General features: G+C 62.2%; 100 protein-coding genes, 3 tRNA genes and 1 pseudogene (2 of these 104 cut by a window edge). 65 read left to right on the top strand and 39 right to left on the bottom strand.

Annotated features, from left to right (window positions below; genetic code table 11):
* On the bottom strand, positions 1-369 hold the 5' portion of the coding sequence (locus tag BWP39_RS04365) for a hypothetical protein (RefSeq protein WP_096717198.1). It extends 15 nt beyond the left edge of the window; 369 of the gene's 384 nt are visible here — the first part of the coding sequence; its start codon is at positions 367-369; its stop codon lies beyond the left edge, outside the window.
* Positions 370-572: 203 nt separating this feature from the next.
* Between BWP39_RS04365 and BWP39_RS04360 the strand changes: the two genes are divergently transcribed.
* Positions 573-1,082: a GNAT family N-acetyltransferase gene (locus BWP39_RS04360; protein ID WP_096717196.1), complete on the top strand. Its 510-nt coding sequence runs from the start codon at positions 573-575 to the stop codon at positions 1,080-1,082.
* Positions 1,083-1,113: 31 nt separating this feature from the next.
* Here BWP39_RS04360 and BWP39_RS04355 read toward each other — a convergent pair whose 3' ends face one another.
* Genes BWP39_RS04355 through BWP39_RS04345 form a run of 3 tightly spaced genes read right to left on the bottom strand, consistent with a single transcriptional unit; the run spans position 1,114 to position 3,166 of the window.
* Entirely contained in the window at positions 1,114-2,004 is an 891-nt protein-coding gene (locus BWP39_RS04355) for a cytochrome c oxidase assembly protein (RefSeq protein ID WP_096717194.1), read from the bottom strand.
* Between the two features lie 9 nt (positions 2,005-2,013).
* The gene (locus BWP39_RS04350; protein ID WP_096717192.1) at positions 2,014-2,493 is read right to left on the bottom strand and encodes a copper chaperone PCu(A)C; all 480 of its coding nucleotides are present in this window, start codon (positions 2,491-2,493) and stop codon (positions 2,014-2,016) included.
* 19 nt (positions 2,494-2,512) lie between these two features.
* Positions 2,513-3,166, bottom strand: coding sequence for an SCO family protein (locus BWP39_RS04345; RefSeq protein ID WP_096717190.1), 654 nt, complete (start codon positions 3,164-3,166; stop codon positions 2,513-2,515).
* A gap of 341 nt (positions 3,167-3,507) precedes the next feature.
* Between BWP39_RS04345 and otsB the strand changes: the two genes are divergently transcribed.
* The gene (gene otsB / locus BWP39_RS04340; protein WP_096717188.1) at positions 3,508-4,257 is read left to right on the top strand and encodes a trehalose-phosphatase; all 750 of its coding nucleotides are present in this window, start codon (positions 3,508-3,510) and stop codon (positions 4,255-4,257) included.
* Positions 4,258-4,312: 55 nt separating this feature from the next.
* Positions 4,313-5,722 (top strand): alpha,alpha-trehalose-phosphate synthase (UDP-forming), encoded by a 1,410-nt coding sequence (gene otsA, locus BWP39_RS04335; protein ID WP_096717186.1) that lies wholly within the window; start codon positions 4,313-4,315, stop codon positions 5,720-5,722.
* A gap of 90 nt (positions 5,723-5,812) precedes the next feature.
* Here otsA and BWP39_RS04330 read toward each other — a convergent pair whose 3' ends face one another.
* Positions 5,813-7,648, bottom strand: coding sequence for an ABC transporter ATP-binding protein (locus BWP39_RS04330; RefSeq protein ID WP_096717184.1), 1,836 nt, complete (start codon positions 7,646-7,648; stop codon positions 5,813-5,815).
* A gap of 743 nt (positions 7,649-8,391) precedes the next feature.
* Here BWP39_RS04330 and BWP39_RS04325 point away from each other — a divergent pair.
* The 3 genes from BWP39_RS04325 to BWP39_RS04315 all read left to right on the top strand — a co-directional run bounded on the left by BWP39_RS04325 (position 8,392) and on the right by BWP39_RS04315 (position 11,100).
* The gene (locus tag BWP39_RS04325) at positions 8,392-9,456 is read left to right on the top strand and encodes a glycosyltransferase family 4 protein (RefSeq protein ID WP_091019968.1); all 1,065 of its coding nucleotides are present in this window, start codon (positions 8,392-8,394) and stop codon (positions 9,454-9,456) included.
* Positions 9,457-9,710: 254 nt separating this feature from the next.
* Complete coding sequence (locus BWP39_RS04320) at positions 9,711-10,613, top strand: hypothetical protein (RefSeq protein WP_096718545.1); 903 nt, start codon at positions 9,711-9,713, stop codon at positions 10,611-10,613.
* Positions 10,614-10,635: 22 nt separating this feature from the next.
* Positions 10,636-11,100, top strand: a complete 465-nt coding sequence (locus tag BWP39_RS04315) for a DUF2214 family protein (RefSeq protein ID WP_096717182.1) — start codon at positions 10,636-10,638, stop codon at positions 11,098-11,100.
* Positions 11,101-11,254: 154 nt separating this feature from the next.
* Here the strand turns inward: BWP39_RS04315 and gudD are convergent, their stop codons facing one another.
* Positions 11,255-12,604 carry a glucarate dehydratase gene (gene gudD / locus BWP39_RS04310; RefSeq protein WP_096717180.1) on the bottom strand — a complete coding sequence of 450 codons (1,350 nt, stop codon included), beginning with the start codon at positions 12,602-12,604 and terminating at the stop codon, positions 11,255-11,257.
* A gap of 44 nt (positions 12,605-12,648) precedes the next feature.
* Positions 12,649-13,953, bottom strand: coding sequence for an MFS transporter (locus BWP39_RS04305; protein WP_407944776.1), 1,305 nt, complete (start codon positions 13,951-13,953; stop codon positions 12,649-12,651).
* 402 nt (positions 13,954-14,355) lie between these two features.
* On the opposite strand from BWP39_RS04305, the gene BWP39_RS04300 reads away from it, so the two are divergent.
* A complete protein-coding gene (locus tag BWP39_RS04300) occupies positions 14,356-15,108 on the top strand; it encodes a FadR/GntR family transcriptional regulator (RefSeq protein ID WP_096717176.1) in 753 nt (250 codons plus the stop codon).
* 147 nt (positions 15,109-15,255) lie between these two features.
* Here the strand turns inward: BWP39_RS04300 and BWP39_RS04295 are convergent, their stop codons facing one another.
* The 5 genes from BWP39_RS04295 to BWP39_RS04275 form a co-directional block, all read right to left on the bottom strand.
* On the bottom strand, positions 15,256-16,866 hold the full coding sequence (locus BWP39_RS04295; RefSeq protein WP_096717174.1) for an aldehyde dehydrogenase (NADP(+)): 1,611 nt from the start codon (positions 16,864-16,866) through the stop codon (positions 15,256-15,258).
* Between the two features lie 80 nt (positions 16,867-16,946).
* Positions 16,947-17,858, bottom strand: a complete 912-nt coding sequence (gene kdgD / locus BWP39_RS04290; RefSeq protein WP_096717172.1) for a 5-dehydro-4-deoxyglucarate dehydratase — start codon at positions 17,856-17,858, stop codon at positions 16,947-16,949.
* Positions 17,859-18,089: 231 nt separating this feature from the next.
* Positions 18,090-18,974: a 2-hydroxy-3-oxopropionate reductase gene (locus tag BWP39_RS04285; protein ID WP_096717170.1), complete on the bottom strand. Its 885-nt coding sequence runs from the start codon at positions 18,972-18,974 to the stop codon at positions 18,090-18,092.
* Between the two features lie 48 nt (positions 18,975-19,022).
* The gene (locus BWP39_RS04280) at positions 19,023-20,285 is read right to left on the bottom strand and encodes a glucarate dehydratase family protein (RefSeq protein WP_096717168.1); all 1,263 of its coding nucleotides are present in this window, start codon (positions 20,283-20,285) and stop codon (positions 19,023-19,025) included.
* Positions 20,282-21,415 (bottom strand): LacI family DNA-binding transcriptional regulator, encoded by a 1,134-nt coding sequence (locus BWP39_RS04275; RefSeq protein ID WP_235851370.1) that lies wholly within the window; start codon positions 21,413-21,415, stop codon positions 20,282-20,284. Before BWP39_RS04275 ends, BWP39_RS04280 begins: the two co-directional genes overlap by 4 nt.
* A 16-nt stretch (positions 21,416-21,431) precedes the next feature.
* On the opposite strand from BWP39_RS04275, the gene BWP39_RS04270 reads away from it, so the two are divergent.
* From BWP39_RS04270 to BWP39_RS04250, 5 genes are all read left to right on the top strand, one after another.
* Positions 21,432-22,235, top strand: coding sequence for an HpcH/HpaI aldolase family protein (locus tag BWP39_RS04270; protein WP_096717164.1), 804 nt, complete (start codon positions 21,432-21,434; stop codon positions 22,233-22,235).
* On the top strand, positions 22,232-23,083 hold the full coding sequence (locus BWP39_RS04265) for an NAD-dependent epimerase/dehydratase family protein (protein WP_096717162.1): 852 nt from the start codon (positions 22,232-22,234) through the stop codon (positions 23,081-23,083). The genes BWP39_RS04270 and BWP39_RS04265 overlap by 4 nt, the downstream gene beginning before the upstream one ends.
* A gap of 14 nt (positions 23,084-23,097) precedes the next feature.
* Positions 23,098-24,042, top strand: coding sequence for an SMP-30/gluconolactonase/LRE family protein (locus BWP39_RS04260; RefSeq protein WP_096717160.1), 945 nt, complete (start codon positions 23,098-23,100; stop codon positions 24,040-24,042).
* Positions 24,043-24,180: 138 nt separating this feature from the next.
* Positions 24,181-24,456 (top strand): hypothetical protein, encoded by a 276-nt coding sequence (locus BWP39_RS04255; protein WP_096717158.1) that lies wholly within the window; start codon positions 24,181-24,183, stop codon positions 24,454-24,456.
* Positions 24,457-24,964: 508 nt separating this feature from the next.
* Positions 24,965-25,744, top strand: coding sequence for a hypothetical protein (locus BWP39_RS04250; protein WP_096717156.1), 780 nt, complete (start codon positions 24,965-24,967; stop codon positions 25,742-25,744).
* 1,509 nt (positions 25,745-27,253) lie between these two features.
* On the opposite strand, the gene BWP39_RS04245 is transcribed toward BWP39_RS04250, so the two are convergent.
* The 4 genes from BWP39_RS04245 to BWP39_RS04230 form a co-directional block, all read right to left on the bottom strand.
* Positions 27,254-27,328, bottom strand: a tRNA-Val gene (locus tag BWP39_RS04245).
* A 47-nt stretch (positions 27,329-27,375) separates the two neighbouring features.
* Positions 27,376-28,116, bottom strand: coding sequence for a DNA polymerase III subunit epsilon (gene dnaQ, locus BWP39_RS04240; protein WP_096717154.1), 741 nt, complete (start codon positions 28,114-28,116; stop codon positions 27,376-27,378).
* Positions 28,117-28,194: 78 nt separating this feature from the next.
* Positions 28,195-28,641 (bottom strand): ribonuclease HI, encoded by a 447-nt coding sequence (gene rnhA / locus BWP39_RS04235; protein ID WP_091020025.1) that lies wholly within the window; start codon positions 28,639-28,641, stop codon positions 28,195-28,197.
* On the bottom strand, positions 28,638-29,468 hold the full coding sequence (locus tag BWP39_RS04230) for a class I SAM-dependent methyltransferase (RefSeq protein ID WP_096718543.1): 831 nt from the start codon (positions 29,466-29,468) through the stop codon (positions 28,638-28,640). Before BWP39_RS04230 ends, rnhA begins: the two co-directional genes overlap by 4 nt.
* 19 nt (positions 29,469-29,487) lie before the next feature.
* On the opposite strand from BWP39_RS04230, the gene gloB reads away from it, so the two are divergent.
* From gloB to BWP39_RS04200, 6 genes are all read left to right on the top strand, one after another.
* Positions 29,488-30,291, top strand: a complete 804-nt coding sequence (gene gloB, locus BWP39_RS04225; RefSeq protein ID WP_096717152.1) for a hydroxyacylglutathione hydrolase — start codon at positions 29,488-29,490, stop codon at positions 30,289-30,291.
* A gap of 155 nt (positions 30,292-30,446) precedes the next feature.
* Entirely contained in the window at positions 30,447-32,141 is a 1,695-nt protein-coding gene (locus BWP39_RS04220; protein ID WP_096718541.1) for a transglycosylase SLT domain-containing protein, read from the top strand.
* Positions 32,142-32,661: 520 nt separating this feature from the next.
* A complete protein-coding gene (gene carA / locus BWP39_RS04215; protein ID WP_096717150.1) occupies positions 32,662-33,825 on the top strand; it encodes a glutamine-hydrolyzing carbamoyl-phosphate synthase small subunit in 1,164 nt (387 codons plus the stop codon).
* Between the two features lie 102 nt (positions 33,826-33,927).
* Positions 33,928-37,182: a carbamoyl-phosphate synthase large subunit gene (carB, locus tag BWP39_RS04210; RefSeq protein ID WP_096717148.1), complete on the top strand. Its 3,255-nt coding sequence runs from the start codon at positions 33,928-33,930 to the stop codon at positions 37,180-37,182.
* 152 nt (positions 37,183-37,334) lie between these two features.
* Positions 37,335-37,811: a transcription elongation factor GreA gene (gene greA, locus BWP39_RS04205; protein ID WP_096717146.1), complete on the top strand. Its 477-nt coding sequence runs from the start codon at positions 37,335-37,337 to the stop codon at positions 37,809-37,811.
* A gap of 29 nt (positions 37,812-37,840) precedes the next feature.
* A complete protein-coding gene (locus BWP39_RS04200; protein ID WP_096718539.1) occupies positions 37,841-38,338 on the top strand; it encodes a DUF4149 domain-containing protein in 498 nt (165 codons plus the stop codon).
* A gap of 3 nt (positions 38,339-38,341) precedes the next feature.
* Here the strand turns inward: BWP39_RS04200 and BWP39_RS04195 are convergent, their stop codons facing one another.
* A complete protein-coding gene (locus BWP39_RS04195) occupies positions 38,342-38,878 on the bottom strand; it encodes a YhbY family RNA-binding protein (protein ID WP_096717144.1) in 537 nt (178 codons plus the stop codon).
* Between the two features lie 236 nt (positions 38,879-39,114).
* Here BWP39_RS04195 and BWP39_RS04190 point away from each other — a divergent pair, with 236 nt between their 5' ends.
* The 11 genes from BWP39_RS04190 to phoR all read left to right on the top strand — a co-directional run bounded on the left by BWP39_RS04190 (position 39,115) and on the right by phoR (position 51,447).
* Entirely contained in the window at positions 39,115-39,777 is a 663-nt protein-coding gene (locus BWP39_RS04190; RefSeq protein WP_096717142.1) for an RlmE family RNA methyltransferase, read from the top strand.
* Between the two features lie 179 nt (positions 39,778-39,956).
* Positions 39,957-41,852, top strand: coding sequence for an ATP-dependent zinc metalloprotease FtsH (ftsH, locus tag BWP39_RS04185; protein WP_096717140.1), 1,896 nt, complete (start codon positions 39,957-39,959; stop codon positions 41,850-41,852).
* Positions 41,853-41,975: 123 nt separating this feature from the next.
* Positions 41,976-42,848: a dihydropteroate synthase gene (gene folP / locus BWP39_RS04180; RefSeq protein WP_407944771.1), complete on the top strand. Its 873-nt coding sequence runs from the start codon at positions 41,976-41,978 to the stop codon at positions 42,846-42,848.
* Positions 42,849-42,891: 43 nt separating this feature from the next.
* Positions 42,892-44,250, top strand: coding sequence for a phosphoglucosamine mutase (glmM, locus tag BWP39_RS04175; protein ID WP_096717136.1), 1,359 nt, complete (start codon positions 42,892-42,894; stop codon positions 44,248-44,250).
* Between the two features lie 344 nt (positions 44,251-44,594).
* A complete protein-coding gene (gene pstS, locus BWP39_RS04170) occupies positions 44,595-45,626 on the top strand; it encodes a phosphate ABC transporter substrate-binding protein PstS (RefSeq protein WP_096717134.1) in 1,032 nt (343 codons plus the stop codon).
* 115 nt (positions 45,627-45,741) lie between these two features.
* Entirely contained in the window at positions 45,742-46,743 is a 1,002-nt protein-coding gene (gene pstC, locus BWP39_RS04165; protein WP_096717132.1) for a phosphate ABC transporter permease PstC, read from the top strand.
* Complete coding sequence (gene pstA, locus BWP39_RS04160; RefSeq protein WP_096717130.1) at positions 46,740-47,636, top strand: phosphate ABC transporter permease PstA; 897 nt, start codon at positions 46,740-46,742, stop codon at positions 47,634-47,636. Before pstC ends, pstA begins: the two co-directional genes overlap by 4 nt.
* A 15-nt stretch (positions 47,637-47,651) precedes the next feature.
* Positions 47,652-48,500, top strand: a complete 849-nt coding sequence (gene pstB / locus BWP39_RS04155) for a phosphate ABC transporter ATP-binding protein PstB (protein ID WP_096717128.1) — start codon at positions 47,652-47,654, stop codon at positions 48,498-48,500.
* A gap of 58 nt (positions 48,501-48,558) precedes the next feature.
* Complete coding sequence (gene phoU / locus BWP39_RS04150) at positions 48,559-49,263, top strand: phosphate signaling complex protein PhoU (RefSeq protein WP_096717126.1); 705 nt, start codon at positions 48,559-48,561, stop codon at positions 49,261-49,263.
* A gap of 32 nt (positions 49,264-49,295) precedes the next feature.
* The gene (gene phoB / locus BWP39_RS04145; RefSeq protein ID WP_091020058.1) at positions 49,296-49,997 is read left to right on the top strand and encodes a phosphate regulon transcriptional regulator PhoB; all 702 of its coding nucleotides are present in this window, start codon (positions 49,296-49,298) and stop codon (positions 49,995-49,997) included.
* 133 nt (positions 49,998-50,130) lie between these two features.
* Positions 50,131-51,447, top strand: coding sequence for a phosphate regulon sensor histidine kinase PhoR (gene phoR, locus BWP39_RS04140; protein WP_096717124.1), 1,317 nt, complete (start codon positions 50,131-50,133; stop codon positions 51,445-51,447).
* Positions 51,448-51,500: 53 nt separating this feature from the next.
* On the opposite strand, the gene BWP39_RS04135 is transcribed toward phoR, so the two are convergent.
* Positions 51,501-53,531, bottom strand: a complete 2,031-nt coding sequence (locus BWP39_RS04135; protein ID WP_096717122.1) for an NADPH-dependent 2,4-dienoyl-CoA reductase — start codon at positions 53,529-53,531, stop codon at positions 51,501-51,503.
* A gap of 343 nt (positions 53,532-53,874) precedes the next feature.
* Between BWP39_RS04135 and BWP39_RS04130 the strand changes: the two genes are divergently transcribed.
* Positions 53,875-54,666 (top strand): DUF4397 domain-containing protein, encoded by a 792-nt coding sequence (locus tag BWP39_RS04130; protein ID WP_096717120.1) that lies wholly within the window; start codon positions 53,875-53,877, stop codon positions 54,664-54,666.
* Positions 54,667-54,793: 127 nt separating this feature from the next.
* On the opposite strand, the gene BWP39_RS04125 is transcribed toward BWP39_RS04130, so the two are convergent.
* Entirely contained in the window at positions 54,794-54,931 is a 138-nt protein-coding gene (locus BWP39_RS04125) for an entericidin A/B family lipoprotein (RefSeq protein ID WP_096717118.1), read from the bottom strand.
* Positions 54,932-55,305: 374 nt separating this feature from the next.
* Here BWP39_RS04125 and BWP39_RS04120 point away from each other — a divergent pair, with 374 nt between their 5' ends.
* Together BWP39_RS04120 and BWP39_RS04115 are read left to right on the top strand one after the other, a co-directional pair.
* Positions 55,306-55,482, top strand: a complete 177-nt coding sequence (locus BWP39_RS04120) for a DUF1328 domain-containing protein (protein WP_096718537.1) — start codon at positions 55,306-55,308, stop codon at positions 55,480-55,482.
* Positions 55,483-55,663: 181 nt separating this feature from the next.
* Positions 55,664-56,224, top strand: coding sequence for a ferritin-like domain-containing protein (locus tag BWP39_RS04115; RefSeq protein WP_096717116.1), 561 nt, complete (start codon positions 55,664-55,666; stop codon positions 56,222-56,224).
* A 122-nt stretch (positions 56,225-56,346) separates the two neighbouring features.
* Here BWP39_RS04115 and galU read toward each other — a convergent pair whose 3' ends face one another.
* Positions 56,347-57,228, bottom strand: coding sequence for a UTP--glucose-1-phosphate uridylyltransferase GalU (galU, locus tag BWP39_RS04110; protein WP_091020070.1), 882 nt, complete (start codon positions 57,226-57,228; stop codon positions 56,347-56,349).
* 46 nt (positions 57,229-57,274) lie between these two features.
* Positions 57,275-60,142: a valine--tRNA ligase gene (locus tag BWP39_RS04105; RefSeq protein ID WP_096717114.1), complete on the bottom strand. Its 2,868-nt coding sequence runs from the start codon at positions 60,140-60,142 to the stop codon at positions 57,275-57,277.
* A 334-nt stretch (positions 60,143-60,476) separates the two neighbouring features.
* Between BWP39_RS04105 and BWP39_RS04100 the strand changes: the two genes are divergently transcribed.
* Both BWP39_RS04100 and BWP39_RS04095 read left to right on the top strand, forming a co-directional pair.
* Positions 60,477-62,828, top strand: coding sequence for a UvrD-helicase domain-containing protein (locus BWP39_RS04100; protein ID WP_096717112.1), 2,352 nt, complete (start codon positions 60,477-60,479; stop codon positions 62,826-62,828).
* On the top strand, positions 62,825-63,640 hold the full coding sequence (locus BWP39_RS04095) for a 5'-methylthioadenosine/adenosylhomocysteine nucleosidase (protein WP_207556584.1): 816 nt from the start codon (positions 62,825-62,827) through the stop codon (positions 63,638-63,640). The genes BWP39_RS04100 and BWP39_RS04095 overlap by 4 nt, the downstream gene beginning before the upstream one ends.
* A 7-nt stretch (positions 63,641-63,647) precedes the next feature.
* On the opposite strand, the gene BWP39_RS04090 is transcribed toward BWP39_RS04095, so the two are convergent.
* On the bottom strand, positions 63,648-65,549 hold the full coding sequence (locus tag BWP39_RS04090; RefSeq protein ID WP_096717108.1) for a propionate--CoA ligase: 1,902 nt from the start codon (positions 65,547-65,549) through the stop codon (positions 63,648-63,650).
* 226 nt (positions 65,550-65,775) lie between these two features.
* The gene (locus tag BWP39_RS04085; protein WP_096717106.1) at positions 65,776-67,029 is read right to left on the bottom strand and encodes an MFS transporter; all 1,254 of its coding nucleotides are present in this window, start codon (positions 67,027-67,029) and stop codon (positions 65,776-65,778) included.
* Between the two features lie 324 nt (positions 67,030-67,353).
* Between BWP39_RS04085 and BWP39_RS04080 the strand changes: the two genes are divergently transcribed.
* Entirely contained in the window at positions 67,354-69,033 is a 1,680-nt protein-coding gene (locus BWP39_RS04080; protein ID WP_096717104.1) for a methyl-accepting chemotaxis protein, read from the top strand.
* A 27-nt stretch (positions 69,034-69,060) separates the two neighbouring features.
* On the opposite strand, the gene BWP39_RS04075 is transcribed toward BWP39_RS04080, so the two are convergent.
* Genes BWP39_RS04075 through BWP39_RS04060 form a run of 4 tightly spaced genes read right to left on the bottom strand, consistent with a single transcriptional unit; the run spans position 69,061 to position 74,048 of the window.
* Positions 69,061-69,921 (bottom strand): efflux RND transporter periplasmic adaptor subunit, encoded by an 861-nt coding sequence (locus BWP39_RS04075; RefSeq protein WP_096717102.1) that lies wholly within the window; start codon positions 69,919-69,921, stop codon positions 69,061-69,063.
* Between the two features lie 13 nt (positions 69,922-69,934).
* Positions 69,935-70,135, bottom strand: a complete 201-nt coding sequence (locus BWP39_RS04070; RefSeq protein WP_091020089.1) for a DUF1656 domain-containing protein — start codon at positions 70,133-70,135, stop codon at positions 69,935-69,937.
* On the bottom strand, positions 70,125-72,329 hold the full coding sequence (locus BWP39_RS04065; protein ID WP_096717100.1) for an FUSC family protein: 2,205 nt from the start codon (positions 72,327-72,329) through the stop codon (positions 70,125-70,127). Before BWP39_RS04065 ends, BWP39_RS04070 begins: the two co-directional genes overlap by 11 nt.
* A 12-nt stretch (positions 72,330-72,341) precedes the next feature.
* Positions 72,342-74,048 (bottom strand): efflux transporter outer membrane subunit, encoded by a 1,707-nt coding sequence (locus BWP39_RS04060; protein ID WP_096717098.1) that lies wholly within the window; start codon positions 74,046-74,048, stop codon positions 72,342-72,344.
* A 155-nt stretch (positions 74,049-74,203) separates the two neighbouring features.
* Here BWP39_RS04060 and BWP39_RS04055 point away from each other — a divergent pair, with 155 nt between their 5' ends.
* Positions 74,204-75,142, top strand: a complete 939-nt coding sequence (locus BWP39_RS04055; protein WP_096717096.1) for a LysR family transcriptional regulator — start codon at positions 74,204-74,206, stop codon at positions 75,140-75,142.
* A gap of 140 nt (positions 75,143-75,282) precedes the next feature.
* Positions 75,283-75,438 carry a hypothetical protein gene (locus BWP39_RS31915; RefSeq protein ID WP_170043830.1) on the top strand — a complete coding sequence of 52 codons (156 nt, stop codon included), beginning with the start codon at positions 75,283-75,285 and terminating at the stop codon, positions 75,436-75,438.
* A 34-nt stretch (positions 75,439-75,472) separates the two neighbouring features.
* On the opposite strand, the gene BWP39_RS04050 is transcribed toward BWP39_RS31915, so the two are convergent.
* The 4 genes from BWP39_RS04050 to wrbA all read right to left on the bottom strand — a co-directional run bounded on the left by BWP39_RS04050 (position 75,473) and on the right by wrbA (position 78,905).
* Positions 75,473-76,315 carry a metallophosphoesterase gene (locus BWP39_RS04050; RefSeq protein WP_096717094.1) on the bottom strand — a complete coding sequence of 281 codons (843 nt, stop codon included), beginning with the start codon at positions 76,313-76,315 and terminating at the stop codon, positions 75,473-75,475.
* 37 nt (positions 76,316-76,352) lie between these two features.
* Positions 76,353-77,798 (bottom strand): FAD-binding oxidoreductase, encoded by a 1,446-nt coding sequence (locus tag BWP39_RS04045; RefSeq protein ID WP_096717092.1) that lies wholly within the window; start codon positions 77,796-77,798, stop codon positions 76,353-76,355.
* Between the two features lie 64 nt (positions 77,799-77,862).
* The gene (locus BWP39_RS04040; protein ID WP_096717090.1) at positions 77,863-78,306 is read right to left on the bottom strand and encodes a DUF2069 domain-containing protein; all 444 of its coding nucleotides are present in this window, start codon (positions 78,304-78,306) and stop codon (positions 77,863-77,865) included.
* Positions 78,303-78,905, bottom strand: coding sequence for an NAD(P)H:quinone oxidoreductase (gene wrbA / locus BWP39_RS04035; protein WP_096717088.1), 603 nt, complete (start codon positions 78,903-78,905; stop codon positions 78,303-78,305). The genes BWP39_RS04040 and wrbA overlap by 4 nt, the downstream gene beginning before the upstream one ends.
* Before the next feature lie 133 nt (positions 78,906-79,038).
* Between wrbA and BWP39_RS04030 the strand changes: the two genes are divergently transcribed.
* A complete protein-coding gene (locus BWP39_RS04030; RefSeq protein WP_096718535.1) occupies positions 79,039-80,352 on the top strand; it encodes a YihY family inner membrane protein in 1,314 nt (437 codons plus the stop codon).
* Between the two features lie 41 nt (positions 80,353-80,393).
* On the opposite strand, the gene BWP39_RS04025 is transcribed toward BWP39_RS04030, so the two are convergent.
* The 5 genes and pseudogenes from BWP39_RS04025 to BWP39_RS04005 form a co-directional block, all read right to left on the bottom strand.
* On the bottom strand, positions 80,394-80,678 hold the full coding sequence (locus BWP39_RS04025) for an addiction module antidote protein (RefSeq protein ID WP_096717086.1): 285 nt from the start codon (positions 80,676-80,678) through the stop codon (positions 80,394-80,396).
* A gap of 3 nt (positions 80,679-80,681) precedes the next feature.
* Positions 80,682-80,989: pseudogene (locus BWP39_RS04020) on the bottom strand (type II toxin-antitoxin system RelE/ParE family toxin).
* Between the two features lie 205 nt (positions 80,990-81,194).
* Positions 81,195-81,515: an Mpo1-like protein gene (locus BWP39_RS04015; protein WP_096718533.1), complete on the bottom strand. Its 321-nt coding sequence runs from the start codon at positions 81,513-81,515 to the stop codon at positions 81,195-81,197.
* 131 nt (positions 81,516-81,646) lie between these two features.
* On the bottom strand, positions 81,647-82,477 hold the full coding sequence (locus BWP39_RS04010; protein ID WP_096717084.1) for an alpha/beta fold hydrolase: 831 nt from the start codon (positions 82,475-82,477) through the stop codon (positions 81,647-81,649).
* Entirely contained in the window at positions 82,474-83,805 is a 1,332-nt protein-coding gene (locus BWP39_RS04005; RefSeq protein ID WP_096717082.1) for an O-acetylhomoserine aminocarboxypropyltransferase, read from the bottom strand. The genes BWP39_RS04010 and BWP39_RS04005 overlap by 4 nt, the downstream gene beginning before the upstream one ends.
* Positions 83,806-84,037: 232 nt before the next feature.
* Here BWP39_RS04005 and BWP39_RS04000 point away from each other — a divergent pair, with 232 nt between their 5' ends.
* From BWP39_RS04000 to aroC, 3 genes are all read left to right on the top strand, one after another.
* Positions 84,038-84,496 (top strand): CBS domain-containing protein, encoded by a 459-nt coding sequence (locus tag BWP39_RS04000; protein WP_096718531.1) that lies wholly within the window; start codon positions 84,038-84,040, stop codon positions 84,494-84,496.
* Between the two features lie 215 nt (positions 84,497-84,711).
* Positions 84,712-86,649, top strand: a complete 1,938-nt coding sequence (locus BWP39_RS03995; protein WP_096717080.1) for an MFS transporter — start codon at positions 84,712-84,714, stop codon at positions 86,647-86,649.
* Positions 86,650-86,765: 116 nt separating this feature from the next.
* Positions 86,766-87,866: a chorismate synthase gene (gene aroC / locus BWP39_RS03990; protein WP_096717078.1), complete on the top strand. Its 1,101-nt coding sequence runs from the start codon at positions 86,766-86,768 to the stop codon at positions 87,864-87,866.
* 78 nt (positions 87,867-87,944) lie between these two features.
* Here the strand turns inward: aroC and BWP39_RS03985 are convergent, their stop codons facing one another.
* The gene (locus BWP39_RS03985) at positions 87,945-89,618 is read right to left on the bottom strand and encodes an electron transfer flavoprotein-ubiquinone oxidoreductase (RefSeq protein WP_096717077.1); all 1,674 of its coding nucleotides are present in this window, start codon (positions 89,616-89,618) and stop codon (positions 87,945-87,947) included.
* A 188-nt stretch (positions 89,619-89,806) separates the two neighbouring features.
* Between BWP39_RS03985 and BWP39_RS03980 the strand changes: the two genes are divergently transcribed.
* Together BWP39_RS03980 and BWP39_RS03975 are read left to right on the top strand one after the other, a co-directional pair.
* Complete coding sequence (locus BWP39_RS03980) at positions 89,807-90,586, top strand: SDR family oxidoreductase (protein WP_096717075.1); 780 nt, start codon at positions 89,807-89,809, stop codon at positions 90,584-90,586.
* A gap of 63 nt (positions 90,587-90,649) precedes the next feature.
* Entirely contained in the window at positions 90,650-91,081 is a 432-nt protein-coding gene (locus BWP39_RS03975) for an acyl-CoA thioesterase (protein WP_096717073.1), read from the top strand.
* A 32-nt stretch (positions 91,082-91,113) separates the two neighbouring features.
* Here BWP39_RS03975 and BWP39_RS03970 read toward each other — a convergent pair whose 3' ends face one another.
* Positions 91,114-91,659, bottom strand: a complete 546-nt coding sequence (locus BWP39_RS03970) for a LuxR C-terminal-related transcriptional regulator (protein ID WP_096717071.1) — start codon at positions 91,657-91,659, stop codon at positions 91,114-91,116.
* Between the two features lie 234 nt (positions 91,660-91,893).
* On the opposite strand from BWP39_RS03970, the gene BWP39_RS03965 reads away from it, so the two are divergent.
* From BWP39_RS03965 to BWP39_RS03890, 15 genes are all read left to right on the top strand, one after another.
* On the top strand, positions 91,894-92,598 hold the full coding sequence (locus BWP39_RS03965) for a CoA transferase subunit A (protein ID WP_096717069.1): 705 nt from the start codon (positions 91,894-91,896) through the stop codon (positions 92,596-92,598).
* A 2-nt stretch (positions 92,599-92,600) separates the two neighbouring features.
* Positions 92,601-93,242: a CoA transferase subunit B gene (locus BWP39_RS03960; RefSeq protein WP_096717067.1), complete on the top strand. Its 642-nt coding sequence runs from the start codon at positions 92,601-92,603 to the stop codon at positions 93,240-93,242.
* A gap of 286 nt (positions 93,243-93,528) precedes the next feature.
* Positions 93,529-94,449, top strand: coding sequence for an alpha/beta fold hydrolase (locus BWP39_RS03955; RefSeq protein WP_096717065.1), 921 nt, complete (start codon positions 93,529-93,531; stop codon positions 94,447-94,449).
* A gap of 73 nt (positions 94,450-94,522) precedes the next feature.
* Positions 94,523-94,876, top strand: a complete 354-nt coding sequence (locus BWP39_RS03950; protein ID WP_096717064.1) for a RidA family protein — start codon at positions 94,523-94,525, stop codon at positions 94,874-94,876.
* A 53-nt stretch (positions 94,877-94,929) separates the two neighbouring features.
* Entirely contained in the window at positions 94,930-97,170 is a 2,241-nt protein-coding gene (locus tag BWP39_RS03945) for a RelA/SpoT family protein (protein WP_096717062.1), read from the top strand.
* Between the two features lie 109 nt (positions 97,171-97,279).
* Positions 97,280-97,356: transfer RNA gene (locus BWP39_RS03940), tRNA-Val, on the top strand.
* Positions 97,357-97,611: 255 nt separating this feature from the next.
* On the top strand, positions 97,612-99,519 hold the full coding sequence (gene thrS, locus BWP39_RS03930) for a threonine--tRNA ligase (protein WP_096717060.1): 1,908 nt from the start codon (positions 97,612-97,614) through the stop codon (positions 99,517-99,519).
* Between the two features lie 51 nt (positions 99,520-99,570).
* Positions 99,571-100,092: a translation initiation factor IF-3 gene (infC, locus tag BWP39_RS03925; protein WP_091020146.1), complete on the top strand. Its 522-nt coding sequence runs from the start codon at positions 99,571-99,573 to the stop codon at positions 100,090-100,092.
* 238 nt (positions 100,093-100,330) lie between these two features.
* On the top strand, positions 100,331-100,528 hold the full coding sequence (rpmI, locus tag BWP39_RS03920; protein WP_096718529.1) for a 50S ribosomal protein L35: 198 nt from the start codon (positions 100,331-100,333) through the stop codon (positions 100,526-100,528).
* A 29-nt stretch (positions 100,529-100,557) separates the two neighbouring features.
* Entirely contained in the window at positions 100,558-100,917 is a 360-nt protein-coding gene (gene rplT, locus BWP39_RS03915; RefSeq protein WP_006052502.1) for a 50S ribosomal protein L20, read from the top strand.
* 159 nt (positions 100,918-101,076) lie between these two features.
* The gene (gene pheS / locus BWP39_RS03910) at positions 101,077-102,090 is read left to right on the top strand and encodes a phenylalanine--tRNA ligase subunit alpha (protein ID WP_170043829.1); all 1,014 of its coding nucleotides are present in this window, start codon (positions 101,077-101,079) and stop codon (positions 102,088-102,090) included.
* Between the two features lie 76 nt (positions 102,091-102,166).
* Positions 102,167-104,599, top strand: a complete 2,433-nt coding sequence (gene pheT / locus BWP39_RS03905) for a phenylalanine--tRNA ligase subunit beta (RefSeq protein WP_096717056.1) — start codon at positions 102,167-102,169, stop codon at positions 104,597-104,599.
* Positions 104,600-104,668: 69 nt separating this feature from the next.
* A complete protein-coding gene (locus BWP39_RS03900) occupies positions 104,669-105,079 on the top strand; it encodes an integration host factor subunit alpha (RefSeq protein WP_091020155.1) in 411 nt (136 codons plus the stop codon).
* Positions 105,080-105,122: 43 nt separating this feature from the next.
* A complete protein-coding gene (locus BWP39_RS03895) occupies positions 105,123-105,524 on the top strand; it encodes a MerR family transcriptional regulator (RefSeq protein ID WP_096717054.1) in 402 nt (133 codons plus the stop codon).
* 84 nt (positions 105,525-105,608) lie between these two features.
* A tRNA-Pro gene (locus BWP39_RS03890) sits at positions 105,609-105,685 on the top strand.
* 557 nt (positions 105,686-106,242) lie between these two features.
* On the opposite strand, the gene BWP39_RS03885 is transcribed toward BWP39_RS03890, so the two are convergent.
* A complete protein-coding gene (locus tag BWP39_RS03885; RefSeq protein WP_096717052.1) occupies positions 106,243-107,328 on the bottom strand; it encodes a porin in 1,086 nt (361 codons plus the stop codon).
* Positions 107,329-108,425: 1,097 nt separating this feature from the next.
* On the opposite strand from BWP39_RS03885, the gene BWP39_RS03880 reads away from it, so the two are divergent.
* The 7 genes from BWP39_RS03880 to BWP39_RS03850 all read left to right on the top strand — a co-directional run.
* Complete coding sequence (locus BWP39_RS03880) at positions 108,426-109,121, top strand: energy transducer TonB (RefSeq protein ID WP_096717050.1); 696 nt, start codon at positions 108,426-108,428, stop codon at positions 109,119-109,121.
* A gap of 79 nt (positions 109,122-109,200) precedes the next feature.
* Positions 109,201-110,145, top strand: a complete 945-nt coding sequence (locus tag BWP39_RS03875; protein ID WP_091020192.1) for a MotA/TolQ/ExbB proton channel family protein — start codon at positions 109,201-109,203, stop codon at positions 110,143-110,145.
* 12 nt (positions 110,146-110,157) lie between these two features.
* Positions 110,158-110,583: an ExbD/TolR family protein gene (locus BWP39_RS03870; RefSeq protein ID WP_096717048.1), complete on the top strand. Its 426-nt coding sequence runs from the start codon at positions 110,158-110,160 to the stop codon at positions 110,581-110,583.
* Between the two features lie 61 nt (positions 110,584-110,644).
* Positions 110,645-111,076: an ExbD/TolR family protein gene (locus BWP39_RS03865; protein ID WP_096717046.1), complete on the top strand. Its 432-nt coding sequence runs from the start codon at positions 110,645-110,647 to the stop codon at positions 111,074-111,076.
* Between the two features lie 10 nt (positions 111,077-111,086).
* Positions 111,087-112,292, top strand: coding sequence for a tetratricopeptide repeat protein (locus BWP39_RS03860; protein ID WP_096717044.1), 1,206 nt, complete (start codon positions 111,087-111,089; stop codon positions 112,290-112,292).
* Positions 112,293-112,513: 221 nt separating this feature from the next.
* On the top strand, positions 112,514-113,089 hold the full coding sequence (locus tag BWP39_RS03855; RefSeq protein WP_096717042.1) for a helix-turn-helix domain-containing protein: 576 nt from the start codon (positions 112,514-112,516) through the stop codon (positions 113,087-113,089).
* Between the two features lie 357 nt (positions 113,090-113,446).
* Positions 113,447-115,343: the 5' portion of a TonB-dependent receptor gene (locus tag BWP39_RS03850; protein WP_096717040.1), read on the top strand. It continues 866 nt past the right edge of the window; only the first 1,897 of its 2,763 coding nucleotides appear in the window; it begins with the start codon at positions 113,447-113,449; its stop codon lies off the right edge, out of view.

The raw sequence follows: 115,343 nt of genomic DNA, 5'->3' as shown, positions 1-115,343 counted from the left end.
GGCGTGCTTGCGCCATGCAAGCGGTGCAACGGCGAGCACGAACACAAGGAACACGACCTGCGACAGATAGAACGGCGCAGTCCACAAGTCGGCCATCGCAACATAGTACGTGTTGTGTATGACGTCGCTGACGATGATCAGTACCGTCAGCACGATGCCTGCTCGTGGTCGCAGGAACAGCAGCACGATCGCGAGCGGGTCGAACAGCGTCAGTGCGCTCCAGTAGATGCGGCTCGCGAATGGTGCGCGCGAGCCGAAGCCATAGTCCCACAGCGGGCCATGCTGCACGACGGCGACAATGTGATTGACGCTCGCGGCGAGCAGACAGATTGCGAAAACCAGACGGATCACAAGGGAAGTACGCGTCATGGGAGCGAGGGCGGTGAATCACGAAGTGGTACGAGACGACGATGGTAGCCGATACGACGATGTGGCCAGCGCACTGCGTTAGCGGGTTGCTTGAAGACGCCACCGCGAGACAGCCTGCAACGCGTACAGTTGGCGATCATCGGCCGGTCCCGGCATAATCGAGCCATCCGCTCACGCCTCGCGCATTTTCCCGACCACACTCCATGACCGATCCCCAGCACGCCGACGCACAGGCGGCAACCTCCCGTTTCGAATGGCGCTGGAAAGCGTTCGACGATCTCGCTCCGGCCGAGGTCTACGACATCCTCGCGGCCCGCAGTGCCGTGTTCGTGGTCGAGCAGCACTGCGTCTATGGCGACGTCGACGGGCTCGATACGCAGGCGTGGCATCTGAGCGCGTACAGCACCTTCAGCCATACGCGGCCGACGCTCGCCGGCTATCTGCGCGTGTTGCTACCTGATGGCAACGGCGCCGACGACACCGATATCCGCATCGGCCGCGTACTGACGATGCCTGATTTTCGCGGCATGGGCATCGGTCGCGCGCTGCTCGAACGTGCATTGACTCATATCTACGCGCAGTGGCCTGGTGTGCCGATTCGTCTGCATGCGCAGGCGCATTTGCAGCCGTTCTACGCGGCGTTTGGTTTCGAGTCGATCTCCGATGTACACGACGAGGACGGCATTCTGCACGTCTGGATGCGTTCAACCTGAAACGATCGGACGGCGCCGTCGCATGCCGTAATCAGCTGCGCGCGGGTTGCGGGCTCGTTGTATCCACTGCGTTCGACGTGAGCGACGAAGCCCGCCCGATATGCCCGCTGCGCAGCCGTGCCCGTGCCGACAGTCGCATCCAATTGCGCAGCGCGAACACGGCGCCGATCACGCTCATCATCGAACCGGGAATCCACAGCAGAAGACCGCCGATCTGCTGATCGCGCATCGGGCTAAGCCACGTGAACGCGCGCCCGCAGATCGAATACACCGGGTACAGTTCGCGCGATGAAAAGAAGATGAACGCACCGAGCACGATCTGCGGCGGAATCGCCGCGATCACGACGAGCACCCGTCGTCCCGGCGAGAGCCGCGCGGGCGGAGCGGGCCGCGGATCGAGGACGAGCCACCAGAACATCAGGCCATCGATAGCCATGCTCCAGTTCATCACGCGATACAGCCGCCAGTCGAGCATCGCGACAAAGTGAATCGGCGACAGCAACCAGAAGTAGATCAACCCGACGAACAGCGCAACCGCGACGACCGGATGCATCAGCACGTCGAGAATCGCGCGCACCGGGCGCGTCGCGAGCGTAGGGCGCAGGAAGCGCTGGCGCCAGCGGAACGGGATCCCGGCGCGCAACGCTGCGCCGGGATAAGACAGCGCGATAAAGAACGGGCCGAGGTGATGCAGCACCAGATGCTGCGTGCGATGCATGAAGAACTCATGCTCGAAGAAGTAGTCGAGCCGTGTATGCAGCGCGACGTACAGCGCACCGAGTCCGAACCAGAACGAGATGCGCCGGCGCACCGACACCTTGGCCTTGTGCGCCCCACGCGCGAACAGGATCGCAGCGGTCAACATGACGATGACCACGGTCGGCGACGGTTCCCACGGGTCGAGCCAGTAGAGCAGGTTCATCGAGCGCGATCAGTTTTGCTGGGCAGGCGGTTTGACCGCAAACGGCGTGTCGAGCGTTTCGCCGTCGGAGAAGTGCAACTGCAGATGCACGGTGTTGCCGGGGGCGATCGCGTGCTTCGCGTCTTCGAGCATCAGGTGATAGCCGCCCGGTGCAATCGATACGCTACCGTGCGCGGGCACGGTCAGCTTGTCGACCATCACCATCTTCTGCGTCGAACCCGCCGACACCGTTTGATGCAGCATCGCGCTACCGTAGTCGTTGCTCGAGACGTCGACGAGATCGACCGGTTTGTTGCTGCTATTGGCGAGCGTTACATAGCCCGCAGCAGGTAGCGCGCCGGGCAGCCAGCGTACCCAGGCGTTCTGCGCGGTGATCGCCGGTGTAGCCGCCGTGGCGTGTGCCAGCGGTAGCGTGATGGTCGCAAAGGCAAGCGCACAAAGACCAGCAGCGGTGTGTGCAAATCGGTGTGAAGTGAGCGAAATCGTCATGGGGGCGAGCAAACAAAGATCAGGAGTGGGCGTCGATGATACGACGCACGTCGTGCGCGATGACGTCGGGCGAGTCTTGATCGGTGGCGAGCAGGCGTGCGTGGCCCTCGGCGTCGAAGACGTACACGGCCGAACTATGCGTCACTTCGTAGTCGCCGTTCGGATCGCGCTTTTCCATCTGATAGGCAACACGGTAGCGCTGCGCCATCGATTCGATCTGCCTGTCGCTGCCCGTCAGGCCGCGCGCATGTTGCGCATCGAATGCGCCGAGATAGTCGTGCAGCGCTTTAGGGGTATCGCGTGCCGGATCGACGGTCACGAACAGGATGCGCACCTGCTGCGCATCGGGACCGAGTTCGGTCAGCACCTGCATCAGCCGCGCCATCGTTTCGGGGCAGACATCGGGACAGTGCGTGTAGCCGAAATAGACCAGCGACGTGCGGCCTTTGAACGTATCGCCGGTAGCGGGCTTGCCGTCGTCGCCGGTGAGCGAGAACGAGAGATCCGGCAGATGGCCGGTCACATCGGTCAGTTTCCAGGGCGCGGCTTCGCGCGAGCAACCGGTGAGCGTGCCGGTCGCACCCAGTATGCCGAGCGCTGCGCACAGCGCGAGCATGCGCGGGAGTCGCGTGCGTATCAGGCTCGCGCGACGGCGAAGCGATTGCGTTTGCATGGTGTAGCGGAAGAATTCAGGGGAACAAAGACGGCGGTGGGCACTCGATTCAATACCTGACGCGAGCGGCACAGGCCATCGTGGCTGCGACTCTAGCGCAAATTGCCGGCTCTCGTTGCCGCCACGGGGCGAGCCCGCGCAGGACGAGGCAATATGCCGCAGAGCACTGAAAGCACATTGAAATCCGATCGTTCTGCTTTTGAACGCAGTAACCTGACCCGATCGGCCCGTCACGCCCACCAGCATTGCGCGCAGGCTTACTTTCTCGAAAAATGACCGGATGCGCGGTAAGATGCGCACACTTTTCCGGCTGCACCCAGCTGAGAGGCAAGATAAAACCGATGCAAGCACTTCCGGCTGTTCTGTCTCCCGCGGAGACCGCATTCTTCTTCGACTTCGACGGCACGCTCGTCGAACTGGCGCCGACACCCGACGGCGTACTCGTGCAGCCCGACACCCTCGCGCTACTGACCGAACTGCGACGCCTCACCCATGGCGCGGTGGCGATCGTGTCGGGACGCGGCATCGACAGCATCGATACGTTTCTCGGTATGCCCGATCTGCCGATCGCAGGTCTGCACGGCGCCGAGCGGCGCGATGCGAACGGCGATACCCAGCGCATCGGTTTTAACGACGAACGTCTGCTGCGCATGGAGCAGGTGCTGGCACAGGTTGTGAACCAGAACCCCGGCATGCTGCTGGAGATCAAGGGCGCTGCGATCGCGCTGCACTACCGCAACGCGCCCGATCGCGAGCCGCTTGCGCGTGAGGCCACCGGCCGTCTCGTTGCCGACTATCCGGAGACGTACGTGCTGCAACCCGGCAAGATGGTCTACGAGATCAAGCCGAAGGACGTCGACAAGGGCCGCGCGCTGCGTGCGTTTCTCGACGAGCCGCCGTTCGCGGGCCGTCGTCCGGTATTTGCCGGGGACGACCTGACCGACGAAAAAGGCTTCGCCGTCGTCAACGAATACGGCGGCCTGTCGATCAAGGTCGGAGCCGGCGAGACGATTGCACACAGTCGCGTCGACTCTGTGCGGGCGCTGCACGTGTGGCTGGCTGCGCTGGTCGCGGCGGCACGCGGTGCATGAATGAGCGTAGTCGAATGAACGTGATGGGACTGTTTTTGCACGGAGCGTGCAGGTCATGAGCCGACTGATCATCGTATCGAATCGCGTGGCGCCGATTTCGGAGGGCGGGCCCGCCGCCGGCGGTCTCGCGGTCGGCGTGTACGACGCGCTGAAGGAAACCGGCGGCATGTGGTTCGGATGGAGCGGCGATGTGCTGAGCTCCGGGCAGCCGCAGATCAAGGTCGAAGAACGCGGGCCCGTCACGTTCGCGACGATCGGCCTCGTGCGGCGCGACTACGATCAGTACTACCGCGGCTTTTCGAATGCGACGCTGTGGCCCGCCTTTCACTATCGTGCGGATCTGCTGCAGTACGACCGCCACGAGTTCGAAGGCTACTGCCGCGTGAACGCGTGGCTCGCGCAGCAACTGGTGCCGCTGCTGCGGCCCGACGATGTGATCTGGGTACACGACTACCATCTGATCCCATTCGCGCAGGCGCTGCGCTCAGCCGGTGTGAAGAATCGCATCGGCTTCTTCCTGCATATTCCGTTTCCCGCTTCGCAGGTGCTGCTCGCGGTGCCGCCGCATCGTGCGCTGGTCGAGGCGCTGTGTTCGTTCGATTTACTCGGCTTCCAGACCGCGCCGGATCTGCGTGCGTTCTGCGATTACGTCGTCAACGAAGCAGAGGGAACCGTCGAAGCAACGCATGGCCGGCCCACCATCGTGCGTGCGTTCGGCAGGACGCTGTACGCCGCCGATTATCCGATCGGCGTCTATCCCGACGAGATCGCGGAACTCGCGAAAGCCGGGGAGCGCGGCAAGCCCGTGCGCACGATGAAGGCGACGCTGCACGCGCGCAAGCTGATCATGAGCGTCGACCGGCTCGATTATTCGAAGGGACTGGTGGAGCGCTTCCGTGCGTTCGAGCGGCTGCTCGAACAGACGCCCGCGCAACGCAACAAGGTGTCGTTTCTGCAGATCGCACCGCCGACGCGCGCCGACCTGCACGCCTATCAGGACATCCGGTTGCAACTGGAGAGCGAGTCGGGCCGTATCAACGGGCGTTTTGCTGAACTGGACTGGACGCCGATTCTATATATCCATCGGCAGTACGAGCGCTCGGTGCTCGCGGCGTTGTTTCGCACCGCGCACGTCGGCTATGTCACGCCGCTGCGCGATGGCATGAACCTCGTGGCGAAGGAATATGTCTCGGCGCAGGACCCGGAAAACCCCGGCGTGCTGGTGCTGTCGCGTTTTGCCGGCGCGGCGCAGGAATTGCACGGCGCACTGATCGTTAATCCGGTGGATATCGACGGGATGGCGGACGCGCTGGCGGCTGCCTTGACGATGCCGCTCGAAGAGCGACAGGCGCGCCATCGGGACATGATCGTGCAACTGCGGGAGAACAACGTGTCGGTGTGGCGCGATAACTTCATGCGCGATCTGCAGCGCTCGGGCGATGCGCCTGCGGCGGTTGTCGGCTGACCGGCGCGGTACTGGTACTGCGCAGAAAGAAACCCGCTACGCCAGACCACGCGGTAGCCGGAACGCACCGGCTACCCCATCACACCTCCCTCAAGCAACGTGCTGTTCGTCGACCTTCTTGCCGCCGATGTGCAGCGTCGTGCTCTTGCCATATTGCTTCGCGAGCAGATCGCGATAGATCCCAGGGCGGTTGCGCAGTTCTTCGGGCGTGCCGTCGTCGATCACCTTGCCCGTGCTCATCACGATGATCCGGTCGAAGTTGTGCAGCGTAGACAGCCGGTGCGCGATGGCGATCACCGTACGGCCGACCATCAGGCGGTCGAGCGCTTTCTGGATCGCTTCTTCGGACGCGCTATCGAGCGCCGAGGTGGCCTCGTCGAGCAGCAGGATCGGCGCATTCTTCAGGATCGCGCGCGCGATCGCGATGCGCTGGCGTTGACCGCCCGACAGCTTCACGCCGCGGTCGCCGACGATCGTATCGAAGCCGTCCGGCATCGCCTCGATGAAATCCGTACAGCGCGCTTCGCGTGCGGCGGTGACAACTTCTTCGCGTGTAGCTTCAGGGCGACCGTACGCGATGTTCTCGAATACCGTGCGATGGAACAGCGAAATATCCTGCGGAACCAGCGCAATGGCGTGGCGCAGGCTCTCCTGCGTCACCCCGGCGATGTCCGTACCGTCGATCTTGATCTGCCCGCCCTGGGTTTCGTAGAAACGCTGCAGCAACGCAAGCACGGTCGATTTACCGGCCCCCGACTTGCCGATCAGCCCGACGCGCTGGCCAGGTTCGATATGCAGGTCGAAATGGTCGAGGATCGGCCGGCGGCGCGGATAGGCGAAGGTCACGCGTTCGAAGTCGACGCGGCCGCCTTGCGGCACGAGTTCGCCGGCGTCCGACCGGTCCGGCATGCCGTGCGGCTCGAGCAGCGTCTTCACGGCCTCGGCAAGCCGCGCGACGTGCTGCGTGACATCGACGAGCGCGACGGCGAGGTCGCGCGTGCCGTGCAGGATCGTGAAGCCAAGCGAGCTGACCAGCACGATATCGCCTGAGGTCGCCTTGCCCTGATCCCACAGCCACAGCGCCCAGCCCAACAGCCCCGCCGACAGCAGCGCCGTGATCACCGCGTGCAGCAGGCGCAGCTTTTCAAGGTACAGCAGGCTCTGCTGCCGCGCGTCCATTTCCGCCTTGACCGTCGCACCGAAGCGCTTCTGTTCGCGGAAGGTCATGCCGAACGCGCGCACGAGCCCCATGTTGCTGATGACATCGACGAGTTCGCCGTCGACCGACGCCGCTTTCGTCGCGAAGCGATGGTGACGCGCGGAACCGCGCCCGGCCAGCTTGTACAGCACCACCGACAGAATTGCCGAGCACAGCAGCAGACCGCCCGACATCAATGGATTGACGGCGGTGATCATGACGATCGCGCCGCAGACGGCGATGCACGGTGGCAGCACGTTCCAGGCGGTGGTGTTCTCAGCGGTGTAGACCGCGTTCGATGTTGCCGTGATGCGGCTGGCGAGCATGCCGGGTTGTTTTTCGGCGTAGTAGGTCGGCGAATGGCCGCTCAGATACTGGAACAGATCGCGCCGCAGATCGCCGGTTACTGCCACGAACGTATGCGCGGCAACCCAGCCGCCGACGCGCCACAGCATGTTGTCCGCGGCGATCAGGCCGACGAGGATCGCAAACGCGGTCCACAGCGGCCCCGGGTGATGCCGGCCGGTGCCGAGCACGTCGATCAGGTGCTTGATCGCGTATTGCGAAGCGAGCGCGCATCCGACTGCGGCAAACACGCTGCACAACACGACGGCGTGCGCGAGCGGATGACGGCGGATGAAGCGGAAGAGAAACGCAAGCGGCCGGTCCGCATAGCTCGCGAGCTTTGCGTTGTGGACGTTACGCTGTGCGGGAGTCAAATGTTCCAATTGTTCGTGTGGTTGGTGTGAGGCGGGTTAGCGATGCAACGGCCGCAATGCGTTCGCGACACAGATGAATGTTCCGGCATTGTAAATACGCAAAAGCTATTCCGCATGCGGAATGTGGCTGCAACTGCATCTCTATGCCAGAACGAGGGGGTGACGATGAGGTGGGTCTACGGTGTCCGAGTCACGGATCTCCCCATGGTTCACCGCCTCGGCTGCTATTTCGAGACGCAATCGCGATATAATTACAGATTGCATTCAGCGTACCCCTGTCCGTTGCCGCGTTGCGGCCCCTCGGACAGCCGTTCAGGCAGTTTAAAACGGCAGCGGGGTGACGCGGCAGCGCGGCGAAGAATCGGTTCCGCAGTGCAGCGAACCAGCCTTCAATGTAAAACTGTCTTGCAAAACAAGGGTTTGCAAAATGTTGCGCCTTTGTAACAACGTAAAGTTTTTGAAATGTTGTGCACCCCCACAGGGGCCGGACGCGGATAATGCGCCTTCGGTCAGTCCCTGGGATTTTCTGACGATCTGTCAACGAGCGGTCATTCGGTGCGTTTACCGCCGGATGGGCAACCTGGCAGCCGACGACCAGTGTGGGTGTCCTTGCAAGCGATCCGTCGCAGGATTTCTCGAAAAAAACAGGCCAGGCCGGTTTTCTTCGGCCGTACCGCCGTAGCGAGCAAACGAATCGCTTTAACCAACCGCAGTACTTTTTTGCCTGATTTTTTTACGAGGAGTTCTCCATTATGCGAATCGCTCAAATCGCTCCCTTGCACGAGGCAGTTCCGCCCAAGCTGTATGGCGGCACGGAACGGGTAGTGTCGTACCTGACCGAAGCGCTCGTCGAACAGGGACACGATGTGACGCTGTTTGCCAGCGGCGATTCGCAGACCTCGGCGAAACTCGAAGCATTCTGGCCGCAGGCCCTGCGCCTGGACCCGACCATCCGTGACACGATGGCGCCGCACATGTTGCTGCTCGAAGAAGTGCGCCGTCGCGCGGACGAATTCGACGTGCTGCATTTCCACATCGACTATTACCCGTTCTCGCTGTTCTCGCGCCAGCCGACGCCGCATCTGACGACGCTGCACGGCCGTCTCGACCTGCCGGAACTGCAACCGATCTTCAACACGTTCAACGACGTGCCGGTCGTATCGATTTCGGACAACCAGCGCTCGCCGCTGCAACAGGCGCACTGGCTGTCGACCGTGTATCACGGTCTGCCGGAAAACCTGCTCAAGCCGATTCCGGACGTCAAGCCCAGCTACCTCGCGTTCCTCGGCCGCATCTCGCCGGAAAAGCGCCTCGACACGGCCATCCGTATCGCCGAACAGGCCGGCATGCCGATCAAGGTTGCTGCGAAGCTCGACAAGGCCGATCGCGCCTACTACGAAGAAGTCATCAAGCCGCTGATGTCGCTGCCGCACGTCGAGTACATCGGCGAAATCAGCGAAGCGGAAAAGACCGAGTTCCTCGGTAATGCACACGCGCTGCTGTTCCCGATCGACTGGCCGGAGCCCTTCGGTCTGGTGATGATCGAAGCAATGGCGTGCGGTACGCCGGTCATCGCGTTCAAGCGCGGTTCGGTGCCGGAAGTGATCGAAAACGGCGTGTCGGGTTTTGTCGTCGAAGACGAAATCAGCGCGGTCGCTGCCGTCAAGCGCCTGCACACGCTGCCGCGCGAAACGGTTCGTAAGGCATTTGAAGCGCGTTTCTCGTCGAAGGTGATGGCGAAGAACTACGTCGCGGCCTACGAAGAACTGCTGCGCCGCAAGCGCCGTACGGTGCTGCGCGAAGTCAACGCCGGCTGAGGCCGACGCGCTTTCTCCGGCGCCCGTGTGGGTCGTCGGGAGAGCCTGCATCACTGAGATAGTCGTTCGCCACGCCCCGCATGCGTCAAGCATGCGGGGCGTTGTTGTATGCGCGCCGCGGATATCGCCGGGAAACCACACCGCGCCCCGCGAAAGTGCCGTTTCGCGCGCGCTAACCGTGAGCCTTCGGCACATAGTCCCTATAATGGCCGTGCCGCAAACCGGCGGTGCCGCCGACGATACAGGAGGATGCTTTGGCGAGAACGAAAGAGACGCGTGCGAACGCGGCGCCTGGCGCCGGTACGCTCTTCGCGCTACGCGCCATCGGTCTCGTGATTCTGGCTCGCTGGCTGTTCTCGATGGCACAGATGGACATCTTCGCCGCACTGTCGGGGATGGCGTCGTCGCCCTGGGCGTGCATCAATCTCGTGTTCCTGTTCCTGCTGATCTTTCTACCCGGCGCACGCGCGCAGGCTGAGCGGCCGTTTCATCCGTTGCCGCAGTGGCTGCGTCAGGCGCTGCGGTTCTTCGCGCTGCTCGGTTTCGTTTTTGCGCTCTGGTCGATCGGGGCTTTTGTGCTGGCCGCCGGTTGGCGGCGCACGCTCAATACCGTCGCCGCGACCAACGGCTGGCTCGTGGCCGCACCGGCGCTGTATGCCGCTGTGCTGTGGATTTGCCGGCCACGTCCGTTGTGGCGAACCAATATCGCGGCGCGGCGCTTCGCGATCGGCCGTTATGCGGTTGCGCTTGATGTCGTGACGCGTACGGTGATCGTCTGGGCTGAGAGCCGCAAGCTGGGGCAGTACGATGCACGTGAGTTGTCGGTGCGCTGGCTTGCAGGTGTTACGGGTGGCGTGTCGGCGGGTAGTGCCGCAGCTCCAGCCGATGCCGCCGTCTCCAGCGAGCCTTCTATATCGATCGAAGCGGACGGGGCCGTGCCGGCCGCGGCGCTGCGCCGTGAGTCAGTCGTGACACCCGCGACGCCCGCAAGATCAGGCACCGCCCGCTGGGGTCGCCGGCCGAAGATCGAACTGCTATGGAACTCGCCGGCTGCGGCGGGACATAATCGCCAGAGGGTGTTCCGCACGCCGCTTGCCACCGAGGGCGATCGTACCGCCGCGCGAGCGCTCGACACGACGTTGAGCCAGACCGTTTAGGCTGGCCTTCACAGGAGTCGCCATGCTGATTCGCTGGTTGCTTGCCGCAATTCATCTGCTGGCCTACGGTTTGGCGCTCGTGTCGATTCTCAGACGCAGCGTCGCGCTGCGGCACTGTTCGACATCGGCTGGGCTGCCGGCGGTTTTTCACGCCGATAACGGCTGGGGCGTCTCGGCGGTCGTGCTGATCGTGACCGGTGCGATGCGGGCGTTCGGTGGTTACGAAAAGGGCGCCGACTACTATCTGCACGAGCCGCTGTTTCATCTGAAGATGGGCGCGCTGGTTCTGATCCTGCTGCTCGAAATTGCGCCGATGATCGGTCTGATCCGCTGGCGTATCGCGCTGAAGAAGGGTGTGGAGCCCGATCTCGGGCGGGCCCGGCGCTACGCCGGTATCGGTGTGGTGCAGCTCGTGTTGCTGGTGCTGATGGTGTTCGCGGCAACGGGGATGGCGCGCGGAATCGGGCTGCCCGACAACGCTGTTTAATCTCATCGATCCCGTCGATCCCATCGATCTCGTCGACGCAGAAGAGCGACGCCCCACATCCGACGACCCCGCGGCGATCATGCATGTCCCGTCAAGCAAGTCGGTTTACCGCCTTGCCTGACGTACTGCGCTCAAGCCTCCGCTGCCGCCTCCCTCAACGCACGAGACAAGGCCGCTTGTTATCGAACGTCCAGTTCGGAATCAGATACTGCATCGCGACGCCGTCGTCGCGTGAACCGAGGCCGTGCTGCTTGTAAAGCTCATGCGCCTTTGCAACTTCATCCATGTCGAGTTCGACGCCAAGGCCGCCACGCGGCGGCACCGCAACCATCCCACCGACGATCTTCAACGGCTCGCGCGTAAGCCGCTGACCGTCCTGCCAGATCCAGTGCGTATCGATTGCGGTGATCTTGCCCGGCGCCGCCGCGGCGACGTGCGTGAACATCGCGAGCGACACGTCGAAGTGATTGTTCGAATGCGAGCCCCACGTGAGCCCCCATTCGTTGCACATCTGCGCGACGCGCACCGAGCCCTGCATGGTCCAGAAGTGCGGATCGGCGAGCGGAATGTCCACCGATTGCAACTGGATCGCGTGACCCATCTGGCGCCAGTCGGTGGCGATCATGTTGGTCGCCGTCCTCAGGCCGGTGGCGCGGCGGAATTCGGCCATGACTTCGCGCCCCGAGTAGCCGTTCTCCGCACCGCATGGGTCCTCCGCATAGGCCAGCACATCGTGCTGGTCGCGGCACAGGCGGATCGCCTCCGCGAGCGACCATGCACCGTTCGGATCGAGCGTGATGCGTGCCTCCGGGAAGCGTTCGGCGAGCGCGGTCACAGCTTCGATTTCCGCATCGCCCGCGAACACCCCGCCCTTTAGCTTGAAATCGTTGAAGCCGTAACGCGCATGCGCCGCTTCCGCGAGCCGCACGACGGCTTCCGGCGACAACGCGGCTTCGGTGCGCAGCCGCGTCCAGTCATCGTCCGCAGTGCCGTCCGCGTAGGGCAGGTCGGTTTTCTTGCGATCGCCGACGTAGAACAGATAACCGAGCATCTCCACACGCTCGCGCTGTTGCCCTTCGCCAAGCAGCGCCGCGACCGGCACATCGAGATGCTGGCCCAGCAGATCGAGCAGCGCGGCTTCGAGCGCGGTCACCGCGTGGATCGTCGTGCGCAGATCGAAAGTCTGCAGGCCGCGTCCGCCCGCATCGCGATCGGCGAACTGTTTGCGCACGGTGTTCAGCACGTTGTTGAAGCGCCCGATCGACTGGCCGACGACGAGCGGTCGCGCATCGTCGATGGTCTGGCGGATTTTTTCGCCGCCCGGCACTTCGCCGACACCGGTGCGTCCCGCGCTGTCCTTGAGGATCACGATGTTGCGCGTGAAAAACGGCCCATGCGCGCCGCTCAGATTCAGCAGCATGCTGTCGCGGCCGGCGACCGGAATGACTTGCAGTTCCGTGACCTTCGGTGTGTCGGTGGAATGGCTTGAGGCAGTTGCGTTCATGATGATCGGTGAGCGAAGAAAGAGAAAACCAGAGGCAATAGAGATCAGGCAGCAATCAGCGAATCTTTCAGTTCGACCCGCTTGATCTCGCCGACCACGAACAGATAGCACGCGATCGCGACCAGCGCATTTGCGCCGACGAAAACGAGCGCCGCTGCAAACGAGCCGGTGCCTTGCACGAGGTAGCCGATCACAATCGGCGTCGTGATACCGGCTGCATTGCCGAACGTATTGAAGAGCGCGCCGCACAGGCCGCCGGCCTGCTTCGGTGCGGTATCCGCGACGACGGCCCAGCCGAGCGCGCCGACACCTTTGCCGAAAAACGCGAGCGCCATGATGGCGACGACGATCCACTGCGTGTCGACGTAGTTGCACGCAATCATGCAGGTTGACAGCAGCATGCCCGCAACGATCGGCGCCTTGCGTGCGAAGGTGGCCGAGTAGCCGCGACGCAGCAGCGCGTCCGAGATCACACCGCCGAGTACGCCGCCGAGAAAACCGCAGATCGCCGGAATCGCTGCGAGAAAACCGGCCTTCAGGATCGACATGTGCCGCTCCTGAACGAGGTAAATCGGAAACCACGTGAGAAAGAAGTAGGTGAGCGTCGTGATGCAGTACTGGCCGATGAACACGCCGAGCAGCATGCGGCTCCTGAGCATTTCCTTTACGCACGCAACGGTCTTGACCTGGCGCACGACCGGTACCGCGGCACTACCGCGTGTACTGCGCCGCTGGTCGAGATCCACGAGGCCGCCACCTGCTTCGATGTAGCGGATTTCCTGCGGGTTCGCGCGCGGATGTTCCTTCGGCGCGTAGACAGTTTTCATCCACACGCCGGTGATCAGGATGCCCAGCACGCCCATCACCGTGAACACATGCGGCCAGCCGAATGCGTGCGTGATCCAGCCCATCAGCGGAGCGAACACGACGGTCGCGAAGTATTGCGACGCGTTAAAGATCGCGGCGGCGGTGCCGCGTTCCGCGGTCGGGAACCACGCCGAGACGATGCGACTGTTGCCGGGGAACGCAGGCGCTTCCGCAATGCCGACCAGAAAGCGCAGCGCGAACAGCGCGGCGATTGCCGTACCGGCTGCGAGACCGACCACCCAGCCTTGCATCATTGTGAGCAGCGACCACGCGAAGATGCTGACCGCGTAGGTGCGCTTCGAGCCGAAACGGTCGAGCAGCCAGCCGCCCGGCAACTGGGCGATCACATACGACCACGCGAACGCGGAGAAAATGTAGCCCATCATGACCGGCGACAGACCGAGATCGTGTTGCATCGCTGTGCCGGTAATCGACAGCGTCGCGCGATCCGCGTAGTTCAGCGTGGTCACGACGAGCAGCATGAGCACGATCAGATAACGGACCTTCGTGGCGCGTTCTGTCGGCGCTGCGGTGGTCGTATCGTTGGCGCGTTCGCGGGCGACGGGGTCTTGCGGGGAGGTTGTGCCCACGCGCTGGTTCAGTTCGGTCATGGCGATAGATACCGGTGCCGGTGCTGAGGCAGGGCGCCGGGTGTCTCCTTCAAGATGCGCGACGGTGCAGGCAGTGCATGGTGGCCGGGGTGGCGCGGGTACCTGGAGGCGCAGGGAATTGCGTTGCAGGCCGCACGGCGCTGTGCCGCGGACGAATCCGTTGACAGGTTCACGGGTAAATCATCAGTCATCAGATGACATCTGACGCAGTATAATGAATCGTAGTTGTTCGCTCATACCCCATGTAAACCCTCACGATCAACGAACGCCGCCATGTCCGTGCCTACTCTTCCTGTCGCGCCGCGCCGTCGCATGCGTAGCCTCGCGCAAGACGTCGTCGATGCGCTCTCTGCGCAAATCCAGGCGGGTGCCCTGCGCCCTGGCGACAAGCTGCCGACCGAGACCGAAGTGATGGTCGCGCAGGGGGTAAGTCGCACTGTTGTACGCGAGGCGATTTCGCGCATGCAGGCGAGTGGTCTTGTCGAAACGCGACACGGCATTGGTAGTTTCGTGCTGGACCGTGTGCATAGTTCGGTGGGTATCGACCCGGCAACAATCACGACGATTCGCGATGTGCTCGCGATCCTCGAAGTGCGGATCAGCCTCGAAAGCGAATGCGCGAGTCTGGCTGCGCAGCGCGCTACTGCAGAGGATCTGGTCGGATTGCGGCGCGCGCTCGATGCCATCGCGGTTGCGGCGCACGCGGGTGTCGATACGGTCGCGCCCGACTATCAGTTCCATCTGCAGATCGCGCGTGTCACCGGCAACCGCTATTTCGTGGAGATCATGTCGCAGCTCGGCGCGACGCTCATCCCGCGGGCGCGCGTCAATTCCGCGGGTATTGCCGGCGACGATCTCGATCGCTACATGGCGCGGCTCAACCACGAGCATGAAGACATCTATGAAGCGATCGCACGACACGATCCGGAAGCGGCGCGTGCTGCGATGCGCACGCATCTGACGAAGAGCCGCGAGCGCTTGCGACGCGCCAACGAAGAAGCGGAAGGGGCGGGGCAGGCTGGCTGAGCGGCGGATCGCCGCCGCGTCATGTTTCGCTCGACGTTTGCCTATCTTGTCTGACGTCATACTGTCTTTGCGCATATCTTGAACCGGCGATGATGCGCGAAGCGCATACCACCGCCGGTGATCAGCCAGGTCCCACCGAGTCGCGAACTAGCGCTGTGCGAACGCACCGTCGCTGAGCCGCCAGAGCTGCAACGGATTGCCGTCGCGCAATGCCTCGGGCAGCAGTTCCGCGGGCAGATCCTGATAGCAGACCGGACGCAGAAAGCGCTCGATTGCGCTCGATCCCACCGACGTCGCACGGCTATCCGACGTAGCCGGAAACGGGCCGCCGTGCACCATCGCATGACATACCTCGACACCGGTCGGATATCCGTTCGCGAGAATCCGCCCCGCCTTGCGTTCGAGCACGGGCAGCAGACGGCGTGCGAGCGCGGCATCGGTTGCGTTGACTGCATCGAGATGCAGCGTCGCGGTGAGCTGTCCCTGCAGATGTTCAGCCACACGCAGTAGCGTCGCTTCGTCGCGGCAACGAATGACTGTCGACACCGGACCGAACACTTCGTCTTCGAGCGCGGATGTCGAGAGGAATGTTTCCGCATCGCAGACGAAGAGCGCGCCGCGTGCCTGATTCGGTCCACTGGCTACCGGGCCTTCGCCGGCTAATGCAAGGCCGTCGAGCGAACCGAGCTGTTCGACGCCGCTGCGGTACGCCGAGTAGATGCCGGCGGTGAGCATCGTTTGCGCGGGTTTGTCGGCGAGTGCATGACGTGCCGCTACGATGAACGCATCGAGTGCGTCGCCGGCCAGCGCCACGACGAGACCCGGGTTGGTACAGAACTGCCCCGCGCCGAGCGCGAGCGAATCCACGAAGCCGCGCGCAATCGCATCGCCATGCGATGCCAGCGCGGCGGGCAACACGAAGAACGGATTGATGCTGCTCATTTCCGCATACACCGGAATCGGCTCTGCGCGCGCAGCGGCCGTGCGCACCAGCGACAAACCGCCGTGACGCGAACCGGTGAAGCCAACGGCCTTGATCGCCGGATGCGCGACGAGCGCTTCACCGACCTCGCTGCCAGCACCGACAATCAGCGAGAACACGCCTTCGGGCAAGCCACACTGCGCGACTGCCTGCTGCACGACACGGCCAACCAGTTCCGATGTGCCGAGATGGGCGCGGTGCGCCTTGACGACGACCGGACAACCGGCGGCCAGTGCGGACGCGGTATCGCCGCCCGCCACTGAAAACGCGAGCGGGAAATTACTCGCACCGAATACGGCCACCGGCCCGAGCGGCACGTTCTGTTTGCGCAGGTCGGCGCGTGGCAACGGCTTGCGTTCGGGCTGCGCGGAATCGAGTGTGGCATCGAGCCAGCGACCATCGCGCACGAGTCCCGCGAACAGCCGCAACTGGCCAATCGTGCGACCGCGTTCGCCTTCGAGTCGCGCCTTCGGCAAGCCGCTTTCAGCGTGCGCGCGCTCGATCAGCGCATCGCCGAGTGCGGCAATGCCATCAGCAATCGCTTCGAGAAAACGCGCGCGTGATTCGAGCGGCGCTGCACGGTAGGTATCGAATGCGGCGGCCGCGAGTTCACAGGCGCGCGCAACGTCTTCGCGCGTGCCGCTGTTGAACGTGGGGGTATCGATGGGCGCATCGGTGGCCGGGTTGAGGGCGTGCAGCGGCGCCCCGCTGCCGCGCACCGCAGAGCCGCCGATCAGCATTTCGCCGGTCGGCCATCCGGACGACGGATTAGACATGGGTAGTCCTCGTGGAATGCGTTGGCTCGCGATGACCGTGGGTTATCACCGGGTCATCACGAAGCGAAGTTGTCGCAGGGTTATTGCGGCCCGAGCGCCTTGATCAGCACATCGAGTTGCGCGCATTCGTCTTCGGTGAGATCGGTGAGCGGCGCACGCACCGGGCCGGCATCGCGGCCGACAAGACGCGCACCCGCCTTCACGATGCTGACCGCGTAGCCTGCGCGGCGATTGCGGATCTGCAGATACGGCAGGAAGAACTGGTCGAGCAGACGGCCGGTCGTTTCGTGATCGTCCTCGACGACGGCGCGGTAGAACTCGACGGCTGTCTTCGGAATGAAGTTGAACACCGCCGACGAATACACCGGCACGCCAAGCGCCTTGTACGCGGCTGCATAGACTTCGGCAGTCGGCAGACCGCCGAGGTACGTGAAGCGATCGCCGAGGCGGCGGCGAATCGACACCATCAATTCGATATCGCCGAGGCCGTCCTTGAAGCCGATCAGGTTCGGGCAGCGCTCGGCGAGCCGCTCAAGCGCTTCCGGTTGCAGCTTGCAGGCGCCGCGGTTATACACGACCACGCCAATCGACACCGCTTTGCAGACCGCTTCAACGTGAGCCGCCACGCCTTCCTGCGACGCTTCGGTCAGGTAGTGCGGCAGCAGCAATATGCCTTGTGCGCCGACCCGCTCTGCTTCCTTCGCAAAGGCGATCGCGGTGCGCGTCGGGCCGCCGGCGCCGGCGAGAATCGGCACCTTGCCGCGGCAGGTCTCGACGGCTGTGCGTACGACGTCGGTGAATTCGCCCGGCACCAGCGAGAAGAATTCCCCCGTGCCGCCCGCCGCGAAGAGGGCGCTCGCGCCGTAAGGCGCCAGCCATTCGAGACGTTCGATATAGGTGCGGGGCGCGAAATCGCCGTTCTTGTCGAAATCGGTGACCGGGAACGACAGAAGGCCAGAGGAAAGGGTTTGTTTCAGTTCTTGAGGCGTCATGGCGGCTCGCGTGTTGCGCGCTCCTGCAGGAGCGGGGACGGTGAAAGATGAGAGGTTATTTCAAAACGTCAGTCATCGTACATCATCGTCGAAAGGACGGCAATGCAGTCTTGGCAAGAGGGGATTTTTGTAAGGAGAGGGCCGCGCACCATAGGTGTGCGCGGCTTTTATGGCGTGTGCAGCGAGGGAGGAGGCTGAATCAGGACGTCGTATGTCTACTGCTGACGCAGTCTAGGCGACCGTGTGGTTCGCCATGATTTCGAGCGCTTTGACCAGCGCCGAATGGTCGAGTTGGCCCGCGTCGTGCGCGCTGCACAGTGTGAACAGTTGCTGGCACGTGGCGGTGTTTGGCAGCGGCACGCCGAGCGCCTTCGCGCCTTCCAGTGCGAGCCCCAGGTCCTTGCGATGCAGATCGATCCGGAAGCCGGGGTTGAACGTGCGCTTGATCATCCGTTCGCCGTGGACTTCGAGTATCCGCGACGACGCGAAGCCGCCCATTAGCGCTTCGCGCACGCGCGCCGGATCCGCACCGGCCTTCGAAGCGAACAGCAGCGCTTCGCCGACCGCTTCGATCGTCAGCGCCACGATGATCTGGTTGGCGACCTTGCAGGTCTGCCCCGCACCGACGTCGCCGACGAGCGTGATGTTCTTGCCCATCAGTTCGAACAGCGGCTTCACGCGGGCGAACGCGGCGTCGCTGCCGCCGACCATGATCGTTAGCGATGCGGCCTTCGCGCCGACCTCGCCGCCCGACACGGGCGCATCGAGATAATCGCAACCGAGCGCAGCGATCTTCTCTGCGAACGCCTTGGTCTGCAGCGGCGCAATCGAGCTCATGTCGATCACTGTCTTGCGCTTGCTCAAGCCGTGCGCGACGCCGTCGGTGCCGAACAGCACAGCTTCGACATCGGGCGTATCGGGCAGCATCGTGATCACGATGTCGGCCTGCTGGGCGACGTCCTTCGGCGAACTGCACGCTGTCGCGCCACCATCGGCGAGTTCCGTCGGCAGCGCGCCGTTGCGCTTGTACGCGAGCAGCGTGTGGCCGCCCGCCTGCAGATTGCGCGCCATGGGGGCGCCCATGATGCCGAGTCCGATAAAACCGATCTTTGCCATGATTGTCTTCCGTGCGGATATGAGGTTGTGTGAAGTTGGGCAGAACCGTCAGAAGCGCGGCCTGCGCAGTGACCAGTCGGGGCGAAGTTTGCGCATCTGCGTGGCGTCGTCGCGATTGACGAGGCCGCAGCGCAGATATTGCTCGTGCAGCGTACCGAGCGCATCGTGGTCCAGCTCGACGCCGAGGCCCGGTTCATCGGTCACGGTCACGCAGCCGCCGGTAATCGCCACTTTGCCGCCCTTGATGACTTCCTCGTTCTGCCACGGATAGTGCGTGTCGCACGCGTAGGTCAGATTCGGCACGGCCGCCGCGAGGTGTGACATCGCCATCAGGCTGATGCCGAGATGCGAATTCGAATGCATCGACAGGCCGAGACCGAACGTATCGCACAGTGCCGCGAGCGTTTGGGTGGCGCGCAAACCACCCCAGTAATGATGGTCGGACAGTACGATCTGCACGCCGTTCAAGGCGATGTTGCGGCGAAATTCGGTCAGGTTCGTGACGACCATGTTGGTTGCGAGCGGCAAGCCGGTTGCCTTGTGCAACTCGGCCATACCGTCGAGCCCCGGTGTCGGGTCTTCGTAGTATTCGAGGTCGCCCTGCAACTGCCCGGCCATACGGATCGCGGTATCGAGCGACCAGTTCGCGTTCGGATCGATACGCAGCGGGTGATCCGGAAACGCGTGCTTGAGTGCCTTCAGGCACGCCACTTCGTGTTCGGGATCAAGCGCACCCGCTTTCAGCTTGATACTGCCGAAGCCATACCGGTCGATCATCGTGCGCGCCTGCGTCACGAGCTGTGCTTCATCGAGCGTTTCGCCCCATGTGTTCGGCCGATAGGACGGATCGACATCGCTCGCAAACTTGAAGAACAGATACGCTGAAAACGGCACCTGTCGACGGACCGCGCCACCGAGCAACTCATGCACAGGAATGCCGAGCGAGCGCGCCTGAAGATCGAGAAACGCGACCTCGAACGCGCCGAAAATTTTCTGGTCCGCATGGCTTGCCTGCGATCCCGGCGATACGTCGAGTTCGACGCCACGCACCGCCGACTTCCCCGCGGCGTGTACGCGTTGCCACAGTCCGTTCAGGTCGAACGGGCTCAGGCCCGTCAGGCTGTCTTTCACACGCGTGAGGCTGTCCAGTACCGGCTTGTCGCCATACGTTTCCCCAAGGCCGACAAGCCCGTTGTCTGCCTCGACCTCGATGATCGAGCGTAGTGCGTAAGGCTCGTGCACGCCGCTCGCATTGAGCAGCGGCGAGTCGCTGACCGCGATCGGGGTACTCCGGACGGTGGCGATTTTCATCGACTGTCTCCGTTTCTGGTTGGCGTCGTGAGGGCAGGTGTCGTATCGCCGGAAGCGGCGCGACGTATCGTAGAGTCGCGCGCGACGAGGCGCGGTTCGAGCGGCGAATAGCCGACATCGCTTTTGCCGGCCAGCGCGTCGATCAGCTTGTGCATCGCCAGTTCACCGAGTTTCTCGCTCTGCAGATCGACCGTGGTCAGTGCCGGCGACGTGTACTCGCCATACGGCACGTTGTCGAAGCCCGCAACGGAGATGTCTTCAGGCAATGCGAAACCGAGCGCACGCGCTTCCTTCATGAAGCCGAGCGCGATCAGATCGTTGTAGCAGATGAGCGCATCGGGGCGCTCCGGTCCGAGCATGATCGACGAACATGCACGTTCGCCGGCCTGCGGCGACGGCGTATGGCCTTCGTAAAGTGCGGCGATAAGACCGTGCTCGGCGAGGCAGCTTTGCATGCCGCGAATCCGCTCGTCGTTCCAGCGCGATTGTCCGAAGCCGAGATAGGCGAAGCGCCGATGTCCCTGGTTCACGAGATGACGCGTCAGCATGTAGGCTGCGAGATAACTGTCGGTGCCGACACACGGAATCGGAAAGTGGCGATTGCTGCCGAACAGGACGATCGGCTTGTGCAGATCGAGCATCCATTGCACGGAGTCGTCCGGTATCCGCGAACTCACGATCAAACCGTCTACACGTTGTGCCAGTGCTTCGATGAGCGGTCGCTCGCGTGTCTGGTTTTCTTCGGTATCGACGAGCAGCAGCGTGTAGCCGTGCTCGATTGCTACGCGGTTCGCACCTTTGACGATGTTCGTGAAGTGCGGATTGCGAATGTCGAGCACCGCGAGACCGATGGCGCGGGTTTCGCCGGTGATCATCGAGCGCGCGAGCGGGTTCGAGCGATAGCCGAGTTGCTCGATCGAGGCCTTCAACCGGGCTTCGACGGCGGGCGAGAAGCGCTGCACGCCGTTCATGTATTTCGACACCGTCGCGACAGACACGCCGGCGGCAGCGGCGACGTCGCGGATCGTGGAAGAGGTTCTTTTCATCGTTGGAAGGATAACGTTTTCTTCCGATGTTGCAAATGGTAGTCGTTGCAATTTATTGACCGCTGAAACAACGACCGATAACATATGGAAAACGTTTAACATGGAATCCGCTATGCAACCCAACCGGTTCAAGGCTCGATTGCTCGCCCGGCAACAGCAGCTTGGCATCTGGAGCATGCTGGCGAGTAGCAACGTCGTCGAAGTCCTCACGCAGTCCGACTTCGACTGGGTATTGATCGACACCGAGCACGCTGCTAACGAAGTACCGATGGTGCAGGAGCAATTGCGTGCGGCGGCGCAATCGACGGTATCGGCGGTCGTGCGGCCCGGCACCAACGACACCGTGCAGATCAAACGCCTGCTCGACATCGGCGCGCAGACCTTGCTGGTGCCGATGGTCGACACGCAGGAAGACGCGCAGCGCGCGGCCGCGGCGGTGCGCTACCCGCCGGCCGGCATTCGCGGCGTGTCGTCCGCGACGCGAGCCAACCGCTACGGGCGCGACAGCCAGTATCTGCACGAAGCAAACGACGAAGTCTGCCTGCTCGTGCAACTGGAAACCGGCAAGGCGCTCGCGAACCTCGAACAGATCGCGGCAGTGGACGGCGTCGATGCACTCTTTATCGGGCCGTCGGATCTTGCCGCTGCGCTCGGACATCTCGGCGACTTCCGGCATCCCGACGTGCAGGCAGCGATTCACGATGCGTATGACCGTGCGCATCGCTGCGGCAAACCGATCGGCATCTTGATGACCGACCCCACGCTCGCCGCGGAGTATCTGCGCATCGGCTTCGATTACGTCGCACTTGCCACCGACATCGGGCTGCTGCGCAGCGGCGCAGAAGCAACGCTCAAGCATGGCGCGGCGAACATCTCTTCACACCAGGAACAGAGCAAAACATGACTGACAGTAATCAGAGCGCCGCTGCATCGACCGAGCCGCGCAAACCTTTCGGCCGCATCCTGCTGACCGGCGCAGCTGGCAATCTCGGACAGCAGTTGCGCGGCGCGCTATCCGCGTGGGCGGACATCGTTCGCGTCAGCGATATCGTGCCGCTCGGCGACGCGGCTGCGCACGAAGAACTCGCCGTCGTCGATCTGGCCGATCGCGATGCGGTGCATGCGCTGCTCGAAGGCGTCGACGCGGTGGTTCACCTCGGCGGCATTTCGGTCGAGGCACCGTTCGAGGATCTGCTCGAAGCGAATATTCGCGGGCTCTACAACCTGTACTCGTCGGCGCAGAAGCACGGCGTCAGACGCATCGTGTACGCGAGTTCGAATCATGTGGTCGGCTTCCATCCGACCACATCGGTGGTCGATATCGATGCGCCGTTGCGTCCGGACAGCCTGTATGGCGTGTCGAAATGCTTCGGCGAATCATTGTCGCGCTACTACTTCGATCGCTTCGGTCTCGAGACGGTGTGTCTGCGCATTGGCTCGTCGTTCGAGCAACCGAAGAATCCGCGCATGCTCGTGACCTATCTGAGCTACCGGGACCTCATCGAACTCGTGCGCTGTTCGCTGTTCACGAATCGCGTGGGGCATGCGATCGTCTACGGCGTGTCGGATAACCGGGCGAAGTGGATCGATAACGCGAAGGCGGCGTTCCTCGGATTTCATCCGCAGGACAGCTCTGCGCAGTTCGAACATCTGTTCCCGCTGAGCGTACCGACCACCGATCTCGACGATCCGACCCAGCGTTATCAGGGCGGCGCGTTCGTCCTTGCAGGCCCTATGGAGCCGAAGCGGTGAGCGCTGCTGTACCCATGATCCGTGCTGAACGCGTGGAAGGGCACGGGCAGGCACCGGCCACGGTTGGTGAGAGCCCGGTATGGCGAGCCACCGAACAGGCGCTGTATTGGGTCGACATTCCTGCGCGAAAGATCGTGCGTCTGCAGGTCGAGACGGCGGTACGGTCCGAGTGGATCTTGCCGGAGAAGGTTGCGTGCATCGCCTTTGGTCGCAACGGCAAGGTGCTCGCGGGCTGCGAAAGCGGATTGTTTGCCGTGACGTTGCCTGAAGCGGATGTCGACGCGGGCGCAGATACTGCGGGCAAGCCGGTGCATGCACCGGTCAATGCGCTCGTTAGAAAGCTTGCCGCACCGGTTTTCGCTGCACCCGACATGCGCTTCAACGACGGTCGATGCGATCGGCAGGGACGCTTCTGGGCGGGCACGATCGTGCAGGACATGGCGGCCGCGGTTCCGGCTGGCGCGCTATATCGTTTCGATGAACGCGGCGCGCTGTCGACGCCCATTGTCGAAGCGCTGATCGTGCAGAACGGCCTTGCGTGGTCGCCTGATGGCCGCACGATGTATCTGTCGGATTCGCATCCGTTGCGCCGGCTGGTGTGGGCCTTCGATTACGACATCGACGAAGGCCAACCGCATAACCGGCGCGTTTTCGCCGATCTGCATCGCCATGCTGGGCGCCCCGACGGCGCGGCCATCGATGTGGATGGCTGCTACTGGATCTGTGCAAACGATGCGGGTCTCGTGTTGCGCTTCACACCCGATGGCACGCTTGATCGCCAGATCGAAGTGCCCGCGATCAAGCCGGCAATGTGTGCATTCGGTGGGCGCGAACTCGATACGCTGTTCGTGACGTCGATTCGACCCGGTGTGGGCGCGACGGAGCACGATGGCCATCTGTTTGCCGTGCGGCCTGGCGTGCAGGGGTGTGCAGAGGCGGAGTACGCGGGCGCGTTGTGAACGGTTTGGCCGCCCGGATCACTGACCTCGGGCGGCTAACAACAGTAACTCGGCCTACACGAACGGCAAAACACGGCACCACGTAGTTGCGCGATAATTTCCGCATAGCGTTTTTGCCAACCCTGTGAGAGGTCCTTCATGAAAATCGTTCGTTCTGTTGCCGCGCTGATCGTGTGTGCTGCTGCCTGTTCATCCGCATGGTCTTCCACGAGCGTGCCCACCTCGTCCGATGCCGGTGCCGCCGTACAAAACAAAGGCCGCACTGCACCGACTGCGCAGCCAATACTTAAAGTCGGTGTCACCGATCCCAATACGCAGTTGATCTTGCCGTGGTTCCTGACCGACACCATCAATGCGATCAACACACGCAGTTCGCCAGGCGATCTGCTTCACAAGCTCGGACACGATCTGTAAGTCTGTCAGATGCTTTCGGCCCGCACACTGTTGTCGCGGGTCGAAGAACCTTGGGAGCGGTTCGAGATCATTTCGTCTGCCTCCAGTGAAGGTCTTTGCGGACTTCGTTGAACTCCTTGAGAAATGCCTGTCGGCGAAGATCGCGCGATTCCGCATCAGCGCGTGAAGTCTATCGCTCCAGTTGCGGCTTAACGCAGCGTCGGATATCTTCTGCAATCTCACTTGTCGGGACAAAAAAGCCTCCTGCGCTGCCGCAAGTTCGCCGTTGATTTCGATCTCGTGACGCCCCTTCACCACCACCCGACCGTCCCGCACTTCGTTGCGGCATATCCCGTCATGCTTCATCTGTGCGATACGGGCTCTTTTGTTCGCGAGAACGTGAATTACTGTGAAAAGCGGATGCGGTCCTCGAAATGTTCTGACGGCTGTGATATGAGTCTGTAATGTGTGGTGTGGAGCGGCGACAGATCGCTCGCTTGCTCGCGATTACGATTGACGAGGATGAGAAATGGATGTCGATGAAGCACTGAATATAATCGGGATATTAAGTTCGAACGGGGTTGAGGCTCGGCGTTTGTATCTTGCTAATCGCCTGATGGATATAACGGGTGGCGTTATCCAGCATGGTCCAATGAAGGGATACAATCTGGGCGAATTGGCGACGTGGCGAGTAGCCGATAACAGTGCAAAAATTCTTGGATTATACGAACAGGAAATCTGCGAGTTGCTGGCCGAACTCGGGAAAACACGGCATACGCTTATCGATCTTGGTGCTGCGGATGGATTTTACGGCGTAGGAATGGTGGCAAGCGGGTGTTACCAGAGGTCGCATTGCTTTGAGATCGTTGATGAAAGTCGAGACAACATAAGGAAGATTGCGGCGAGCGCAGGCGTGGGCGAGCGTGTTCATCTCCATGGTGCTGCGACGGAAAATTTCATGGCAGAGTTACAGGCTTACCACGTAGCATTGGCAGATAGCGTGGTTCTGTGCGACATCGAAACACACGAGTTTGACGTTTTTACAGAAGAGTGCCTGAAATCACTGTCGGACGCGCACATCATCATTGAAATCCATGATTTCATGATTGCGGATGGAAAGGCGAAATATGAGGGATTACTTTCTCGCGCCGGGCAACACTTTGAGATACGTGAAATAAAAACGGGCGCGCGCGATCTATCGACCATTCCCATTCTTTCTGATCACTGGACGGACTCGGATCGATGGCTTCTTTGTTCTGAGAGCCGAGCGAAGCTCATGTCGTGGTTGTACCTTCGCCCGCGATCGTAGGTAATTGGGGGGAGCCGTGCAGGGCAAGCCAAGCCTGGTTCTCGCCGATCCAGTCCGGTTGATTACTTGCTGGATTCTCGAAGGCGCAGCTGCAACAAAAAACCCCGCAAACGCGGGGTTTTTCTTTCTCGTTCCAGTATGCCGACCCTACCGTTGTTAGCTGTAGTACGCCAACGAAGTGGGCCAGATACCGAACGCGCCACATAGCCAATTGAGCAAGCGACGCCGGACAGTTCTGGTGGGTGGTACAGGGATTGAACCTGTGACCCCTGCCGTGTGAAGGCAGTGCAAACAAGGCGCAATCTGGAGGTGGGCATGCACTCGTGCATGGAGAAGGTCTGTTCGCGTAAGTCTGGACCGGAACACCCGTCGCAGGTCTGTTGACGTAACGCATTCGCTTCGGATTTGCCCGCGTTCCTTCGTATCGGTGCCGGGGACGACGGATCGACGTTCGTATGATTGTGGCGTACCGCTCTACTGATACCGAGGAACGTCATGAGCTCTCCCGTAAGAACACCACCAGTTGGACTTGGCGCTGCCGCTTGGGGTGACAACCCAAGCACCACAAAAGCCCGGAGCCGCTCCGGTTCGGAAAGCCCATCGCCACCGGGCGTGAATAGCGGGCGATTTAGCGATCTGCCACCGCGGCCGCCGAAGGTTCCAATGGATTCAGGGACGGGGGGCAGCGTGCAGCAAACACAACGACGGGGGTCGGCGCCGGCGGCCATGCAAGCGGCGGCTCAGGGGATGGATCCATGGATGCAGGGGGGAGCGCAATTCCAGCGGCGGGGGTCGGCGCCGGCGGCCATGCAAACGACGCCTCAGGAAATCGCGCACAACCTGATGTGGGGCGCGGGATCCGGGCGGCCGCAAGCTCCGGTGGGGAGCCAGCCGCCGCACGCACAAGCTCAGTCGACGTACGCCCACCAGCGGCCGGCGACGGCGCCCCCGGGTGCACCGGGGCGGATCGCAACGTCCGGCCATGGCAATGGCTACTCGACTGGCAAGGCTGGTGCAGGAGGGGCGGCACAATCGACCGCAGCAACGGGACCTCAAGGTTTTAGAGCGAATTTCAAGGCGTTCGCTAGAAGTCTCTTTTCTTCGAATTCTTCGAATTCTTCGAGTAAGAGTTCGGGGCGTGTCTCGTCGGACGTCGGAGCCACGACGGTATCTCCAAGACGCAATAGCAGACAAGAAGACATCAATGAGGGCCACTATGGCATCTCATCCGGCGGCCACCAAAGCAACGACGATGAGAGCTTTCTGGAGGGAAAGTTCGGCCCGAGGTGATGAGCAAGACCTGTTGTAGCGCCACCCTATCTCTAAGGTCGTCCCGTTTTTACAGATTGCGCTTTGTGGACTAAGGTCGAATGGACGAAAAAAACCCCGCGAGTGCGGGGTTTCTTCTTTCGGGGTGCTGGTCCTGCTGTTGGCACTAACAAACCAATGAAGCGGGCCAGATACCGAACACGTCGCATAGCCACTTAAGCAAGCTACGTCGGATAGTTCTGGTGGGTGGTACAGGGATTGAACCTGTGACCCCTGCCGTGTGAAGGCAGTGCTCTACCGCTGAGCTAACCACCCGAAGAGCGGCGATTATGTCAGAGCTTCGAAACTTCGTAAAGTGCTTTTTAGGCGGGCTGCGAAGAATCCGCAGGAGCATCGACAGCTTCGAGCCGCCACACGCTGGTTCCCTTGATCGACTTGTCGAGACCGTCGAGCAGCGCCTGATGCTCCGCCAGTTCGTCGTCGCTCGCGGCGATCACCGTCAACTCGAGCGCGTCGAGTGCGACACTCGGCGCGTGCGCGTCGCCACTGGCCGCACTCTCGCCGATCATATCGATGACGAGACTTTCCTGACCGCGCGTCATCGCGAGGTAAACCTCGGCGAGCAGTTCCGAGTCGAGCAGCGCGCCGTGCAACGTGCGGTGCGCATTGCTGATGCCGAAGCGGTCGCATAGCGCATCGAGCGAATTGCGCTTGCCGGGGAACATCGCCTTCGCGCGCACGAGCGTATCGATCACTTCGCCGCAGTTCTTGCTGAACGACGGCAGGCCGAGGAGCGCGAACTCGGCATCGAGAAAGCCGATGTCGAATGGCGCGTTGTGAATGATCAGCTCCGCGTCGGAGATGAAGTCGCGCAGCGGCGCGGCAATTTCCGCGAACTTCGGTTTGTCGCGAAGAAACTCGGTGGTCAACCCGTGCACGGCGAGCGCGCCGGGATCGCTGTCGCGTTCGGGGTTGATGTAGAAGTGCAGGTTGTTGCCGGTGAGGCGGCGGTTCACCAGTTCGACGCAACCGATTTCGATGATGCGGTCGCCGGTACGGGCATTGAGGCCGGTGGTTTCGGTGTCGAGAATGATTTGACGCATGTCGGTCTAGCCTGCTTCAGAAACTTCGGAATAACGAATGAGAACACGTAAAGAGCGCAAAGGGCGCGCTGCAAATACTTAAAGCTCGGCGAGCGATGCGACACCGCGGTTCGCCAGCGCGTCGGCACGTTCGTTCTCCACATGCCCCGCATGTCCCTTCACCCAGCGCCATTCGATCTCATGCTGCTGGACAGCCTTGTCGAGCCGCTTCCACAGGTCGGCGTTCTTCACCGGTGTTTTTGCGGACGTGATCCAGTTGTTCTTTTTCCAGCCGTGAATCCACTCGCTGATGCCTTTCTGCACGTATTTCGAGTCGGTGTGCACGACGGCCTTGCAGGGGCGCTTCAACGCTTCGAGCGCAGCGATCACGGCCATCAGTTCCATGCGGTTGTTGGTCGTGTCGGCTTCGCCGCCGAACAGTTCCTTTTCCTGCGCGCCGTAACGCAGCAGTGCGCCCCAGCCGCCAGGGCCCGGGTTGCCCTTGCAGGCGCCGTCGGTGAAGATTTCGATGAGTTCGGAGGTCATGAGTTCGGGTTGCGTGAATGCGGTGTCGCGGCTGGCGCGAGGCCCGCCTTGAGGACAGGTTTTTTTACCTTCAACGGGCCGACGAGGTGCATGCCGCGCACGCGCTTGATCGCCGTCACCATGTAGGCCGCGCCGAAGATCGGCCACCAGCGGTCGCCGGCGGCTTCCATGAAGGCATAGCGCGACAGCCATTGAACGCTCGCGAGCGGCGGACGATAACAGCCGAAGCGTCCGCGTTCAAGGTCGAAACCGAGCAGCTTGATCCAGTCCTTCAGGCGCGTGAACGCAATCAGGTCCACCGCGGCCGGCACGAACGGCCGGCCGGTCATCTTGCCGACCGACTGCCGCGCGCCCCACAGCGACAGCGAATTGAAGCCGAGGATGATCAACTGGCCTTCCGGCATCAGCACGCGCTCGGCTTCGCGCAGCAGCCGGTGCGGATCGCTCGTGAATTCGAGCGTGTGCGGCATCACGATCAGGTCGACGCTCTGGGCTTCGAACGGCAGGTCGAGCAGGTCGCACCACACTGCGCTGCGTCCCTCGGGTGCGTGCAGTGTGGGGGAAGCGGGCAACGCAAGAGGCGCGGAGCCGCCCGGCGGAAACGAATAGGGCGCGCTCGCACCGCTGGCCGCGTCGAGCACGAGCCCGCGGCAGGACATCCGGTTTTCGCGCAGCGCATCGAGTTGCGGCAGGCCGAGCTGCAACGCGTGGTAACCGAACACATCGGAGACCACGCGGTCGAGCTGCGCCTGTTCCCACTCGAGCACGTAGCGTCCGGGTGGCGAATCGGTCCAGGCGGGCCAGTCTATAATCGGTCGGTCAGACATGTCGAAGAATGCGCGCCCCATGAATACGCTTGAATACGTGCCGGTTCCGGCATTTGAAGACAACTACATCTGGCTCGTGTCGGACGGCGTACACGCCGTAGCCGTCGATCCCGGCGAGGCCGCTCCGGTTCGCGCGTATCTGGCGCAAAGGGGCTGGCGGCTGAGCGCTATTTTACTCACGCACCATCATCGCGACCATGTCGGCGGTGTGGCCGATCTGCTGAACGACCAGGATGCGAGCGCGCCGATACCGGTTTTCGGTCCGGCAGGCGAGGCGATCGAGCATCTCACGCAGCGGCTCAAGCAGGGCGACCGGGTGCACATCGCGGCCCCCGCGCTCGAATTCACGGTGCTCGACGTGCCGGGTCACACGAGCGGCCACATCGCGTATTTCCAGGCAACCGATCCGCGCGGCACGCCGCACGTCTTTTGCGGCGATACGTTGTTTGCCTGCGGCTGCGGGCGGCTGTTCGAAGGTACGCCGGCGCAGATGCTCGCATCGCTCGATGCGCTCGCCGCCTTGCCTGGCGCCACCGAAGTCCACTGTGCGCACGAGTACACGCTGTCGAACATCCGTTTTGCGCTCGCCTGCGAGCCGGAGAACCACGAACTGCAGGCATGGCGCGATGAAGCGACCGCGCTGCGCGCGCGTCACGTGCCGACACTGCCCACCACCATCGCTCACGAGCGCGCAGTCAATCCGTTCCTGCGCCCGGACAGCGCGGCGATTCGCGCGACGCTCAGCGAGCAGCTTCACGAAACGGTGCCGGATCGATTGACTGCCTTCACGCTGATGCGCGAATGGAAAAATAAGTTCCGCTAACCTGCTGCCGGGTGGGGGCATGCTCACCGAGAAAGTCCAAAAAAATCGCCAAGGCCCGGATTTGGTTAGGTTTTCCGTATATTTTCCATTGACGGAGGCGGTGCACTTTCGTACTATCGGCTGCAAATTCCAGTCCTGTGGAAGCCGAGACGTTCATGCGATTTATCCTGAGTGCGTTGCTGGTCCTGATGCTTGCCGCCTGTGCAAGCAAGGGCCCGACGACGAGCAATACCCCCACCGCTTCCACCCCCGCCACTGACGCCACCCAGCAAGCCGTCGCCGACGAACTCCGTAAAACCGCCACCGCGAAAGAAACGATCAACGTCGATCAAGGCTCCGTCGATCAGCTGACAACGGCTGATTCCGATCTCTGGGCGCGGATTCGCCGTGGTTTCCAGATGCCGGATCTGCAGAGCGACCTCGTCGACATGCAGGTGACCTGGTACTCGGAGCGGCCCGACTACGTGCAGCGCATGACCGAGCGCTCGCAGAAGTACCTGTATCACATCGTCGAAGAGCTCGAGGCGCGCCATATGCCAACCGAGCTCGCGCTGCTGCCGTTCATCGAATCCGCGTACAACCCGCAGGCGTTGTCGGTGGCGAAGGCGGCGGGCATGTGGCAGTTCGTGCCGGGCACGGGCCGCACCTACAACCTCAAGCAGAACATGTGGCAGGACGAACGCCGCGACGTGCTCGCGTCGACGAGCGCCGCGCTCGACTATCTGTCGCGTCTGCATGACATGTTCGGCGACTGGTATCTCGCGCTGGCTGCGTACAACTGGGGCGAAGGCAACGTGCAGCGCGCGATCGCGCGCAACCAGGCAGCCGGCCTGCCGACCGACTACCAGAGCCTGCGGATGCCCGGCGAGACGCGCAATTACGTGCCGAAGCTGCAGGCGGTGAAGAACATCGTGATGAATGCGCAGATGTACGGGCTCACGCTGCCGTCGATCCCGAATCACCCGTACTTCGTCACGGTCACGACGGCGCACGACATCGATGTCGATACGGCGGCAAAGCTTGCGAACATGAGCGGCGACGAGTTTCGTTCGCTGAATCCGTCGTTCAAGAAGCCGGTCATTCTCGGCGCGACACAACCGCAGATCCTGCTGCCATTCGATAACGCGAGCGCATTCGAGCGCAACCTGAAGTCGTATTCGGGCCAGCTGTCGTCGTGGACCACCTACACGGTGACCGAGCGCGCGCGTCCTGCTGCGATTGCTGAGAAGATCGGCGTCGACGCGGATACGTTGATGAGCGTCAACAAGATTCCGGCTGGCATGCGGCTCAAGCCCGGCTCGACGATCGTCGTACCGCGCGGCGATGATGACGACGATGAGGACATCAGCGCCGACGTTGCCGAAAGCGCCGTGCTCGCGATGGAACCGGACGTACCCGACACGCGCAAGATGCTGATTCGCGTGCGCCGCAAGCAGTCGATGGGCACGATTGCAGACCGCTATGGCGTGTCGATCGCGCAGTTGAAGGCATGGAACCGGACGCGTCGCGACCTCGTTACGCCGGGGCAGGTGATCGTGCTGCACGTGCCGGTCGGTAAAGTGATGCCGCTCGAGCCCGGGCCGCAGCGCCTCGCCACCAATGTGCAGGGCGGCAGTGTCGAGAAGATCGGTACGCGCGTGGCAGACACAAAGAACGAACCGCGCTACGATAAGAAACATGGTCGGACCCGCTCCAGCGTTGTCGTCAAGGTAGCGGACCCGGTGGGCAAAGCCAGCAAGCCTGTCGCAGCAAAAGGCAAGGCGGCAACCCCGGGAACGACCGGCAAGGCGTCCAAGGCCGCGGCAGCAAGCCGCCAGAAGACTGCGGCCCGCGCGAAGAAGAGCGACTAGACCAAAAGCGGCTCCCACGGGGGTGACCACATGCGTTGCGGGGGCAACGCATGGAAGTGCGCTCCGATCACCCCGCGTTTTCCGGCGCCGTCACCCGCGTGACGGCGTTTTCATTGGTGGGTCCGGTTTGTCTGCCATGCAGCGCGACCCTGCACCAGGGGCGCGGCACGATCGTCCCTTCATTCCGCTGTCAGGCCCGTCCGCAAACCCTTACGGGCCGCGGCTCCGGCCGTCCGGACCCTGCCGGATTTGAAGAAAAGGGTGGTTTCCGGCTATAATTCGAAGGTTTGAGCTTATCAACCCGCACCCTAGCGCCTACCGCTCCCATACCGTTCATCCGCCGCGCGCCGCCAACGCACCGCACCCGCCGCCCACCCGCACAACGGGTCTATCGCGCCCGTGCAACGTTGACAGCGACCCGCGCGAGCGAGCCTGCGCGCGCATCCTGACGATGCGCTTCGCCGCGGCCCGCACGGTCGGATAGACAGGTCGGCAACAGGGTGTTCCCAAGGAGCCTCCCGTGTTGCCGTCTTTTTCTCCCGCTCTGCTCGCGCTCGCCGACGGCACGGTCTTTCGTGGCTACTCGATCGGCGCGTCCGGTCAAACGATCGGCGAAGTCGTCTTCAATACGGCCATCACTGGCTATCAGGAAATCCTGACCGATCCGAGCTACGCGCGCCAGATCGTCACGTTGACGTACCCGCACATCGGTAACGTCGGGGTCAACGCCGAAGACGTCGAAGCCACGAAAGTCCATGCCGCCGGTCTCATCATCCGCGACCTGCCGGTCCTCGCGTCGAACTTCCGCATGGAACGCACGCTCTCCGATTACCTCGTCGACGAAGGCATCGTCGCGATCTCCGGTATCGATACGCGCCGGCTGACCCGTGTGCTGCGCGACAAGGGCGCGCAAAACGGTGCGATCGTCACCGGTCCGGTCGACGAAGCGAAGGCTGTCGAACTCGCGCGTTCGTTTCCGGGGCTCGCCGGCATGGACCTCGCGAAGGTCGTCTCGGTCGACCGGTCGTATGAATGGACCGAGACCGAATGGCGTCTCGGCGAAGGCTACGGCAAGCAGACCGCGCCGAAGTATCGCGTGGTCGCGTTCGACTACGGCGTGAAGCGCAACATCCTGCGCATGCTTGCTCAACGCGGCTGTCACGTCACCGTGCTGCCCGCGCAGGCGAGCGCCGAAGAAGCGCTTGCGCTCAATCCGGACGGCGTGTTCCTGTCGAACGGCCCTGGGGATCCGGAACCGTGCGACTACGCGATTGCTGCGACCCGCACGTTCATCGAGCGCGGCATCCCGACTTTCGGCATCTGCCTCGGCCATCAGATCATGGGTCTCGCCGTCGGCGCAAAGACGCTGAAGATGAAGACTGGTCACCACGGCGCCAACCATCCGGTGAAGGATCTGCGCGACGGTCGTGTCGTGATCACGTCGCAGAACCACGGCTTCGCAGTCGATGCGGATTCGCTGCCCGCCAACGCAAAGGTGACACACATCTCGCTGTTCGACGGCACGCTGCAAGGCTTCGAGCTGACCGACAAGCCAGCCTTCTGCTTCCAGGGTCACCCGGAAGCGTCGCCAGGGCCGCACGACATCGGTTACCTGTTCGATCGCTTCACGGCGCTGATGGACGCGAAGCAGGGCCGCACGTCGACAGCATCGGCAGCGGCATAAGCGCTCGCGAAGAGCGCTGCAACAAAGAGCGTGCGCGGCCTGGCAGACGGCCGGCCGACGTGCGCCAACGGAAGAATTCAGGAATACATTAGCGAGAGCGTTATGCCCAAGCGGACAGACATCAAGAGCATCCTCATCATCGGCGCGGGTCCGATCATCATCGGCCAGGCGTGCGAGTTCGACTACTCGGGTGCCCAGGCGTGCAAGGCGCTGCGTGAGGAAGGCTACAAGGTCATTCTCGTCAACAGCAACCCGGCGACGATCATGACCGACCCGAACACGGCCGACGTCACGTATATCGAGCCGATCACCTGGGAAGTGGTCGAGCGCATCATCGCGAAGGAACGCCCGGACGCGATCCTGCCGACCATGGGCGGTCAGACCGCGCTCAACTGCGCGCTCGACCTGCATCACCACGGTGTGCTGGAAAAGTACAAGGTCGAGCTGATCGGTGCATCGCCGGAAGCGATCGACAAGGCCGAAGACCGTCAGAAGTTCAAGGACGCGATGACGAAGATCGGCCTCGGCTCGGCGAAGTCGGGCGTCGCGCATTCGATGGAAGAAGCGTTGCAGGTGCAGGGCGAAATCGCCGTGCAAACCGGTAGCGGCGGTTATCCGGTGGTGATCCGGCCGTCGTTCACGCTGGGCGGCTCGGGCGGGGGTATTGCGTATAACCGCGACGAGTTCGAAGAGATCTGCAAACGCGGCCTCGATCTGTCGCCGACGCACGAACTGCTGATCGAAGAGTCGTTGCTCGGCTGGAAAGAGTACGAGATGGAAGTGGTCCGCGACAAGAAGGACAACTGCATCATCGTGTGCTCGATCGAAAACCTCGACCCGATGGGTATCCACACTGGTGATTCGATCACCGTCGCGCCGGCGCAAACCCTGACCGACAAGGAATACCAGATCCTGCGTAACGCATCGCTCGCGGTGCTGCGCGAGATCGGCGTCGATACCGGCGGTTCGAACGTGCAGTTCTCGATCAATCCGCAAGACGGCCGGATGGTCGTGATCGAAATGAATCCGCGGGTGTCGCGTTCGTCGGCGCTTGCCTCGAAGGCAACCGGTTTCCCGATCGCGAAGGTCGCGGCGAAGCTCGCCGTCGGCTACACGCTCGACGAACTGAAGAACGAAATCACCGGCGGCCAGACCCCCGCATCGTTCGAACCGACGATCGATTACGTCGTCACGAAGATCCCGCGTTTCGCGTTCGAGAAATTCCGCGAAGCCGACTCGCGCCTGACCACGCAGATGAAGTCGGTCGGCGAAGTGATGGCGATTGGCCGCACCTTCCAGGAGTCGTTCCAGAAAGCGCTGCGCGGTCTCGAAGTGGGCGTCGACGGTCTCGACGAGAAGACGACGAACCGCGACGAGATCATCCGCGAGATCGGCGAAGCCGGTCCGGATCGCATCTGGTACGTCGGCGACGCATTCCGCGCCGGCATGACGCAACAGGAAATTTTCGAGGAAACCGCGATCGACCCGTGGTTCCTCGCGCAGATCGAACAGATCGTGCTGAAGGAAAAGGCACTGGCCGGCCGCACGCTTGCGAGTCTGTCGACGGAAGAACTGCGTTACCTGAAGCAGAGCGGTTTCTCGGACCGGCGTCTCGCGAAGCTCGTCGGCGCGACGCAGACGGATGTGCGCAAACGCCGTATCGAACTGAACGTGCGCCCGGTGTACAAGCGCGTCGACACGTGCGCGGCGGAGTTCGCGACGAAAACCGCCTACATGTACTCGACGTACGAAGAAGAGTGCGAAGCGCAGCCAACGAACAACAAGAAGATCATGGTGCTGGGCGGTGGACCGAACCGCATTGGACAGGGCATCGAGTTCGACTACTGCTGCGTGCACGCCGCGCTCGCGATGCGCGAGGACGGCTATGAAACGATCATGGTCAACTGCAACCCCGAGACCGTATCGACCGACTACGACACGTCGGACCGCCTGTACTTCGAACCGCTGACGCTCGAAGACGTACTCGAAATCGTCGACAAGGAAAAACCGCTCGGCGTAATCGTCCAGTACGGCGGCCAGACGCCGCTGAAGCTCGCGCTCGATCTCGAAGCGAACGGTGTACCGATCGTCGGTACCTCGCCGGACATGATCGATGCAGCCGAAGACCGCGAGCGTTTCCAGAAGCTGCTGCAGACACTGAACCTGCGCCAGCCGCCTAATCGCACTGCGCGCGCGGAAGACGAGGCGCTCAAGCTCGCCGACGAAATCGGTTATCCGCTCGTCGTGCGTCCGTCGTACGTGCTCGGTGGCCGCGCGATGGAAATCGTCCACGAGCCACGCGACCTCGAACGCTACATGCGCGAAGCCGTGAAGGTGTCGCACGACTCTCCGGTGTTGCTCGACCGCTTCCTGAACGATGCGATCGAATGCGATGTCGACTGTATTTCGGATGGCGAGGCGGTGTTCATCGGCGGGGTGATGGAACACATCGAGCAGGCGGGCGTGCACTCCGGCGATTCGGCCTGTTCGCTGCCGCCGTATTCGCTGTCGGCGCAGACGGTCGCCGAACTGAAGCGGCAAACCGCTGCGATGGCGAAGGCGCTGAACGTGATCGGCCTGATGAACGTGCAGTTCGCGATCCAGCAGGTGCCCCAGGCCGATGGTTCGAAAGAAGACGTGATCTACGTGCTCGAAGTGAACCCGCGCGCCTCGCGCACGGTGCCGTATGTATCGAAGGCAACGAGCCTGCCGCTCGCGAAGATCGCGGCCCGCGCGATGGTTGGCCAGACCCTCGCGCAGCAGGGCGTGACGAAGGAAGTCGTGCCGCCGTACTTCAGCGTGAAGGAAGCGGTGTTCCCGTTCATCAAGTTCCCGACGGTCGACCCGGTGCTCGGACCGGAAATGCGTTCGACGGGCGAAGTGATGGGCGTTGGCCAGACGTTCGGCGAAGCACTGTTCAAGTCGCAGCTGGCGGCCGGTTCGCGTCTGCCCGAGTCGGGCACCGTGCTGCTGACCGTGATGGATGCCGACAAGCCAAAGGCCGTCGAAGTCGCGCGCATGCTGCACGAACTCGGCTATCCGCTTGTCGCGACGCGCGGCACCGCTGCGGCCATCGAGGCGGCGGGCGTGCCGGTGAAGGTCGTGAACAAGGTGAAGGACGGCCGCCCGCACATCGTCGATATGATCAAGAACAGCGAGATCGCACTCGTGTTCACGACCGTCGATGAAACGCGCGCCGCGATTGCCGATTCACGTTCGATCCGCATGAGCGCGCAGGCGAACAAGGTGACGTACTACACGACGATGTCCGGTGCGCGCGCTGCGGTTGAAGGGTTGCGCTACCTGAAGGACCTCGAAGTCTATGATTTACAAGGGCTGCATGCTCGCCTAAACTAAGGCTTCGACTACCAGTCAAAGACGTAAGTGCCGCGGTTAAGCGGCGTCCCTCAGGGCACCGGCCAGTCAGTTTTACTGCAGCCAGCTCCTCCGGGGATGCACTTAACCGCGGTGATTTTTTTTATGGCCGTTTTTTGCCACCAGAGTTGTTTATGAGCACTATTCCCTTGACGAAGCGCGGCGCAGACAAGCTGCGCGACGAACTTCAACGCCTGAAATCGGTTGAACGCCCGGCTGTGATCAATTCGATCTCAGAGGCGCGTGCACAGGGCGACCTGTCGGAGAACGCCGAATACGATGCGGCCAAAGAGAAGCAGGGCTTCATCGAAGGCCGTATTGCGGACATCGAATCGAAGCTTGCCGCCGCGCAGGTCATCGACCCGTCTGGGGTCGACGCGGAAGGTCGCATCGTGTTCGCCGCAACCGTCGAACTCGAAGATCTTGCGTCCGGCGCATCGGTGACCTATCAGATCGTCGGCGACGACGAAGCAGACCTCGAGCACGGCCTGATCTCGATCAGCTCGCCGATCGCGCGGGCATTGATCGGCAAGTCGGAAGGCGACGTCGCATCGGTGCAGGCGCCGAGCGGCGTGCGCAAGTACGAGATCATCTCGGTGCGCTACGTTTGAGCGTCGCCGTGCCGCCGTCGCCTTCGCCGCTGCCGCATCGCGTATTTCGGCTGTTGACCGTGTTCTGGGTCGGCAGCCTGCTGACCATCGGCTATATCGTCGCCCCCGTGCTATTCGCATCGCTTGAGCGGATGAGCGCCGGCGCGGTTGCCGCGCAGCTGTTTCATATCGAAGGGCTGATGGGCATCGTGTGCGGCGTGTTGCTGCTCGTGCTCGGCAACCGGCTGATTCGCGGTGGTGAGGAGGGGTATCGGCGGTTGCGCTGGCTGGTTGCCGGGATGCTCGGCTGCGTGCTGATCGGCTACTTCGCGTTGCAGCCGTTCATGAATGCGCTGCGCATGGACGCGCTGAACGCAGGCGTGGACGTCGGGCACTCCGCGTATGCGATGCGCTTTGGCATCCTGCACGGCGTGTCCAGTCTCTTTTACCTGATCGAGAGCCTGCTAGGTCTTGCGCTTGTCTGGAAGCTGCCGGCTGGTGCGAGCCTCGCTGCGTCAGCCGCGTCAACCCCGATAGCCGGGGTATGACGCTTACTTCGTGGTCTGATGCTGGCGCTTTGCGCCCGTCTGCCGCTTTTTCGCCCGCTTGATGTTGCCGCCCGCCGTGACGCGTTCGTTGCCGCGGACCACCATCTTTTGTGCTTTCGGCTTGCGTACCGGGCTGTCGGTCGGTTTGACGACCTTGACCACACGTGGCGCACGGCCCTTGCCCGGTTTGCTGTCGGCTTCGGCGGCTTCGCGGGCGCTCGGTGGCATCGTGCTGCGGCGACCTTTCACAACCGGCGCAGCAGGGCCTTCCGGTTTCCAGATCACCAGCAGCTTGCCGATGTGCTGGATCGGCGCTGCATTCAACTGGTCGCAGATCTGTTCATAGACGGCGATGCGGTCTTCGCGCTCGTCGCCGAACACGCGGATCTTGATCAGTTGATGGGCGGCCAGGTGGACCTTGATCTCGGCCAGCACCGGGTCAGTCAGCCCTTCGGCTCCGACCAGTACGACCGGTTTGAGCGCGTGGGCCTGGGAGCGCAATTCGGCGCGTTGATCGGAAGAAACGTTAAGGGCTGGCATGGGGTTTGGGAGACTCGACTAAAATGGCGGCGCCTGCAGGTTGAGGTCTGGGCGTTGGTGTTCGACAGGATTCGACAGCGTCTGGCGATGTCCGGCGACGCCTGGCAGCAAGTGCGGACGGCACGCCAGAACACGAAAACGCGGGTAACAGCCAACTTTGATGGACGGCTGCCGCGCTAATTAAACGCGTATTATCCGCTAAAAGTGCGGTATCACGCAGCAAGAGTTCATCGTTAATGGCAAAAAACCGCTTCAACCACTCGTGGCTACACGACCATATCAACGACCCGTACGTGAAGATGGCGCAACGGGAAGGCTACCGTGCCCGGGCGGCGTACAAGCTCAAGGAAATCGACGAGCAGGACAAGCTGATCAAGCCTGGCCAGGTCATTGTCGATCTCGGCTCGACGCCCGGCAGCTGGAGCCAGTACGCGCGCAACAAGCTCGCGCAGGGTGCGCAGCGCGATGCGACGCGCGAGGGCGGCATCGACGGCACGGTGATTGCGCTCGACCTCCTGCCGATGGAGCCGATCGCCGACGTGCATTTCATCCTGGGCGACTTTCGCGAGGACAGCGTGCTCGGCCAGCTCGAAGAAATGGTCGGGGAGCGCCAGGTGGACCTTGTAATTTCGGACATGGCGCCCAACCTGTCGGGAGTGGCGTCCGCGGATGCGGCGCGAATCGAGCATGTATGCGATCTCGCGCTGGAATTCTCGCAAAACCACTTGAAATCAGATGGCGCCCTTTTAGTCAAATGTTTTCATGGCAGCGGTTACAGCCAGATTGTCGAAAAGTTCAAGCAACAATTTAAAACGGTTGCGGCCCGCAAGCCGAAAGCATCGCGGGATAAATCGTCTGAAACATTTATTTTGGGTAGGCATTTGAAACGTCCCCGATAAGGGGTTGCCAGGTCCGGGTCCGCATGTCCCGGAATCGCCGGAAGTGCCCGCTGGAGCGGCCGAGCGCTATTTGTGCAGTAGCGATTGGTTATGGCAGGCCCCTGCGGACTGGATTAGAATGCCTGAGTGGTGCCGCAAGGAAAATGTAGGCGCCCGTCTATGAGTGAAGGAGTGGTGCTTTGAACAACAACATGTTTTCGAAGGCAGCAGTGTGGCTGGTTATCGCACTGGTGCTGTTTACGGTGTTCAAGCAGTTCGACAAGCCCCGTGTCCAGGAAGGCGTTTCCTATTCGCAGTTCATGGACGATGCCAAGACCGGCAAGGTCAAGAACGTCATCGTTCAGGGGCGGAACCTCACGGTCACTCCCGCAGACGGTCCGAAGTACCAGATCGTGTCGCCTGGCGACATCTGGATGGTCGGCGATCTGATGAAGTATGGCGTTCAGGTGAGCGGCAAGGCCGATGACGAACCGAGCGCGCTGATGTCCGCGCTGTATTACCTTGGGCCGACCATCCTGATCATCGGCTTCTGGTTCTACATGATGCGGCAGATGCAGGGGGGCGGGAAGGGCGGTGCATTCTCGTTCGGCAAGTCCCGTGCACGTCTGATCGACGAAAACAACAACGCCATCAATTTCACCGACGTCGCCGGCTGCGACGAAGCCAAGGAAGAAGTGTCCGAGCTGGTCGATTTCCTGCGCGATCCGCAGAAGTTCCAGAAGCTCGGCGGGCGGATTCCTCGCGGCGTGCTGCTGGTCGGCCCGCCGGGAACCGGCAAGACCTTGCTCGCACGCGCTATCGCGGGTGAAGCCAAGGTGCCGTTCTTCAGCATCTCGGGTTCGGACTTCGTTGAAATGTTCGTCGGCGTGGGCGCGGCCCGCGTGCGCGACATGTTCGAACAGGCGAAGAAGCACGCACCGTGCATCGTGTTCATCGATGAAATCGACGCGGTCGGTCGTCATCGCGGCGCCGGTATGGGCGGCGGCAACGACGAGCGCGAACAGACGCTGAACCAGATGCTCGTGGAAATGGACGGCTTCGAAGCCAACTCCGGTGTCATCGTGATCGCCGCGACAAACCGTTCCGATGTGCTCGACAAGGCGCTGCTGCGTCCGGGTCGTTTCGACCGTCAGGTGTATGTGGGGCTGCCGGACATCCGCGGTCGCGAGCACATCATGAAGGTGCATCTGCGCAAGGTGCCGATCGCTAACGACGTCGACGCAGCAGTGATCGCACGCGGCACGCCGGGCTTCTCGGGCGCCGACCTCGCGAACCTCGTCAACGAAGCGGCGTTGTTCGCCGCACGCCGCGGCAAGCGCATCGTTGAAATGGCGGACTTCGAGGACGCGAAGGACAAGATCTTCATGGGACCGGAGCGCAAGTCCGCGGTTATCCGTGAAGAATCGAAGCGCGCAACGGCGTACCACGAGTCGGGCCACGCGGTCATTGCGAAGCTCCTGCCGAAGGCCGATCCAGTGCACAAGGTCACGATCATTCCGCGCGGTCGCGCGCTGGGTGTGACGTGGCAATTGCCTGAACACGACAACGAAACGTATTCGAAGGACTACCTGCTCGACCGTCTTGCCATTCTGTTTGGCGGCCGTGTGGCGGAAGAGCTGTTCCTGAACCTGATCAGCACCGGTGCATCGGACGACTTCAACAAGGCGACGGCGACCGCCCGCGCCATGGTTGCCCGCTTCGGCATGACCGATGCGCTCGGACCGATGGTCTACGTCGATGACGAAAACGATGCGACGCCGTTCGGTCGCGGGTTCACGCGCACAATCTCCGAAGCGACGCAGCAAAAGGTCGATTCGGAAATCCGCCGCGTGCTCGACCAGCAGTACAACCTCGCACGCAGTCTGCTCGATGCGAACCGCGACAAGGTCGAAGCGATGACCGCCGCCCTGATGGAATGGGAAACGATCGACGCCGATCAGATCAACGACATCATGGACGGCCGGCCGCCGCGCTCGCCGAAGACCAGTTCGTCGGTCCCGCCGGCAGGCGATGCGTCGTCGGGTGGCAGCACGGGTACCGAAGTGAAGTCGGGCAGCGCAACTGCACCGGCCTGACCTGAACTGCCTCTACGTACGTTAAGTACGGGCCGGTGTGATATCACACCGGCCCGTTTTGCATTCCTCGTTTTGCATTCTTTTATGCAGCCCTGTTAGTCCAGTTTCGTGTCGAACGCCGATTTGCTGTCTCGTCCCGTCCCCGGTCCGCTTCAATGCGGGCGCTTTACGCTCTCGTTCGAGCGGCCGCTGGTGATGGGCATCCTGAACGTCACGCCCGACTCCTTTTCCGATGGCGGCCGCTACGCTGCGTACGGAGACGCGCTGCGTCAGGCCGAGCGGATGATGCTCGACGGCGCGGATATGCTCGACATCGGTGGGGAGTCGACGCGGCCGGGCGCGCCACCGGTGTCGCTCGACGAAGAACTCGAACGCGTGATCCCGCTGGTCGAAGCGCTGCACGGTGCGAACGTGCCGCTCTCCGTCGACACCTACAAACCCGACGTGATGCGCGCAGCGCTCGCGGCCGGTGCGGATCTGATCAACGATGTCTGGGGTTTTCGCATGCCCGGCGCGATCGAGGCCGTGCGTGACAGCACCTGCGGTCTGTGTGTGATGCATATGCTCGGCGAGCCGCGCACCATGCAGACCAGCGAACCGGCTTACGAAGACGTGGTGAGCGACGTGCGCCGTTTTCTGACGGAGCGCATCGACGCATTACGGGCAGCGGGCATCGCCCAGGCGCGCATCAGCGTCGATCCCGGCTTCGGTTTCGGCAAGACGGTGATCGAGCAGAACTACACGTTGCTCGCGCATCTGCTGGAATCGGCGCCGCAAGTCGATCCGCCGTTGCCGGTGCTGGCAGGTATGTCGCGCAAATCGATGCTCGGCGCAGTGACCGGTCGTGCTGCGCCTGACCGGCTGGCTGCAAGTCTCGCGGCCGCGGTCTGCGCGGCTGAGCGCGGTGCCGCGATCGTGCGCGTGCACGATGTCGCGCCGACCGTCGATGCTTTAAAAATCTGGAGTGCGATGCGCGATGCCGCGCGTCGCGACTGAACCCCTCAGTTGGACCCTTCAAGCAAGAGAGGAAGAACGCACAATGGCACGTCGCTATTTCGGTACGGATGGGATTCGTGGCAAGGTCGGTGAGGCGCCGATCACCCCCGACTTCGTGTTGCGGCTTGGTTATGCCGCAGGGAAGGTGCTGGCGGGCGCGGACCGCTGGGCGCAGACCGGCACGCGGCCCACGGTGCTGATCGGCAAGGACACGCGCGTTTCGGGCTACATGCTGGAAGCCGCGCTCGAATCGGGCTTCTCGGCAGCGGGCGTAGACGTGATGCTGGCCGGCCCGATGCCGACGCCGGGGGTGGCCTACCTGACGCGTGCATTGCGCCTCGCTGCGGGCGTCGTGATCAGCGCGTCGCACAATCCGTACTACGACAACGGCATCAAGTTCTTTTCCGCCGACGGCAACAAGCTGCCCGACGACATCGAACACCAGATCGAACAGCAACTGGACAAGCCGCTCGCGTGCGCATCGTCGGAGCAACTGGGCAAGGCACGCCGGCTCGATGACGCAGCAGGCCGCTACATCGAGTTCTGCAAGAGCACGTTTCCCGCCACGTTCGACCTGCGCGGGATGAAGCTCGTCGTCGATTGCGCGCACGGCGCCGCCTATGACATCGGACCGCACGTATTTCACGAGCTCGGCGCCGATGTGATTCCGATCGGCGTGGCGCCGAACGGCTTCAATATCAACGACGGCGTCGGCGCCACGGCGCCCGATGCGCTGGTGCGCGCAGTGCGGGCGAATCGCGCGGACTTCGGCATTGCGCTCGATGGCGATGCCGACCGCGTGCAGGTCGTCGATTCGACGGGGCGACTCTACAACGGCGACGAACTGCTGTACGTGCTCGTCAAGGACCGCGTCGCCACCGACGGCAAGGTCGAGGGCGCAGTCGGTACGCTGATGACCAACATGGCGGTCGAAGTCGCGCTGCGACGTGCCGGCGTGAAGTTCGTGCGGGCAGCGGTCGGCGACCGCTACGTGCTCGAACAGTTGCGCGAACACGGCTGGCAACTCGGCGCCGAAGGGTCGGGCCACATCCTGTCGCTCGACCGTCACTCGACCGGCGACGGCATCGTGTCGTCGCTGCTCGTGCTGGCGGCGATGAAGCGCAGCGGCAAGTCGCTGCATCAACTGCTCGACGGGGTGACGCTGTTTCCGCAGAAGCTGATCAACGTGCGGATGAAACCGGGCGCCGACTGGAAGGGCAGCGATGCGATCCGTCACGCGATTGCCGAGGCCGAACGTGCCCTCGATGACAAGGGCCGCGTGCTGATCCGTGCCTCGGGTACCGAACCGGTGCTGCGCGTGATGGTCGAGGCCGAGCACGAGCGCGACGCCGTGCAACATGCGGAAGCGATTGCCGCCGTGGTGAAGCAGGTCACCGCCTGACAGGCTGCCCGGCACCACCCGTGACCGGCAAAGCGACTGAACGGCGACTGAAACAGCGGCTCGAACAGCCGCTCTAATGGCGGCTAAAACCCGCCGATGCCCACTGCATTTTTCCCCAGAAAAACCCTGCGACGCGAACAAAGCAAACGTTCGCGTCCGCATTTTTTCGCCTAATCTCTACCAATACGGTAAAAACGTCGCGCCAGCTGCGTTTTCAGATGCGATTTGCCTTTCATCACCGTAATAGATTTGACACACCTCCTTCACGGTTAGTCACGTTACTGTCATAAAGAGACCATAAGCTTCGCGGTGTCCTGTAATCCGCTCACACCACTGGAGGTCTCATGAAATTGATGCAAACCGTGTTCGCTGGCGTGGCTGGCGCGCTTTTCGCGATCGCAGCGCAAGCCGCCGACGTAACCGGCGCGGGCAGCACCTTCGCAGCACCGATCTACACGAAATGGGCCGACGCCTATCAAAAGTCGGGCGGCGGCAAGATCAACTATCAAGGTATCGGCTCGTCGGGCGGCATCAAGCAGATCATCGCAAAAACGGTCGATTTTGCCGGTTCGGACGCTCCGCTGAAGGATGACGACCTCGCGAAAGACGGCCTGTTCCAGTTCCCGACGGTGGTTGGCGGCGTCGTGCCGGCGATCAACGTGCCGGGCGTGAAGCCGGGCGAACTGGCGCTGTCGGGCGAACTGCTCGGCGACATCTATCTGGGCAAGATCAAGAAGTGGAACGACCCGGCGATCGCCGCGCTGAACCCGAAGGTCAAGCTGCCGGATACGGACATCGCAGTCGTGCGCCGTGCAGACGGTTCGGGCACGAGCTTCATCTGGACGAACTATCTGTCCAAGGTGAACCCGGAATGGAAGTCGAAGGTCGGCGAAGGCACCACGGTGAGCTGGCCGGTCGGTACGGGCGGCAAGGGTAACGACGGCGTGGCGGCATTCGTGCAACGTCTGCCGGGCGCAATCGGCTACGTCGAATGGGCGTACGCGAAGCAGAACCACATGACGTACGCGTCGCTGAAGAATGCGTCGGGTGCTGTGGTCGAACCGGGCACGGAAAGCTTCAAGGCTGCTGCTGCTGGCGCGGACTGGAAGAAGTCGTTCTACCAGATCCTCACGAACGAACCGGGCAAGGACGCATGGCCGGTGGTCGGCGCGACGTTCGTGCTGCTGCACACGGCGCAGGACAAGCCGGAGCAAGGCAAGGAAACGCTGAAGTTCTTCGACTGGGCATTCAAGAACGGCGGTTCGGCTGCGGACGAGCTGGACTACATCTCGCTGCCGTCGTCGGTGGTGAGCGAAATCCGTTCGCAGTGGAAAGACAAGGTGAAGGATACGGCTGGCAAGGCTATCGCCGAGTAAGCTTCATCCGTCTAGCAGGGTGACCCGCCGCCCGGCCACACGTTCAGCGTGTGGTCGGGCGGCTGCAGTACTGGCGGGAGGCGTCGTGCCGCCCCGCATCTGGAAACAGGTTCTCATGTCCGACATCCATCTCGTGTCGAATACGCCCGGCGCCCGTCCGCCCGGCAGCGCGGCCCAGCAGAGGGCGCCCAGCCGCGCCGGCGACGTGATCTTCGGGGCACTCGCCTGGCTCGCCGCGATCGTGACCTTGCTGCTGCTCGGCGGCATCATCGTTTCGCTGGTCGTGGCTTCCTGGCCGTCCATTCATCAATTCGGTTTCAGCTTCCTCTGGACCTCCGACTGGGATCCCCCCAGCCAGAAATTCGGCGCGCTCGTTCCGATCTACGGGACCATTGCGACGTCGGTCATTGCACTCGTTATCGCGGTGCCGGTCAGCTTCGGCATCGCGCTGTTTCTCACCGAACTCTCGCCCGCCTGGCTGCGCCGGCCGCTCGGCATCGCGATCGAACTGCTGGCCGCGATTCCGTCGATCGTCTACGGCATGTGGGGCCTGCTCGTGTTCGCGCCGATCTTCGCGGAGTGGTTCGAAAAGCCGCTCGGCCAGCTGCTTGGCGGCCTGCCGATCGTCGGCGCGCTGTTCCAGGGCGCACCGATCGGTATCGGCATCCTGTGTGCCGGCGTGATTCTCGCGATCATGATCATTCCGTACATCGCCGCAGTGATGCGCGACGTGTTCGAAGTGACGCCGGTGCTGCTGAAAGAATCGGCTTACGGCATCGGTTGCACGACCTGGGAAGTGATGTGGAAGATCGTGCTGCCGTTCACGAAGTCGGGTGTGATCGGCGGTGTCATGCTTGGTCTCGGCCGCGCGCTCGGTGAAACGATGGCCGTCACGTTCGTGATCGGCAACACGAACCTGCTCGATAACGTCTCGCTGTTCTCGCCCGGCAATAGCATCACGTCGGCGCTCGCCAATGAATTTGCCGAAGCGGACCCGGGGCTGCACGTCTCCGCGCTGATGGAACTGGGCCTGATCCTCTTCGTGATCACCTTCATCGTTCTCGCGATCTCCAAGGTCATGCTGCTGCGTATGGAACGAGGGGAGGGCGCGAAATGAGCGAGCCGATCCTGAACATGCCGGGTCTTGCCGATCCGGCCGCACTCGAAGCGACGCGCAACCGCCTGCAACGGCGCCGCCGCGGCATCAATGTGATAGCGCTCCTGCTGTCGCTGGCCGCGATGGCGTTCGGGCTGCTGTGGCTGGTTTGGATTCTGTACACGACGCTGCACCTCGGTATCGGTGGCCTGTCGGTCGAACTGTTCACGCAGTCGACGCCGCCGCCGAACACCGATGGCGGCGGTCTCGCGAATGCGATTGTCGGCAGCCTGCTGATGGTTGTACTGGCCACCTTCGTCGGTACGCCGATCGGTGTGCTGGCGGGCGTCTATCTCGCCGAATACGGCCAGAAGAGCTGGCTTGCGAGCATCACACGCTTCATCAACGACATCCTGCTGTCCGCACCGTCAATCGTCGTCGGCCTGTTCGTGTACGCGCTGATGGTGCCGAGAATGGGCCACTTCAGCGGCTGGGCGGGGGTGATGTCGCTGGCGTTGCTGCAGATCCCGATCGTGATCCGCACAACCGAGAACATGCTGAAGCTGGTGCCGAACGCACTGCGTGAAGCCGCCTTCGCGCTCGGCACGCCGAAGTGGAAGATGGTGCTGTCGATCACGCTGAAGGCATCGATCGCGGGCATCGTGACCGGTGTACTGCTGGCGATCGCGCGAATCGCGGGCGAGACCGCGCCGCTGCTGTTCACCGCACTGTCGAACCAGTTCTTCTCGCTGGACCTGAACCAGCCGATCGCGAATCTGCCGGTGACGATCTACAAGTTTGCGATGAGCCCGTTCTCGCAATGGCAGTCGCTCGCGTGGGCCGGGGTGTTCCTGATTACGCTCGGGGTGCTGGGATTGAACATCCTCGCGCGCTCGATCTTTTCGAAAAAGTAAGGGCGGAGCAATCCGATGAATATGGCAGAGAGTCACCTCAACCCCGTCGAGCGCCCCGCAGCGCCTGCTGGCTTCGATCCGGCCGCGAGCGAACGCACACACGCGCCGACGCAGCCGAAGATCGAGGTCAACGATCTCAACTTCTTCTACGGCAAGTATCACGCGCTGAAGAACGTCAATCTGAAGATTCCCGAAGGCAAGGTGACCGCGTTCATCGGGCCGTCGGGCTGCGGCAAGTCCACGCTGCTGCGCACCTTCAACAAGATGTATGCGCTCTATCCGGAGCAGCGCGCCGAAGGCGAAATCCTGATGGACGGCGAAAACCTGCTGACAACCAAGCGCGACATCTCGCTGCTGCGCGCGCGCATCGGCATGGTGTTCCAGAAGCCGACGCCGTTCCCGATGTCGATCTACGACAACATCGCATTCGGCGTGAAGATGTTCGAATCGCTGTCGCGCTCGGAGATGGACGACCGCGTCGAGTGGGCGCTCACCAAGGCCGCGCTGTGGAACGAAGTGAAGGACAAGCTGGGCCAGAGCGGCTACGGTCTGTCCGGCGGCCAGCAGCAGCGGCTGTGTATCGCACGCGGTATCGCGATCCGCCCTGAAGTGCTGCTGCTCGACGAGCCGTGCTCGGCGCTCGATCCGATTTCGACGGGCCGCATCGAAGAACTGATCGCGGAGCTGAAGAGCGACTACACGGTCGTGATCGTCACGCACAACATGCAGCAGGCGGCGCGTTGTTCGGACTACACTGCCTACATGTACCTGGGCGAACTGATCGAATTCGGCGATACCGAGAAGATCTTTATCAAGCCGGTCCGCAAGGAAACCGAGGATTACATCACCGGCCGATTCGGCTGAGCGCCGCTCAATGCCACGCAAGCGGCCCGCGTCACGCAGTACCAGAAGGGAGCATGACATGTCCGACAAACACCTCTCCAGTCAGTTCGATGCCGACCTGAACCTCGTATCGTCGAAGGTTCTCGAAATGGGCGGCCTCGTCGAATCGCAGATCGTGAACGCGATGCTGGCGCTGAACGGCTTCGATGGCGAGATCGCCGACCAGGTGATCGCCGCCGAAGAACGTCTGAACACGATGGAAGTCGAGATCGACGAAGAGTGCAGCAACATCATCGCGCGCCGCCAGCCGGCTGCACGCGATCTGCGCCTCCTGATCGCGATCTCGAAGACGATTACGAATCTCGAACGCGCCGGCGACGAAGCCGAGAAGATTGCCAAGCGCACCAAGCGTCTGATGGAAGAAGGCTCGTCGCGCAACATCAACATCGCGGAAATCAAACTATCCGGCGAAATGGCCGTGTCGATCCTGCGCCGTGCGCTCGATGCGTTTGCGCGCCTCGATACCGTGGCCGCCGCACAGATCGTGCGCGACGACAAGGCGATCGACGAAGAATTCCGCGCGTTCGTGCGCAAGCTCGTGTCGTACATGACCGAAGATCCGCGCACGATCTCCGCAGGCCTCGATTTCCTGTTCATCGCGAAGGCGATCGAGCGGATCGGCGACCACGCGAAGAACATCGCCGAGTTCATCATCTATATCGTCAAAGGTACGGATGTGCGGCACAAGTCGCGTGACGCGCTCGAGCGCGAAGCGCTTAGTTGATTCCCGCTTTCTATTAAGGTCAAGAGGTGCCGATGCCTAGCAGCATTCTCGTCATCGAAGACGAGCCCGCCATTTCGGAGTTGATTTCGGTCAACCTTCAACACGCGGGACATTGCCCGATCCGTGCGTACAACGCCGAACAGGCGCAGAACCTGATCAGCGATGTGCTGCCTGACCTCGTTCTGCTCGACTGGATGCTGCCGGGGAAATCCGGCATCGCATTCGCACGTGACCTGCGCAACAACGAGCGTACGAAGCACATCCCGATCATCATGCTGACCGCGCGTGGCGATGAGCAGGACAAGGTGCTCGGCCTCGAAATCGGCGCCGACGACTACGTGACGAAGCCGTTCTCGCCGAAAGAGCTGATGGCACGTATCAAGGCAGTGCTGCGCCGCCGTGCGCCGCAGTTGACCGAAGATGTCGTCGCGATCAATGGTCTGAAGCTCGACCCCGCCACGCATCGGGTCGCCGCGCATGCGGAAGGCAGCGAGGTCAAGCTCGATCTCGGGCCGACGGAATTCCGTCTGCTGCACTTCTTCATGACCCATCCGGAGCGCGTGCATAGCCGTACGCAGCTGCTCGATCAGGTGTGGGGCGATCATGTGTTCGTCGAAGAGCGGACCGTCGACGTACACATCAAACGTTTGCGCGCGGCGCTCAAGCCCGCCGGGTGCGATGCTATGATTGAGACGGTTCGCGGCAGCGGTTACCGGCTCGCGCGGGCCGCATAACGCAGCGTTCACCGCAGGTGGTGATGTCGAGCCGGTCCGCCGGTGGCACGATGCGCTCTGTCCGGCGCGCTCGCTGCGTGCGTCGCCGAACCGTGCGTGCAGAGTGCCTCATCCTTTCTTCGATCGCTAGAACATGAACGTCATCTGGACGCGCTCCATCGTGTCGGTCGTGCTGCTTGCCGTTCTGTGCGCGGCGCTTGGCGTGCTGTTCAGCGTCAAGGCTGCACTGATCCTCGCGATTCTCGTGCTGCTCGTACAGAGCATCGTCAGTACGTTTCACAAGCAGCGCCTGTGGCGCCTGCTCGATGCTCCGGTGTATGGCGAGGTGCCGAGTGCGCCCGGCATCTGGGGCGAAATCTATTACCGGTTGCACAAGCTCGCGAAGCGCTGGCATGCGCAGGTGCGCCAGGTCGAACAGCAGCATTCGCGTTTTATCCAGGCCATCCAGGCGTCGCCGAACGGCGTGGCGATGCTCGACGATCACGATCAGATCGAGTGGTGCAACGCGATCTCCGAAGTTCATTTCGGGCTCGACGCGAAGCGCGATCTGCGTCAGCACATTACGCACCTCGTGCGGCAGCCCGACTTCGTGCGTTACCTGAACTCGCATCAGTACGACGAAATGTTGATCATGCGCGGGATGGGCGACAAGCGACAGAACGTGTTGTCGGTGCAGGTGTTTCCGTACGGCGAGAATCGCAAGCTCGTACTGTCGCAGGACATCACCGAGCTTGAACGCACGGACGCAATGCGGCGCGACTTCGTGGCGAACGTCTCGCACGAACTAAAAACACCGCTTACCGTGCTGTCCGGTTTTCTCGAGACGATGCGTGAACTGCCGCTCGGCGAAACGGAGCGCACGCGCTACCTGGAATTGATGGAGCAGCAGGCGTCGCGCATGCGGCATATCGTCAGCGATCTGCTGGTGCTGGCGACGCTCGAAGGCGACGGCAAACCGCCGAGCAGCAGCCAGATGATCGATATGCGCGCGGTATTGCGCCATCTGAAGGAGGACTCGCAGAGTCTGTCCGGCGAACGGCACCGCATCTCGTTCGACGTGGACGAGGCACTGACGGTAACCGGTGTCGAGACCGAGCTGATGAGCGCGTTCGGCAATCTGTTGACCAACGCAATTCACTACACGCCCGACGGCGGCACGATCCATGTGAACTGGCACGCGCAGGGCGAGTGCGCGGTGTTCTCGGTGATCGATAGCGGCCTTGGCATTCCCGCCGCCGATATCCCGCGGCTCACCGAGCGTTTCTATCGTGTGGACCGTAGCCGTTCGCGCGATACCGGTGGAACCGGGCTCGGCCTCGCGATCGTCAAGCACGTGCTGCAACGGCACGATGCGCAACTGGAAGTGAAGAGCGAGGAAGGGCGCGGCAGTACGTTCTCTGTGCGCTTTCCGGCTGCACGTACGGCGCGTCGGCAGCCGGCTCCTGTTTGAGTCTGAGCGCGGCGCGCTGCACCGCACCGCACCGCGCGGTTATAGTGGATTCGTTACAGCCGCGCAGCGAGCTCCGCACCTTCGCGGATCGCGCGCTTCGCATCGAGTTCGGTGGCCAGCGCCGCACCGCCGATCAGGTGATAACGCGTTCCCTCCGCCGCCTGGGTTGCCGGATAGAGTTCGCGTAACGACTCCTGCCCGGCACACACCACGATCGTTTCCACCTCGAGCCACTGCGTTTCACCGCCGCGCGAGATCTTCAGTCCGCGCGCGCCGATCTCGTCATACCTGACGTCGTCGAGCATGTGCACGCCGTTGCGTGTGAGCGTCGCGCGATGCACCCAGCCTGACGTTTTGCCAAGCCCCGCGCCGAGCTTGCCGGCCTTGCGTTGCAGCAGCCAGATTTCGCGCGGCGGGTGCGGTTCATCGGGGCGCTTCAGGCCGCCGCGCGTTGTCACCGACAGATCCACGCCCCATTCGTCGAGCCATGCGTCGCGTGGCATCGGCAGTGGTGCGCCTGGCGGATGCAGCAGAAATTCGCTGACATCGAAACCGATACCGCCCGCACCGATCACGGCGACCGTGCGTCCCACCGGCGCACCGCGCAGTACCTCGACATACGACAGCACGTTCGGCGCGTCGATACCCGCAATGCCCGGCTTGCGCGGCACGATGCCTGTCGCGACGATCACGTCGTCATAACCGCCCGCTGCAAGCAATGCCGCGTCGACACGCGTATCGAGCCTGATATCGACCGCATGTCGCTGCAACTGGCTGCTGAAATAGCGGATCGTTTCGGCGAATTCTTCCTTGCCCGGCACGCGCATCGCCAGATTGAACTGGCCGCCCACCACGGATGCCGCATCGAACAGCGTCACGCGATGGCCGCGCGCCGCCGCGACGCTCGCAGCCGACAATCCCGCGGGCCCCGCACCGACCACGGCTACCTTGCGCGGCGCGCTACCGGTAGCCAGCGGACGATAGACCAGTTCGGTCTCACGACCTGCTCGCGGATTCACGAGGCAGGTTGCGCGTTTGTTCTGGAACGTATGATCGAGACAGGCCTGATTGCACGCGATGCAGGTGTTGATTTCGTGCGCGCGGTTCTCTGCGGTCTTGACGACGAACTCAGGGTCCGCGAGCAACGGCCTCGCGAGCGAGACGAGATCGCCGGCGCCTTCGGCGATCAGACGTTCAGCGAGTTCGGGTGTGTTGATCCGGTTCGAGACGATGACCGGCACGCGCACCGCAGCTTTCAACCGCGCGCTGAGCGGCGCGAACGCCGCACGTGGAACCGACGTGACGATGGTCGGTACGCGGGCTTCGTGCCAGCCGATGCCGGTGTTGAACATCGTCACGCCGGCCGCTTCGAGCGCCTGTGCGACCTGCACGGTTTCGTCCCACGTAGTGCCACCATCGACCAGATCGATCAACGACAGCCGATAGACGACGATAAAACGCTCGCCACACGCGGCCCGCACCGCCTCGACGATTTCACGCGGCAACCGCATGCGGTTCTCGATGCTGCCGCCGTATCGATCGTTGCGCTGGTTGGTGCGCGGAGACAGGAACTGGTTCAGCAGATAGCCTTCGCTACCCATGATCTCGATACCGTCATAGCCTGCGTGTTGCGCGAGTCGCGCGCAGCGCGCGTAAGCCCGCACGGTTCGCGCGATGCCCGCTTCGCTCAACGCGCGTGGTTTGAACTTCGAGATCGGCGACTTCAGTGCGGATGCCGACACCACGAACGGTTGATAACCGTAGCGCCCCGCATGGAGAATCTGCAGCGCGATCTTGCCGCCTTCCTCGTGAACCGCTTGCGTGAGCAACCGGTGATTGCGCAGGTCGAACACCGAATTGAGCGTGCCGCCGAAGGGCAGCAACCATCCTTCGCGATTCGGCGAAATCCCGCCCGTGACGATCAGGCCCGTGCCACCGCGCGCGCGCTCGCGAAAATAGGCGGCGAGCTTCGGATAATTCCAGAAGCGGTCTTCCAATCCGGTATGCATCGAACCCATCACGACGCGATTGCGCAGCGTCGTGAAGCCGAGATCGAGCTCCGCGAGCAAATTTTGGTAAGACATGCAGGGACCCTTGTAAAGTTTGGGTGCGCACGAACAATACACCGCGACTCGCGCCAAACCTCCGAGGAAAAATTCTAATCCGCCCAGTGCGTTGCGCTATCAGGCGTTACCGCCCCTCCGGCCGCCCACATCCTTCGACGGCACACCGATTGCTGAATGCGATCGTCCGAAAGACGCGTGCAATTTTTCGCAACACCTTGCTGGTGTCGCATCGCACGTACAGGGATACGACAGGTTGCCGCCATGCATGGCGACATAGCCGGTGCTTCGTCTCACTCACACCGCGCAGCGCGGCGACCGCATAGCTCAATGGGTGGATGCCCAATACTAACGAGGTGGAAACATGAAACTTATCCGGACCATGGCGGCGGTAGTCGGCGCAGCGTCCCTAGTCGCAGCCTGCGGCGGCGGAGGACACGATCTCGGCAAGGAACTCGGGCTACAGGATGCGGAAATCCATTTCGTTCACGCGATACCGGGCGGACCGACGGTGGACTTTCTCGTCAACAACACAGCGCTGCAAAAGGGCATCAGCTACAAGAACGTGACTAACTTCACGAATATCGGCAATGGGCAGACCACGGTTGCCTACACGGCGACGGGCACGACGACGCCATTGCTCGCGAGCGGAGCGTTTCCCGACGTCGCCAAGGGTCACGAATACACGGTGCTCGCGTTGCCGGGACTCGCCGCGCCGGATATCGGCCTGATCGACGATCCGTTCGACAAGGGCCTGCTGTCGAACAGCGCGCGACTGCGTTCGTTCAATGCGTCGGTTAACGCGTCGAACCTCGATATCTACCTGGTGTCGGCCGGTACGACCGATGTGTCCAACGTCAGTCCGTCGATGGCGGGCGTGTCGTTCAAGAACGCGGTTCCGGCTAGCGGCCAGGATTCGATCTATGTATCGGGCGGGACCTACGTATTGATCGCTACGCAGGCTGGCAGCAAGACGCCGATTTTCCAGTCGAACTCGTTCGATTTGCAGAACAACGCAGACTGGCTCGTGACGTCGGTGCCGATCGCGGGTGCGTTGAGTCAGTTGCTGCCGAACCAGATTCATCTGCTCGTGGCGCAGGGCGGCAACACGTCACAACCGGCGCTTGAATTGACGAATACGTTGAACGGGCAGTAATGCGCGGCTTCGACGAACGACTTCAGTAGCGGTTAACCGGAAGGCGCATAAGAAGAAACGGCGGCCCGCTGATGCGGGCCGCCGTTATTTACTGCTTCTGCAAATGCTGCGAGCAGAAAGGGGCCGCCTACTGCGCGACCTTGTCAGCTGTATTGGTGATCGCGTGGCCGCCGCTAGAAATATCCTGGCCGGCACCCGCCACCGTGTTGCAGCCAGCAAGCATGGCGGTGCCGGCGATCAGAAGCAAAGCGATGAGTCGAGTCATGGTGTGTTCTCCCGTTGAAAAAAGTATCCGGCTGGCGGCATGGTGCCGACCGGTCCGGTCCGATTGCGTGTCAAGAAAGCGATGATGCAGATGCTGTTGGCGATGCTGCGAATGTCATGCAGGTCTCCGCTGTCGCCGAGGTGCACACACGCTGGTGGATATAGCCTCGGTCAACTTCGGCCCCTTGCATGGCAACCGATGGCACCGCCGGGGTGCTTACAGTATCGAAATCGGCCAGCAATCGCCGTGCCTGCACGTCCGTGTGCGGCAAGACAGGCTGCGTTTCATGTGAAGACAGGCTAGCGCCGAACCCAGGCCCGCTGCGTGCTAACTACATGGACACATGCAGTCCAACGGTCCCGGAGGAAAACATCATGCTGAAATGGGCACTCGTCTTTGCCGTCATCGCTGTGATTGCCGGCTTGCTCGGTTTTACCGGCATCGCGGCGGGCGCCGCTGTGATCGCGAAGTTCCTGTTCGTGCTGTTTCTGATTCTGTGCGTCGTATTCCTCGTGCTCGGCTTCGTCGTGACGAAGAAGATCGTCGATTAGCGTTGTCGACATGGCACAGCCGATGGTCTTGTTATCGCGGGATTGCTGCCCGCGTGGTTCATCCAGTCACAGGTGAATCGCGTCGTGGGCCGCCTGCCTGCGCCCTCACTGGATTGTCCGAGCGTACTCCATATCGGGTTCGTGCGCGCGGAGTCTCTGCAAACCGTTCAAGGAGTGGTCAATGTCGAAATCATCCGATGCACAACAATCGAAGGATCCATTCGTGGTGGACGTGCAGCGCTTGCGCGACCAGGCGCGCAAGCACATGTCCGATGGCGCAGTGACCGGGACGTATGGAGCAGATCGCGACACCGTGCTGAAACTGCTCAATGATTCGCTTGCGACGGAGATCGTCTGCGTGCTGCGCTACAAGCGACATCACTTCATGGCGAAGGGCATCAACTCGGAAGCGGTCGCCGCGGAATTCGCCGCGCACGCCGCTGAAGAGCAGGGACACGCCGACGTCCTCGCGGAGCGCATCGTGCAACTGGGTGGTGAACCTGATTTCGATCCCGCAGGTTTTAAGACCCGCGCGCATTCCGAATACAAGGAAGGCAAGAACCTCACCGACATGATTCGCGAGAATCTGATCGCGGAGCGCATCGCGATCGATTCGTACCGCGAGATCATCCGTTACCTCGGCGACAAGGACACAACGACACGCCGCATCTTCGAGGACATTCTCGCCGTTGAGGAAGAACATGCAGATGACATGGCCGACCTGCTCGACGGCCGCGAGTAATGTGTGTGCATTGCACGTCTACTTAAGGCGTGTGCACAAAAGACAAACGGCGCAGCCGCGAAATGCGCTGCGCCGTATCGATAAGGCGGAAATGACTGAAGCGATAAACGAGCCCGTTAGCGTTAGCCCTCCAGCACGCCCGGCCGGTTGCGCAGATACGCTTCGAAATCGGCGGCAACTTCCGGGTGCCGCAGCGCGAATTCGACCGTCGCCTTCAGATACCCGAGCTTGCTGCCGCAATCGAAGCGCGTGCCGTGATACTTGTACGCGAGCACCTGTTCATCGGCGAGCAGTGACTGGATCGCATCGGTCAGTTGCAGTTCACCACCCGCACCCGGTTTCAACGCACGGATGTGTTCGAAGATACGCGGCTTGAGCACGTAGCGGCCGACCACGCCGAGATTCGACGGCGCGACTTCGGGCGCCGGCTTTTCGATGATCCCCGACATCTTGATGATCGAGTCTTCCCACTCCTTGCCATCGACGATCCCGTACGACTTCGTTTCCGCGGGCGGGATCTCTTCCACACCGATCACCGAGCTGTGATAGTGGTCGAACACGTCGATCATCTGCGCCATCACGGGCGGCGTACCGTACAGCAAGTCGTCCGCGAGAATCACCGCAAACGGGTTGTCGCCGACCAGCTTCTCCGCGCATAGCACCGCGTGCCCGAGGCCGAGCGCTTCCGGCTGGCGCACATAGAAGCAATCGACATGGCTCGGCTTGATGCTGCGCACCAGCTCAAGCAGCTTGGTCTTGCCGCGCGCTTCGAGTTCGGCTTCGATCTCGTAGGACTTGTCGAAGTGATCTTCGATCGCGCGCTTGCTGCGGCCCGTCACGAAGATCATTTCAGTGATGCCAGCCGCCATCGCTTCCTCGACCGCGTACTGAATCAGCGGCTTGTCGACGATGGGCAGCATTTCCTTCGGGCTCGCCTTCGTGGCGGGGAGGAACCGGGTGCCGAGACCTGCTACCGGGAAGACTGCTTTTGTAACTTTTAGCATGTGATTACCCTGATCCTCTGGTTACGATACTGTCGCCCGGCGGCCTTCAAGCCGGCAGACGAGCGAGCTGGCTGCCCAGCTTGCCGAGAGTGGTCTGAAATTCTGCCAGCCTTTTTTGCTCCTGTTCGACGACCGCGGCTGGTGCTCTTGCTACAAAGCTCTCGTTCTGGAGTTTCGCATTGCATTTCACGACTTCTGCTTCGAGTCGCGCGATTTCCTTCGACAGCCGTTCGCGCTCGGCCGCGACATCGATCTCGACCTTCAGCGCAAGCTTGTCACTTCCTACGATAGCAAACGGCGCGCCATGGGCGGCGGTATCGAATGCGGACTCGTCGGCGATGATCTGCACTTCCGAGAGACGCGCGAGCGCCTGCACGTACGGCGCAAACGCGCGCAGGCGCTCTGCGTTGCCGGTGGCGAGCAGCGGCACCTTGACCGCCGGCGACAGGTTCATTTCACCGCGCAGGTTGCGGCACGCATCGATGGTCGCTTTCAGGTCCGTCACCCACTGTTCGGCCACCGTGTCGATTTTCGCCGGCTCCGAAACGGGGTAGGGCTGCACCATGATCGACGCTTCGCCGTCCGTCTTGCCCGCGGGATAGCGGTCGGCGAGCGGCGCTACTTTTTGCCACAGCGCCTCGGTGATGAACGGAATGACCGGATGCGCGAGCCGCAGCACGGTTTCGAGCACGCGCAACAGCGTGCGGCGCGTCGCGCGTTGCTGCTCGGGCGTACCGGTCTGGATCTGCACCTTGGCCAGTTCGAGATACCAGTCACAGTATTCGTCCCAGACGAACTTGTATATGGCGTTTGCCACATTGTCGAAACGGTAGTCGGCAAAGCCCTTCGCGACATCGGCTTCGGTGCGCTGCAGATGCGACACGATCCAGCGGTCCGCCTGCGAGAAATCCGTATAGCCGCCGGGGCCGCAGTCGCCAGGCTGGCAGTCGCCCGGTTTGCTGAAACCGCAGTCGTGGCCTTCGCAGTTCATCAGCACGAAGCGCGTGGCGTTCCACAGCTTGTTGCAGAAGTTGCGGTAGCCCTCGCAGCGCGCGAGATCGAAGTTCACGTTGCGCCCGAGTGTCGCCATCGACGCCATCGTGAAGCGCAGCGCGTCCGTGCCGAACGCGGCGATGCCGTCGGGGAATTCCTTGCGGGTTTTCTTTTCGATCGTCGCGGCCTGCTTCGGATTCATCAGGCCGGTAGTGCGCTTTGCCACCAGCGCTTCGATGTCGATACCATCGACGATATCGATCGGATCGAGCGTATTGCCCTTGCTCTTCGACATCTTCTGGCCTTCGGCATCGCGCACGAGGCCGTGCACGTACACGGTGTCGAACGGTACCTTACCGGTGAAGTGCGTGGTCATCATGACCATGCGCGCGACCCAGAAGAAGATGATGTCGAAGCCGGTGACGAGCACTGACGAAGGCAGGAACGCCTGCAGTTCCTTCGTGTCGTTCGGCCAGCCGAGCGACGAGAACGGCACGAGCGCCGACGAGAACCACGTGTCGAGCACGTCTTCGTCGCGTCGTAGCGCACCGGTGTAACCCTTTGCCGCAGCCTGGGCGCGGGCGTCTTCCTCGTTCTTCGCGACGAAGATCTCGCCGTTCTCGCCGTACCACGCGGGAATCTGGTGGCCCCACCACAGCTGGCGTGAAATACACCAGTCCTGGATGTTCTCGAGCCACTGGTAGTACGTCGTGGACCAGTTCTCCGGCACGAAGCGGATTTCGCCGCCGCGTACGACGTCGAGCGCCGTTTCGGCAATCGATTTGCCCGGATTGAACGTGCCTTCTGGCGCCGGCTTGCTCATCGCGACGAACCACTGGTCGGTCAGCAGCGGTTCGAGCACGACGCCGGTGCGGTCGCCGCGCGGCACCATCAGCTTGTGCGGCTTCACCGATTCGAGCAGGCCGAGCGCCTCGAGATCGGCGACCACCTGCTTGCGCGCGGCGAAGCGATCGAGGCCGCGGTATTGTTCCGGTGCGTTGTCGTTGATCTTTGCTTCGAGCGTGAGGATCTCGATCTGCGGCAGTTTGTGACGCTGGCCGACCTGGTAGTCGTTGAAGTCGTGCGCAGGGGTTACCTTCACGACGCCAGTACCGAATTCGCGGTCGACGTAGTCGTCGGCGATGATCGGAATGTCGCGGTCGGTGAGCGGCAGCTTGACGTGCTGGCCGATCAGATGCGCGTAGCGTTCGTCTTCGGGATGCACCATCACGGCGACGTCGCCGAGCATCGTCTCGGGACGCGTGGTGGCCACCGTCAGATGGCCGGAGCCGTCCGCGAGCGGATACTGGATGTGCCACAGGAAGCCGTTTTCTTCCTCGCTGGCCACTTCGAGATCGGAGACCGCTGTCATCAGCACCGGGTCCCAGTTCACGAGCCGCTTGCCGCGATAGATGAGGCCCTGTTCATACAGCTTGACGAACACGTCGCGCACGGCGGCCGACATCTTGTCGTCCATCGTGAAGTATTCTCGCGACCAGTCGATCGATGCACCGAGGCGTCGTACCTGGCCCGTGATCGTCGAGCCCGATTGCTGCTTCCATTCCCACACGCGTTCGACGAATTTCTCCCGACCGAGGTCGTGCCGCGAGACGCCTGCGCCGTCGAGCTGCCGCTCCACCACGATCTGCGTGGCGATCCCCGCGTGGTCGGTGCCAGGCACCCACAGCGTGTTCTCGCCGAGCATCCGGTGATAACGGATCAGGCCGTCCATGATCGTCTGATTGAACGCGTGGCCCATATGCAGCGTGCCGGTGACGTTCGGCGGGGGCAGCTGGATCGAGAAATTCTTGCGGCCCGGCTCGAACGCAGGGGCGGCATAGCCGCGTTTTTCCCATTCGGGTGCCCATTGGGCCTCGATGGTCTGGGGCTCGAAACTCTTGGCAAGCGTGCTGTCGCTCATGGGTGGCGGTCTGCTCAAAATGCGTGGAAAGATGCTGTGAACCTTGAATTATAAAGGGAGTGGGGGATAAACCGGCTGTCGGCGGTGCGTCGGGCGTGCGAGGCGGCGGGATGAGCGGGTGTACGTGGCCTGTCGCTGTAGGTTGCCGGTATTTTCCGGGCGGCTCCTGAACGCGCTGCCCTGTGCCGCCCGCTGGTTCGCGCGGGGATCGTGCCGCATATCCAGAGGCATGCGTAGACACCCTCGGCCGATCGCGACACCGGACATATAATGTCGAACGATCTGTCACACCGCGTCCGTACTGCGCCGCCCTCTGCCGTTTTCCCCTGCTCACATGCCCGATCTGCTCGCCAATCTGAATCCTGAACAACACGCCGCCGTCACGTTACCCAACGAACCGGCCCTCATTCTGGCAGGGGCCGGCAGCGGCAAGACACGGGTACTGATTACCCGGATCGCGTGGCTGATCCAGCAGGGTTACGCCTCGCCGATGACGATCCTCGCCGTCACGTTCACGAACAAGGCCGCGCGCGAGATGATGTCGCGCCTGTCGGCGCTGCTGCCGATCGACACGCGCGGCATGTGGATCGGCACCTTCCACGGCCTGTGCAACCGTATGCTGCGCGCACACTATCGCGACGCCGCGCTGCCGTCTACATTCCAGATTCTCGATACGGCAGACCAGTTGTCGGCGATCAAGCGCCTGATGAAAGGCCTCAACATCGACGACGAGAAATATCCGCCGAAAAACCTGCAGTACTTCATCAACAACGCGAAGGAGCAGGGGCTGCGACCGAAAGACGTCGACGCCACCGACAACTTCAACCGCAAATTCGTCGAGTTGTACGAAGCCTACGACCAGCAGTGCCAGCGCGAAGGTGTGGTCGATTTTCCCGAGCTGCTGCTGCGCTGCTACGAGTTGCTTGCGCATAATCCGCCGCTGCGCGCGCACTATCAGGCGCGCTTTAAGCACATCCTCGTCGACGAGTTCCAGGACACCAACAAGCTGCAGTACGCGTGGCTCAAGATGCTGGCGGGGCAGAACAACGCAATCTTCGCGGTCGGCGACGACGACCAGTCGATCTATGCGTTCCGCGGCGCGAACGTCGGCAATATGCGCGACTTCGAAAACGAGTTCAACGTTCGCAACCTGATCAAGCTCGAACAGAACTACCGCTCGCACGGCCACATTCTCGATGCGGCGAACCAGCTCATTGCGAACAACGCACGGCGCCTGGGCAAGAACCTGCGTACCGACGCCGGACACGGCGAACCGGTGCGCGTCTACGAAGCCGCCACCGATACGCAGGAGGCCGGCTGGATCGTCGAGGAGATCCGTGCGCTGATCAACACAGGGCACGCGCGTAGCGAAGTCGCGGTGCTGTACCGGAGCAATGCGCAGTCGCGCACGATCGAGCACACGCTCGTCAACGCAGGCATTCCGTATCGCGTGTATGGCGGCTTGCGCTTTTTCGAGCGTCAGGAAATCAAGCATGCGCTCGCGTATCTACGGCTGATCGACAATCCCAACGACGATACCTCGTTCGCCCGCGTCGTCAATTTCCCGACGCGCGGCATCGGTGCGCGCTCGATCGAACAGGCGGCGGATGCCGCGCGTCAGTACAACTGCTCGATGGCGGCGGCGATCGTGTATGTGGCCGGCAAGGCCGGTTCGAGCCTCAGCGCGTTCGCCACGCTGATCGCGAAGATGCGCGCGGAAACGCAGCACATGAGCCTGCCCGAAACGGTCGAGTACGTCGTGCGCGCAAGCGGTCTCGCGGATTTCTACCAGAACGAACGCGAGGGCCAGGACCGCCTCGAGAACTTGCAGGAACTGGTCAATGCGGCGGCAGCGTTCGTCAGCGAAGCGGGCTACGGGCTCGATACGCCCGCTCGTTCGATTCCGCTGCGCCCCGGTGCGACCGCGGCGCCCGAACTCGAAGCGCAGGGCGACAGCGTGGTGGTGCTCGACGCCGTGGACGTGACCGACCCCGCGCAGAATCCCGACACGATGACACCGCTGGCCGGTTTCCTCTCGCATGCGTCGCTCGAAGCCGGCGACAACCAGGCGCAGGCGGGCCAGGACGCTGTGCAACTGATGACGGTGCACGCGGCGAAGGGACTCGAATTCACGGCGGTGTTCATCACCGGCCTTGAAGAAGGGCTGTTCCCGCACGAGAACAGCGCGATCGAAGCGGATGGGCTCGAAGAGGAGCGCCGTCTGATGTATGTGGCGATCACGCGGGCGAAGGAGCGGCTGTATCTGTCGTTTGCGCAGAGCCGGATGCTGCATGGCCAGACGCGCTACAACATCCGCTCGCGGTTTTTCGATGAACTGCCGCAGGACACATTGAAGTGGCTCACGCCGAAGGTCGAGGCCGGTTCGCGTTGGGGCGGTCGGTCCGACAACTCGGGCTATGGCCGCGACTGGTTCGCCCGGCCCGATCGTCAGAGCGAATATTCGGACCCGGCGGTCACGGCGCCGCTGCCGGCTTTTGCGAACGCACAGCGTGCCGCCGAGAGCGGTTTTCGCATCGGTCAGCCGGTGTTCCATACGAAGTTCGGTGAAGGCACGATCACGGCGCTCGAAGGCGGCGGTCCGGATGCGCGGGCTCAGGTGAAGTTCAAGCGGCACGGCGAGAAATGGCTCGCGCTGGCGGTCGCGAAACTGCAGGCGGTCGAATGAGCGCGCTTGATACGTTGCAGGTTTCGTCTAAAGAGGCTGCCGGTGCGCTGCGACCGCTGGGTATCCTCGCCGCGCTGCCGGAAGAACTCGGCGATCTGCTCGCAACGATGCGCGCGGGCTCCGGCGTGCAGACAGTTACCCATGGGCGGCGCGAGTATCACGTCGGCAGCGTGCACGGTGTGCGTTGCGTCGTGACGCTGGCGCGCATCGGCAAGGTTGCGGCGGCAGCGACTGTAAGCGCGCTGATCCACGCATTCGATGTCGAAGCGATCGTGTTTGCCGGCGTTGCGGGTGGTGTCGGGCGCGCGGTGAAGATCGGCGATATCGTCGTGTCGGATGCGCTGCTGCAGCACGATCTCGATGCGTCGCCGCTGTTTCCGCGGTTCGAAGTGCCGTTGCTTGGTATCGCGCGCTTCACTGCCGATCCCGCGCTTGCCGCACAGCTCGCCGCGGCATGCGAGCGCTTCGTCGCGCAGGAAGGCGCCGCGCTCGCGGCCCGCTTCGGGACGCAGGTGCCGCGTGTGCATCGCGGTCTCGTGATCAGCGGCGACCAGTTCGTCGCAAGTGCAGCTGCCGTCGAGGCGCTGCGCGCTGCGCAACCCGATGCGCTGGCCGTCGAAATGGAAGGCGCGGCGATCGCCCAGGTCTGCTACGAGTACGGCGTGCCGTGCGCAGTCGTGCGCACGATCTCCGATACCGCCGACGATCACGCGCCGGCATCGTTCGAAAGTTTCCTGAGCGAGATCGCTGGCACGTATTCGACGGGCATCCTGCAGCGGTTTTTGCAGGACTTCGCGAGTACGCGCGGCTGACGTTACGCTAACTGCGTTGCGTATCGAGCGCCTCGCGCACCTGCTGTAGCGCGGCCGGATCTTCGATGGTTGGCAGGTCACCCGGCTCGCGGCCTTCGGCGAGCGCCGCAATCGCGCGGCGCAATAGCTTGCCCGAGCGGGTCTTCGGCAGTATCGCCACGACGTGCACGCGCGCCGGCCGCGCGATTGCGCCGAGCTGGCGGTCTACGGTCTTCACAAGGTCGGTTTCGAGCGTGCGACGTGCCTCGTCGGTTGCGTAACCGCCGGCGTCGCGCAGCACGACGAACGCGAGCGCAACTTGTCCCTTCAACGCATCCGCCACACCGACCACGGCCACTTCCGCAACGGCGGTGTGGCTCGATAGCGCTTCTTCGATTTCACGCGTACCAAGCCGGTGACCGGCGATGTTGATCACATCGTCGGTGCGGCCGAGGATCGTCACGTAGCCGTCTTCATCCTGCACACCCCAGTCGAAGGTCGAATACACGTGCTGGTTCGGCACGCTCGACCAGTACGTATCGATGAAGCGCGCGTCGTCGTGCCACACCGTTGCCATGCAGCCGGGCGGAAGCGGATAGCCGAGCGTGATGACACCTTTTTCGCCGGGCGCGCAGGGCTCGCCCGTGTCTTCGTTGAGCAGCGTCAGATCGTAGCCATACACCGGCACGCCCGGTGAGCCGAGCTTGGGTGGCAGGACTTCGACGCCGCGCTGGATCGCGAGCATCGGCCAGCCGGTTTCGGTCTGCCAGTAGTTATCGACGATCGGCTTGCCGAGTGCGTCGCCAATCCACGAAGCAGTCGGTTCATCGAGCGGTTCGCCAGCCAGAAAGAGCGTGCGCAGGCTCGACAGATCGGACTGCTTCAGCAGCGCCGGATCCTGTTTCTTGAGCACGCGGATCGCGGTCGGCGCGGTGAACATCAGGTTGATCCGATGATGTTCGACGAGCCGCCACCACACGCCGCCGTCAGGACGCACCGGCGTGCCTTCGTACATCACCGTGGTGAGCCCCGCGAGCAGCGGCGCGTAGATGATGTAGCTATGGCCGACCACCCAGCCGATATCCGACGCGGTGAACATCGTGTCGCCGGGCCGGCCTTCGAAGATGTATTTCATCGATGCCGCAAGCGCGACCGCATAACCGCCGACATCGCGCTGCACGCCCTTGGGCCGCCCGGTCGTACCCGACGTATAGAGCACGTACGACGGTTCATTCGATTCGAGCCACTCGCAGGGCACATGCGCATCGAAAAACTGTTCGCGCAGCGGCTCGTAGTCGATGAGGTAACTGGCGTTAAGGCGTTCGGGCGCGAGCTGCCGGTCGATCAACAGCACGTGCGGCGGTTTGTGTGTGGCGCGGGCGAGCGCTTCATCGACGAGCGGCGTGTAGTCGATCACCTTGCCGCCGCGCGCGCCGGCATCGGCGGTGACGATCAGTACCGGCTGCGCGTCATCAATGCGCGCAGCGAGGTTCGGCGCGGCAAACCCGCCGAACACCACCGAATGAATCGCGCCGAGCCGCGCACAGGCGAGCATGGCGAAAACGGCTTCGGGGATCATCGGCAGATAGATCAGCACACGGTCGCCGCGCTTCACACCGAGCGAGCGCATCACAGCCGCCATCCGGTTGATTTCGGCGTGCAGTTCCGTGTACGTATAGCGGCGCTCGATGCCGGTTTCAGTCGATACGTAAATGAGCGCGTTCTGCTGCGGACGATCGGCGAGATGGCGGTCGACGGCGTTATGACAAAGGTTGGTCCGTCCACCAACGAACCAGCGCGCAAACGGCGGATTCGAACGGTCGAGCACCGTATCGAACGGCGTTTCCCAATGGATGCGTTTCGCTTCTTCGCGCCAGAACGCTTCGGGGTCTTCGATTGAACGGCGGTGGAAATCGCGGTACGAGGGCATCGGCGATCCTGTCTTATAGGGTTGAAGCTGGCGCGCAGAGCGGGTTCTGCGGGTCTCTTCAGGCAGGATAGAGCAGGCGGGAGGGGCGGGCAATGTGTGGCGATCTGTCTGCCTGGACGAGCCATGTAAAAAGAGGCTGTTTCTGATCGCAGCGTCTATCGAAAGACGAAGCGATCAGGAGCAGCCTCCCTGGCAAAAACCTGAAACTGGACCCGAACTTAATCTGTTAAGCCTTCGCCTTCTTCTCAAGATCGGGCAGCAGCACCGTCAGCATGCCGAGCAACGGCAGGAACGAACACACCTTGTACACATACTCGATACTGGTCGCATCGGCGAGCTGCCCGAGCACCGCGGCACCGATCCCGCCGAGTCCGAACGCGAAGCCGAAGAACAGCCCCGCGATCATCCCGACCTTGCCCGGAATCAGTTCCTGCGCATACACGAGAATCGCCGAGAACGCGGAGGCCAGCACCACACCGATCACGACAGTCAGCACACCGGTCCAGAACAGATTCGCATACGGCAGCAGCAACGTGAACGGCGCAACACCGAGAATCGACACCCAGATCACATACTTGCGCCCGATCCGGTCACCGATCGGACCGCCGATGATCGTCCCCGCCGCCACCGCCGCGAGGAACACGAACAGATGAATCTGCGCTGCCTGCACCGGCAGATGGAACTTGTCGATCAGATAGAACGTGAAGTAGCTGTTGATACTCGCGAGGTAGAAGTACTTCGAAAACACCAGCATCACGAGCACGCTCATGGCGAGCATGACCTGCCTGCGCGACAGCGTCGCATGACCGACCTGCGCGCGCGCTTTCTTGACCAGCGGATTCTGTTTATACCAGCGGCCGATCTGCGTCAGGATGACCATGCCGACCAGCGCCGCCAGCGAGAACCACGCAATGCTGCGCTGGCCATGCGGAATCACGATCAGTGCGGCGAGCAGTGGTCCGAGCGACGATCCGGCGTTGCCGCCCACCTGGAACAGCGACTGCGCGAGGCCGTGCTGTCCGCCCGACGCCATACGCGCCACCCGCGACGATTCCGGATGAAATACCGACGACCCACAACCGACCAGCGCCGCCGCGATCAGCAATACGCCGAAACTCGGCGCGACCGACATCAGCAGCAGCCCCACCAGCGTGAAGCCCATGCCGACCGGCAGCGAATAAGGCTTCGGATGTTTATCGGTGTAGCTGCCAACCAGCGGTTGCAACATCGATGCCGTGATCTGGTAGGTCAGCGTGATCAAGCCGATCTGCCCGAACGACAGCGAAAAATTGCTCTTCAGCATCGGGTAGATCGCGAGGATCAGCGACTGGATCATGTCGTTGAGCAGGTGCGAGAAGCTGATCGCGCCGAGCACCGAATACACGGTGCGCTGCACCTTCGCCGCCGGGCCGCCGCCGGGCACGCTTGCGGGAGCGGTGCCACCGCTTGCCATCGCGCGTTTGTCGAGACTCGTTTCCATACGTTCGTGTGAGAGAAAAGTAATGGGAGACCGGCACTGACTGCCTGCGACAACACGACGCCTTGACCGGTAGTTTGAATCTATTGACGCAGTGTAATGTGGCTCACATGAATTGTCCGGACAACTTTTGTCGCGAATCGGACATGGTCAGCCCACGAATCACGCCGGCGGCCGCTTCTGCCGCGCCGCAGCCAATATTAAAGATCGCAGCCAGAGTTGCCGTAGACCGGGAGAGACAAGGGGCAATGAAGGCGCCATGAAGCCGCCACAAAGCCGCCATGCCGGAACCGACCTTTCCGGCATCGATACCTGAGGGTAGACCATATGAAAGCAGTTTCGCTGGGCAGCCAGCCGGGCGCGGGGTTCGTCCAGAAAGGGGAGCCGGCCGCCGGCGCGTCGCAAGTGAGCCAGCCGCGCGTTCGCAGCGGGCAGGCGAAGGGGATGTCGGTCAAGACGACGCTGCGCCTCGCGTTTGCCGTGCTGCTGGTCGGCACGCTCGCGATCGGCGTGTTCTCGCTGACGCAGATCAGCCGCCTGAACGGCGCGAGCCGGTCGATCTACGACCAGGGGCACGTCGCGAGCCGCGCCGCCGAGGAAGTGCGCGGCTACGTGCTGCGTGCAAGCCGCGCGCAAAAGATGCTGCTGACCGCGACCACCGCGAAAGAGCGCGACGAACTTGGCGCGGACATCGACAAGGGGTTGACGGCGATCGGTACCGAACTGGCCACGCTGCAGCGCTACAGCGATCCGTCCGATGCGAAGGCCGTCGCGCTGCAGAAAACCTTCACGGCGTCGGTTGGCGTCTGGAGCGGTCACCTGCGCGATTTCGTGAAACTCGTGAAGGCGCAGCCGCTCGACCTGTCGCAGATGAACTGGCAGGTCGGCACGCAGGACGTGTCGCTGCTCGTCGAAACCGGCAAGCTCGAAAAACTCGTCGACGACCTCGTCGCGCAGCGCGGTACCGCCGCGAAGGCGACCATCGACGCATCCGCGTTCATCTTTCATTCGTCGTTCGTGATGATCGCGGGGATGACGGTCGCGTTGATCGTGCTCGCGTTCGCGATCAGCGAATGGGTGGTCCGGCGACTCGCGCGGCAGCTCGGCGGGGAACCGGTTTACGCTAAGGAAATCGCGAGTCGTATCGCATCCGGCGATCTGTCGAACCAGATCGCGCTCGGCCGGCACGATACGTCGAGCATGCTGTCGGCGCTGCGCGATATGCAGTCGGGGCTGTCGTCGACGGTGTCGGGCATTGCGGCCAGTGCCGAGGCGATCGCATCGGCGTCGGGCGAGATCTCGATGGGCAATCTCGATCTGTCGCAGCGCACCGAGCAACAGGCGATGGCGCTCGAGCGGACGGCGAGCAGCATGGAAGAGCTGACGTCGACGGTGCGGCAGAACGCTGACAACGCGAAGCAGGCCAGCACGCTCGCCTACAACGCGTCGGCGATTGCGGAGAAGGGCGGTGCCGTGGTGGGCCGTGTCGTCGAGACGATGGGCAAGATCAACGAGAGTGCGAAGAGTATTGGCGACATCATCGGGGTGATCGAGGGTATCGCGTTCCAGACCAATATCCTCGCGCTGAACGCGGCGGTCGAGGCGGCACGAGCGGGCGAGGAAGGGCGTGGGTTCTCGGTGGTCGCGGGTGAAGTGCGCAATCTCGCGCAGCGCAGCGCCGCGGCGGCGAAGGAAATCAAGACGCTGATCAACGCATCGGTGGAGCGCGTGAGCAACGGTTCGACGCTCGCCCAGGATGCCGGTCAGACGATGGACGAAGTCGTGAAGGCCGTGAAGCGCGTCACCGACATCATGGGCGAGATTTCGGCGGCATCGGCGGAACAGAGCGCGGGCATCGAGGAGATCAATCTCGCGGTCACGCAGATGGACGCCGGCACGCAGCAGAACGCGGCGCTCGTCGAACAGGCGACTGCCGCGGCGCGTTCGCTCGACGATCAGGCGCGGGCGCTTAAACAGATGGTGGGGAAGTTTTCGCTGGGCGGTTGAGGCAGTACCGCCCGCGCAGCTACCTGCCTAACTCGGCGAAACCACCACCGTACACGTCGTCCCCGCCGACAGCACCATCCCGTCCGGCACACTATCGATGTGAATCCGCACCGGCACACGCTGCGCAAGCCGCACCCAGTTGAACGTCGGGTTCACATCGGCGAGCAGTTCGCGGCTCTGCGGATTGTCGCGATCGTAAATGCCGCGCGAGATGCTTTCCACGTGCCCACGCAGCACACCGCCGCTCATCAGACGGATCTCCGCCTTGTTGCCGACTTTCACGTGCGGCAGCTTGGTTTCCTCGAAGTAGCCGTACACCCAGAACGAGTGACTATCGACGATCGCCAGCTTCGGCGTGCCCGCGATCGCATAGTCGCCGCGATACACGCTCAGGTTCGTCACATAGCCGTCCACCGGCGACACGACCCGCGTGCGTTCGAGGTTCAGCTTCGCGGCATCGAGTGCGGCGAGCGCCTGCTCGTATTCCGCTTCCGCGGCATTCGCCGAATGCGACGCGTTGTCGCGACTTTCCTTCGACACGACAAGGCTGTCCATATCCGCCCGGCGCTGCGCGTCATCGCGCCGCATCTGCAGTTCGGCCTTGCGCGCGGCGACGGCGGCCTGCGCCTGCTCGACGGCGATCTGGTAGTGCGACGGATCGATCTGCATCAGCAAGTCGCCTTTCTTGACGGGCTGGTTGTCGCCCACCGGCAGTTCGACGACGGCACCCGACACGTCGGGCGCGATGTTGACGACTTCGGCGCGCACGCGGCCGTCGCGGGTCCATGGCTCGTCCATGTAGTGCACCCACAGCGCACGGCCGATCAGGATCGCGACGATAAAAATGACGGCTGTCGCGACAAAGCCCAGGAGATTTCGGATGGTCATGATTCGACTCGGATCAACGGTAAACGGCGAGGCCAAGCAGGCCGCACACACAGACGAGCAGGCTCGCCCGGAACAGGGAGGGATGCCACACGATGCGGTAGATGCCGGTCACGGCAATCAGCCGGTCGAGCATCCAGGTTAGCACGGCGCCGAGGATGAACAGCAGCACGACAGCCGGCACGTAGGCATCGAAAACGGCGATCTCACGGGGCATGACGAACTCCTTCGGAGGGGTTGCTGACGGCGTGCCCGCCGCTCACGAGTTCGGCGAGCGGCGATTGCGGATCGAGCAACGCGGTACGGATGAAATGCAGGTGGCTGAGGATGCGTTGCAACTGGTGGCGCTCCTCGCGCGGCGGCTCGAAGCTTGAAAGCAGCTGCTGGACTGCTGCGATTGCATCGACGTTGGCCGCAAATACAGCATTCAGTCGTGCGCCGTCCGGCTGCCGATAAAGTGCTGCGACTTGACGCCGCATCGTGCGGATGGCGATACGCCACGGCGTCGTTTCCGCGTAGCGCACATCGGCCGGCAGTCCGTCGATTTCGCGCCGCAGATCGATCATCGAGTTGCCCGCTTCGAGCACGGCGAACAACCAGCGCAACGTGTCGCGCCGCAATTCCGGCTCGCCTTCCGCGAGCGCGTTGATCTGGAACATCAGGTCGCGCGCGCCGCTTTCGAAGCGCGTGCGCAAGCGCGCGAGCGGCGCCCGGCAGGCGAACACAACCTGCTCGCGCAGATCGGCGAACAACCGCTTGCGCAACCACGGTGTCGACGGCGGCAGCAGTACCGCGAACGCGAGCGACGACACCAGCATCGACAGCACGAGAGCTAGCGCGTCGTTCATGAAGCCGGTCGGCTCGTACTGGATCACGTTGTCCGGGCCGGCTAGAAAGCAGAAGAAGATGCAGTAGCCGACGCCATAGCCGACGAGCTTCGGCCGCGTGGTCATGAACACGCCGAGTAGCAGGAACGGCGTCAGCGCGACGCACAGCAGCGGAAACCCGTCGATGTGCGGATAGATGCCGAATACCAGAATGATCGCCATCACCGACGACAGCGTCGTGCCCGCGGCCATCTGGAATGCGGTGCGCGTCGGATACGGCGACGACGACGCGAGCGCGCACACGGCCGCCGCGGTTAGCACCAGTGTCGAGCCGCTCGGCCACGCGGTCGCGATCCAGAATGCGCCGAGCACCATGATCACGATCGCGGCGCGCACACCTGCAACGCCCGCGGCGATCGGATTGGTTTTCGGCTCATAGCGCTCGATCCAGCGCTCGCGTTCGTGCGTATCGACGGCGAGCGAGGCGTAGGTCGCCGCGTACGCATGCATATCGTCGACGAAGCGGTAGAGCAGCTCGGCGCCCGTGTCGAAATCGAGCAGCGGTACATCGGCGCGCGTTTCCAGTTCGGCACGCGTCGCGCGCACGCGCTTCGGCAACTCCGCCCGGTACGCTTCGAGCTGGTTCGCGACGTGCGCGGCGTCGGCGGCGGCCAGCACCGGTTCGCCCGACTTGTACAGCAACGGCGCGATTTCCTTGAAGTACGGTTCGAGCGCCGCGATCGCACCGGTTGCGTTGCTGTCGTGCAGCCGGTTCATCAACTGATGCAGCGCGTGAAAGCGCGTCGACGCTGTCATGAATTCGCTGTTGAGCCGCGCGAGGCGGCCGCCTCGCATCCGCGAATCGGGGCTCTCGAAGATGGCGACGCTGCGCGTTGCCTCGAAGCCGACGATGTCCGCGACGAAGCGCGCGTTGGTCGCCTCAATGTGCGCGCGATCGGCACGCCCCGCCAGCGACGCGGACACGTACTCGACGAACGACGAAAAGCGCGCGCGGATCGTCGTGCGCATCTGTTCGCCGGCGTGCTCCGGAAACACGAGTGCGCTGACAGCGCCCGCACAGACGATGCCGAGCACCACTTCCGCGACCCGCGTGAGCGCCGACAGGAACGCGCCGTCCGGGTGCTGCGAGGCCGGGAAGCCGATCAACGCGGCGGTGTAACCAGCGAGCACGAAACCATAGGAGCGGAAGTTGCGATTGCGCGCGGCGCCCGCGGTGCAGATACCAACCCAGATCGCGGTCGTGACGATGAAGAGTTCGGGCTGCTGCGCGAACAGACCGATCAGCGCGAGCATCACGACGAGCCCGACCAGCGTGCCGCAGATCCGGTAGAAGCTTTTTGCGAACACCATGCCGCTTTGCGGCTGCATCACGATGAACACGGTCGTCATCGCGGTGCGCGGCTGCGGCAGGTCGAGTTTCATCGCGATGCCGAGCGCGAGCATCGCGGCGGCGATCGCCTTGAACATATAGAGCCAGGTGCGGCCGTCGGTGCGGGCCCAGTCGGCGGCGGTGTTCAGGAAGCCGCTGAGTGACGTGGCGGGGGCTGTTGTGGAGGTGGACATGGGCGGCTCTGCTTATTGGCCCGGATGCATGGCGGTGGCGCTGATAGTAGGTTCTGTCGCCGCTGCTACGCTCGCCTGGCCAGGGCCGTGCTCGGGCAGTGCGGTGTCGTCGGTCGGTCCCGATGTCTCCACCGCGTTCGATGCTGCAGCCGTTGCGCTCGCAAGATTGTGGCCGTGCGCAGGCAATGTGGCGCTGGTGGTCGGTCCCGATGCTGCCGCCGCGCTCGCATGACCACGACCGTGCGCAGGCAGTGCATCTGCGGCGGCCGGACCGTCGGCGGGATCGGCGAGACCGCCGCCCAGCGCCGCGACGAGCGTCGCGTGCGCGGTGAGCCGTGCGGCCTCGATGCGCGCGATACCTTCCTGTGCGCGCAGCAACTGGTTCTGCGCAACGAGTACGTTCAGATAGTCGGTCAGTCCGCGTCGATAGCCTTCGCGCGCCAGCGTGTAGTTCTTGCGCGCGGCATCGACCGAACGCTGCGCATCGTTCTGCTGCGTAGCAAGCGAGCGCATCCGCACGACCTGGTCGGCGATCTGTTTCAGCGCGCTGACGATCGTCTGATCGTAGGTGCTGACCGCCTCGTCGTAGCCCGCCGATGCCGCACCAAGCTCTCCACGCAGCCGGCCACCATCGAAGATCGGCAGCGACAGTGCCGGGCCGGCGGTCCAGCCACCGTTCGCCGAGCGCAGGAACTGGAACAACGGGCCCGCGGCTGCAAATCCGCCGAGCGAGCCGAGCAGATTGACGTCCGGATAGAAGCCGGCCTTCGCGACGTCGATACCGTGCGCCTGCGCGGCGACGCTCCAGCGGGCGGCGACGATGTCGGGGCGATGGCCGATCAGTTCGGCCGGTAGCGCGGACGGCAGACCGGCCGGCGCATCGAGTGCGAGCTGCGGGCGCGTGATCGAATCACCGGCGCCAGGCCCCTTGCCGGCCAGCGCAGCAAGCTGGTTGCGATTGAGCGCGATCGCTTCTTCAAGCACGTCGATCTGCCGTTCGTAATCGGGCAGCGGCGTTTCCGCCTGACTCACTTCGAGCTGCGTGCCGAGGCCGCCTTTCAGGCGCCGCTGCGCGAGCGAGAGGATCTGTTGCTGCTGGTCGCGCGTCGCCTTCGCGATGTCGAGCAGCGCGTAGTTCATCGACATGTCGATATACGCGCGCACCACGTTCGTTTCGATTTCGAGCTGCGCGGCGCGGGCATCGGCGGCGCGCACGTGGGCGAGGTCGAGTGCCTGTTCGGCGCTGTTGTGATCCTTGCCCCACAGGTCGAGGTGATACGACAGGCCGATCGTGCCCGTGTTGTCCCAGGTGTTCGCGTTCGAGAGCGGCCCGGGGCCGTAGTAGACGTTATCGGGCCAGTGCTGGCGCTCGATCGACAGATTGCCGTTGATCTGCGGTGAAAGCGCTGAAGCGGCCACGCCTGCCATCGATCGCGCTTCGCGCACGCGCGCCTGAGCGGCCGCCAGCGTCGGGTTGCCTGCTTCGGCTGAGGCTACCCATGCATTCAGTTGCGGATCGTTGTAGGCGCTCCACCAGTCGGCGGAAGGCCACTTCGCGTCAGCATTTGCGGCGCGAATTGCAGCGCCCGCATCGAGCGACGCCGGGTCGACCGCATGCGTTTGCGGCGCGATGCCTCCGGTACTGGCGCAGCCGGCGATTATTGACGAGATCGTAAGAACCGCGAGCGCGGCGATCCCTTTCTGTACCGGAAACTGCACGATTGCCTCCCTGAATGCGATAGAACCCTGTGCATCATTATATTTTTCGGCTGATTGGCGAATAACCCGTAAAAATGCGAAGCATTCTTACCGATCTTGAGATAATCGCTTTCACGATACGTGTAACAATCGAGCCGTCTCAGGAAGGGATTCGTATGGATACGCTTCAAAACATGCGCGTATTTGTCCGTGTCGTAGAAGCGGGCAGTTTCACCGGTGCGGCGCAGCACCTGAATACGACGACGGCTTATGCATCGCGCGCGGTGTCCGACCTCGAAGCGCATCTGCGCACGCGTTTGCTGAACCGCACGACGCGTCGCATTGCGCTGACCGAAGCCGGCGAGCGTTATCTGCAGCGCTGCGAGCAGATCCTTGCCTATGTCGACCAGGCGGAAGCCGAGGCGAGCGATGCGCATGCGCGCCCGTCCGGCAAGCTGAAAGTGCACGCGATGGCGAGTTTCGGCCAGCAGTACGTCGTGCCGGCGGTCGGCCGCTACCAGCAACGCTATCCGGATGTGCAGATCGAACTGACGCTGGCCCAGCGCCTGCCCGATCTGCTCGACGAAGGCTACGACGTGTCGCTGACGCTCGCCATCGATCTGCCGGATTCCGGACTCGTGTCGCAGCGTATCGGCGCGGCGTTCAGCATTCCGTGCGCATCCCCCGCGTATCTGGAGCGCTACGGCGTGCCGCAGACGCCGGACGACCTGAAGAACCACGTCTGCCTGCGCATGGTCACGCCGATATCGCCGGCCGACGAATGGAGCTTCAACGGCCCGGACGGCCCGCACACCATCGAGCTCGGTCCGGCGACGTTTCAGGTCAATGTCGCGGAAGCGGCGGCGATGGCGGCGCGGGTAGGGATGGGCATCGGGTTGATCCCGCTTTACTCGGCGATCAGCGGATTGCGCAGCGGCGAACTCGTGTGGTTGTTACCCGAGTACACGGCGCAGGAAATGAATATTTACGCGCTGTACCCGTCGCGCCAGTATCTCGACGCGAAGATCCGCACGTGGGTCGAATTTCTGCGCGACGAGGTGCCGGCGACGCTTGCCGCCGATCAGGCCGAACTGCGGCAGTTCGCGCGGACGTGAGGGGGAGGGCGCCGACGTGTTACAAATGTGGCGCGCCGCAACACTTCCTTACTTCTGCGAGCGAATTGACCTGTTAACGTCCGTTTACGTGTCAACGAAGCAATCCAGTCACTCAGTAGCTCAGCAATAAAGAGGCACATATGGATAACCACTTGATGATCGGCGCTGCCGTCATGTTCGGATTGATCGCCATCGCTGCAGCGCGCGACCTGTTGCAGCGGCTGCGCGCGAAGCAGAAACTCGTGCCGGTCCGTATCCGCCCGACGCTGCCTGCACGCGACGAGCGCAATCGCTAGACTTGCTTGCCGGATAGTGGAACGCGGCGTTGCTTCAAACGTCGACGGTCCGGTCCCAGGCGAAGTCGGGGTTTTCGAACCGGCCCGTGCGCCGGTCGAAATAGCCGCGCGGATTGCACACCACGCGTGTGCCGTTGAGCGTGTAATCGAAGGCGGTATGCGTGTGGCCGTGCACCCATAGCACGGCCGGCTTGCCGATGAGCGTCGACAGATCGCTGACGAATCCCGCCGACACGAGATCTTCCGCATACTGCGCAGCAAGGCTCAGACGATGCGGCGCATGGTGCGTGACGACAATTGTCTTGCCGCCAAAAGGCTTTGCCAGTTCTGTTTCAAGCCACGTGCGAGCACGTTCATGCAGCGCGAGACTATCTTGAGGCGTGAAGTTGCGCGCAGCGGCGCTACCTGGCTGCTGTGTTGCCGACATATCGGCGCCATCGTGATGTGCCGGCCACATCACCTGAATCAATCCCCGAAAATCCAGCATCACCCGTTCGGCGGCCGCGATCGATTCCGCGCGCTCGTCGGCGCTCGCGCCGTATAGCGCGAAGTCGGTCCACAGCGTCGTACCGAGCACGCGCCAGCGGCCGGCCGGATCGACGAGCGCTGCATTGTTCAGGAAGTGCACGTTGTCGACTGAAGCGGCGGCATCGTGCATCGCCGCTTCGAGCGCGCCGAACTCGCCGTCGTAGTACTCGTGATTGCCCGGCACATAGACGACCGGCACATTGCCGTCGAAGGTTTCGGCGGCCCAGCGCAATCCTTCTGCGTGGTTGTGGATGTCGCCCGCGAGTATCACCAGGTCGGCTTCCGCGTGCGGAACGATCACGGGTTCGTTGTACTCCAGATGCAGATCGGACAGTACGCGGATTCTCACGGCTGCGACTCCTGCGGGAGTGGGCCTGGGCGTGCGACTAGCGCAGCACCTTGCCCGGGTTCATCAGATTGAGCGGATCGAGTGCGTGTTTGACGGCCTGCATCAAGCGCACTTCGAGATCGGACTTGTAGTGCGCCGCTTCGTCGATTTTCAGCTGACCGAGGCCGTGTTCGGCGCTGATGCTGCCGCGGTGCCGATGCACGCTGTCGTAGACGATCTGGTTGATCGGCTCCTGGTGCTCCGCGAGAAAACCCTTCGCATCGACGCCTTCCGGTGCCTGCACGTTGTAGTGCAGGTTGCCATCGCCGAGATGCCCGAACGTCACCATCCGCACGCCCGGCAGCGCTTGTGCAATTGCGGCATCGGTTTCATCGATGAAGTGGCCGATGCGCGAGATCGGCACCGCGATGTCGTGCTTGATGTTCAACCCTTCCTCAGCCTGCGCGAGCGGAATGTGTTCGCGCAGATCCCAGAATGCCTGCGATTGCGCGAGGCTTTCGGCGACCACCGCATCGTCGACGATGCCGGCTTCGAGTGCGGCTTCCATCAGTTGCTCGAACAGCGCGCGGGCATGGGCCTCGCTCTCGCTGTCCGACAGTTCGAGCAGCACGACCTGCGGATGCGTATCGGCAAACGGATAGCGCAACTGCGGAAAATGCCGGCCAACAAGGCGCAGACAGAAATCCGACATCAGTTCGAAGCCGGTCAGAAGCGGTCCGGCCATACGTTGAGCGAGCGCGAGAAAATCGAGCGCCGCGTGCGGCGACGCGAGCGCGGCGAGCGCGGTTACTTGAGCAGCGGGCTGCGGATGCAGTTTCATCACAGCAGCCGTAATGATGCCGAGCGTGCCCTCCGCACCGATGAACAGATCGCGCAGATCGTAGCCCGTGTTGTCCTTGCGCAGCCCGCGCAACCCGTCCCACAACTCGCCTTGCGGCGTCACGACTTCGAGGCCGAGACACAGTTCGCGCGTGTTGCCGTAGCGCAGGACACCGGTGCCGCCCGCATTGGTAGCGAGATTGCCGCCGATCGTGCAGCTTCCTTCCGCGGCGAGGCTCAATGGAAACAGCCGGCCTGCATCGGCGGCACGCGCCTGGACTTCAGCGAGGACGACGCCGGCTTCGACGGTGATCGTGTTGTTGTGCGGATCGATGTCGCGTACCCGGTTCAGGCGCCGCAGCGTCAGCACGGCCTGGTGACCGCTCGCGTCCGGCGTCGCACCGCCTACGAGGCCGGTGTTACCACCTTGAGGTACGAGCGAGATGCCGTGTTCGACGGCGAGCTTCACGAGTGCAGCGACTTCCTGTGCGTTCGCCGGGTTCAGCACCGCGCAGGCGTCGCCGGTGTAACGGCGGCGCCAGTCCGTCAGAAACGGCGCAGTGTCGTGTGGATCGGTGAGTACATGAGCGGCGCCGATAGCGGCGCGGCAGGCATCGACAAACGACTGGACGGAGGCAGGAGTAGTGGCAGCGGCTTGAGTCATGATGAAATCGTACGAGTGAGTGTGCGACGCGCGGATGAACGGGGCAGCGCGTTTTTTCGATTACTTACGAAGCTTGCGCGGTTTTCTTCGCATGCCGGGCCGCGCGCTTGAACGGTGCGACATAGACGAGTGCGCAAACGAAAAACACCAGCGACAAACCTGCTTCGAGCCAGCCGAGGCGCGCACTGAAGCCCGGGTCCGACATGCCGCGCACGATGCCTTCCGCGAAATACAGCAGCACCAGCATCGATGCCCACTGCAGCGTGTACAGCCGGCGACGCCATACGCCTGGCACAGCACATAGCAGCGGCAGCGCTTTCAACACGAGTGCCGAACCGCCGGGCCGCAGCGGCGCGAGCCACCATTCCCATGCGACGCACAACACGATCAGGGCAATCAGGGCAGCGTTCGCGCCGAGCGCGGCAGTCGCGTTTCCAGCGACGGGCTCAGCAGCGACAGCGGGCGATTGACCACCTGTAGAAGCAGCAGGCACGCGCGGCGTACTCATGGCCGCTCGCTCATGACAGCCGCCGTGCGCGCGATGCGGGCACCGAGTGCAACGGCAAGCACCCGTTCGTCGGCGGAGATGCCTTGCTGCGCGGAATCGGCGCGTGCGAAGTGCGACGCACCGTATGGTGTGCCGCCGGTCAGCGTGGTGGTCAGCGTGCTCTCGGTGTACGGAATACCGACGATCAACATGCCGTGGTGCAGGAGCGGCAACATCATCGACAGCAGCGTCGTTTCCTGGCCGCCGTGCAGGCTGCCGGTCGCCGTGAACACGCCGGCCGGCTTGCCGGCGAGCGCGCCGGACAGCCACTGCGGCGTCGTGCCGTCGAGGAAATACTTGAGCGGCGCGGCCATGTTGCCGAAGCGCGTCGGCGAGCCGAGTGCGAGGCCCGCGCATTCTTCGAGGTCGCGCAGTTCGGCGTAGGGCGGGCCTTCGGCGGGAATATCGGGCTGGGTGGCTTCGCAGACCGTGGAGACGGGAGGCACGGTACGCACGCGCGCCTGCATGCCGGCCACGCTGTCGACGCCGTGCGCGATCGCCAGCGCAAGCTCGCGGGTGGCGCCGTAGCGGCTGTAGTAGAGGACGAGAATGTCTTTCATGGGCCTTATCGGTGAGCGGTTATTATAGGGGCTACGTCTGCGGCCACGCCCGGCAACGGGCTACGCGCCTTGCTTACGCGGGCGCATCGAGCAACAGAAAGCCGCAAGAAAGCAGCAAGAGGGAGGGTTGTCGTTGTCCAGAGTGCGTATCGATCTCGACATGCTCAGGCGTTTCGCGCAGTTTGCCGCGCAGCGCAGCAGCGAAGATCGCATTCCCCAGGTGGCGGGTAGTCTGACGTTCACCACCATGCTGTCGCTCGTTCCGCTGGCGACGGTTGCGTTCGCGTTGTTCACCGCGTTCCCGATCTTCGCGTCGTTCCAGGCATCGCTGCAGGGCTTCCTCGCCGATCACCTGATGCCCGCGCAGTTCAACAGCCAGATCTTCCGTTACCTGAACCAGTTCGCGTCGAAGGCGAAGGGCCTTACCACGCTCGGGATGATCATCCTGTTCGTCACATCGGTGATGACGATGATGACGGTCGAGTCGGCGTTCAATGTGATCTGGCGTGTGCGCAAGCCGCGCCCGTTCGCGCAGCGTGTGCTCGTGTACTGGGCAATCCTGACGCTCGGGCCGATCCTGATCGGCGTGAGCCTGTCGATCTCGTCGTATCTGTTCACCCAGTCGATGGCGCTGCACGCCGCGCAGAGCATCACGCCGGTGATCGAATGGGCGCTGACCGGTGCAGCGCTGCCGCTCACTATCCTCGCGTTCACGCTGCTTTACGTTTATCTGCCGAACTGCCGGGTGGAGTGGCGCGATGCGGTCGTCGGAGGTATCTGTGCGGCGATCGCGTTTGAACTCGCGAAGCGCGGCTTCGGCTACTACATTCGCCGCATGCCGACCTATACGGCGGTGTATGGCGCGTTCGCGGTGGTGCCGCTGTTTCTGCTATGGATGTACCTGACGTGGCTGATTACGCTCGGCGGTGCGATGGTGACGTCCGCGTTGCCGGTGATCCGCACGGGGCAGTTCCATCGGCCGCAGTTTGCGGGCAGCGATCTGCTCGATGCGCTCGAACTGCTGGCGCGGCTTTCCGAGGCGCGCGAAGCCGGCAAGAGCGGCTACACCGCGCAGCAGCTTGCACGAATGCTGCGACGTGATCTCGATACCGCGACGCGGTTGCTGCACGAACTGGAGGAACTCGAGTGGGTCGCGCGGCTTGAGGAACACGGCGCACAGCCGCGCTTTCTGATGCTCGCGAACCCCGGACAGGTGACGGTCGAACGGCTCTTTGATCTGTTTGTGATCGACCGGAAGGAAATGGCGTATCAGCTCAATCTGAAGTCGACGCGGCTTGATCGGGACACGATGCTTGGCGCGTTGGAGAACGATAGCTTGAATGTGACGCTGGCTGCGCTGCTATCAGCGCGTGCGGCGGCGAGAGCGGCTCAGGCTGCCGAGGGCGCCGGGCATAGTGCGCCGGAGACGTCGCACCAGGCCGCGTGAAGGTGCGATAGCGGGGCGGCCTGGGGAAGAGAGTTGTGTAGCTAGTGTGCGACCGTGAAGCTCATGCGCAGGCCGAGCGAGCGCAGGATCTTCTGCACGGTTTCATAGCGCGGATGCGCGCCGGGCGTCAGCGCCTTGTGCAGCGCGACGCGACCGACACCGGCTGCCGCTGCAACCTTTGTCATGCCGCGTGCGCGTGCGACGGCCGCAATCGCCGCGAGAAACACGTCAGGATTCGGGTCCTCGGCCGCAACGGCAAGGAATTCGGCGATCGTCTCGTCGTTGTCGAGGTAATCGGCCGCATTGAATTCTGTGAATTGGGTCATGGATTACTCCTTCAGTTCGCGCGCCATTTCCACTGCGCGCTTGATGTCCTTCTTCTGCGTCGACTTGTCGCCACCGCACAGGAGGAGATAGACCATTTCTCCGCGGCGCACGCGCGGCGCACGTAGTACACGCGGTAGCCCGGTCCGAAATCGATCTTCAGTTCGCAGACTCCTTCGTCAAGCACGCGGTACTCGCCGAAGTTGCCAAGTTGCGCGCTGATAAGCCGGGCGTTGATTCGGGCCTTGCCGCGCAGATCGTTTAGATTCGCAAGCCAGTCATTGAATTCGTCGGAGCGCTGCAAAGTAACCATGCCGGATTGTACCCATTTGGGTACAATCCGGCAACAAGAGATGTAATGTTTTTGACAGGTTTTGGGCGGGCAACAGGAACCGGATCGGGTGCATTGCACCTGTTCAAACCCCCACCGTAAATCCTTGATTCTTCATGCGCCGGTATGTCAGTTTTTCGCACATATCCTCGGGCGCGAAAGCTGACGGAAACCGCTGCCGGACGGACTAGAGTGGGATTTTGCTCGTACAGATGTCCTTAAACATCACCCAGTCCCCCATCAAGCTATAAACCGGATGCCGAAACGTCGCCGGCCGGTTCTTCTCGAAGAAGAAATGGCCGACCCACGCGAACCCGTAACCGCAGACCACCGCGGCCGGCAGCCAGAGCCAGTCACCAGTGGCGAGCGCCATCGCGAGGCAGCCGATTACCCCCAGCGACCCAATGAAATGCAGCCGCCTTGAGACAACGTTGCGATGCTCGTTGAGATAGAACGGATAGAACTCCGCGAAGCTCGCGAAGTGCTCGGTGTGAGTAGTTTGGCTCATGATCGCCTCCCTGTACCGTTTCCCTTGCCGGCGCCGTTCGCGGCGCCCGGCTTGATCCATTGTGCTGCGATCGAGCGGTGCGTGCAACCGGGCTGTAGGCCCGGTGTTGCGCGGTAGCAAGGGCATGCGAATCAGCTGGCCGAAAGCGGGCGCGAGGCGAAATCGAAGAGGGCATCGAGCGTCGCGTCTGGTTGCTCGGTCATCAGTGCATGGCCGGCATCGAGCGTGACGGTGTCCACAGTCGCGCCGGCAGCCGCGAACGCATCGGCGAGCGCACGGGCAGCGCGCGGCGGCGTCATCGCATCGCGCTTCCCGACGATGAAACGCACCGGGCAGCGCACCTGCGCAGCACGCGCGAGCCCGTCGGTGTAAGCGTTGCAGGCGGCAAAGTCGGTATGGAACAACTGCGGCTCGCCGGTTGCGGAGACCCGCTCCATCAGGCGTTGATTCATGCCGTGCAGCCAGAAACCTGGCCCCGGGCATGACGGTTTCGCGGCAAACGTCGAGTGCGACCACTGGTTGACCATCTCGATTGCTTCGGGCTCGCGCTCGCGCGCCGCGTCGAGCAGGGTGGCGGACACGGTCATCGGCACGGCGGTCGCGAGCAGGGCGAGATGGGTCGCGCGGGCCGGATAGCGACCGGCGAAATCGAGCGCGATCAGCGACCCCATGCTATGGCCGGCAACGAATGCACGCTGCACACCCACCGCATCGAGCAGTGCGGCGAGCCAGTCGGCCATCTCGGCGACGCTCGACAGTGCTGGTCCAGCGCTACGGTGATGGCCCGGCAGATCGACGGCGAGCACGCTGAATCCGTGATGGGCGAAGTAGCGGGTTTGCAGCGCCCATACGCTGTGGTCGTGCTCAGCGCCGTGAACGAATACTGCGCACGGCAGGGCAGGGTCGAAAGGTTTGCCGCCGGTATAGGCGTAAGCGGGCGTACCGCGGACGTCGACGATCATGCGGACGCCTCCTTGCGGGCAGCGCCGCCCGAGGACGATGCCGGCGCCTTCTGGGCCGCTTTCAGCGCACGTTTCAGGTCATCGATCAGATCGTCGGGATCTTCGAGACCGATCGACAGCCGGATCGTCCCTTCGGCAATCCCGGCTGCCGCGAGCGCTGCCGCGTCCATGCGGAAATGGGTCGTCGATGCGGGATGAATAACGAGTGAGCGAGCATCGCCGACATTCGCGAGATGCGAGAACAGCGACAGCGTTTCGATAAAACGCTTGCCGGCCGCGCGATCGCCGCGCAGGTTGAAGCTGAATACCGCGCCCGCACCGCGCGGCAGCAGGCGCTGTGCGAGCGCGTGGTCCGGATGCGACGCGAGTTCCGGATATGCCACCGATTCAACGGCCGCGTGCGCCACGAGAAACTCGACGATCCGGCGCGTATTGGCGACATGGCGTTCCATGCGCAGCGGCAGCGTTTCGATACCTTGCAGCAACTGCCACGCCGCCTGCGGATGCAGACACGCGCCGAAGTCGCGCAATCCTTCACGGCGCGCCCGCAGCAGGAACGGCGCGACGGTGCTTTCCTCGGCGAACACCATGCCGTGAAAGCCGTCGTACGGTTCAGTGAATTCGGGGAAGCGGCCGGACGCGTCGAAATCGAACGTACCGCCGTCAACCAGCACTCCACCGATCGTTGTCCCATGCCCACCGAGGAACTTGGTCGCCGAGTGATAGATGAAATCCGCGCCGTGCGCGAACGGCTGCAGCAGGTACGGGGTCGTGAAGGTCGAGTCGACCAGCAGCGGCACGCGGTGGTCGTGCGCAATCTGCGCGACGGCCGCGATGTCGAGCACATCGAGCCCCGGATTGCCGAGTGTTTCACCGAACAGCAGACGCGTGTTCGGTCGCAGCGCGGCACGCCAGGCGGCGAGATCGCCTGGTTTGACGAAGGTCGTCTCGATGCCGAAGCGGCGCAGCGTGTAATTGAGCAGGTTGTGCGAACCGCCATACAGCGCGCTTGACGCGACGATATGCGAACCGGCGCCCATCAGCGTGGCGATCGCCAGATGCAGCGCGGCCTGGCCGCTTGCGGTGCCGATCGCGCCCGCGCCGTTTTCGAGCGCGGCGACGCGTTCTTCGAACACGGCGACGGTCGGGTTCGAGATCCGCGAATAGACGTGCCCGGCGCGCTCCATGTTGAACAGCGAGGCGGCATGATCGGTGTCGCGGAACGAAAACGACGTGGTCTGGTAGATTGGCGTGGCACGCGCGCCGGTCGTGGGGTCGGGAGCGGCGCCGGCGTGCAGCGCGAGCGTATCGAAACGGTTGGCGGACATCCTGGCGGGCGCGGCCGCGCACGGCCTGCGCAAAGGGTGAAGGTGGCGGCCATCCTATCATCCCGGGCGGACGCCCCGAAGCGCCTTTTTTCGACCGTTGGGGTGCGTCGGGCGCCCGTCTGTCGGGCCGTGGCGGGCTTTCCAGGCGCTGTCCGCGCGCTTTCCTTTTATGGGCCTTTCCGCTAGCATCGAAAGTCAGTCAGGCGATACCGGCGTCATCAGGAGACAAATCATGCGGGTCAGCGACATTCTCAAAGTCAAGGGCAACACCCTTTTTACGGTTACCCCCGACACATCGTTGCACGACGCAGTCACTGCGATGGCGGAGCACGACATCGGCTCGCTGGTGGTGATGGAATACGGCGACCTGGTGGGCATGCTGACGTTCCGCGAGATCATCCTCACCTTGCGCCGCAATGGCGGCAGCGTCGGTACATCGACGATCCGCAAAGTCATGGACGATCATCCGATCACCTGCACACCTGAAACCGACGTCAACGAAGTGCGCCGCATGATGCTCGAGCATCACGTGCGCTATCTGCCGGTGCTCGAAAGCCGCGCGTTGATGGGCGTGATCTCGTTCTACGACGTTGCGAAGGCGGTGGTCGAAGAGCAGGGTTTCGAGAACCGCATGCTCAAGGCCTATATCCGCGACTGGCCGGAAGAGCAGGAACCGCAGCAGGCGCGCTAGCCAGCGCGTCGCGATGCCGCGGCGGATGTATCGGTGGCATGCAGGCTGTGCCGTCGCCATGCGGTTGAGCCATACCAGGGCGCACGCGAAAGCGGGCGCTCTTTTTGTTCGCGTGCTCGGGGGAGCGGCATGAACCGGTTCCTCCGCGTGTGCCCGCCGCCTCTATCCCCGCACGTGTCCATATCCGTGCGCCCCTTGCCGTTTATCCGACTCCCATGAGCGACCGCCCGCTACCTGCCGACACTCCTGCCGCCCAGAACACACACGCACACGAATCCCAGTTCAGCCTGCTGGGCGAGCGCCGTTTCTCGCCGTTCTTCTGGACGCAGTTCCTCGGCGCGATGAACGACAACGTGTTCAAGATCGGCTTTACGTCGCTTGTTACGTATCAGACCGCGCGCTTTCCCGGTGTCGACGCGAAAACCGCGGCGTTCCTGATTTCCGCGATCTTCATCCTGCCGTTCGTGCTGCTGTCCGCCACCTCGGGCCAGATCGCCGACAAGTACGACAAGGCGACGCTCACGCGCTTCGTGAAGACCTTCGAGATCGGCGTGATGTTGATCGGCGGGGCGGGGTTCTGGTTTCACAACGCGTCGTTGCTGTATCTCGGCACGTTCCTGATGGGCGTGCATTCGACGCTCTTCGGCCCCGTCAAGTATGCGTACCTGCCGCAGCATCTGTCGAAGTCGGAACTGGTCGGCGGCAACGGGCTCATCGAAATGGGTACCTTCGTTGCGATCCTGATCGGCACGATTGCGGGTGGGGCCGCAGCTGGTTTCGTCGAGCATGGCGCGGTGGTGCTTGCGGGCATGTGCGTGGTGATCGCGCTGGCGGGACGCGCGGTGTCGGTGCTGGTGCCGACCACGCCGGCGCTGCAACCCGATCTGCGGATCAACTGGAATCCGGTCAGCGAAACGTGGCGCAACCTGAAGCTGGCGCGCGAGGACCGCACCGTGTTCCTGAGCCTGCTCGGTATTTCGTGGCTGTGGTTCTTCGGCGCGACGTTCCTGTCGTCGTTCTTCCGTTTCGCGAAGGAAGTGCTGTCCGCGAACCCAGATGTCGTCACCGTGTTGCTCGCGACGTTCTCGATCGGCATCGGTAGCGGGTCGCTGATGTGCGAACGGCTATCGAAGCGGCGCATCGAAATCGGCCTCGTACCGCTCGGCTCGATCGGCATGAGTGTGTTCGGTATCGATCTGTTTTTCGCGAGTCATGCATTGCCGGTCGCGCCGCATCTGCTGTCGGTCGGCGAGTTTCTCGCGGTGCCGGCGCACTGGCGCGTGCTGATCGATCTGCTGCTGCTGGCGATGTTCGGCGGCTTTTACAGCGTGCCGTTGTACGCGCTGATCCAGAGCCGCAGCCAGCCGACTCACCGCGCGCGCATCATTGCGGCGAACAATATTCTCAATTCGCTGTTCATGATCGTGTCCGCGTTGATGGCCGTTGGTTTGACGGCGCTCGGCGTGGGCATTCCGGGTATCTTTCTGACCACCGCGCTGCTCAACATCGTGGTCGCGGCGTACATCTATTCGCTGGTGCCGGAGTTTCTGCTGCGCTTTATCGCGTGGATGCTCGTGCACACGTTCTACCGGATTCGCCTCGTGCATGCCGAACGCATCCCGGAGGAAGGAGCGGCGGTGCTGGTGTGCAATCACGTCAGCTACGTCGATGCGATCGTCATCATGGCCGAGAGCCCGCGGCCGATCCGCTTCGTGATGGATCACCGGATCTTCCGCACGCCGTTCGCGGGCTGGGTGTTCCGGCACGGCAAGGCGATTCCGATCGCGCCGGCGCACGAAGATGCCGACATGCTGGCGCGCGCTTACGATAGCTGCGCCGCGGCGCTGGCCGAGGGCGATCTTGTGTGCATTTTCCCCGAGGGCAAGCTGACCAAAACCGGCGATATGAACCCGTTCCGTCACGGTGTGACCGAGATCATTCGCCGCACGCCGGCGCCGGTTGTGCCGATGGCGCTACGCGGGCTGTGGGGCAGCTACTTCTCGCGTGCCGCCGAAGCGCGCGTGCCGCGGCCGCTGAACAAAGGCGTGATGAGTCGCCTGACGCTGGCGGTGGGCGAGCCGCTCAGTGCTGAGGAAGCGACGCCGGAACGGCTGCAGCAGATCGTTAGCGAGTTGCGCGGCGCGCGTAAGTGACGCGTCGGGGCCGCGGCAGGCAAAGCGGCGGCCCGTCGCAGGCTTACGGTCCGTCCCGCGTAGCCAGGAGCGGGCTGGCATAATAACGGTCTCCCGCATTTCTTTGGACTCCGCTCATGTCCGGCAATACTCTCGGTACGCTTTTCACCGTCACGACGTTCGGCGAGTCGCATGGACCGGCTATCGGTTGCGTGATCGACGGTTGCCCGCCGGGCATGACGCTCGCCGAAGACGACATCCAGTTCGAACTCGATCGCCGCAAGCCCGGCACCTCGCGCCACGTGACGCAGCGTCAGGAAGAGGACAAGGTCGAGATCCTGTCTGGCATCTTCGAAGGCCGCACGACCGGTGCGCCGATCGCGCTACTGATCCGCAACACCGACCAGCGCAGCAAGGACTACGGCAACATCGCCGATACCTTCCGTCCCGGCCACGCCGACTACACCTACTGGCAGAAATACGGCATTCGCGATTATCGCGGCGGCGGCCGGTCGTCGGCACGTCTGACCGCGCCGACGGTGGCCGCCGGTGCGGTCGCGAAGAAGTGGCTGCGCGAGCATTTCGGCGCCGAAATTCGTGCGTACATGGCGGCGCTCGGCGAGATCGACGTGCCGTTTATCGATTGGGCGCACGTGCGCGAGAACCCGTTCTTCGCGCCGAATCAGGACATTGTGCCGCAGCTTGAGGCGTATATGGATGCGTTGCGCCACGACGGCGATTCGATCGGTGCGCGCATCAACGTCGTTGCGTCGGGTATTCCAGTCGGTTTCGGCGAGCCGTTGTTCGACCGTCTCGACGCGGACATCGCGCACGCGATGATGGGTATCAATGCGGTGAAGGGTGTCGAGATCGGCGCCGGTTTCGCGAGCATTGCGCAGCGCGGCTCGGTGCATGGCGATGAGCTGACGCCGGAGGGGTTCGTCGGTAATCACGCGGGCGGGGTGCTCGGCGGTATTTCGACGGGGCAGGACATCACGGTGTCGATTGCGATCAAGCCGACTTCGAGCATCCGTACGCCGCGTCGTTCAATCGATCGCAGCGGGCAACCGGTGGTCGTCGAAACGTTCGGGCGCCACGATCCGTGTGTCGGTATTCGTGCAACGCCGATTGCCGAAGCGATGCTCGCACTGGTGCTGATTGATCATGCGTTGCGCTATCGCGCGCAATGCGGCGACGTGACGGTCGACACACCGAAGATCGCGGCAAGTGCACCGTAACTTAAGCGGTACGCAGCAACGAAAAAAAGCACCGCGCGCGGTGCTTTTTTCATCTCCGGAACGGTGTGCGCCGTAGCGTCACATGTTCGGATAATTCGGACCGCCACCACCTTCCGGCGTCACCCACACGATGTTCTGCGTCGGATCCTTGATGTCGCAGGTCTTGCAGTGCACGCAGTTCTGCGCATTGATCACGAGCCGCTCGCTACCATCGTCGTTCTTGACGAACTCATACACAGCGGCCGGGCAGTAACGACCTTCCGGCCCGGCGTAAGTGCGGTAGTTGACGTTGACCGGCACCGACGGATCCTTCAGCGTCAAATGCGCGGGCTGGTTTTCCTCGTGGTTGGTGTTCGAGATGAACACCGAAGAAAGCCGATCGAACGTCAGTTTGCCGTCCGGCTTCGGATATTCAATCTGCTTGCACTGCGACGCCGGCTTCAGCATCTCGTGATCCCAATGCTGGTGATGCAGCGTCCAGGGCACGTTGCCGCTGAATACCTTCTGCTCGATACCGACCATCAGCGTGCCGAGGTACAGGCCCTTGCTCATCCACTGCTTGAAATTGCGCGCGCGATGCAGTTCGGTGTAAAGCCAGGAGGTCTTGAAGGTGTCGGGAAACGCGGCCAGTTCGTCGGACTTGCGGCCAGCCTGCACCGCGTCGAACGCGGCGTCGGCGGCGAGCATGCCGGTCTTGATCGCTGCGTGGCTGCCCTTGATCCGCGCGACGTTGAGAAAGCCCGCGTCGTCGCCGACCAGGGCGCCGCCCGGAAACACCAGCTTCGGCAGCGACTGCAACCCGCCCGCCGTGATCGCCCGTGCGCCATACGACACACGTTTGCCGCCTTCGAGAAACGCGCGGATCGCCGGATGCGTCTTGTAGCGCTGGAATTCCTCGAACGGCGACAGGTACGGGTTCGTATAGCCGAGACCGACGATGAAGCCGACCATCACCTGGTTGTTGTCGATGTGATAGAGGAACGAGCCGCCGTACGTATCGCTATCGAGCGGCCAGCCGGCCGAGTGGATCACGAGACCGGGCTTGTGCTTCGCCGGATCGATTTCCCACAGCTCCTTGATGCCGATGCCATACACCTGCGGATCGACGCCGTTGCGCAACTTGTAGCGGTCGGAGAGCTGACGGCCCAGATGTCCGCGCGCGCCTTCGCAGAACAGCGTGTACTTCGCGTGCAGTTCCATGCCGAGCTGGAAGTTCTCGGTCGGCTCGCCGTCCTTGCCGACGCCCATGTTGCCGGTCGCGACGCCCTTGACCGAGCCGTCGTCGTTATAGAGGATTTCCGCGGCCGGAAAGCCCGGAAAAATCTCGACGCCGAGCGCTTCGGCCTGCTGGCCCAGCCAGCGCGTGACGTTGGCAAGACTGACGACGTAGTTGCCGTGGTTCTTGAAGTTGTCCGGGAGCATCCAGTTCGGCACGGCCTTCGCACCGGTTTCCGACAGGAACAGGAAGCGGTCTTCGCTCACCTCGACGGTGAGCGGCGCGCCTTTTTCCTTCCAGTCGGGGATCAGTTCGGTGATGGCTCGCGGGTCCATGACGGCCCCGGAGAGAATGTGGGCTCCAACCTCCGAGCCCTTTTCGAGCACGCAAACCCCGATCTCGACGCCTTTCTCCTGCGCCCGCTGCTTGAGCCGGATCGCCGCGGACAGACCTGCCGGGCCACCGCCGACGATCACCACGTCGTATTCCATTGACTCGCGCGGGCCATATTGCTCAATGAGACTTGTGGGGGTCATTGAAGCTCCTCTTACCGTTAGAATGCTTTTTTCGGGTTCGTATTGTCAGCGAACGATACCTGCGCTGCAACCGGATGAACAGAGATTAGCACGATCGTTCTATTTATGTGGTACGGTGACGACGCGCGCGATCGAGGTCATCCGCGGTATCGCCGCGCCTGCAACCCTCATCAAAACAAGGAAAGACAATGGGCCGTTCGATCAATCTGGAAGGCAAGGTCGCGCTGATTACCGGCGCGTCGAGCGGACTCGGCAAGCGCTTTGCGCAAGTGCTGTCGCAGGCCGGCGCGAAAGTCGTGCTGGCCAGCCGTCGTACCGAACGCCTGAAGGAACTGCGCGCCGAGATCGAGGCTTCCGGCGGCGCGGCGCACGTCGTCTCGCTCGATGTCACCGATTATCAAAGCATCAAGTCGGCAGTGGCGCACGCCGAGACCGAAGCAGGCACGATCGATATCCTCGTCAACAACTCCGGCGTTTCGACTACGCAGAAGCTGTCGGAAGTCACACCCGCCGATTTCGAGTACGTGTTCGATACCAACACGCGCGGCGCTTTCTTCGTCGCCCAGGAAGTCGCGAAGCGGATGATCATGCGCGCCAATAACGGCGGCCAGAAGCCCGCTTACCGGATCATCAACATTGCGTCGGTGGCGGGCCTGCGGGTGTTGCCGCAAATCGGCCTGTACTCGATGAGCAAGGCCGCGGTCGTCCATATGACGAAAGCGATGGCGCAGGAATGGGGCCGCCACGGTATCAACGTGAATGCGATCTGCCCCGGCTACATCGATACGGAAATCAATCACCATCACTGGTCGACCGAGCAGGGGCAGAAGCTGGTGTCGCTGCTGCCGCGGCACCGTGTCGGCAAGCCGGAAGATCTGGACGGCCTGCTGCTGTTGCTCGCCGCCGACGAATCGCAGTTCATCAACGGTTCGATCATTGCCGCCGACGACGGCTTCGGCCTTGCGTGACAGTCGAATTGTTGGCACGGCGCGCGCTGCGCCGTGCCGGTTTTAACGAGCAGAAGAAGTACGATGAGCGAATACCACGCAGTCTTCGAGATGTCGATGCAGATCCGCTGGGGCGATATGGACGCGTTCGGCCATGTCAACAACACGGTCTATTTCCGCTATATGGAGCAGGTGCGGATTTCCTGGTTCGAGCAGCTCGGCATCGCCAGCGGCGACGGCCAGGGGCAGGGGCCGGTGCTCGTCAATGCATCGATGGAGTTTCTCAAACAACTGCATTACCCCGGCGATGTGATCGGCCGGATGACGGTCGGTAAACCCGGGCGCAGCAGCTTCGATACCGGTTTCGAACTGTTCCGTGCCGACGATCCGCAGACGCTTTATGCACGCGGCGCCGCCCGCTGCGTGTGGATCGACTACGCGGCCGGCAAGTCGACGCCGCTGCCGGACCTGCTGCGCGGGACGATCGAGAACGCGCCGCTCGTCAAACTCGGCTGAATTCAGCAACGCGCCACCTGCCGCGCGCCAATTCAATGCCCGAGCAGCCGTTGTAGCAGTTCGGTCGCATTGCCCGTATCGTATTTGCGCATCAATTTAGCGCGATACACGTCGACCGTGCGCGAGCTGATATCGAGCGCGCGACCAATCTGTTTGCTCGTCTTTCCCGTCACCAGTTGCGCGGCGATCTCGCGCTCGCGCGGCGTCAGTTCGACGGCGACGCGCCGGGTTGCGCTCAGGTCCTCGAAAGTCCAGACGCCCGCCGCATGCGGATCGCCGCGATCAAGCGAACGGCCGGTTACGTGACACCAGAACAGCTCGCCGTTCGTGCGTTTCATGATGCGGTCGTCGGCGTAGCTGCCCTGGGCGGTCATGATCGGCGGAATGCGCGCGCCGATCCGCTCGAATTCATCGGACGACGGGTACAGCACCTGAAACGATTGCCCGAGCAGCGACTCGCGCGTACGACCGAAGATCGCCGCGAGCTGGTCGTTGCAGTCTTCGATGATCCGCTCGCGCGACAGCACGAGTCCGATCGGCGCGAGGTGGAAGGCGGTCTGATAATCGAGGGCGGGCATCGGCGGTGGTGGCGAACACTTATGTATTTTTGCGTATTGTGCCGTATCGCTGCCGCAGCGTACCCTTTCGAACAAATCACAAGGCCGCGCAGCACGGGTGAGCAGGCTGGACGCAGGTTGCGCGATCCAGCGACGATGCCCACCGCGGACGACTAGAATGACGTGACGGGCCGCGATAGCGGTGCAGCGCATCGATCCGGTTTTCGGGTTTCATATCGAGGAAGGGACAAACTGATGAACAAGGTCTATCCAGGCGCGGCTGCCGCGCTCGAAGACATCGTCAAGGACGGGCAGACGTTCGCCGTCGGTGGCTTTGGACTGTGCGGTATTCCGGAGGCGCTGATCGCGGCATTGCGCGACACCGGCGTGAAAGGCATCACGTGTATCAGCAACAATGCGGGCGTCGACGGCTTCGGCCTCGGCCAGTTGCTCGAGACGCGCCAGGTCAAGAAGATGATCTCGTCGTATGTCGGCGAGAACAAGGAGTTCGAGCGCCAGTATCTGGCCGGCGAACTCGAACTTGAATTCACGCCGCAAGGCACGCTCGCCGAGAAGCTGCGCGCGGGCGGCTCGGGCATCCCGGCGTTCTTCACCAACACGGGCTTCGGTACGCTGATTGCCGAAGGCAAGGAAACCCGCGATTTCGACGGCAGGCAATACGTACTCGAACGTTCGCTGACCGCTGACGTCGCACTCGTCAAGGCATGGAAAGCCGACAAGTCGGGCAACCTGATCTATCGCCGCACCGCGCGCAACTTCAACCCGATGTGCGCGATGGCCGGCAAGATCACGGTCGCGGAAGTCGAAGAGATCGTCGAGGTCGGCGAGCTCGATCCGGACGCGATCCATACGCCGGGCATCTTCGTGCAGCGCATCGTGCTGAATGCGCATCCGGAGAAACGCATCGAACAACGCATCGTCCGCGCGAAAGGAGCGTGATCATGGCATGGACTCGTGACGAAATGGCCGCGCGCGCGGCGCAAGAACTGCAGGACGGTTTCTACGTGAACCTCGGTATCGGCCTGCCGACGCTGGTGGCGAACCACGTGCCGGCTGGCGTCGAAGTGTGGCTGCAATCGGAGAACGGCCTGCTCGGTATCGGCCCGTCGCCGACCGAAGATGAAGTCGACGCAGACCTGATCAACGCCGGCAAGCAGACGGTGACGACGCTGCCGGGTTCGTCGATTTTTTCATCGGCGGATTCGTTTGCGATGATTCGCGGTGGCCACATCAATCTCGCGATCCTCGGTGCGATGCAAATCAGCAAGACCGGCGATCTCGCGAACTGGATGATTCCGGGCAAGATGATCAAGGGCATGGGCGGTGCGATGGATCTGGTGGCCGGTGTGAAGCGCGTCGTGGTGCTGATGGAGCATGTCGCGAAGGGTGACCAGCACAAGATTCTCGAAGCATGCACGTTGCCGCTGACGGGTGTTGGCGTCGTCAATCAGATCATCACGGACCTTGGTGTGATCGATGTGACCGCGGACGGTCTGAAGCTGGTCGAACTGGCGCCCGGCGTCAGCGTTGACGAGATCAAGGCGAAGACTGGCGCGCCGCTCGATGTGAGCGCGGTGAACTGATCGAAGCGATATAGGCGGTTGCTGCGCAGGCGGCAGTCGCGGTATTGATCACCCGAAGCGGGCGAAACGCAGGTTTCGCCCGCTTTGTTTTTGGTGTCTGCGAGATCGGCGAACGCGTGGCCGATGGCGGCGCGTTCGCGGGTCCCCTATGACAAAGCGGTTTACAATTGCCCACATTCCGCAGCTTTCGGGCTGTGCCGCCGGGCCGGCCACCTGCGTTGTCCGGTAGCGCTGAAGCCCACGCCACCGACGGATTCTCCGCCCGTGTCTTCGTAAGGACCCCCTGATGACCGCCACGTCCGCCGTTCCCGCCGCATCCGTCGATTCCCCTGCGCCACGTCAGCGTTTCGTCCAGTGCTCGAGCGCAAGCGGGCTGCATCGCGTTGCCTACACCGAATGGGGCGATCCGGCCAATCCGCGCGTGCTGCTTTGCGTTCACGGGCTTACGCGCTCAGGTCGCGACTTCGATCGCGTGGCGCGGGCGCTGTCGGGTGTGTACCGGGTGGTGTGCCCCGACGTCGTGGGCCGCGGGTTGTCGTCGTGGCTCGTCAATCCGGCCGGTTACGTGGTGCCCCAATACGTTGCGGACATGGTCACGCTGATCGCGCGTCTCGATGTCGAAACGGTCGACTGGTTTGGCACGTCGATGGGCGGGCTGATCGGCATGGGACTGGCCGGTCTGCCTGGCTCACCGATCCGCAAGCTGCTGCTCAACGATGTCGGTCCGCGTCTGGACCCTGCGGCCGTTGCGCGCATCGGCGATTACCTGGGCAAGCCGGCGCGCTTCGAGACGCTGCAGCAGGGCATCGATCATGCAGCGTCGCTTGCGAAAACGTTCGGCCCGCTGACGCCCGACGAATGGCGCGAGATCAATACGCCGTTGCTGCACGAGCGCGATGGCGCATGGCAGTTCCGCTACGATCCGCGCATCGCCGAGCCGTTCGCCGCGCTAACCGCGGAGCAGACCGCGCTCGGTGAAGCGACGCTGTGGCATGCACTCGGTACCGCACCGGGACCGGTGCTGGCCGTGCGCGGGGCGCAGTCGGATCTGTTGTCGCGTGAAACGCTGGCGCAGATGGTGGAGCGCGGGCGCGCGGTGTCGAGCGTCGAGATCGAAGGCGTGGGACATGCGCCAGCATTTTTGTCCGCGGACCAGATCGACATCGCGCGACGTTTCTTCATCGGCGCGGACGCCGACGCGTCATAATATGCGGTTGCGCGGCGCGCCATTCGTGGCAATGCGCAGTGCATCCGTTCACCCTTAACCGTCAGGATATTTCATGGCAGTCATTCGTCACCACGTCGGCAAGCGCCTTTCCGAAATCGCCGTGTACAACGGCACGGTCTATCTCGCTGGCCAGATCGCCGAAGACACCGACCAGGACATCGCCGGTCAGACGCGCGAAGTGCTCGGGCACATCGATCGTCTGCTGGGCGAAGTGAACAGCGACAAGTCGCATCTGCTGTCCGTGCAGATCTACATCGCGGACATGGCCCACTTCGCCGGCATGAACGCGGTGTGGGACGAGTGGGTCGCGCAAGGCGCGACGCCGCCGCGCGCGACGGTCGAAGCAAGCCTCGCAAACCCGAAGTGCCTCGTCGAAGTGGTCGTCGTGGCTGCGCAGCGTAGCTAGCTGAATCCGTTGTCGAATACCCGGGTTCGCCGGAGCCGGCGGACCGCTGCATCATGAATACCGATACCGTTACGACTGTGCCTCAACCTGTGCCGTCCTTCGACGACGCGCTGGCGTTCGTCCGCGAACATGCGGGCGACGTGCGCCTGTCGTCCGGCGAACTGCTCGCGGAACACGCGATCGGCACGGCGTCGATCATGCGCACGCTCAACGTCGATCCCCCCGCCGTGCTCGCGGCGGCGCTGTTCGGGCTGACGCCGCATCTGCAGGACCCGGAGCAGCTCATCGCGGAGAAGTTCGGCGAAGAGGTGGTGCAGCTCGTCGGTAATGTGCGCAAGCTGTTGCGCCTCGGTACGGTCAGCCTGCGGGCCGCGCAGAACGCATTTCCTGAAGCAGGACGCGACGCGGAAGCGGCACGCCGCGCGCAGATCGAGGCGCTGCGCAAGATGCTGCTCGCGTTCGCCCAGGACATCCGCGTCGTGTTGATCCGTCTCGCATCGCGGTTGCAGTCGTTGCGCTACTACGCCGCGGCGAAGGTCACACCGTCGCCCGACGTCGCACGCGAGACGCTCGACATCTACGCGCCGCTCGCCAACCGGCTCGGTATCTGGCAACTGAAGTGGGAACTCGAGGACCTCGCGTTTCGCTTCGAGGAACCCGACACATACAAGCGCATTGCGAAGCTACTCGACGAGAAGCGCGTCGAGCGCGAGAGCTATGTCGACGAAGCGATCACGCGGTTGCAGCACGAGCTGGCCGAGGCGCATATCCGCGCGGAAGTAAGCGGCCGGCCGAAGCATATCTACAGCATCTGGCGCAAGATGCACGGCAAGGCGCTCGATTTCGCCGAGCTCTACGACGTGCGCGCGTTTCGCGTGATCGTGCCGGACATCAAGGATTGCTACACCGTGCTCGGCATCGTGCACAACCTGTGGCAACCGGTGCCGAGAGAGTTCGATGACTACATCTCGCGACCAAAGCCGAACGGCTACAAGTCGCTGCATACGGTCGTGATCGGCGATGACGGCCGGGCGTTCGAAGTGCAGATCCGCACACAGGAAATGCATAGCTTCGCGGAGTACGGCGTGGCTGCGCACTGGCGCTACAAGGAAGCCGGCACGCGCGGCTACGACGGCCAGTTCAGTGCGGATGAGAAGTACGACGAGAAGATCGCATGGCTGCGCCAGTTGCTCGCGTGGAAGGACGATGTGTCCGAGGGCGACGACAAGGAGCAAGTCAGTCAGCCGTGGGAGCATCTGCGCCAGGCGACGGTCGATGACGATCACATCTACGTGATGACGCCGCAGGCACGCGTGATTCCGCTGCCGCAGGGCTCGACGCCGGTGGACTTCGCGTATCACCTGCATAGCGAACTGGGACACCGGTGCCGTGGCGCGCGCGTCGACGGTGCGATGGTGCCGCTCAACACGTCGCTGCAGAACGGGCAGACCGTCGAGATCGTTGCGGTGAAAGAGGGCGGTCCGTCACGCGACTGGCTCAATCCGCAGCTTGGCTACATGCATAGTCCGCGGGCGCGGCAGAAAGTGCGCGCGTGGTTCAACGCGGTCGATGCGCAGGAAAACATCGCGACCGGTCGCGCGATGGTCGAAAAGACCTTGCAGCGCGAGGGCAAGACTTCGGTCAATCTCGATCAGCTCGCGGCGAAGCTCGGCTTCAAGGACACCGACGATCTGTTCTCGGTGGTTGGCAAGGAAGAGTTCAGCTTGCGGCTCGTCGAGCAGGCGCTGCACGATGCGCCGCCAGCCGAACCGGAGATCGAAGCACCCGAGCAGTTCGAGAAGCGCAGCAGCGGCGCGAGCGTTGCGCACGGGGCATCGACGGGTGTGCTGGTGGTCGGTGTTGATGCGTTGCTGACACAGCTCGCGCGTTGCTGCCGCCCGGCGCCGCCGGACGAGATCAGCGGTTTCGTCACGCGCGGCAAGGGCATGTCGATTCACCGGCGCGATTGCCCGACGTTCCTGCGGATGGTCGATCGCGCGCCCGAACGTGTGCTGCAAACCACATGGTCCGCCGACGTACTGAGCGGCCGCGGCCAGTCCGTGTACCCGGTCGATCTGGCGATCGAGGCAAGCGACCGGCAAGGACTGCTGCGCGATATCTCCGAAGTATTTGCACGCGAAAAGATGAACGTGATTGGCGTGAAGACACAGAGCCGGCGCAACGCGGCCTACATGCAATTCACCGTCGAGGTATCGAGTGCCGCGCAGGTCCAGCGCGCGTGCACGTTGCTCGGCGAAGTGGCTGGCGTCGTGCGCGCGTCGCGTAAGGCGTGACGCCGCAGACGTAAGAACACGCAGTTTCCCGTCGTGAGCAATTCCTGTGATGTGGTCGCATAAAAGTACTTGCCAAGATTTGCTAGGCTTCTTATAATTTCGCTTCTTTAGGCTCGTAGCTCAGCTGGTTAGAGCACCACCTTGACATGGTGGGGGTCGTTGGTTCGAGTCCAATCGAGCCTACCAACGAAAATTGAAACTCCGGTTCGCCGGAGTTTTTGAATAATGAAGCAGCATGCGCTTCGGCGCATCAAGGCGAATACGGTTATGACACCGCGAACGTTGACCGGAACTACTTCGGAACGACGCTAGTCGAGGACCTCTTTCGCCCTTGCTGTTTGCTGAATGTGAAATGCGGCCCCTCGAAAGCGGGGCCGCATTTTTTTCGTCTTTATCGGGTTATCGTATGTGCCGCCGCCGGTCGGCATCACGGAGAGCGAAATGGTTTCGATACGTCTGCCTGACGGTTCTGTTCGACAGTACGAGCATCCGGTTACGGTCGCCGAAGTAGCGGCATCGATCGGTCCGGGTCTTGCGAAAGCCGCGCTTGGCGGCAAGATCGATGGCGAGCTGGTGGATACGTCCGCGTTGATCGATCGCGATGCGTCGCTGGCCATCGTTACGGATAAAGATAAAGACGGCCTCGATATCATCCGCCACTCCACGGCGCACTTGCTTGCGTATGCGGTGAAGGATCTGTATCCGGAAGCACAGGTCACGATCGGCCCGGTGATCGATAACGGCTTCTACTACGACTTCGCGTACAGCCGTCCCTTCACGCCCGACGATCTCGAGAAGATCGAAAAGCGCATGCAGGAACTCGCGAAGAAAGACGAGCCGGTGTCGCGCCGCGTAGTGTCGCGCGACGAAGCCGTCGATTACTTCAAGAGCATCGGCGAGAAGTACAAGGCCGAGATCATCGAATCGATTCCCGCTACCGACGAAATCAAGCTCTATTCGCACGGCGGTTTCACCGATCTGTGCCGCGGCCCGCACGTGCCGTCTACGGGCAAGCTGAAGGTGTTCAAGCTGATGCGGGTGGCAGGCGCGTACTGGCGCGGCGATGCGAAGAACGAACAGCTGCAGCGTATCTACGGCACGGCGTGGGTGAAGAAGGAAGATCAGGACGCGTACCTGCACATGCTCGAAGAGGCCGAGAAGCGCGATCACCGCAAGCTCGGCAAGCAACTCGACCTGTTCCACATGCAGGAAGAGTCGCCGGGCATGGTGTTCTGGCATCCGCGCGGCTGGACGCTGTGGCAGCAGGTCGAGCAGTACATGCGCCGACGTGTGAACGATGCGGGCTATCTCGAGATCAAGACGCCGATGATCATGGACCGCTCGCTGTGGGAAGCGTCTGGTCACTGGCAGAACTATCGCGAGAACATGTTCACGACGGAATCGGAAAAGCGCGACTACGCGATCAAGCCGATGAACTGTCCGGGGCACGTGCAGGTGTTCAACCATGGGCTGCGTTCGTATCGTGACCTGCCGCTGCGTTATGCCGAGTTCGGCTCATGCCACCGGAACGAGGCATCGGGCGCGTTGCACGGCCTGATGCGCGTGCGCGGTTTCGTGCAGGACGACGCACACATTTTCTGTACCGAAGACCAGTTCATCAGCGAGTCGATCGCGTTCAACACGCTCGCGATGAGTGTGTACAAGGACTTCGGCTTCGACCAGGTCGAGATCAAGCTGTCGCTGCGTCCCGATGCGCGCGCCGGTACCGACGAAACCTGGGATCGTGCCGAGCAGGGCCTGCGCGAGGCGCTGACGGCCTGCGGCGTGACGTGGGAGGAGCTGCCCGGAGAGGGCGCGTTCTATGGTCCGAAGGTCGAATATCACATCAAGGATGCGCTCGGCCGCTCGTGGCAATGCGGCACGTTGCAGCTCGACATGGTGCTGCCGGAGCGCCTCGGCGCCGAATACGTGGCCGAGGACAACAGCCGGCGCCGGCCGATCATGCTGCACCGGGCAATCGTCGGATCGATGGAGCGTTTTCTCGGCATTCTGATCGAGCACCATGCTGGTGCAATGCCGCCCTGGCTGGCCCCGACGCAGGCTGTGGTGATGAATATCGCCGAAAGTCAGGCCGAATATGCCCGTGCTCTTGCCCAAACGTTGCAAAAACAAGGGGTTAGAGTAGAGGTCGATTTGCGTAACGAGAAGATTAGCTATAAAATACGCGAGCACACGCTGGAAAAGGTGCCGTATCTCCTTGTGGTCGGCGATAAAGAGCGTGATGCACAAACGGTAGCCGTGCGTGCCCGTGGTGGCGTCGATCTGGGTGTAATGCCGGTCGAAGCCTTTACTGAACGCCTGCGCGAGGACGTGCAGTCGTTCCGGTAAACCCACTTCGGCAGCGCGGCTCGTTTTTTTAATTTTTAGAGGAAACGTAACATCGCTACGGATAAGCCGCATCGCATCAACGGCGAAATAACCGCACCTGAAGTGCGTCTCGTCGGAGTCGAAAACGAACCGCTGGGCATCGTGAAACTCGCCGATGCTTTCCGACTCTCGGAGCAGCAGGACGTTGATCTGGTCGAAATTGCTCCGCAGGCGGTACCGCCTGTTTGCCGATTGATGGACTACGGCAAATTCAAGTACCAGGAAGCGAAGAAGCAACACGAGGCCAAGCTCAAGCAGAAGGTCATCCAGGTCAAGGAAGTGAAGTTCCGGCCCGGTACCGATGACGGAGACTACAACGTCAAGCTTCGTAATCTCGTGCGCTTTCTCGAAGACGGCGACAAGACGAAAATCACGTTGCGTTTCCGCGGCCGCGAAATGGCTCACCAGGAAATCGGTATGCGCATGCTGGAGCGTCTGCGCACCGACCTCGACGAAGTTGGTCAGGTCGAGCAGATGCCCAAGATGGAAGGGCGCCAGATGATCATGGTGCTCTCGCCGAAGAAGAAGAAATAAGCTGCAGCGGGTGCATCGTGTGATGTGCCCGGCGATGGCAAAAAGATTGGGCTTCCCGTCAGGCGACGGGAAGCGGCAGGTTTCGAAGCGGTGTCCGTTTCACAGGCACTGCTTCTGAAAAAGCGGCGACCGGCAGGATAGGTTTGCTGCATACCAAGTGGAGTGGGTTTCGAAGGGCGGTAAAGGGCGTTTGCGCCAACCGCACACCCATATCCATCAAATAATGGAGTTGTTCGTCATGCCTAAGATGAAAACCAAGAAGAGTGCTGCAAAGCGCTTCGTGGTGCGCCCGGGCGGTACCGTCAAGCGCGGTCAAGCCTTCAAGCGCCACATTCTTACCAAGAAGACCACCAAGAACAAGCGTCACCTGCGTGGTTCCACGGCCGTTCATGAGACCAACATGAGCGCTGTGCGCGCAATGTTGCCGTTCGCCTAACCCTTAACTAAAACTCACAGGAGTTCATTATGCCTAGAGTCAAACGTGGGGTTACCGCACGGGCCCGCCACAAGAAGATCATCAAGCTGGCCAAGGGTTACCGCGGCCGTCGCAATAACGTCTATCGCATCGCCAAGCAGGCGGTCATGCGCGCAGGCCAGTACGCCTACCGCGATCGCCGCAACAAGAAGCGTGTGTTCCGCGCATTGTGGATCACGCGTATCAACGCGGCGGTGCGTCAGCACGACATGACGTACAGCGTGTTCATCAACGGCCTGAAGAAGGCTTCGATCGAACTCGACCGCAAGGTGCTGGCCGACATGGCTGTGTTCGACAAGGCCGCTTTTGCTGCGATCGTTCAGCAGGTGAAAGCCGCCGTTGCAGCCTGATTGCGCTAGTTAGCACATCGTACTGCGTGGTTCGTTGCAGCGAAGATCCGGTGGTTTCGGTGACGCTGCAACAAAAACGGGGCTCCTCACCGAGCCCCTTTTTTGTTGGTCGAGCCACTTTCGTTTCGATAGAACACTGACGTTGAAAAGATGGGATCAATGGATCTGGACCAGATTGTCGCCGACGCGCAAAAAGCCTTCGAACAGGCCACCGACATCACGACCCTCGAAAACGAAAAAGCCCGTTTTCTCGGCAAGTCAGGTGCGTTGACCGAGTTGCTGAAGGGCTTGGGCAAACTCGATCCCGAGGCACGTAAAACCGAAGGCGCACGCATCAACATCGCCAAGCAGCAGGTGGAAGCCGCGCTGACGGCGCGTCGTCAGGCGCTTGCCGATGCGTTGCTGAACCAGCGTCTCGCCGCCGAGGCGATCGACGTCACGCTGCCCGGTCGCGGCATCGGTGCAGGCAGCCTGCATCCGGTGATGCGCACGTGGGAACGCGTCGAACAGATTTTCCGCTCGATCGGTTTCGATGTGGCCGATGGCCCCGAGATCGAAACCGACTGGTACAACTTCACTGCGTTGAACAGCCCGGAGAACCATCCGGCGCGCTCGATGCAGGACACGTTCTATGTCGACGGCAAGGATGCCGACGGCCGCCAGCTGCTGTTGCGTACGCATACGAGCCCGATGCAGGTTCGCTACGCACGCATGAACAAGCCGCCGATCAAGGCGATAGCGCCGGGCCGTACTTATCGCGTCGACAGCGACGCGACGCATTCGCCGATGTTCAATCAGGTCGAAGGTCTGTGGATCGACGAGAACATCAGCTTCGCGGATCTGAAGGGCGTCTACACGGACTTCCTGAAGAAGTTCTTCGAGCGCGACGACATTCTCGTGCGCTTCCGTCCGTCGTATTTCCCGTTCACCGAACCGTCGGCCGAAATCGACATGATGTTCGAGCAGGGCAAGAACGCGGGCAAGTGGCTGGAAATTTCAGGCTCCGGTCAGGTTCATCCGACCGTGATCCGCAACATGGGCCTCGACCCCGAGCGTTACATCGGCTTTGCTTTTGGCAGCGGCCTCGAGCGGCTCGCGATGCTGCGTTACGGCGTGCAGGACCTGCGTCTGTTCTTTGAAAACGACCTGCGTTTCCTGCGCCAATTCGCGTAACGCTCGCTGTGCAGCCGGCAGGTGCGGATGCATTCGCCGGACGTGGACCTAACCTGATCAGAACGTACACAGAACCATGCAATTCCCGGAATCCTGGCTGAGAACCTTTGTCGATCCGCAACTGACGACGGACGCGCTGTCGCACGCGTTGACCATGGCGGGCCTCGAAGTCGAAAGCCTGCGGCCGGCCGCGCCGCCTACTTCGAAGATCGTCGTCGGGCGTGTGCTCGAAGTCGTGAAGCACCCGGACGCGGACAAGCTCAACGTGTGTCAGGTCGACGCCGGCACGGGCGCGACGCTGAACATCGTATGTGGTGCGCCGAACGTTGCGCCTGGCATCAAGGTACCGGTCGCCCTGGTGGGCGCAGAGTTGCCGCCGGCCGAAGAAGGCGGCGTGCCATTCGCGATCAAGCTGTCGAAGCTGCGCGGTGTCGAGAGTCAGGGGATGCTGTGCTCCGCACGCGAGCTGAAGCTGTCGGAAGACCACAGCGGCCTCTTGATCCTGCCGGAAGACACGCCGATCGGCCAGGACATTCGCGAAACGCTGAACCTCGACGATACGATTTTCGAAATCAAGCTGACGCCGAACAAGGCCGACTGTCTGTCGGTATTCGGCGTTGCACGCGAGACCGCCGCGATCACCGGAGCGAAGTTGCATCCGCTCGATATCAAGCCGGTTGCCGCTACGTTGAACGAAACGCTGCCGGTGAAAATCTCCGCGCCCGATCTGTGCGGCCGCTTCTCCGGTCGTGTGATTCGCGGCGTGAACGCGCGCGCGAAGTCGCCGCAGTGGATGGTCGAGCGTCTGGAACGCTCGGGCCAGCGCAGCATTTCCGCGCTCGTCGACATCTCGAACTATGTGATGCTCGAACTCGGCCGGCCGTCGCACGTGTTCGACCTCGACAAGATTCACGGTAGCCTTGATGTGCGCTGGGGTCGACGCGGCGAATCGCTGAAGCTGCTGAACGGCAACACCGTTGAAGTCGATGAAGCTGTTGGCGTGATCGCTGACGACCAGCATCTCGAAAGCTTCGCCGGCATCATGGGTGGCGACAGCACGGCGGTGACGCTCGACACGACCAACATTTATCTGGAAGCCGCGTTCTGGTGGCCGGATAGCATTCGTGGCCGCGCGCGGCGCTACAACTTCTCGACCGATGCGGCGCATCGTTTTGAACGTGGCGTCGACTATTCGACGACCGTCGAGCATATCGAACGCATCACGCAACTGATTCTCGATATCTGCGGTGGCGCAGCAGGCCCCGTCGACGACCAGATCGTCAACGTGCCGCAGCGCACGCCGGTGAAGATGCGTGTTGCTCGGGCGAACCGCATCATCGGTGTGACGATCGGTGCCGACGAGATCGCGCAGATCTTCACGCGTCTCGGTCTGACGTTCGAACGCGACGGTGACACGTTCTCCGTGACGCCGCCGCCGTACCGCTTCGACATCGAGATCGAGGAAGACCTGATCGAAGAAGTGGCACGCATCTACGGCTTCGAGAAGATCCCGGCGCGCCCGCCCGTGGCCACGAGTGAAATGCGCGCGACGCATGAAACGCAGCGCTCGATTCACACCATTCGTCACGCGCTCGCCGCGCGCGACTACGCAGAAACAGTGAACTTCAGCTTCGTCGACGCGGAATGGGAACAGGATTTCGCCGGCAACGACAAGCCAGTGCGTTTGCTAAATCCGATCGCGAGCCAGCTCTCCGTCATGCGTACGACCCTGTTCGGCAGCTTGATCAATGTGCTGCGCCACAACCTGAATCGCCGCGCGGACCGGGTTCGCGTGTTCGAAGCGGGACGTGTGTTCCTGCCGGACGCATCGATGAAAGCCGGCGAACTGGCTGTGGAAGGTTACGCCCAGCCGAAGATGGTCGGTGCGCTCGCGTACGGCCCCGCGCTCGAAGAGCAGTGGGGCGCGCCGTCGCGCGCAGTCGACTTCTTCGACGTGAAGGGCGACCTGGAGGCGGTGCTGGCGCCGGCTGTCGCGCGGTTCGTGACGGCGGAGCATCCCGCGCTGCATCCGGGGCGCAGCGCGCGCATCGAATTGAACGGCCGTGCAGTGGGCTGGGTCGGTGAATTGCATCCGCGCTGGATGCAGAAATACGATTTACCGCATGCGCCGATTCTGTTTGAAATTGAAACGGACGCGCTCATTGGGCGTACGTTGCCGAGTCCGACCGACGTGTCGAAATTCCCGCCGGTGCGGCGCGATATTGCCGTCGTGGTGGATCAGAAAATCGAGGCTCAGGCACTGCTCGACGAGATGCAAAACGCGCTTTCCGAGGACGCCTGCAAGACCGTTCAAAGGGTTGCGCTTTTCGACGAATTTCGTCCAAAATCAAGCACTTCCGGTGGGTTGGCTGCACACGAGAAAAGCCTTGCGTTCCGTGTAACCTTGCAAGATACTGGCGGGACACTTCAGGATGAAACGGTCGATCTGGCCATTCAAACTCTGGTGAATCGTCTGGCTCGAGTATATGGCGCACGGCTGCGCGGATAACCCACGGATCACCTGCAAACAGCAGTTTCCGCATGTTTCGGTTTATGGGTGGCGCGCCATTTGACAGATATGAATGAAATGAACTCGAGTGATTTCGAAGCCCTTCTTTCGGCGCAACGCAGCGCCATGATTCGCGATATCCCGACATCATCCGCGGGCGCATCGGGCGAGGCGCCGACATTGACCAAGGCCGAGCTTGCCGAGTTGCTGTTCGACAATGTCGGACTCAACAAGCGGGAAGCGAAGGATATGGTCGAAGCGTTCTTCGAGGTGATTCGCGATGCGCTGGAAAGCGGTGACAGCGTGAAGCTGTCCGGCTTCGGCAATTTCCAGTTGCGCGACAAGCCGCAGCGTCCCGGTAGAAATCCGAAAACTGGCGAAGCGATTCCAATCGCTGCGCGCCGTGTCGTGACGTTTCATGCAAGTCAAAAGCTGAAGGCGCTGGTAGAGAACGGCGCTGAAGCAAGCTACGCGCGCTGACCGTTTCACGCGCCTTCTGCGCAACCCATACGGCTAACTGACGATGACAGCGACGATCGAAAAAGTCGTCTTGCCTCCGATTCCAGCGAAGCGCTACTTCACCATCGGTGAAGTCAGCGAACTGTGCGGCGTGAAGCCGCACGTGCTGCGTTACTGGGAGCAGGAGTTCACGCAGTTGCGGCCGGTGAAGCGCCGCGGTAATCGGCGGTACTACCAGCATCACGAAGTGCTGCTGATCCGGCGGATTCGCGAGCTGCTTTACGAACAGGGTTTCACGATCAACGGTGCGCGTAATCGTCTCGATTCGCATGGCGGCTCGGCGCATCATGCAGCCGCTGAGGTTGAAGAGGAGAGCGACGTCGCGGTGCCGCAGACATCGGCTAGCGTCGATGTCGATGCGTTGCGCAAGGCGTTGCTTCACGTGCTCGATGCGCTGGGACGTTAGCTGTTCTGTTCGATCAAGTTTTGTATTGCGTGTGAAGTATCAGCGTTCAAATCGGAAGGACTCTCTGTTATACTTTCACGCTTTCGGGGCGTAGCGCAGCCTGGTAGCGTACCTGCATGGGGTGCAGGTGGTCGGAGGTTCAAATCCTCTCGCCCCGACCAGTAGATATGAGGCTCTCAGAGTTCAGGCTCTGAGAGCTTTTTTCGTTTCTGGCGTCCTTTCCTCCACCGTGAGCGTTGCTTGCCGGCCTACCCGTATTCGTTGTAGGCGCAACAGGATGCGCGCTGCAATTGATTGCACGGCGGACCCACGCGCTCTGAAAATGTACACGAGCCCGCGATTTCGAGGTGGAGATAGATTCCTGTATTCCGGTGGGCGATTGCCGGAAAGTCCCCATTCTGGAGAGGGTACGTCCCAACCTGGAATAAAGACGCCGCCATAACTCATCTGCGTGCCCATGCTGAATCAGTAAGTCATGGCCCTTGCGCAAGACACGTTCGGGAAGCAATCGCTGCTGGTGGAATATCGATGGCACATACGGCTTCAGCGCACGACTATCCGCCTGCTTCGATATCTACGATAGATGAATGAGAGCGAGGTCGACATGGACCGTCAGACCGCGAAAGGCGGCGACCCGAAGATCACCGCCCAGCTACGTCGTCACCGCCCAAAGGGTTCCAATATTCAGTTCGTCTTTCTGCCTGGTAGCAAAACCCGATCAGAAGATATTGCGCAAACCGATAGCAACACCGGTCTGGTTGTTGCGACCCGGGTAGTCCGCAAGGAACGCACCGTTACCGCGGGTGAAGTCAACCGTGCCATACACTTCGGTGCGCTTCGACAACGAGTACTCGGCGAGTACGGTGGCCGAATAGTTGATACCGTTGCCCAGCGAGCCGTCGAGTAGCGCCGCGTTGCGCGCGTGATCGTAGTAGCCCGCTACCGTGAGCGTCAGCGGCGAAGTGACCTGCCACGTCGAACCGACGTAGAAGCTGTCATCGATGCGATTCGGGCTCACGTGTGCCAGGGTCGGCGCGCCGGACTGCTGCATGTCGACGTCGGCAAGCCCCGTGTTGTCCTGCGAATGCAACCAGCCTGCCAGCACCTTGAGTGTCGGCGTGAACGTATAGACGGCACCGAAGTTCGCGATGTTGAACTTCTTGCCCGAGACGTCGTTCTGCTGGAAGCCGGCGACGGCCTCTAGCGGCCCAAGCGCATACGACGCGGCAAAACCATACATGCTGTTCTGGCCCGTGCTGCCCGGCACGCCACCAAAGCCGTACATGCCTTCCACGTGCAGACCGCCGAACGTGCCGTTGTACTTGACCGAGCTGTTGGTGAACAGGAACGGGCCGACCGGGTTATAGACCCAGCTATCCTGCCAGTAATCGCCGACCGTCAATGGATCGAAGGTGTTGCCCATCATGTCGAAGAACGGCGTTTGCTGACGACCGAGGGTCAGTGCGCCGTACTGGTTGTTCGATAGCCCGACATAGGCATTGCGCTGGAAGAGCGTGTTGTTGCTGTTATCGAACTTGCCGGACCAGAGCTGGAACTGGTTCTCGAGCTTGAAGATTGCCGATGTGCCGCCACCCAGATCTTCGGTGCCTTTCAAGCCGAAGCGGCTCGGCGTTTCGACGCCTTCGCCCATGGCCACCTGGCTGTCGTTGCTGGCGTTGGCATTGGTCAGGTAGCGCACGCTGGTATCGACAATGCCGTACAGCGTGACGGAGCTCTGTGCAAAAGCGGACTGGGCAGAGAGTGCAAGCAGAGCGGCGCCGAGCGCCGCGGTGGTCTTCTTCATGAAATCCCCTTGGGTTACTTGGGCCGGCGGTGCGCGAAGGTAGGGCGTCCGCAATGGCGTGAAATTCGCTGCGCAAGCGGTATCCCGCGCATGAACAGTCGCGATGATATTTCCGACAAATTAAGACTTGGGATGAATTCGTATGAATGTAGTCCGGCCGCAACATGGAGTTGACTTGCCAGTAATGACGTCTTTCGATGCAACTTTCACGCTTCGGCTGTGCGAATCACGTTCCAGATTACTTCTATTGAAGTTGTATAAACGTAATTCGAAGATGGTTAATTGTAATGTTGTGAAAAGACCGATTTAGAGTGTTCATTCGAAGCACGCCAAACCCGGTCTGAGAAAAGTTGAAATTTTGCCTTCTTTCCGTAGTTCACCTGGTCTGCGTACTGTTGTACCCAGGGTAACTACGAGGTCGGGATGCGATTTGCAGTCCGGTGATCGGCTTGGGCGCTTGCGGGAAATCCGCATGGGGAGATGAGGGGATCGGGCTTCCTCGGGTCCTGCGGGTTGGCTGCTGCACCGATCGTGCGTACACAGCACGTCGGTCGGGGCCAGGTGGGTAGGGCAAGGCGCTTTCGGAACTACACGAGAAAATCTGCGGGGCATTACCTTTCAAATAGATAACAGCCTTTTCGCAGATGTCGCAAAGTGTATTCCCGGCAAACTTCTTTTGCTCCCATCAAAAAAAGTTTGACCTTTGATTTTTTGACCTGCTATCTTCGCCTCCCATGAAAGGCAGCACAGATGTTAACGCCGATTGGTCGATAGCGCGAAGTTTCCGTGCATGAGTTTTTGTTGCTATAGCGGACGCAAAATCGGCGAAACATATTAGCAATGCGGTCTATTGGTGTTTATACGGATCGGACCGTGGATCACGACTTCCAGCCTGCAGGCTGCGGGTCGTTTGTCCATGCGCAGTGCATTGGATGGGCAGTCGGGATTCAACTGGTTCAGGTAGCACAACGTCAATTTCGGACTCCAGATCAAGCCGCCGGCGTTTTTTACCAAAAGACCTGGCGAACATGATCTGCAGCAGACAACCCACTGCGGCGCCGAAATGAATGGTTCACGCTGGAGGAGCAAAGGCAAGTATGAAAGTCGAAGGGCAACTTCCTGCAGTCACAGCCCGGATTGAACGACCGGGGCGTCCGCGTGAGTTCGGGCGCAAGCAACAAACTCCCGTGCGCCGATTTGGCGGCATCGCAGTCGTAATCCTGCTGCACATCGTACTGATCTACGCATTGCTCAACGGTCTCGCCACCAAGGTGGTGCAGGTCATCCAGCATCCCATCGAAACGAAAATCATCGAGCCGGTGAAGCCACCGCCTCCGCCGCCTATGCCGACGGTGCAATTGCCGCCGCCGAAATTCGCGCCGCCGCCGCCGCCGTTCGTGCCGCCGCCGGAAGTGCCGGTACAGGCTCCGCCGCAGGCGACCATTACCCATCAGTCAGCGCCCGTTGTATCCGCGCCTGCCGTGGCGGCACCCGTTGCACCGACGCCGACGAAGGCGCCGAGCACGGAAGTCGGTGTGGTGTGCCCTAACTCCGATCAGATACGTGGTTCGATCGCGTACCCGAAGGAAGCAATGGAAAACAACACCACGGGTGATGTGCTGATTGAATTCGTAGTCGATCCGCAGGGCCACATTACGAATGAACGCGTCGCGAAGTCGTCTGAAGATTCATCACTGGATCGTGCGGCATTCAACGCGGTCAAGCGGTTCAGTTGTATTTCGCAAGGCCAGCCTGTCCGAGTACAGGTTCCGTTCTCATTCACCCTGAATTGAGCGCGCTGGCTGTACGTACGGTACCGGTAGCGATGTATTAGTCCGGATTTACAAGTTCAACGCATGAACTGGAGCAGGTATGAAGAAGCGAACTCTAGCCGCACTGGCGGCAAGCATGTTGATGGCCGTGACCACGGCGGGTACCTTTGTCGCACCGCAGCTTGCCTATGCACAAGCCAGCGATGCAACAGCCGCCGCATCGGCGGCCCCGGCAGCTACGGCTGCACCGGCTGACGCGACTGCGTCGCAAACGGCCACGGCACAGACCGCTGCGCCGTCCGCGGACCAGCCGGCACCGCCGCCTGAGCCCGCTACGTCGGAAACCGTCAGTAACCCGTACGGTCTCGGCGCACTCTGGAAAAACGGCGACTTCGTTGCGCGCTTCGTGCTGATCCTGCTGGTGATCATGTCGATGGGCAGCTGGTACATCATGATCACGAAGTTCTTCGAACAGTTCCGCGCTAACCGTCGTGCGAAGAGCGCCGACGAACAGCTGTGGACCGCACCGTCGCTCGTCGAAGGCGCGAAGCTGCTGGACGAAGCATCGCCGTTCCGCTTCATCGCCGAAACCGCGATCGAAGCCGGTGAACACCACGACGAAGCATTGCTCGAAGCCGTCGATCGCAACACCTGGATCGACACCTCGGTCGAGCGCGCCATTACCAACGTATCGAACCGTCTGCAAGATGGTCTGGCCTTCCTCGGTACGGTCGGCTCGACGGCGCCGTTCGTCGGTCTGTTCGGCACGGTGTGGGGGATCTATCACGCGCTGACGGCAATCGGTATTGCTGGCCAGGCATCGATCGACAAGGTTGCAGGCCCGGTGGGTGAAGCGCTGATCATGACCGCAATCGGTCTGGCCGTGGCAGTTCCCGCGGTGCTCGGCTACAACTTCCTGGTTCGCCGCAACAAGTCGGTGATGGAGCGTGTGCGCAACTTCGGCGCGCAGCTGCATACCGTCCTGCTCGCCGGCAGCATGCGTTCGACGCGTGCCGAGGCTCGCCAGGCTTCGCTGGCCCAGTAAGCGGAGGCTGTTATGGCAATGAGCGTTGGGCAGGAAGGGGATGACGACGAAGTCATCTCCAATATCAACACCACGCCGCTCGTCGATGTGATGCTGGTGCTGCTGATCATCTTCCTGATCACGATTCCGGTGGTGACACACAACATCCCGGTGCAGTTGCCGAAGGAGACGATCCAGCCGCTGCAGACCGCGCCGAAAAGCATCACGGTGGCAGTGAACCGCGACGGCGATTTCTTCTGGAACGAAAAGCTGGTCGATGCACCGACCTTGCTGGCCGACCTGAAGAGCGTATCCGAGCAGTTGCCGCAGCCGGAGATTCACGTGCGCGGCGACCAGAACACGCGCTACGAGTTTATCGGTCGCGTGATCACGGCCTGCGAGCGTGCCGGCATTGCGAAGGTTTCATTTATCACGGAGCCGCCCGCACGCGGTGGCTAGCTTTGCATGGGACCGGACCGGGCGCTAAAGAAAACGCCAGGTCCGGTCGACAGGAGTCGGTATGGGAATGAACGTATCTTCGGGCGGCCGCAATTCCGAACCGGAAGTGATGGTCGATATCAACACCACGCCGCTGATCGACGTGATGCTGGTGCTGTTGATCATGCTGATCATCACGATTCCGATCCAGATGCACTCGATCAAGATGAATCTGCCGATCGGCAATCCGCCGCCGCCGCTTGTACAGCCGGAAGTGGTGCAGATCGATATCGACTTCGACGGCACGACGACGTGGAACGGTGTGCTGGTACCGGACCGCGCCGCACTCGAAGCGAAGTTGTCACAAGTGGCCGCTGAGCCGGTCCAGGCGGAAATCCATCTGCGCCCGAACAAGCTGGTGCCCTACAAGGATGTTGCTGCGGTGATGGCTTCGGCACAGCGTCTGGGTGCAACGAAGATCGGTCTGATCGGCAACGAGCAGTACATGCAATAAGGAAGCAGGAATGCGAGTGATCCATCAACGGTTCGGACGCGCGATCGTCGCGGCTGCTTTCGGAGGGCTGTGCGCGTTTGCCATGCAGCCCGCACAGTCGGTTGCAGCGGATACGCTGCGCCCCGATGTCGCGAAGCCGCTAAACGCCGCGCAGGATCTCTACCGTGCGCACAAGTACAGGGATGCGCTGACGAAGATCGATCAGGCGGCGGCCGTGCCGGGCAAGACGGCCTACGAAACCTACATGATCCAGGAAATGCGCGGCGCCGCAGCAGCGGCAGCCGGCGATAACGCCACGGCTGCGCAGGCCTATGAATCGCTGCTGAGCTCGGGCCAGTTGAAGGGCGCTGATGAGCAGCGCACGGAGGCGGCGCTCGCGGGAATCTACTTCCAGCAAAAGAATTACGCACAGGCAATCAGGGTCGCGCAGCGGTACCAGAAGGCCGGTGGCACGGACCCCGACATGCGGGTTCTGCTCGTGCAGTCCTATTACCTGTCGAACGATTGCACGAGCGTCGTGAATCTGCTGCGACCGGGTATCGACGCGACCGCCCGTGCGGGCCGCGCGCCCGACGAATCGCAACTGCAGTTGCTCGCGACCTGCGCGCAGCGCGTCAAGGACGACACATCCTATCGCGGTGCGCTCGAAAAGCTGGTGGCGTATTACCCGAAACAGTCGTACTGGGATGATCTGTTCCACGCGATCCGCAGCAAGTCGCACTATGCGTCGTCGCTGGACATCGACACGTATCGTTTGCGCCGCGCGACCAATGCGCTGACGACGCCCGACGATTACATGGAAATGACCCAGCTGGCGATCGTTGCGGGCACAACGGCCGAGGGCAAGCAGGTCATCGATCAAGGTTTTGCTTCTGGCGTACTGGGCCACGATGCTGGCGCGGATCGCGAAAAGCGCCTGCAGGCACTGGCCGCGAAGCGCGCGGCGGCACCAGCCGACGCGGCCAACCCGGTCGATCCGATCGATGCGGGCTTTAACCTCGTATTCGCAGGAAAGGCGGCACAGGGTCTGGCCGCGATGGAAGCGGCGATTGCGAAGGGCGGTCTCGACCATCCGGATCAGGCGCAACTGCATCTGGGCGTGGCGTACTACATCGCGGGCCAGAAGGCCAAGGCGATCCAGGCGTTTCGTGCGGTCAAGGGCGACGACGGTTCGGCTGATCTTGCGCGTTTGTGGATACTGGTCGCATCGAAATAAGAGCGGCGGTCTGCTGGTCCGCGCATACGCGGACCAGCCCGCTTATTGAGTGGAGGAAGACGACTTCAGATTTCCCGTGAGTTTCTCCAGTAGCCGGGTCATCCGGTTTCTGCCAGAGACGAGTGCAAAGCATCTCTCGTAGGGTCTGACCGGGACATTACGCTCGATGGAATTTACTTTGCTATGCCAAACAAATTTTGACTACGGGATTCTGACTTGCTATGGTTTTGCCATTCGATAACAAGACACAAGTTACGACAGCATTAGGCGAAAAGATCCGTGCACTCCGTCAGAGACTTAAGTGGACGCTGGATGAAACAGCTACGGCAGCGGGCATTTCGAAATCGTTTCTGTCGCAGATAGAGCGCGGTCACGCGACGCCGTCTATCTCCTCGCTGGTCGGCATTGCCGCCGCGCTGGGCGTTACGGTGCAGTACTTCATCGACACACCGACCGAAGCAAGATCGGTGCGTCGGGGCAAAGAACTGAAGCTGTTTGGATTTTCCGGTACCGGCAACCTGTTTGGACGGCTGACGAATCTATCCGTCGGCAGCCAGCTGGAGGTCATTCTGGTCAGGATGCCGGTCGGAGAAACGTCGTCGGAAGTGACGACGCGAGCAGGCGAAGAGTTTTTGTATGTGATGAGCGGCCAGATATCGCTCACGCTTGAGCATACGACGTTCGTACTTGAAGCAGGGGATACCGCGCACTTTGAGTCAACGGTGCCACACGCGTGGTCGAATACAGCCGGCGAAGAGGCCGTGCTCGTGTGGGTAGGGACACCGGGATTGTTCTAGTTGCAGGTTCGCAGAGCCAGCTGTTGTTGCATCACACCACCATGAAAGCATTCCTTAATGTTGTGACGATTTCCACTACGAGAAGTAGTGGATAAAGCACTTATGCTGCTGGCTATTTTAGCTATATAGCAATGCATTAGAAAGAATTAATTCAATATTTTGTAATAACTTAGTAGTGCGATTTTAAAAAAACTGAAGTGCCTTGTTTATCTATCCGCTCACAGGGGTGTGGCAAGCGGTAGATACGTTGGGCAACTTCAATAAAGCGCGGCGCACGATCGCCGCCTATCGAGTGGAGGAGGTCATAGGCCTCTCCTCACATACTGACGTGGCCCTACTGACAAGCGAGAAGGGAAAATGAAACAGCGTGCATTGGCGTTGGCCGTCAAAAGAATAATCTGGGCCGAACTGGCATTATCAGCTGCTGTTGCTGCACCGGTATTTGCGCAGAGCCAGCCGGCTACCGCAACATCAACGGAAAGCACAACTGCTACCGCAGCGGCAGCACCGGCTGCAGCCTCTGGAGTAACGACGGCGCCGGCAGCAAGCGCTACGGCGACCGCGCCTGCGGCAGCCGGTACTGCCAGCACTGCGGCGGGTGGCGGCAAGGTTCAACAGCTCAAGACTTTCGAAGTGACCGGCTCGCTGATCCGTCAGGCGGACAAGACTGGATTCCAGGCGGTGCAAACGGTCACGGCCAAGGACATTCAAAAGAGCGGTGCCTCGACCGTCGCCGACTTCCTGCGCGATACCGCGGCTAACTCGGCTAACAGCTGGAGCGAAGGCCAGTCCGGCAACTTCGCCGCGGGTGCTTCGGGTATGGCGCTGCGCGGCCTCAGCGAAAAATACACGCTGGTGCTGGTGGACGGTCAACGCGTCGCACCGTTTGCGTTCTTCTCGAACAGCACGGACAACTTCTTCGACCTGAACACGCTGCCGCTCAACGTCATCGACCGGATCGAAATCGTCAAGACCGGTGCTGTGTCGCAATACGGCTCGGACGCTATTGCAGGCGTGGTCAACATCATCACGAAGCACAACTACCAGGGTCTGCAACTCGACGCCAACTATGGTGGTACGGCTGCTAGCGGCGGTGGTAATGGCACGACGAAGTTCAGCGTGCTGGGTGGCTTCGGCGACCTTAACGCGGACCGCTACAACATCACGGTTGCCGGTAGCGTTTACCAGGACGCGGGGTCGACGCTCGCCGATCGCGACTCGACAAAAAACCAGGACTTCACGAATCAGCCCGGCGGTTTCTCGCTGCTCGCGCCGTCGTACTGGAACCTGCCTGACAAGAGCGCGCAGGCATTGAGCAATTGCCCGTTCGGCGGGTCCGTTCATCCGGCTGGGAGCAACTTCCTCGGATCGAGCACGACCGGAGGGACGGTTTGCGGATACAACACGGCGAACAGCACGTCCATCGTTCCTGAAGCGCAGCGTCTAAGCCTGAAGGTTCATGGCGACTTCAAGATCGACGACACCACGACGGCATTCGCCGATATCTGGGTAAGCCACAACCAGACCACGACCAACGATGGCCTCTGGAACAACATCACCGGCAGCCCGCAGACGCCGACGCTGTTGCTCGGGCCGGGTGGCGCACTCACTCCGTTCAACAATACGGTGCCGGCGAGCAACCAGTACAACCCGTACGGTGTTCCGACGGCACTCACCTATGCCTTCCCGAACACCGCGACCGAGAAAACAGACGCCAACTACTTCCGGTTTTCCACCGGGGTGAAGGGTTCGTTCACCGCGCCGTATGGCGACTGGGACTGGGCGACGTCGTACAGCCACTCGCAGAGCGAGGTCTCCAATACCTATTCGAACGTCCTGAATGCGAACGTACTGACTAACGTCTTTCAGAACGGCATCTACAACTTCGCGAATCCGTCTTCTACGCCTAACGGCCTGAACGGTTTGTACACGACAGCGAATAACATCGGGATCTCGAAGCTCGATACCGTCGACGCAACGATTTCGACGCCGAACCTGTTTCATCTGCCGGCCGGCGATGTTGGCCTCGGCTTCGGTGCGCAGTTCCTGCACGAAAGCGAGTTCCTCGGTCAGGGCGCCGAATATCTGAGTGGTGAGATCGCCAATCCGGATCTGGAAAACGTACAAGGCAATCGCAACGTTGCGGCTGTGTACTACCAGATCGACATTCCAATCATCCACAACCTGACGTTCAGCCAGTCCGGACGTTATGACCATTACAGCGATATCGGCGGTGCGTTCTCGCCGCGCTTCG

The sequence above is a fragment of the Paraburkholderia acidicola genome, from assembly GCF_002362315.1.
GTDB classification, from domain to species: Bacteria; Pseudomonadota; Gammaproteobacteria; order Burkholderiales; family Burkholderiaceae; genus Paraburkholderia; species Paraburkholderia acidicola.
The sequence above is the reverse complement of the archived record's forward strand: the minus strand, read 5'-3'. Positions and strand labels throughout refer to the sequence as shown.

Bases quoted from the DNA above. Each gene is read 5' to 3' on its own strand.
- BWP39_RS04360 (WP_096717196.1), top strand. From the start codon at position 573: ATGACCGATCCCCAGCACGCCGACGCACAGGCGGCAACCTCCCGTTTC.
- BWP39_RS04355 (WP_096717194.1), bottom strand. From the start codon at position 2,004: ATGAACCTGCTCTACTGGCTCGACCCGTGGGAACCGTCGCCGACCGTG.
- BWP39_RS04350 (WP_096717192.1), bottom strand. From the start codon at position 2,493: ATGACGATTTCGCTCACTTCACACCGATTTGCACACACCGCTGCTGGT.
- BWP39_RS04345 (WP_096717190.1), bottom strand. From the start codon at position 3,166: ATGCAAACGCAATCGCTTCGCCGTCGCGCGAGCCTGATACGCACGCGA.
- otsB (WP_096717188.1), top strand. From the start codon at position 3,508: ATGCAAGCACTTCCGGCTGTTCTGTCTCCCGCGGAGACCGCATTCTTC.
- otsA (WP_096717186.1), top strand. From the start codon at position 4,313: ATGAGCCGACTGATCATCGTATCGAATCGCGTGGCGCCGATTTCGGAG.
- BWP39_RS04325 (WP_091019968.1), top strand. From the start codon at position 8,392: ATGCGAATCGCTCAAATCGCTCCCTTGCACGAGGCAGTTCCGCCCAAG.
- BWP39_RS04315 (WP_096717182.1), top strand. From the start codon at position 10,636: ATGCTGATTCGCTGGTTGCTTGCCGCAATTCATCTGCTGGCCTACGGT.
- gudD (WP_096717180.1), bottom strand. From the start codon at position 12,604: ATGAACGCAACTGCCTCAAGCCATTCCACCGACACACCGAAGGTCACG.
- BWP39_RS04305 (WP_407944776.1), bottom strand. From the start codon at position 13,953: ATGCTGCTCGTCGTGACCACGCTGAACTACGCGGATCGCGCGACGCTG.
- BWP39_RS04300 (WP_096717176.1), top strand. From the start codon at position 14,356: ATGTCCGTGCCTACTCTTCCTGTCGCGCCGCGCCGTCGCATGCGTAGC.
- BWP39_RS04295 (WP_096717174.1), bottom strand. From the start codon at position 16,866: ATGTCTAATCCGTCGTCCGGATGGCCGACCGGCGAAATGCTGATCGGC.
- kdgD (WP_096717172.1), bottom strand. From the start codon at position 17,858: ATGACGCCTCAAGAACTGAAACAAACCCTTTCCTCTGGCCTTCTGTCG.
- BWP39_RS04285 (WP_096717170.1), bottom strand. From the start codon at position 18,974: ATGGCAAAGATCGGTTTTATCGGACTCGGCATCATGGGCGCCCCCATG.
- BWP39_RS04280 (WP_096717168.1), bottom strand. From the start codon at position 20,285: ATGAAAATCGCCACCGTCCGGAGTACCCCGATCGCGGTCAGCGACTCG.
- BWP39_RS04275 (WP_235851370.1), bottom strand. From the start codon at position 21,415: ATGTTATCGGTCGTTGTTTCAGCGGTCAATAAATTGCAACGACTACCA.
- BWP39_RS04270 (WP_096717164.1), top strand. From the start codon at position 21,432: ATGGAATCCGCTATGCAACCCAACCGGTTCAAGGCTCGATTGCTCGCC.
- BWP39_RS04265 (WP_096717162.1), top strand. From the start codon at position 22,232: ATGACTGACAGTAATCAGAGCGCCGCTGCATCGACCGAGCCGCGCAAA.
- BWP39_RS04260 (WP_096717160.1), top strand. From the start codon at position 23,098: ATGATCCGTGCTGAACGCGTGGAAGGGCACGGGCAGGCACCGGCCACG.
- BWP39_RS04255 (WP_096717158.1), top strand. From the start codon at position 24,181: ATGAAAATCGTTCGTTCTGTTGCCGCGCTGATCGTGTGTGCTGCTGCC.
- BWP39_RS04250 (WP_096717156.1), top strand. From the start codon at position 24,965: ATGGATGTCGATGAAGCACTGAATATAATCGGGATATTAAGTTCGAAC.
- dnaQ (WP_096717154.1), bottom strand. From the start codon at position 28,116: ATGCGTCAAATCATTCTCGACACCGAAACCACCGGCCTCAATGCCCGT.
- rnhA (WP_091020025.1), bottom strand. From the start codon at position 28,641: ATGACCTCCGAACTCATCGAAATCTTCACCGACGGCGCCTGCAAGGGC.
- BWP39_RS04230 (WP_096718543.1), bottom strand. From the start codon at position 29,468: ATGTCTGACCGACCGATTATAGACTGGCCCGCCTGGACCGATTCGCCA.
- gloB (WP_096717152.1), top strand. From the start codon at position 29,488: ATGAATACGCTTGAATACGTGCCGGTTCCGGCATTTGAAGACAACTAC.
- BWP39_RS04220 (WP_096718541.1), top strand. From the start codon at position 30,447: ATGCGATTTATCCTGAGTGCGTTGCTGGTCCTGATGCTTGCCGCCTGT.
- carB (WP_096717148.1), top strand. From the start codon at position 33,928: ATGCCCAAGCGGACAGACATCAAGAGCATCCTCATCATCGGCGCGGGT.
- greA (WP_096717146.1), top strand. From the start codon at position 37,335: ATGAGCACTATTCCCTTGACGAAGCGCGGCGCAGACAAGCTGCGCGAC.
- BWP39_RS04195 (WP_096717144.1), bottom strand. From the start codon at position 38,878: ATGCCAGCCCTTAACGTTTCTTCCGATCAACGCGCCGAATTGCGCTCC.
- BWP39_RS04190 (WP_096717142.1), top strand. From the start codon at position 39,115: ATGGCAAAAAACCGCTTCAACCACTCGTGGCTACACGACCATATCAAC.
- glmM (WP_096717136.1), top strand. From the start codon at position 42,892: ATGGCACGTCGCTATTTCGGTACGGATGGGATTCGTGGCAAGGTCGGT.
- pstS (WP_096717134.1), top strand. From the start codon at position 44,595: ATGAAATTGATGCAAACCGTGTTCGCTGGCGTGGCTGGCGCGCTTTTC.
- pstC (WP_096717132.1), top strand. From the start codon at position 45,742: ATGTCCGACATCCATCTCGTGTCGAATACGCCCGGCGCCCGTCCGCCC.
- pstA (WP_096717130.1), top strand. From the start codon at position 46,740: ATGAGCGAGCCGATCCTGAACATGCCGGGTCTTGCCGATCCGGCCGCA.
- pstB (WP_096717128.1), top strand. From the start codon at position 47,652: ATGAATATGGCAGAGAGTCACCTCAACCCCGTCGAGCGCCCCGCAGCG.
- phoU (WP_096717126.1), top strand. From the start codon at position 48,559: ATGTCCGACAAACACCTCTCCAGTCAGTTCGATGCCGACCTGAACCTC.
- phoB (WP_091020058.1), top strand. From the start codon at position 49,296: ATGCCTAGCAGCATTCTCGTCATCGAAGACGAGCCCGCCATTTCGGAG.
- phoR (WP_096717124.1), top strand. From the start codon at position 50,131: ATGAACGTCATCTGGACGCGCTCCATCGTGTCGGTCGTGCTGCTTGCC.
- BWP39_RS04135 (WP_096717122.1), bottom strand. From the start codon at position 53,531: ATGTCTTACCAAAATTTGCTCGCGGAGCTCGATCTCGGCTTCACGACG.
- BWP39_RS04130 (WP_096717120.1), top strand. From the start codon at position 53,875: ATGAAACTTATCCGGACCATGGCGGCGGTAGTCGGCGCAGCGTCCCTA.
- BWP39_RS04125 (WP_096717118.1), bottom strand. From the start codon at position 54,931: ATGACTCGACTCATCGCTTTGCTTCTGATCGCCGGCACCGCCATGCTT.
- BWP39_RS04120 (WP_096718537.1), top strand. From the start codon at position 55,306: ATGCTGAAATGGGCACTCGTCTTTGCCGTCATCGCTGTGATTGCCGGC.
- BWP39_RS04115 (WP_096717116.1), top strand. From the start codon at position 55,664: ATGTCGAAATCATCCGATGCACAACAATCGAAGGATCCATTCGTGGTG.
- galU (WP_091020070.1), bottom strand. From the start codon at position 57,228: ATGCTAAAAGTTACAAAAGCAGTCTTCCCGGTAGCAGGTCTCGGCACC.
- BWP39_RS04105 (WP_096717114.1), bottom strand. From the start codon at position 60,142: ATGAGCGACAGCACGCTTGCCAAGAGTTTCGAGCCCCAGACCATCGAG.
- BWP39_RS04100 (WP_096717112.1), top strand. From the start codon at position 60,477: ATGCCCGATCTGCTCGCCAATCTGAATCCTGAACAACACGCCGCCGTC.
- BWP39_RS04095 (WP_207556584.1), top strand. From the start codon at position 62,825: ATGAGCGCGCTTGATACGTTGCAGGTTTCGTCTAAAGAGGCTGCCGGT.
- BWP39_RS04090 (WP_096717108.1), bottom strand. From the start codon at position 65,549: ATGCCCTCGTACCGCGATTTCCACCGCCGTTCAATCGAAGACCCCGAA.
- BWP39_RS04085 (WP_096717106.1), bottom strand. From the start codon at position 67,029: ATGGAAACGAGTCTCGACAAACGCGCGATGGCAAGCGGTGGCACCGCT.
- BWP39_RS04080 (WP_096717104.1), top strand. From the start codon at position 67,354: ATGAAAGCAGTTTCGCTGGGCAGCCAGCCGGGCGCGGGGTTCGTCCAG.
- BWP39_RS04075 (WP_096717102.1), bottom strand. From the start codon at position 69,921: ATGACCATCCGAAATCTCCTGGGCTTTGTCGCGACAGCCGTCATTTTT.
- BWP39_RS04070 (WP_091020089.1), bottom strand. From the start codon at position 70,135: ATGCCCCGTGAGATCGCCGTTTTCGATGCCTACGTGCCGGCTGTCGTG.
- BWP39_RS04065 (WP_096717100.1), bottom strand. From the start codon at position 72,329: ATGTCCACCTCCACAACAGCCCCCGCCACGTCACTCAGCGGCTTCCTG.
- BWP39_RS04055 (WP_096717096.1), top strand. From the start codon at position 74,204: ATGGATACGCTTCAAAACATGCGCGTATTTGTCCGTGTCGTAGAAGCG.
- BWP39_RS31915 (WP_170043830.1), top strand. From the start codon at position 75,283: ATGGATAACCACTTGATGATCGGCGCTGCCGTCATGTTCGGATTGATC.
- BWP39_RS04045 (WP_096717092.1), bottom strand. From the start codon at position 77,798: ATGACTCAAGCCGCTGCCACTACTCCTGCCTCCGTCCAGTCGTTTGTC.
- BWP39_RS04040 (WP_096717090.1), bottom strand. From the start codon at position 78,306: ATGAGTACGCCGCGCGTGCCTGCTGCTTCTACAGGTGGTCAATCGCCC.
- wrbA (WP_096717088.1), bottom strand. From the start codon at position 78,905: ATGAAAGACATTCTCGTCCTCTACTACAGCCGCTACGGCGCCACCCGC.
- BWP39_RS04025 (WP_096717086.1), bottom strand. From the start codon at position 80,678: ATGACCCAATTCACAGAATTCAATGCGGCCGATTACCTCGACAACGAC.
- BWP39_RS04015 (WP_096718533.1), bottom strand. From the start codon at position 81,515: ATGAGCCAAACTACTCACACCGAGCACTTCGCGAGCTTCGCGGAGTTC.
- BWP39_RS04010 (WP_096717084.1), bottom strand. From the start codon at position 82,477: ATGATCGTCGACGTCCGCGGTACGCCCGCTTACGCCTATACCGGCGGC.
- BWP39_RS04005 (WP_096717082.1), bottom strand. From the start codon at position 83,805: ATGTCCGCCAACCGTTTCGATACGCTCGCGCTGCACGCCGGCGCCGCT.
- BWP39_RS04000 (WP_096718531.1), top strand. From the start codon at position 84,038: ATGCGGGTCAGCGACATTCTCAAAGTCAAGGGCAACACCCTTTTTACG.
- BWP39_RS03995 (WP_096717080.1), top strand. From the start codon at position 84,712: ATGAGCGACCGCCCGCTACCTGCCGACACTCCTGCCGCCCAGAACACA.
- aroC (WP_096717078.1), top strand. From the start codon at position 86,766: ATGTCCGGCAATACTCTCGGTACGCTTTTCACCGTCACGACGTTCGGC.
- BWP39_RS03985 (WP_096717077.1), bottom strand. From the start codon at position 89,618: ATGACCCCCACAAGTCTCATTGAGCAATATGGCCCGCGCGAGTCAATG.
- BWP39_RS03980 (WP_096717075.1), top strand. From the start codon at position 89,807: ATGGGCCGTTCGATCAATCTGGAAGGCAAGGTCGCGCTGATTACCGGC.
- BWP39_RS03975 (WP_096717073.1), top strand. From the start codon at position 90,650: ATGAGCGAATACCACGCAGTCTTCGAGATGTCGATGCAGATCCGCTGG.
- BWP39_RS03970 (WP_096717071.1), bottom strand. From the start codon at position 91,659: ATGCCCGCCCTCGATTATCAGACCGCCTTCCACCTCGCGCCGATCGGA.
- BWP39_RS03965 (WP_096717069.1), top strand. From the start codon at position 91,894: ATGAACAAGGTCTATCCAGGCGCGGCTGCCGCGCTCGAAGACATCGTC.
- BWP39_RS03960 (WP_096717067.1), top strand. From the start codon at position 92,601: ATGGCATGGACTCGTGACGAAATGGCCGCGCGCGCGGCGCAAGAACTG.
- BWP39_RS03955 (WP_096717065.1), top strand. From the start codon at position 93,529: ATGACCGCCACGTCCGCCGTTCCCGCCGCATCCGTCGATTCCCCTGCG.
- BWP39_RS03950 (WP_096717064.1), top strand. From the start codon at position 94,523: ATGGCAGTCATTCGTCACCACGTCGGCAAGCGCCTTTCCGAAATCGCC.
- BWP39_RS03945 (WP_096717062.1), top strand. From the start codon at position 94,930: ATGAATACCGATACCGTTACGACTGTGCCTCAACCTGTGCCGTCCTTC.
- thrS (WP_096717060.1), top strand. From the start codon at position 97,612: ATGGTTTCGATACGTCTGCCTGACGGTTCTGTTCGACAGTACGAGCAT.
- rpmI (WP_096718529.1), top strand. From the start codon at position 100,331: ATGCCTAAGATGAAAACCAAGAAGAGTGCTGCAAAGCGCTTCGTGGTG.
- rplT (WP_006052502.1), top strand. From the start codon at position 100,558: ATGCCTAGAGTCAAACGTGGGGTTACCGCACGGGCCCGCCACAAGAAG.
- pheS (WP_170043829.1), top strand. From the start codon at position 101,077: ATGGATCTGGACCAGATTGTCGCCGACGCGCAAAAAGCCTTCGAACAG.
- pheT (WP_096717056.1), top strand. From the start codon at position 102,167: ATGCAATTCCCGGAATCCTGGCTGAGAACCTTTGTCGATCCGCAACTG.
- BWP39_RS03900 (WP_091020155.1), top strand. From the start codon at position 104,669: ATGAATGAAATGAACTCGAGTGATTTCGAAGCCCTTCTTTCGGCGCAA.
- BWP39_RS03895 (WP_096717054.1), top strand. From the start codon at position 105,123: ATGACAGCGACGATCGAAAAAGTCGTCTTGCCTCCGATTCCAGCGAAG.
- BWP39_RS03885 (WP_096717052.1), bottom strand. From the start codon at position 107,328: ATGAAGAAGACCACCGCGGCGCTCGGCGCCGCTCTGCTTGCACTCTCT.
- BWP39_RS03880 (WP_096717050.1), top strand. From the start codon at position 108,426: ATGAAAGTCGAAGGGCAACTTCCTGCAGTCACAGCCCGGATTGAACGA.
- BWP39_RS03875 (WP_091020192.1), top strand. From the start codon at position 109,201: ATGAAGAAGCGAACTCTAGCCGCACTGGCGGCAAGCATGTTGATGGCC.
- BWP39_RS03870 (WP_096717048.1), top strand. From the start codon at position 110,158: ATGGCAATGAGCGTTGGGCAGGAAGGGGATGACGACGAAGTCATCTCC.
- BWP39_RS03865 (WP_096717046.1), top strand. From the start codon at position 110,645: ATGGGAATGAACGTATCTTCGGGCGGCCGCAATTCCGAACCGGAAGTG.
- BWP39_RS03860 (WP_096717044.1), top strand. From the start codon at position 111,087: ATGCGAGTGATCCATCAACGGTTCGGACGCGCGATCGTCGCGGCTGCT.
- BWP39_RS03855 (WP_096717042.1), top strand. From the start codon at position 112,514: ATGGTTTTGCCATTCGATAACAAGACACAAGTTACGACAGCATTAGGC.